A 115,343-nucleotide genomic window follows, 5' to 3' on the forward strand; every position below is an offset into this window, starting at 1 on the left:
CGGTCTGTGTGAGTCCGGTCGTGAAAAGCTGGCCGTGATTCGGATCGAGAAAACCAGATTGGCCGGTGTGCTGAAATTCCGCAACCGCGACGCCTACCTTCACGCCGTTCTTAGTGACCAGCGTATGCGAAGGACCGTTGGGTCCGGCGGTGAACCAGCTTTCCGACGCGTCAGCGATGCCGGGATTGTTGCAAGTGGTGTCGTTGGAAAAAAAGTCCGAGGACAGAACGATGTAAGGATTAAAACCAAAATCCGCCTGACATTTCTGACGGACATAAGTCAAAGCGCGCGAGACATTGCCTTGAGTGTTGGTAAGAAACGTCACGGTGTTGCCAGTCCAGATGATGAGCAACGGACGCCCCTTGATCTTGAAGCGATTCGTGTCGGGAACAGTTTGATAAAAAAGTTTGTAGTTATAATCGTAGAGATATTTCCAGTTATTCGTGTCCGACATGTCGAACTTATCCGCATAACCGTAGCCGCGTCCGTTCGCCTCATTCCATTGGGCAACCCACGACGCCGCGTTGTCGTCGAAGATGGCGAACTTGATTTGGTTCGCGAGCCCGCGGCGGCTTAATGCGGCCATGAATGGAATGATGTTCGTCGGATTGCCGCCGTTGTTGGGCTTGGTTCCGGTGAGATTCGGGCAGACAAAATCCACTCCTGCCTGGCCGAGTTGCTCGGCCCAGTTGTCCCACGTGGCGTTGGGATTACTTGACTGCGGATTGTAGAGCGAGATATTGAACTGATTGGGATCACTCAGGGGGCCGGTGAGCTGGGCGCTATACTGATAGCCGCAAGTGACTCCGAGGTATTGCGCTTGAACATTGGCAACGATTAGAAGCATTGCGAAAACCAAGCCAGATAAAAATCTCCCTGCATAAACGAACTGCTGATCTTTCATATAAAAAATACTCCACCGCCAACCAACACTTCCCCGAATAAAACAAGGGATTCTCCGGAATGTACCGGAGAATCCCTTCTCGATCACTAACAATTACGGCGTAACCGCGCGATAGAAACGCGCCGGCTGGCTGGCTGGCTGAACCAACTGATACACGCCATTCGTGCCAAGTGTAGTTGTGCCGACTGGCGTCCACGACGCAGCGGGCGTCGTGATGTCACCCGTCGAGAGGATGCGATAGGTGTGACCCGATGCACCCGTCAACGTGATCGTCACGTTTGTGCCCGTGGGCGCGATCTTGAGCGTCGGCGTGAGACCGAGCACGCTGAACGGCGCGCTCAAGCCGCGGCTGTTCGACAGCCATTTGTGATCCAGATATTGCTCAACCTGGGTGCGTTCGCCATCGGACAAACCACGGTTATAAACGATGATTTCCGAGAGGTCGCCGCTGTAGTGTCCGCCGTTGCCCACGCCGACGGCGCCACCGATGAGCGTGCCCGGGAAGGCATTCGCTCCGCGCTGGGCACGCATAACGCTATTCAGGAAAATTTCCTGATTGCCAACTGCATCCAGCCGCCCGGTCCATTGACGCGGTGTTCCGAAGGCGAAGTTGGCTGGCGCGGTCCAATTCAAGTCGTCGGCATATTGCGCGAACGTGAAGGTATTCGCGGCGCGATAACCCATGTGCAGCGTGGCATCCACATTGTTGAAGCTGCTGCCGAAGAAGTAGCTGTTGCCATTGGCCGCAGCCGGATCCGCCACGTCCACGACGAACACCGTCCAGGGCTGGCCAGTCAACGACGTGAGGTCCACATCGAGCCAGTTATTTCCGAGGAACTTCACCGCATGCTGACCACCGTAGCCGAGCACCGGCAGCGAAGGACTGACATCGGTGATGGGATAATTGCCGGAGTTTGTGCCATTGTTTTCTATGCCGCTCTTGTCCACCCATTCCACGAGGTTCGTGCCGGAAAGCATAAGCGTGCTGGAATCATAAGCGTCCAACCACAGGATGCAGTTCGGAATGCCGTTGGTCGGATCGGTGATGGAGCCGAGGAAATCGGCGGACAAAACGTCGTTGTTTCCAGCCGCGTCCACTTCCAGGTTATGGAAAGTGATCACGCCGTTGGAACCGTCAGTTCCGATGTTATAGACCAGGTTTGTGCCAACCAACCCACTGCCCGAAACCAAATGCACGACGACCAGGTTCGTGGCGCCCAATCCCAAGGTGCTGAGATTGCCGCCCGCATCCACCGTCTTCAATACTGGCTGCTGGCTCAGCGGCGCGCCTGCCACGCCGGAACCCGGTTGAGTCGTCCAGACGACTGTCGTTGCTGGTCCGGCATTCACGGTGATCGCGGAGGAGACAGCCGAAGCCGTGCCCGAGGTGAAGGTCAGCGTGACGCTGCCGACATTGGTGATGGTCAAACTGGTGAATGTTGCCTGGCCGCTGGCGATGGATTCCGTGGTATCGCCCTGCAAATTACCGATGCTGCTGGTCGCGATCACCGGTGTGCCGTTGGTTTCAATATTGCCGAAACTGTCCAGCACGCTAATGATCGGCTGGGTGTCAATCGCCACGCCGACTTGCGCCGCGGTGTCAGGTTCCTGCACGATCACGACGGTGTGCGGCGCGCTGGGGACGACCGCGATGTTCGCGGAATTAAGCGTCGGCAACGAACCCGAGGTGAAGGTCAGCGTCGTCGTGGCGGCGTTGGTGATGAACAGACCGGAGAATGTCGCCACGCCTTTCACGGCCGAAACCGCGACTCCGTTCGTGGGCGAATTGCTCAAATCACCCGCGCCGGTTTCCGAGACGACGATCACATCGGTCGCGTTGGTAACGATGTTGCCGAAGGAATCTTCGACGGCAACGACTGGCTGAGCCGCGAAATTGATCCCGGCAATGGCGCTGGCGGAAGGTTGAGTCAACACGGCCAGTTGCGCTTCCACTGCGGGAAGAATCGTAAATGAGGTGCTCATATTCGTCGCCGCACCGCCGATGACCGCGGTCAATTCTTTTTCTCCAGCATTGGTGATATTCAGATCATTGAAAGTCGCCACGCCAGTTCCGTCCGTCACTTGAGTCAAAGTACCGTTGAGCGTTCCCGAACCGCTGCCAATGGATAAGACGATCGGAATGTTGGCCACGCCCGCGCCGCCGTTGCCGGTCGCTTCAACCGTGACACTGGGAGAAATCGTCACACCCGCGACGGTCGTGGTGGGCTGCTGAACGAAATGAACTCCCGTGACTGCGCTGCCGTTGCCGACGAAGAAAGGCGTGCTGGTCGCGGCGCTGGAAAGTTGGCCCATCCATTTGTTGAACAAATAATTTTCCACACCGATGCGCTGAACTTCAGTGAGGTTGGTATTATAAACGATGATTTCAGCAATATCGCCGTGGAAACTTCCACCGTTGCCTTGGCCGATGTTGCCGGGATTCACGTTGCCAAGAAATTGCGAACCACCCGTGCCGGCGAGCACGCCGTTCAAGTAGATCGCCTTTTGTCCGGGCGAAAGCACATGCGAAGCGATCTGCGGACCGGAACCCGACCAGGCGACGTTCAGATCGTCCGCGTAAAATGCGAAGGTATATTGCGGTCCCGCATTACGATAACCCATGTGTAGGACGTGATCCACGCCACCTGCCACATTCAGGAATGGCGTGCCCATGAAAAAGTCATTGTTCGCCGTTTCGCTCGGGCTGAGTTCGGTCAAGGCGATGATGGTGAATGGCCCGTTGGTGATGTGGGAAAAATCAACATTCAGACGGTTCGTGCCAAAAAAGCTGACCACTTTGGCATCGCCATAAGCGAAACTTGCGAGGTCGGCGTTCGTGCCGAGAAGCGGCGTGTTGCTGATGCCGTCGGCGACCGCGTTGGTCGCGTTATCATTGGCTCCGCTTTTATCTTTCCAGAGCGAGACGTTGGCGCCGTTCGTGGCGACCAGCGAGGTCAAGTCGGACGCATCGAGCCAGAGCTGGCAATTACTGATGCCATTCGTCGGTGAGAACACGGCGTTGGTTCCGTTGCCGGAGGTCGCGAGCAAACTGTAACCGCCCGCGGAGTCAATTTCCAAACCGCTCAACACCGCCACGCCGTTGGAGCCATCCGGCCCATTGCCCATGTTGAAAGTGAATGGCGCGCCGTTCAAACCGGCGGGCACAGACGAGACCGTGACCGTCATCGTCGCCGCCAAACCGATGCTTGAAGGATTGCCGGAAGCATCCGCGGTGACGAGTGTTGGTTGATGACCGAAAGGGGAGCCAACATTTGCCGAACCGGGTTGCACCGACCAGATCAGTTGAACCGCCGGACCGACGGAGGCGGAAACAGACGCGGCCAGAAAGACTGACAAGGCTGAGACTAAAAGGAATATCGCCCGCTGGGCTTTGCCCTGCCCGGCTCGCGTTTTTATTTTGGACCCGGCATTTCTTATTGAATTGGGATTTGTCTTCATGAAGGGAGGAGTTGTTTGGTTTTGGGTTGCGTGGTTTCGGGATGGAATTTAGCGAACGAGTGAGTTTGTTCCTACCATCTTAATCGGTATCCCCTAAAGCGGGGAACCGTCCAAGGCAGGGTTTACAATATGTTTTGCAATGTGCTTTTTTGAATTGTGTCGTTTGAGGTTTTTCGTCCCGGGCTTTCATTTAATTGGATGCTTATTGGATCGCCGAAAGATGTTGCGCCAGCCAGACGCCGTCGGACTGCTTGGCAGCGATGCCGCCGACGCTATTAGTGTTAAGAAAAGTATTGTTCCAGGGATGAATCTCGGCGTGACCATCCGCGAAGGACATTGAACTGGCATGACCGTGATTCACTGCCGGGCGGTCGCCGATGCCACCGAGCGTGGGGTTGCCGAAGAAAAATCCGTCGTTGATGCTCTCGGTATTTTCGTCCAGATAAACCAGCACCAGGGAACTGCTCATGGCGCCGCTGAAGTCTGAACTTTTCCGAAACTTTGTATAAGCCGGATACGCGGGATCCACATTGCTTTCCTCCGGACTGGAACTCGGCCCGACAAAACAATTCGCGGACACCGAACGGACACGAGGCTGGTTTGAAGGGAGATATACGCTTTTGTCAGCGGGGCAATGATACACGCCCGCGGCTTTGCAATAGCTTCCAATCGAACCGACGATCTTAGAGCCCGTGACGGGATCCCGATCACCCAGGACACCCAAAAGATAGACGTTAGTTTCCGTGCCCGCCGGTCCGGCGCCGTTTCCGCCGCCGGCCATTGCGCCCGCCACCCAATCCGGATTGCTTGGCGCCAGGCCGATGAAACTGCCATTGATGGGATTGCCGTCGTTTTCTGGGAGGGTGTCAGCATTGTCGCCAGTGTAAATGATGCTGGCTATTTGAAGTTGTTTCATGTTGTTGAGGCAGGAGGTTCCCTGTGCGCGAATTTTCGCCTGCGTCAATGCGGGAAGCAGCAGGCTCGCCAGGATGGCAATGATGGCTATGACCACGAGCAACTCGATCAGCGTGAAGGCGTGAAGATGGTTTTTCTTTTTCATAAAATGGCGTTGTCAACCCGGCCCCTCGTTTCCGGGAATGCGCAAACGAAGCGTCGCGTTTGGGCATTCGGAGAATCAGGTGGCACTGGAACAAACTTATTGGAAATGTGCGCAGGCGCACAATCCCCTATAGCGGGATACCCGCTTTTGTGTGGCCATCTTTTTGTCTTGTTTGATGCCCTTGTTATTGAGTAGCACTGAACCATGAACACGCACCGATTGATGAACTGGAAAAAGTTTTTCAGTTTAATCACAGCGGTGTTCTGCACTTTTTTTTCCCGCGCCGCGGAGACGCCACCCACCAATTCCGCCGCCGGGGCGATTGAGATGGACTCGGTGATCGTGGACAACGAGAACCGCCTGCCCTCGATCCGCAATCACTCCGTCAGCCTCGGCTCGTCTCCGCAAAATGTGATGTTCTATTTTCGCGTGAACACCAATTACGGTTTCGTCCCCCTGCGCATTCATTACCAGTTGCAGGGCTATGACGGCGATTGGCGTAAGGACCCGGGTGAAATGAATCTCACCGTGCGATTTTTCAATGACGCGGGAGACCAGGTGAATGAAAAAAAATTTACCGTCAGCGGCCAAAGCGCTGGCTGGAATGGTTCGCTGAAAACTTCGCCGCTGACGCATCGCCGTGAATCGGTCGTGGTGCCCGCACAGGCTTCGCGGCTTATGATCGTCGTCTCCTCGGCCGGGCCGCCGGCGACTGCGGGCATTTACGTCGTCGGCAATCTCGTGGTCACGCGTTCGATGAGCAACGCGCCCGCGGAAATGCTGATGCAGTTCCCGACCGAGCATCAATTGTACGACGGAGAAACCAATTTAGTTCCCCAGGGCTGGGTCCGCGATGGAACCGCGCGGAGCATGGCGAAGATCGTCCGGCTGGAACAGGAATCTGACAGTGAAGCGTTGGCGATCATTGATGACAGTCTTATCAGCCACGCGGAATGGCATAACACGCTGGCCGTCGCACCCAAGGTCGTGCCCGGTGAACATCTCATCATTGAATGGAACGAGATGTTCAGCATCGGCGTCGGCGACCCGCGCGTGGGCATCTATAAAAATCTGCCGCGTGGAAATTTTCATTTTCATGTGGAGGCGCTGGATGTCATGGGCATGCCGACGGGAATCGGAACGTCCATTGACGTGGTCGTTCCGCCGCCCTTCTGGCGGACGTTTTGGTTTTGGAACATCGTGCTCGTGACGTTCGTGGCGATGATCATGATTATTGGCCGTTATATTATTGTGCGCCGGATGCGCCAGGGATTGTTGCTGCTGGAATTGCGGTTGGAAAAACAACGCTTGCTCGAACAGGAACGCCTGCGCATCGCCCATGATATTCATGACGACCTCGGCGCGCGCGTGACGCAAATTTCCCTGGTGAGCGCGATGGCGCGGAGCCTGCCGATTGATCCTGACCAGGCGCAAGTGGATTTCGATAAGATTTCCGAAATGTCCCGCGACCTCGTCACCGCGCTTTACGAAACCGTCTGGTCGGTGAATCCCGAAAATGACAATCTCAACGAACTGGGAAATTATCTTTTCCAGATGGTGAATAAATTTTGCGAACGGGCGCAATGCCGCTGCCGGTTCTACGTGGATCTGTTGCCGCGCGAAATGCCGGTCCCCAGCCAGATCCGCCATAACATTTGCATGGCCGTTAAAGAGGCGGTGAATAACGCCATCAAGCATGCCGACGCATCCGAAATCACCGTCCGTATCACTTACGCAAAATTCATGCTGACGATCCTTATCCAGGACGACGGCTGCGGTTTTGACACGGAGGACGTTGTCACCGGCAATGGATTGCCCAACTTGAAACAACGCCTCAAGGACATCAACGGCGTCTGTACGATCGAGAGCCAGCCCGGCCATGGAACAAAAATACAAATCCGACTTGAAGTTGGCCCCGTCCGGCTGAACATTGAGTAAATAATCATGATCACCGCAAAACCTGCAGCCAAAACCTCACCACCCAAATTTGCCATGAAACAATCAATCGTCATCGTGGAAGATGACCGGGGATTGCGGGAGCAACTGGTCAAACTTATCGGCACCACCCGCGACATGCAGTGCGTGGGCGCCTTTGGCTCCGCCGAGGACGCGCTGCCGCAAATCGGCAAGAAGGCGCCGGACATCATTCTCATGGACATCAAGCTGCCCGCGATGTCCGGCATCGAATGTCTTTCCATCATCAAAAAATTTGCGCCGAATATTCAGATCATCATGGTAACGGTGTACGAGGACAGCGAACGTATTTTTCAGGCGTTGAAAGCGGGAGCGAATGGTTACCTGATCAAGTCCAGCCCGCCGGAGCAGTTGCTCGACGCCATCCGCGGCGCATTCACGGGTGGTGCGCCGATGTCGGGACCGATCGCGCTGAAGGTCATGCAACATTTTCACAAGATGGGACCGTCACCGAAGGAAGCGGAAAATCTGTCGCCGCGCGAACGGCAAGTGCTCGACCTGCTGGCGATGGGTTTCACTTACAAGGAGATCGGCGCGAAATCAAATATCGGCGCTGAGACCGTGCGCAGTTACGTAAAAAAGATTTGCCAGAAATTGCATGTGCGCAGCCGGATTGAAGCGGTAGCGAAACATTGGTCGGAACCTTGCTAAGCGTGAATGGAATTTTGACGCCAGCAAAAAAATTCTTCTATACGATTTTGCGCGGAATGGTGGTTTTTGGCATCGTAACATTTATCTCCTTCCACTTGCGTTCCGATGATCTTTTCACACCCGATATGCCGGACGCGATGGATCGTTCTGGTTTTCCTTTTCTGATTTATCAACAGGGAGGGCCGGTCGTTTTGGACTATTACAGTCCGCTTGCTCTTTGGGCGGATTTTGCTTTTGCGCTGGCTGCGACGGAATTGGCCAGTTTGAGTTATCCTCGCGTGAGAAGAATGTATTTCCAGCGCTCTCCGTTGGATTAGACAGCGCTGCGTTGAGGTTCAGAGCATTTTTGCCGCTCTAAACCGTATCCCCGCTTTAGGTATATTTACATCCAAAGGCACTCGCCTACAGTTGGACGCAATGTCATATACCGTCTTTACTCAATCGCTATCCTGCTTACTCGGTAAGTATAAAGGGAAGAGCGGCTCTTTCGTAACTCGAATCACTTTCCTCCCGTTGGTGACCTCGGCGCTCATAGCTTTTAACGCCGCCGCTGCTGACAATAACTTGCCGCAAGAGCCGTGGCTGCGTCCCTACGAAGGCCCGACCCGTACCGATGTGGATGCCACCACCCTCGACGGAAAAGTTCTTTGCGGTTATCAAGGCTGGTTCAACACGCCTTGCGACGGCACGCATTCGGGCTTCGGCCATTGGGGCCGCGGACTCGAAGGACCGAATGGCAAATTCGTCGTGGATATGTGGCCGGATACGACCGAGTACGACCCGAATGACCTTTGCGAAATCCCGAATCTCTCGATGCCCAACGGCTCCCCTGCCCGGCTCTACAGCGCTTATCTCAAGGGCCCGGTTTTGCTGCATTGCAAATGGATGCGCCAATACGGCATTGACGGGGTTTTCCTGAGCCGCTTCGTTGGCGAAAGCACGAGCCCCGAACGCGCGCGCCATATCAATACCGTCCTCGCTAATGTCCGCGAAGGCGTGCATCGCGAAGGCCGGGTGTGGGCGATGATGCTCGATCTCTCGATGGGCGGTCGTGACCGCGTCAACATCGTGGAGCGCGATTGGAAATTTCTTTGCGACGATGTGAAAATTCGCGAAGACTCACGCTACCTGCACAATCAAGGCAAGCCCGTCGTGCTGCTCTGGGGACTTGGACTTAAAGATCGCCCGTGGACGCCGGAGCAGGGCGAGGAGTTGATTCATTTTTTCAAGGACGATCCAAAGTATGGCGGAGTGTATTTGATCGGCGGTGTGGACCCGTTCTGGCGGACGCTCAGTGGCGGTTCGCGCACGAACGCGGAATGGGCCAAGGTGTATCGCATGTTCGATTCCATCAGTCCGTGGGACGCGGGACGTTATCGCGACAATAACAGCATGGATCGCGTGCGGCGCGATTCGTGGGAAGGCGATTTGGCAGAGCTGAAGGATTTGAAAATGGGTTATATGCCGACCGCATTTCCGGGATTCTCGTGGGATAACTTGCGCCAGTCGCGGCCCGGAACCAGCGGCATCTCGCGGCGCAAAGGAGATTTTTATTGGCGTCAATTTGCGATCTTTAAGGAGTTGAATGTGCGCACGGTTTTCGTCGGCATGTTCGACGAGGTAAACGAAGGCACGGCAATTTATAAAGTCGCCAATCAAACGCCCGTCGGCCAGCACTTCGTTACCAATGATGGTTTACCCAGTGATTGGTATCTTCGCCTGACGGGAGAAGCCACGCGTATGATCCGTAACGATGCCCCGTTGTCGGAACACGTTCCCGACAAAGTTTTGTCGCCGGTCCAATAACTCGCCTTAAGGGATCGCACGCGTCTCGTGCAGTGGCTGGCATCTCGCCAGCCACATCTCTTAGTCCCTTTTTCCTGCACAAATCGGACTGATGGGTTAATTCTTGTCAGCCACGCAGGGGCGCTCTCATGCGAGCGTCAATAAAGGAGTTTTCCTTTTCCAAGGGTTTGTTACCATTATCGCAACAAAAAGATATGGGCGAAAAATCTACGATGGGGAAAAAGCCGGCCGCTTTCAAATGGCTTTTGGGGCTGGGAATTGTAGTGTTGATTTATACGGTCACGGGATTTTTTATCGTGCCCGCGATCATCAAGTCGCAGATGTTAAAACGGCTGCCCGCCTTGACCAAACGCCAGGTCAGCGTAGCCGAGGTCAAATGCAATCCCTACGTATTGTCTCTGACGATCCGTGGACTAGCGCTGACGGAAACCAACGGCGACGTGTTCAGTTCCTTCGACGAATTCTACGGCAACTTCCAATTATTAGCGTCGCTCGCAAAACGCAGTTGGGTCTTTGACGAAGTCACACTCACGCGGCCTTTTGCGCAAGTCACTTATCAGGCCGACGGCAATTTTAATTTTGCCAATCTTCTCACCGATCTGCCCGCGAAGCCCAAGACAGCTTCTTCCGCGCCCCCGTCCCTGCCATCAATCCAGATTGATGTGCTAAGCATCACCAATGGCTCGGTCGCGATCACCGACTTGAAACGTGAAACGCCTTTTCACACGAAGTTCCTGCCGATTGATTTTTTCGTGACGAACCTCACGACTATCCGCGATAAGAACAGTCCCTACTCTTTCGTGGCGCGGGCCGGCACTGGCGAGACGTTTGCCTGGTCTGGAACCATCACCATCAATCCGCTTCGGTCGTCGGGAATTTTTCGCCTCGGCGCGCTCGCGTTGCCGCAGTTTGGAACTTACGCCCGCGACTATGCGAAATTTCAGATCGCCAATGGACTGCTCGATATCGCCGCGGATTATAATTACGATTCCAGCACCAACATGCTCGACTTGAATGTTTCGAAGGCGGCAGTGTTTCTGACCCATCTCGAACTTAAGGCGCCCGACACCGGCGAAACCGTCGTTAATATTCCTGAACTCTCCGTGACCGACGCCGATGCCAGCGTGCTTCATCGCAGCGCACACGTCGGCAAAGTCAAATCCTCCGACGGCTCATTGCTCGTCCGGCAAAATCAGGATGGAACCATCAATCTTTTATCGCTGCTGAATCTTCCCACCAACGCGCCCGCGACTGAGCCCAAAGCGGCATCAACCGGCACGCCGCCGCTCACCGCGAAAATTGACGAAATTATTTTCACCAATTATTCAATCAAAGCCGAAGACAAAAAACTCGAGAAGCCCGCCAGCTTTGACATTGATCAACTCACGTTTGATTTGAAAGGTGTGTCGAATGCCAGTAATGCGCCGGTAACTGCTTCGGCTTCGCTGCTGTTCCAAAAGACCGGGATGATCAACGTGGATGGTACGGCCACACTTTTGCCGCCGTCGGCGGATTTGCAGGTCGCGATCACGAATTTGGATTTGCGCGCGATCCAACCTTACGTTGAGCAACAAATCAAATTGGCGATCACGAGCGGCACTGTGGATGTCAACGGTCACGCCAAATATGCCTCTCCTGAACCGGGCGCGCCTATGGTCACCTTCACTGGTGATGTCACGGTCGCAAAATTCGATACTGCCGACGACGTCTTGTTTAAGGACTTCGCCAAATGGGATTCACTCAACGTGACTGGCATTCATTTTCAAATGCAGCCGATTAAAGTCGAAGTGGACCGCGTCAAATTCAGTGGGCTCAATACCAGCGTCATCGTCGGCCCGGATCGTCGTCTCAATCTCGAAACCGTTTTGCGCAACCAAATCAGCACCGCAAAAGCTAATGCGGCTCCAAAAGAAAAGCTGGACCTCAAACTCGGCGCGTTGGAATTGGAAAATGCCTCGCTTCATTTTGCCGACGATTCCATCGAGCCGCATTGCAGTTTTGACGTACAACAATTTGATGGAACTATCACCGGCCTTTCTTCGCAGGAAAACACGACTGCAACGGTGGATTTTAAAGGCAAGATAGATTCCCATTCGCCGTTCGGCGTTTCGGGCAAGATCAATCCGCTCGTGAATGATATTTATGCGGACATTTCGGTGGCGATCACCAACACCGAACTGACGGCTTTCACACCCTACACGGAAAAATTCGCCGGCCGGCCGCTGTCGAAAGGCAAGTTGTCTTTCGCCGTGCATTACTTGATTGATAAAAAAGCGTTGAAGTCGGAAAACGGTTTTTATGTGGATCAGTTGACCCTCGGCGCGAAAAACAATAGTCCCAACGCGACGACCTTGCCGGTGAAACTCGCAGTGGCTTTGCTTAAAGATCGTCATGGGCGCATCCAACTGGACGTGCCCGTTTCCGGCCGGCTCGATGATCCGAAATTCAAGCTCGGCCCTATCATTTGGCAAGTGGTCGAGAATCTTATCGCCAAGGCCGCGACGTCACCGTTTTCGCTTTTGGGCGCCGTCTTCGGCGGCGGTGAAGAAATGAGTTACGTGAATTTTGCGCCCGGCCAGGCTGCGATTCCCGATACCGAAACCAACAAGCTCAATACGCTCAGCAAGGCATTGTATGAGCGGCCCGAATTGACGGTCGAGATCAATGGTTCCGCCGATCCCGATCAGGATCGCGCGCCGCTCGCGCAAATGAAATTGCAGCAGCAGATCAAATCGCTTTGGGTGAAGGAATTGACTGATGCCGGCAAACCCGCCGTGTCGGTGGATGAAGTGAAACTCGATCCCAAGGATTACGAACGTCTTTTGCTCGTGGATTATAAGACGACCATTGGCAATTACAAACCGAGCGAAGTGGGGACGAACACGGCTGTGGTATCCACCAATTCGCCTCTCGCCAAATCGAAAGCGCCGTCCGAACTTTATGTCAGCCCTGAAGTGCGCGCATTGCTCGCGGGTCAAAGTTCCGATACGCAACGCGGGGCGGCGTTGTTACTTCGTCCCGGCAAGCCCGAGAAAATTTCCACTCCCAAGCCGATGCTGGCATCGAACATATCGAAGGCTTCGGCATCAAATCCAACTTCCACTACCACCACTGAATCTACTGCGGCGGCGACTGACGCGGAACCCCAGCTTGCCGACATGGAGGCGCAGCTTCTCCAAAAGATCACGGTCACGGATGATGATTTGCGCGACTTGATGAAGCAACGCGCCGCCGCCGTGCAGACGTACATGCTGAAAAGCGGCAAGGTCACTGGCGACCGCCTCTTCATCACCGCGCCGAAACCCGTCACCCTCTCGCTCAAAGGCGAAGACCGCGTGATTCTCAGCCTTGATTGACGTGATCTATCAATCATAAACTCTGTCTTCGCACACTCAGCGGCAACCAATCACATGTTCAAACTCACCAATAAAATCGCCCTCGTCACCGGTGCCGGTTCGGGCATCGGCGCTTCCATCGCGGAAACTTTTGCTAGCGCCGGTGCGCACGTCATCGTCACCGATTTCAATGAGGCCAGCGGCGAGGCGATCGCAAAAAAAATTCAGTCCTACGGCAAAGCGGAATTTCTCCGGCTGGATGTCAGCCAGGAAACCGATTGCCAGCGCGTCACCGAAAAAGTTTTGGCCGCGCACGGACAGCTGGATATTTTGGTCAACAACGCGGGCATCGGTTGTGTCGGCACGCTGCTGCAAACCAAAGTCGAGGACATGGACCGCCTCTACTCCGTGAACGTCCGCGGCGTGTTCAATGTCAGCAAGGCTTTTTTGCCCTCGATGATCGAACGCAAGCAAGGCGCGATCGTGAATCTCGCTTCCATCGGTGGCGTCGTTGGCATTCGTGATCGGCTCGCTTATTGCACGACGAAATTCGCCGTCGTCGGCCTGACCAAAAGCATGGCGCTCGATCATTCCCATCAAGGCGTCCGCGTGAATTGCATCTGCCCGGGTCGCGTCGAAACACCGTTCGTCAAGGCGCGCCTCGCCGAATATCCCGACCCGGAAAAAGCCTACCGCGAAATGTCCGCCACCCAACTCACCGGGCGCATGCTCCAGCCGGAAGAAGTCGCCGCCGCCGCCTTGTATCTCGCCAGCGACGAAGCCTCCAGCGTCGCCGGCACGACCATGATGGTGGACGGCGCCTGGAGTGCAGGCAAATAGCCGCGAATTCGCGCGCATTCCCCCGCAACCGCGCAAAAAATTACGTACACGTAACATTTATGCGCCATTATTTTACTATACAAGCCCCTGAATTTATGCTTGGTATTAACAGCTAATAACCTGCAAAGAAGAAAGGCTGATTATGTCCAAATCCGGCAAAGGTTCTCAGGGGCCGTCCATTGAAGAAATCGCGGCTTACGCTTACAACATTTACGAGCAGGAAGGCCGCCCCGAAGGCAAGCACACCGAACATTGGCTTCAGGCCGAAGCCCACCTCAAGGCGGATCACCAGGCTCGCGCCGACGAACCTGCCCCCAAGGCCACCGCCAAATCCGACCCTGCCCCCGCCGCCGCGCCCAAGGGCAAATCGCGCAATGCCGCTGGTTGGCAAGCTGGTTCTTCCGCCCCCGCGCAATCCGCGCCTCGCGCCAATTCGCGCTGATCCTCAAACCCGTTTTCGCGCCGATTTCATCCGCCTTGCCGCTGTGGCAAACCGCGTGGGTGAAATCGGCGCTATTTTTTTCCACCATCGCGCAGCCACCGCCAACCAGTCCCAAGGACTTTGAACTCGCAATGAGTTCGCGCTCGCGTCATGCTTTTTTTGACGATGACTCAAGTGCTTTCTCGTTCGCAAAATGACGAGCGTTATTCGACCGGTGAACTCACGCGGCGGCTGTTCGCGCTCGCCTGGCAATTTCGTAGGGATTGCCTGCTCTCGCTTTTTCTCAGCGTGCTCGTGCTCCTCCTCGGCCTCGCCGGCTTGCAGTTGCTCGGCACGATCATTGACGTCATCCGCCACGGGCTCGATCCCCAACTCGGCGCGCCCGCTTATCCCTTCGGCTGGAGACCGCCCCCGGCCTGGTTGCCCCTGCAAGTCGTCAGCGCGCTTTCCGCCACCATCGTTGTGCTCGCGCTGCTCCGCGCCGGCATCACCTATCGTTACAACATGGTCACCGCGCGCCTCACCCAGGCGAAGATCGTCCCCGACATGCGCGACCGTCTTTACGCGAAATTGCAGCGCCTCAGCTTCCGTTTTTTTGAAGTCAACGGTTCCAGCTCCATCTTCAACCGCCTGACTGGCGACGTCCAAAACACCCGTCTCTTCGTGGACGGCGTCGTTTTGCAAGGCATCAATATGGTGCTCACGCTCGCCGCTTATTTTATTTTCATGTGGCACATCCATCCCTCGCTCACGGTCGCGTGCCTTTCCGTGACGCTCCCGCTCCTGCTCGTCACGCATTATTATTCGAAACGCCTCCGCCCCGGCTACCTTCGCAATCGCGAACTCACCGACGACCTCGTGCTGCTCTTCACCGAAAGCATTCTCGGCATTCAAACCGTCAAGGGCTTCGCCGCCGAACCCGGGCGCGTCGCGCGCTTTGAAACCGGCAATGACAATGTCTCCGCGCAACAACGCAAAATTTTCTGGGACTTGTCCATCTACACACCGCTCACTCAATTCCTTTCGCAACTCAGTCTCGTCATCCTGTTCGCGTACGGCGGCTGGCTTTATGTCGCGGGCGAAATTCCCCTCGGCAGCGGCCTCGTCGTGTTCGCCGGTTTGCTCCAGCAATTCACCGGGCAAATCGTCAACCTCTCGACCATCGCGAATTCCGTCCAGCAAAGTCTCACCGCCGCGCGCCGCGTTTTCGAAGTGCTCGATACCCCGCTCGATGTCCAAAACCAGCCCAACGCCATCGTGCCCGCGCGGCTCACGGGCCGCATCGTTTTCGAGAATGTCACGTTTGGCTATTTGAGCGGCACGCCCGTGTTGCAGGACATTTCGTTCGAGGCAAAACCCGGCCAGGTCATCGGCATTTTCGGCATGACCGGCGCGGGCAAAACCTCTTTGCTCAGTCTCATCCCGCGATTTTACGATCCCCAAAAAGGCAGCATCCGCGCCGACGATATCGAACTCCGCCAACTCGACTTGGACGCCTATCGCCGCCAGATCGGCATCGTTTATCAGGAAAGTTTTCTGTTCTCGAACACCGTCGCCGCGAACATCGCCTTCGGCAGTCCGCACGCCTCGCAAGCGCAGATCGAGCAAGCCGCGCGCGCCGCTTCCGCGCACGATTTCATCACTTCATTGTCGCAGGGATACAACACCGTTCTCGGCGAATCCGGCGTGGACCTCTCCGGCGGCCAGCGCCAGCGCTTGGCTCTCGCGCGCGCGTTGTTGTTGCAACCACCCATTCTGATTCTCGATGATCCCACCGCCTCCGTTGACCCCAAGACCGAACACGAAATTGTCTCCGCCTTGCGCCACGCGATGGTTGGCCGCACCACCTTCGTTGTCGCCAATCGTCTAAGCTTATTGCGCCGCGCCGACGTCATTCTCGTGCTCGACGAGGGCCGTCTGGTTCAAAGCGGCACGCATTCGGAAATCGTCCGCTTGCCCGGACCATATCGCGAAGCCGCCATGCTTCAACTCGTGGATCTCGCGCTCGAGGAGGAAGCCGAAGCATGAGCACCCTCCCCTCACCCTCACCCGCGCCCGCGCCGAAAACTCCCGGCCGCAATCGCCGCGCCGCCCAACCCGATCCGCGCGAAGCCATCACCTTTTTCCTGCCGATGGACGACCGCGAAGCCGACCAGGCTCCGCTCAGTTGGAAATTGATTCGCCGCATCTTTACTTACACGAACCCGTACGCGACCAAACGCAACTGGCTTTTCGTCCTCATCACGATTCGCGGCGCGCTGATTCCGACCATCGCCTGGATGATCGGCGCGACGATCAACGGCCCCATCGCGCACCAGGATCAGCACGGCATTCTCGTCTATGCCATCGCCTTTCTTCTGATCGTAATGGCGACCGTGGGCATGTTCCATTTTCGCCAGCGTTACGCGCTCGAACTCGGCGAAGCCGTCGTCCACGACATGCGCGCCGATTTGTTTCGCAAGTTGATGGCCATGCCCATGTCGTTTTTCAACCGCACGAAATTCGGCAGCATCATCAGCCGCATGACGTCGGATATTGATAACGTGCGCGTCGGTGTGCAGGACGTGGCCTTCGTCTGCACTGTGCAAACGCTCCAAATGACCGTCTGCGCCGGTATGATGGCGTGGGTCAACTGGAAGCTTTTTTCTGTGATGCTGCTGCTCGCGCCGTTGATTTGGATCGTCAATGCCCGCTACCGGCGCGAAGCCACTCATCACCTGCGCAAAGTGCAGGAAAGCTGGAGCCGCCTCACCTCCACCCTCGCCGAATCCGTCAACGGCATCCGCGTCACCCAGGCCTTCGTGCGCCACGAAATCAACGCGGGCTTTTTCCGCAAACTGCTCGGCGTGCATGCGGAAAACAACATCGGTGCCGCGCGCGCCTCGGCGGTTTTCGTTCCTTTGCTGCAATTAAAGAGCCAGGTCTTTCTCGGCGTTATGGCTTTCCTCGGCGGCTATGGCGCATTGCGCTGGCACGGCTGGTTGCACATGGATGTCGCGGATCTGGTGATGTTCTTCTTTCTCGCGAATCTTTTCTTCGACCCCATCCAGGTCATCGGCAATCAATGCAATCAGGCCCTCACCGCCATGGCCGGGGCCGAGCGTTTCTTTCGCATGATGGATATGCAACCGGAATGGAAGGACGCCGCCTCCGCCAAGCCGATTCCTCACATCAATGGCCGTGTGGAATTTGATCGCGTTCATTTTGAATACGAAGCCGGGCGGCGCGTGCTCGACGATATTTCCTTCGCGGTCGAGCCCGGCCAAACCGTCGCTCTCGTCGGCCACACCGGCAGCGGCAAAACCACCATCGCCGGCCTGTTACAAAAATTCTATCTGCCCACCAGCGGACGCGTTTTGGTGGACGGACACGACCTGCTCGCTGTCACCAGCGCTTCGCTCCACGAGCAAATGGGCAGCGTGCAGCAAAATAATTTCCTCTTCGCCGGTACGGTGATCGAAAATGTCCGCCTCGCCCGGCCCCACGCCACCGTTGAAGAAGTTCGCAATGCCTTTCGCGCGCTTGATTGCCTCGACCTCATCGAATCGCTCGCGAACGGATTGGACACCAACATCGGCGACAAAAGTTCTTCGCTGTCACTGGGCCAGCGGCAGTTGGTCTGTTTCGCCCGCGCGCTGCTCGCCAACCCGCGCATCCTCGTGCTCGATGAAGCCACCAGCGCGATTGATACCGTCACTGAAACGCGTCTGCAAAAGGCGCTGGAAATTCTTCTCCGTGGCCGCACTTCCTTCGTCGTCGCCCATCGCTTGAGCACAATTCGCAAAGCCGACCTCGTGCTCGTTCTCGACAAAGGCCGCATCGTCGAGCGCGGCAACCACGAAAGCCTCCTCGCCGCCGGCGGCGTGTACGCGCGGTTGCACGCGGAATTTATCGGCGGCGCGATGCACGAAAAAAGCTGACGTCCTCAAGCCGCCGTCAGCGGTCCGAACTTGCGCAATGAAATGACGGGTTGTTCCGCCGCGCGCGATTGCGCCAGGTCCACATTGAACTCCGCCACCCAATCGTTCAATTCTTCCGGGTCCACCAACATCTGCTGCACGCGCCAGGATTTCTTGTCCTCGGCGACGGTCACGTAAGTGTGGCGCAGGTTCCGCGCATTGGGATTCAGGCAAAGGTCTTGATGCTCGATGTAATACGCATCCAGCGCCGCCCGCAGTGGGTCGGCATTCCACGGCCCGCCGTCGGGATGCTCCGAACCGTCAAGGCTCGCCAGCGCCTGCTCAAAATCGCCGATGATCAGCCCGCGCAAAAAAGTAAATATGCGCACGCGAATCGCCGCCGTGAACGCCTTCGTGTCGCGCGTGATGTCCTTGTCCGCTTCTTCGGCTCCGGGTGGCCGCACTTCCTTCGCCTCGCCGCGCGGCTGGTAATTCGGGTCGCGCATCTTTTCCCACTCGTCCATCAGGCTCGAGTCCACCTGCCGCAGCATCGTGCCGAGATACAATTCCATTTCCCGCACCGCGTCATTCTTGGCCGCGTCGGGCACGGTTTGTTCCAGGACTTTATGAACGCTGGAAAGATGCCGCAGCAACAGGCCCTCCGCGCGTTGCAACTCATAATCCTTGATGTAATCGCCGAACGACCGGAACTGCTCGAACATTTCCCGCGCGATGGATTTCGGCCGGATATTTTCCTGCCCCACCCACGGATGCCGGTCGGCAAACGCGTTGAACGTCGCATAAACAAATTCGCGATTCGGCTTCGGATGCTCAAGCTTCTCCAATTCCTCCATGCGCTGATCGTATTCCATCCCCTGCTGTTTCATCTCCGCCATCTTCTGGTCTTTGACCCGGTCGAGTTGCTTGCGCAAAATCATCCCCGGATCTTCCAGAATGGATTCCACCAGCGTGATCAGTTCCAGCGCATAATCCGGCGATTGCGGGTCGAGCAGCGGAATCGTTTCCAAAAGATAAAGCGACAGCGTCTGATCCATCGAAAAATCTTCCTGCAAATCCACGTTCACCCGCAGGTGCGCGCCGCTTGCCGTCCTCGGCATGAACTCCACGATCTTCCGGTCAACCAATGAACGAAATAATTGCCACGCCCGTTTGACATGCGCCTTCTTCGCCTTCGGCGTCTCATGCGAATGCGCGATCAATTCCTGCATCGCGCCGCAGCCGTCGCCGTCGCGGCTGAGCACATTCAATAACATCCCGTGCGAAACCTGGAATCGCGACACCAGCCGTTCCGGCAACGCGCTGATCAGCCGCGTGAAAGTATTTTTATCCCACGCGACAAAATTTTTCTCCGGTGGCTGGCGGCGCACAAATTTCTTGCCCGCCTTCGAGGACTTTTCTTCCAGCCGCAAATTTTCCACGACATGTTCCGGCGCCTGCGCCACCACCCAGCCGCGGTCGTCGAACCCCTTCCGTCCCGCGCGCCCGCCGATCTGATGAAAATCCCGCGCGCTAAGAATGCCGGTTTTTTGCCCGTCGAACTTGCAGAGTTTCGTGAACAATACCGTGCGGATCGGCACATTGATTCCCACTCCCAGCGTGTCCGTCCCGCAAATGATCTTGAGCAAACCCTTTTGCGCGAGTTGCTCGACGAGCACGCGATACTTCGGCAACAAACCCGCGTGATGCAAGCCGATGCCGTGTCGCAGCCACTTCTTGATGTCCGGTCCGTACGGGCTCGTGAATTTAAAACCTTCGATCGCGCGCGCGATGGCTTCCTTTTCCTCGCGCGTGCAGACATTGATGCTCGTGAAATCCTGCGCGCTTTGCGACGCCTCAAGCTGCGTGAAATGCACCACGTAAATCGGACTCTTGCCCTCGGCAGCCAAACTTTCGAGCGTTTGCGCCAGCGACAATTCCGAATAAGCATATTCCAGCGGCACGGGCCGATGCGTGGAATGGATGGTGACAGTCTCGCGCCCATTGAGCCGCGTGAGTTCCTCCTCAAAAAAAGTGGTATCGCCCAGCGTCGCCGACATCAAAAGAAATCTCGATTGCGACAGCGTCAGCAACGGCACTTGCCACGCGACGCCGCGTTCACGGTCCGCGTAATAATGAAACTCATCCATGATGACATCTGCCACATCCGCGCGGTTGCCCTCGCGCAAAGCGATGTTCGCCAGAATTTCCGCAGTGCAGCAAAGGATCGGCGCGTCCCGATTGACCGACGCATCCCCCGTGCTCAGCCCGATATTGTCCGGCCCGAAATCGCGGCAAAGGCTCAACCACTTTTCATTTACCAGCGCCTTGATCGGGCAGGTGTAGATCGAGCGCTTGCCTTGCGCGAGCGACTTGAAATGGAGCGCGGCGGCGACCAGCGATTTGCCCGACCCGGTCGGCGTGTTGAGGATGACATTTTTTTCCTCGAACAATTCCAGGATCGCGGCCTCTTGCGCGGGATAAAGCTGAAGCTTGCGCGACTCGACATAATCCAAAAACCGTCCCAGCAGGACATCATTCGCCGCGCCGCCGTCGCGCGGTATCAAGTCATAAAGCGTGGTTGCCACAACGCCGATTCTACCACCCGCGCCCTCCAATAAGAAGCGCCGTTATTGCGCGCGCTTCATTCGTTCGAGCCCCACCAGCACCTCGCACAACGCCGCCAATCGCGGCGTCGCCACACCCGCCTCCCGCGCCTGCCGCAACGGTTCGAGAAACAAACTCTCCAATTCCAGCGGCAACCCGTTTTCAAAATCCAGCAACGTCGAGGCCTTGTAAGCGCCCATCGCCCGCGTCCGCGCAATTTGCTTTTCCGCCGTCGCGACCGGCACATCCAATTTTTTCGCGTTCGCCACCGCGATCACTTCCAGCATCAATTCGCGCACTAATTGTTCCCAACGCGCCTCCCCCAGAAGTTTTTCGGTTGGAACACACGCCTCAAGCTTGCTCGGCAAAATTCCCGCCGCCACCGCCTCATACCCCGCCGCGCCCGCCACCCCGAGCCCATTGAACGGAATATTCCACACCAATTTCTCCCAATGCGCCGTCTCCAAACTCTCCGCAACTTTGCAAGGCACGCCCGAATGACGAATCCTCCCGGCAATGTCATGTGTGCGCAACTCCGGCCCGCGCCCAAATTCCCCCATCACAACCGCCCCATGCACAATGTGCTGAATGACACCCGGCTCAATGCGATTCAAACACACAAAACACAACCCACCCAAAATCTTTTCCCCGCCAAAAAGTTTCGCCAGCCGCTCCTCATTCCCCAAACCATTTTGCAGCGTGAGAATCGCCGTCGAATCTCCCACCAACGGCTTCAGCAAATGTCCCAACTGATCATTCGCCGTGGTCTTCAGCCCGATCAAAACCAAATCGCAAATCCCAATCTCTTTCGCCCCGCGCGCGCACTTCGGTTGAAAACTAAAATCCCCCTCCGCGCTGCGAATCAGCACGCCATTGCGGCTCACCGCCTCATAATCCGAGCGCAACAGGAAATGCATTTCCTCGCCCGAATGCCCGAGCTTCGCGCCGTAATAACTGCCCACCGCGCCGCAGCCCACCACCGCAATTTTCATAAGTCTCCGCTCATTGCTCGTCGTTGAAATAAAAAAGGCACTCCGAAAAAATCAGAGTGCCCTGAGAAAAACGCTTTATCTTACTTGGCGCCGAGGATCGCGTCCTTGGCCGCCTTCGCCACGCGGAACTTCACCACGCGCTTGGCGGGGATGTTGATGGATTCGCCGGTCGCAGGATTGCGGCCGATGCGCGCCTTGCGGTTCACGAGCACCAATTTGCCCAAACCAGGGAGAGTGAAAGTGTTCTTGGCATTCTTATACGCCAGCTCGGCGATTGAATCGAGGATTTCGGCCGCCTGCTTCTTGCTGAGAGAATTCTTCTCGGCGATCGCAGCGGCGACTTGGGACTTGGACAATGCTTTTGCCATAGTGTGTTTTTTAGTTGTAGTTATGTTTAATAAAGTCGTTTGACTTGGCCGTATCTAAAGCCGTTCACGACGGTGGCGCAAGTAGAAAATTATAATATTTATTGGAATTATTGAGGTTTTTTCACACCGCTGGCAAAGCTCAGGCTTGACATCAACCCGCTTTTTAACACCATCCCAACATGGCTTTGTTCACCATCGAGAGTGACTTCAGATACGATATCGTCCGCAAAATTTTTGAAGGCGGCATGGGCATCGTTTACGAAGCCGAGCAGCACGGCGCGCGCAATTTCGTCAAGCGCATCGCCATCAAGGTCGTCCGCCAAAACTACGCCGACCAAAAATCCTTCATAGACAATTTCATCGGCGAAGCAAAACTCGTCGCCGACTTGATCCACACCAACATCGTCCAGACCTACCATCTCGGTGAAGTCCGCGGCATGTTTTTTATCGCAATGGAACTCATTCGCGGCGTCAACCTCGAACAATTCGCGCAACAGCTCACTGACAAGAAACGCCCCCTGCCGCCCGAACTCGCGGTCTTTATCACGAGCCGCATCGCGCGCGGACTCTCCTACGCGCATGCCAAGACCGACAAAGACGGCCGCCCATTGGGCATCGTCCATCGCGACGTAAGCTTCAAGAATATCATGATCGCCTTCGAGGGCGACGTGAAACTCACCGACTTCGGCATCGCCAAGGCGCGCGGCTTTTTACAGGACAACGAAGGCGAAGTCGTCGCCGGCAAGGCGGATTTCATGAGCCCGGAACAGGCGGATTTCAAAATCACCGACAAACGCTCCGACATCTTTTCAACCGGCGTCGTACTCGCGAACCTGCTGCTCGGCTACAATATCTTCAAAGGCGCCAACGCCGAGGAATCGCGCAACCGCATCATGACCCAGGCGATCCCCAATTTCTGCCAGTTGGACAAACGCATTGATGAGCCCCTCAACGAAATTTTGCAGCGCGCCCTTTCGCGCGATGTGGAGATGCGTTACGCTACGTGCGATGAGTTGCTCTATAAGCTCGAACATTATATTTATCATCAGGGATACGGCCCGACCAACGAGACGCTCGGAAAATTTATTCGCGAACTTTTTGGCCAGACGGTCCCAACCACTGCGAAACAAGTTCAAAGCGGTGGCACAACCGTCACGAAACATCCGGCGGCCAAATAATTTCGCGGATTACTCTGCCATCGCCTAAAAATTGGCGCTATGAAACGTCCTTCCTCCTCGATTGTAAATCTTGGCTTGCTCCAGACTTCGTGCTCGGCTGATCCCGCCGCGAACCTGAAGAAGGCCCTCGCTTTCGCTGAGCGCGCTGCGAAACAAGGCGCGCAAATCATCTGCACTCAGGAACTGTTTCGGTCGCAATATTTCTGCCAGTCGGAAGACCACAAATATTTTCAACTCGCCGAATCCATTCCCGGCCCCAGCACCGCGGCATTTCAAAAGCTCGCAAAGAAACATTCCGTCGTGATCATCGCGTCGTTGTTCGAGAAGCGCGCCGCTGGTCTTTATCACAACACAGCCGCGATCATTGACGCCGATGGCTCGCTGCTGGGCATCTATCGCAAGATGCACATTCCCGATGATCCGTTGTTCTACGAAAAATTTTATTTCACTCCCGGCGACCTTGGTTTTCGCGCGTGGAAAACCCGTTACGGAAAAATCGGCGTGTTGATCTGCTGGGACCAATGGTATCCCGAAGGCGCACGGCTCACGGCGATGCAGGGCGCGGAAATTTTGTTTTACCCCACCGCGATCGGCTGGCATCCCGGCGAGAAAGCGGAGTACGGCGTCAATCAACATGGCGCATGGGAACTCATTCAACGCAGCCACGCCGTCGCCAACGGCTGCTACGTCGCGGTGACTAATCGCATCGGCACCGAAAAACCGATTGGCGGGGACGGCCTTGAATTTTGGGGACAAAGTTTTGTCGCGGGAACCTCCGGCCAACTGCTCGCCAAAGCCAGCGTGGATAAAGAGGAAACGCTGATCGTCCCGATTGACCTTTCCAAAGTGGATGTCACCCGCACGCATTGGCCCTTTCTCCGCGACCGCCGCATTGATGCCTATGACGGTCTCACCCGGCGCTTGATTGATTGACGCCTGCCGCGCCGCTATGCGCACCACCTGGATCACCGGCGCTCAAGGCCTCATCGGAAATTATCTCGTGCAGTCGGCCGCTCAGTTTGCTCCCGGCGAACACGTCATCGGACTGACTCGCGCGCAAGTTGACCTCACCGACTTCTCTGCCGTTCGCGAATTGTTTCGCAAACAAAAACCGCAACAAATCATTCATTGCGCCGCGCTCAGCCAAAGCCCCGCATGTCAGGCAAACCCAGCCCTCGCGCGAAAAGTAAATGTGGAAGCCACCGCGCTTCTCGCCGAACTCGCCGCCGCCATCCCCTTGATTTTTTTCTCCACCGATTTGGTTTTTGATGGCCGCCTTGGAAATTACACCGAGTCCGCTACGGTAAATCCTCTAAGCATTTATGCTGAAACCAAAGTTGCCGCCGAAAAAATCGTGCTCACGAATCCGCGTCACAGCGTGATTCGCACTTCCCTCAATGGCGGAATCTCGCCCGGCGGCAACCGCGGCTTCAACGAAGAATTGCGCCGTGCCTGGAAAGACGGACGCACCTTGCGGCTCTTCGACGACGAATATCGTTCGCCGATTCCAGCGGTCGCGACCGCCAGAGCCGTGTGGGAATTCGCGGCGCAAGATCAACCCGGGCTCTACCACGTCGCAGGCTGCGCTCGCCTTTCGCGCTGGCAAATCGGCCAACTCATCGCCGCGCGCTGGCCGCAACTGAACCCAAAGATCGAAGCCGCGTCCTTGAAGGAATATTCCGGCGCGCCCCGTCCCCCCGATTCCTCACTAAATTGCTCAAAGATTCAAAAATTATTGAGTTTTCCCCTGCCGGGACTTGATGAATGGCTAGCCGCTCATCCGCAGGAAATTTTTTAGCCAATTCAAAATTCACTATAACTGTTTGGCGCGAAAGAAAGCTTTTTGGTATCCCGCTGGAAAAAGAAAATTCGTCGGCGACGAGCCCATGATATTCGTCGAAAGCGAAACCCAATTATTGTTGTTCGTCGAGACTTGCAGCACGTAGGTCTGTCCCATCTGGCCATTGAGAGTCACGCTGATATTGCCATCTTCGCGTACGGGACCGGCCGCTAACGCAAAAGACTTCGCCGCCGCCAAAATAAAAAGCGTGACGCTTTGGCCGGGGACCACCGTCGTTAATTTGCCGCCGCTGTAGGCAGCATCGTTCAAGCGCGCGATGGTGTTGCTCGAATTAAGCTGCCACACTTGCGCCAAACCGGTGCCCGTAAAATTCGTGACCGCTAGCGTCATCGGCGTGATGCCGGATAAATATTTGCTGATCACTATGACCGTCAATGCTCCATCACTCGCGCGCTCGGCGGCAAAGGCCGCGACATTATCTGGATTCGGCCCGCTGGCGGAAACACTCGTATCTCCAAACGTGGATTTTGCGCCGTCATAATTGCGATACATTTTAACCGCGAGGTAAGTCGGAGTGCCGGCATCGGGAGTCGTCCAGCGCGTCGCGAGATCGAGGCTTTGCCGTCCGAAAATTCCCAGCAAATCTGCCTGCGCCGTCGCTCCATTCATATACGGCTCGGCGCCCCAATTATATTCAGTGATGCCGATTTTCGTGCCCGGATAATAATTAGTCACCCAGCCTTGCATCCGCGGAATCAGATCAATGACGCTGTTGATATAACTGGGGTCCACATAATTGCTGTCCCAGAATTGGCGCGTCGTGCTGTTGCGCAACAACTGAGTCGCCGCGTCCACCGCCGTCTGCGAACTCACGCTGCCTTCCTGCGGATAACAATGCAAAGTGAAATAATCCAGCAGGCGCACGCCCGTGGCGACATCATGCTGATGCAACTGATTCAGCAGCCACGGCATGTAATCCCATCCGCCATTGGTTTTGCGATCAGGATAATCCGCCGAGTTGTAATCATTGTGCGCGCCCGACCATTGTTGATCGTAACCGCTGTAAAGATAACCATTCCAACCCCATTCTTCCGGCCCCAACACCAGCGCATTTGAGTCCACGCTTTTCACCATCGTCGCGTAATTGGTGAAGTCGTGAAAAATTTCCTGCATCGTCGTGCCAATGGGATGAATGTCGCGATGCGTCGAAAACCACAGCGTGTGCTCATTGTCCATGAGGTAATAACCCACGCCGCCGTTCGTGGACAACCCCCACTTGTTCGTCAAATGTTGCAGCCAGCTTTTCTCAAAATTCACATCCACCGCCACGTTCGCGTCGGTGGGATTATTCCACGTGATAAGCCGGCTGTTCGTCACGCTGATGCCATTGCCCGCGTCCGGCAGATATTGGTCGGTGCTCGTCTGCGGCCCATATTTGGCCACCGAATAACTTCCCAGCTTCCCGCGCCCTGGCCCAAGTATCGGCGCCCAGCCAATCATCGGAACCGTGATCAGCGGCTTCGCGCCCGCTGCTTTGGTCGAACTGATGAAACTGTCGTCAGCCGCTCCCGGCGTGCCCGATGAAGAATCTTCGATGCTCTCGAAATAATAATCATTGGCGTGATTGTGAGCATCAATCTGCCAGTTGTAACGCGTCTCGGCATTGCCACCGGAACGGTTGATGGGAACATTCAAATCCGCAACTTGCGCCTGCGATGCGAATGCCACGCCGTAAATCAATGGACTGATCGGATGCCGATTCGCATTCGCGTCCACCATAATATTTGCGGTCGCATTCGTCGGCATTTCGAAATTCGTATTTGCCAGAAGCGTGATGTCGTCCACATAAAAAATCGGCTGCGCTGACGCCGATTGGCTTTGAATCCAAAACCCGTCCATGTTGGGCGCATCAGAAACTCCCAATGCGCTGAGCGGTACGCTGACAAAGTTCCACTTTCCGGCAGTCAGCGATGGAATTTGATAAAAGCTGGTCTGGGACGTGCCGCTCAAAGTGCCGTTGACTTGCAACGCTTGAGCGCCACCCGTCGCGGGATAAATCCAAAACGTCAGATTGGTATAAAGGTCCGCGCTGAAAGCTGTGTGATGCAGATAAAGCGCCTGATACGCGCCGCAGTTGACACTGATGGAATCGGCTCCGGTATGTATTTGATTCGTCGCGCTGAGATTCACCGTCGCCCAGGAATAGTCCGACCAGCCGTTTTGCAACGAATCTATAAAAACCGTTTGATCGCTCACCTGCGCGAACCCGCCGCGCGCATCTCCAAGCAGAAATGCGATGGCGCATGCAAAAACATAAAAACCGCGACTGGCTTTCATCCTCTTTCACTATCACACAAAATGCCCGTTCGCAAAGATTCAGCCTCCCATTCGTGTCCTCAAAACTGACGATACTCCCTCGCCTCTTTTCTGTTGCGAATTCCCTGCTAAGCTCGCCGCGTGACCGAAGTTCCTGTATCTCAACCCGCGCGCTATCGCGGCAGGCTCGCGCCTTCGCCGACCGGTTTTCTGCATCTCGGCCACGCGCGCACATTCTGGACCGCGCAACAACGCGCCCGCGAACAGGATGGCACGCTCATTCTTCGCAACGAAGATTTGGATACCACGCGCTCCCGGCCTGAGTTCGTCACGGCGATGCTCGAAGATTTGCGCTGGTTTGGTTTTGAATGGAGCGAAGGCCCGGACTGCGGTGGTCCATTCGCACCTTACTCTCAAAGCGAGCGAATGGATTTTTACCGTACCGCATTTGAAAAATTACGCGGCGGAAATTTCATCTATCCCTGCACTTGTTCGCGGAAAGACCTCCAATCATCCGCCTCCGCGCCCCACGCTGCCGATGATGAACTCATTTATCCCGGCACTTGCCGTCCGCCGCACGAGTCGCCGACAAACGGCCAAAAAATTTCCTGGCGTTTTCTCGTGCCCGATGGCGAAACCATTTCCTTCACCGATCAATATTTCGGCGCGCAACAATTTGTCGCCGGACGCGACTTTGGCGACTTCGTCGTGTGGCGGCCCGACGGCATCCCCGCATATCAACTGGCCGTCGTGGTTGACGATGCCGCCATGCGTATCACCGAAGTTGTCCGCGGTGCCGACCTTTTACTCTCCACCGCGCGGCAAATTCTTCTCTACCGCGCGCTCAGTCTGGCGCTGCCGCAATTTTATCATTGCCCATTGCTGACTGACGAACAAGGCACGCGATTGGCGAAACGTCACGGCGCGCTCAGCTTGCAAAATTTGCGTGCACAAGGTTTATCGCCCGAAACGATTCGTGAACGCTTTTTCAAACGCGCCTCAGTCCAGTAAATGTTTGCTGCCGATTGCCGATCAAACGAATTCATTAACAAAAGTTAATGATTTGGCCCGCTTTTTCATATTTCGCAATTACCCATGGCATTTCGCAATGAATTTTAACTGCTAGGTGAGACAATTTGCCCCAAAACTAGTCTAAAATCGCGCGAAACCAATTTGGCAGACTAATAGCTACCTATACTTTGCTATGAAAATTACATCTATCGCATTCGGCGAGGGAAAGAGCATCCCGGATAAATTTTCTAAATATGGGGCGAACCGGATTCCGCCTTTGCACATCGAAGGCATCCCCCGGCAGGCGCGCAGTCTCGCGCTGATCATGGACGACCCCGACGCGCCCAATGGAACTTTCACCCACTGGCTCGTCGCCAATATTGCGCCCGAAACAACGGACATTGAGGAAAACACCGAGCCTTCGGGCATCGTGCAAGGCATCAATGACTACGGCAAAAACAGCTACGGCGGCCCGAAACCGCCGTCCGGAACGCACCGGTATTTTTTCAAATTTTACGCGCTCGATACCGTGCTTGAACTTGCCGAAGGCTTTTCGCGTGTGGAACTGGAACGGCAAATTAACAAACATTGCATCGAATCCGGCACCTTAATGGCCATGTACACCCACAGCGGCGACTAAACCGTGTTGGCTCTATCTCCTTGCGGGAAACTTAAACAGCAGATAGGTGTTGTCTTGCTGTGGATAAAGGCCCGCCGGGATATAAAAACAAAATACGCACTTATTGTGGAATCGCCCTCGCGGTTTTCATTTTTGCCGCGTTTTCTGTATTCCTCTTTCACGGGTCGCATTCATCGAAAATGGAATGGCTGAATCCCGCCTCCCTGGAAAAAAAGCCAAACCGGGTGTGGACAAAAATCAAGCGCAGCGTTTCGGTCGTCGCCGCACCCCTGGTACAACGCTGGCGCAATTCACGCCCCCAAGTCCAAATTGCGGCCAGCATTTTCTGCATCTCAAATTCAACCCCTGAGACGATTGATCTTGGCCCGCCGGTTTCGACGAATGACACGGGACTGCGCGCCTGGATTATCCCGTCCACAAATACTCTTACCGTCGAAAAACATATTGAAGGCCGTAATTTTTCAACCAGCAGTCAAATGACGATGTCTTCCCTCAGCGGCGGGGAAGCAAAATTATTAACCATTGGAAATTTCAATCAAGGCCCCGGACTGGTATCCCTTGTTGCTTTCGATTTTTCACCAACGGTCTTCGCGGATTCCGTCAGGTTCACCATGGAAACCACCATCACCGAATCCACCAACGTCTCAGGTCGCTCAACCGTGATTGATACAAACCTAACTCTCGCCTTGCGCGCTACAATTCCTGATCACACGTCCCTGCTCATTGACGCCGGACCTCCCAAACCGCCCGCCACCGATCATTTTTGGTTCATCATTTCCATGCTTCCCCCAGACGCCAAAGGCCAGCCTCTAAAGCGCTAAAAATCACGTTCGTTTGCGCAAAGAAAAAGCCGGGCAATAACGCCCGGCTTTATATGAAACCGCTAATCAAACTCGCTCGCTTACATGTGCGAAATAATATTCTCGCCGAATTCCGAGCACTTGATTTCCTTGCCGCCGTCCATCATGCGCGCGAAATCGTAAGTCACGCGCTTTGAACCGATGGCCCCATTGAGCCCCTTGATGATCAAGTCAGCCACTTCCGTCCAGCCGAGATAACGGAACATCATTTCGCCGCTCAACACGACGCTGCCCGGATTGACCCGGTCCAGATTCGCATACTTCGGCGCCGTGCCATGCGTCGCCTCAAAAATCGCATGCCCCGTAACATAATTGATGTTGCCGCCCGGCGCGATGCCAATGCCCCCGACCTGCGCCGCGAGCGCATCCGAAAGATAATCCCCGTTCAAGTTCAACGTCGCGATGACATCAAAATCCTCAGGCCGCGTCAGCACCTGCTGTAACGCGATGTCCGCGATGGCGTCCTTGATCAGGATCGCGCCGCCCTTGAGCGCCGCCTTCTGCTCGTCATTCGCCGCCGCCTCGCCCTTTTCCTTCTTGGTCTTTTCCCACTTCGCCCAGGTGTAAACCTTGTCGCCGAAAACGCGTTCCGCCGCCGAGTAACCCCAATCACGAAATGCCCCCTCGGTATATTTCATGATGTTACCCTTGTGAACAATCGTCACGCTCTTGCGCTTCTCGCGCAACGCATACTCAATCGCCGATTTGATCAGCCGAATCGTCCCGACATTCGAGACCGGCTTGATGCCCAGCCCGACTTGAATCGGAATGTGCGACGCATCATGATCCGGCGCCGCGAGCTTCATGTAACCGGCAATCGCTTCCTTCGTCCCGAAACGGATCTTCGCGAAATCCTTCGGAAAATTTTGCGCGAGGAAATCCAAAATCTTTTGCGCCTCGGGCGTGCCACCCGCGTATTCGATGCCTGCATAAATATCCTCCGTGTTTTCACGGAAGATGATCATATCCACTTTTTCGGGATGCTTCACCGGCGAAGGCACACCGGCAAAATATTGCACCGGCCGCAGGCAAACATACAAATCCAGCATCTGCCGCAACGCCACATTGAGCGAGCGGATGCCCCCGCCCACCGGCGTGGTCAACGGCCCCTTGATGCCGACGAGAAACTCCTTGAACGCCTCAACCGTTTCGTCCGGCAGCCAATTATCGAATTTATTCTTGGCCGTCTCACCAGCAAAAACCTCGAACCAAGCGACTTTGCGTTTGCCGCCATAAGCCTTTTCCACCGCCGCGTCAAACACGCGCTCGCTCGCAGCCCAGATGTCCGGGCCCGTACCATCACCGCGAATAAAAGGCAGGATGGGATTGTTAGGTACGTTTAATTTTCCGTTGCTGATCGAAATTTTCCCGCCAGCGGGCGGAGTAATATCTTTGTATGCCATGTTGTTTAAATTTTCTGTTGCGCGCGTGATTACGCCATCTCCGCCAGTTTCCGCGCCGCCACGGGAGCCTCGGCCAAAACCGTCTTCACTTGCGCCACGGTATTCGCGGCCGTCAAGCCGTGCTTCTCGCGCAGATACTCCACGGTCGTCGCATGCTCAATGAATTTATCCGGCCAGCCGATGCGAACCACCTGCGCCGTGATTTGTTTCTCACTGAACAATTCGAGCACGCTGCTGCCGTAACCGCCCGGCAAAACGTGATCTTCCAGCGTCACGACCACATCCGCCGCGCGCCCGTAAAATTCCGTCGTGCCCGCGTCAATCGGCTTCGTGAAACGCGGATTGATGATCGCCACGTCACAGCCTTGCGCGCTCAATTCCTTCGCCGCCTGCTTCGCCACGCTCAACATATTGCCGAGGCCGAACAGCGCGACTTTGCGCCCGCCGTTTTGCGAAAAGTTCTGGATCACTTCCGCGCGTCCGATGTCGAGAATCTTCGGCTGGTCCTTGATCGGCACGCCTTCCGCCGCGCCGCGGGGATAACGGATGAACGTCGGCTGTTTCAGATGCGTCGCCGTGAACATCATGTCCTGCAATTCGTCTTCGTCCTTCGGCGCCATGCAAACAATGTTCGGCACGCAGCGCAGATAGGAAATATCGAACAGGCCGTGATGCGTCGGGCCGTCCTGCGGCGAAAGTCCCGCGCGATCCATGCAGAAAATCACCGGCAGATTTTGCAACGCGACATCGTGAATGATGCAATCATACGAGCGTTGCAGGAACGTCGAGTAAATCGCCACGACCGGATGAAATCCCATCGTCGCCATGCCCGCCGCGAACAATACCGCGTGCTCTTCGGCAATGCCCACATCATAATATCTTTGCGGCATCGCTTTTTCGAGCGCCTTAAGGCCGGTGCCGCTGGGCATCGCCGCCGTGATGCCCACGACATGATTGTCCTTCTGGCAAAGCTTCACCATCGTCGAGCCAAACACATCCTGCCAGGCCGGAGCCGTGCCGGGTTTCGGCGAAGGCGAAGCGCCGGTCTGAACGTCGTACGGCCCGGTGCCGTGAAATTTCTCCGGCTGCTCGATCGCCACGTCGTAGCCCTTGCCCTTCTTCGTGAGCACATGCAACACGACCGGCTGCTCGCAAGCCTTCGCGAATTCAAGCGAGTTGATCAGCAGCGGCAAATCATGGCCGTCAATCGGCCCGAGATAGCGCAAGCCCATTTCTTCAAAAATCAAACTGCTGCCGAAACCGCCGCGGCCGTCCGACTCCGGGCTGCTCGGATTATGTTCCAGCGTCACTTCATTCATCGCGCCCTTGAACGCCTCCTCCGCCTTATGGCCGAGCTTCAGGGCGATGTCGCCCTTCGGCATCTTGCGCATGAACCGCTCGAAATCTTTTTGCAAACGATTGTAGCGCGGGTTCGTGATCAGCTTGTTCAGGTAACTCGCAATCGCCCCGACGTTCTTCGCGATGCTCCATTCGTTGTCGTTGAGGATGCCGATGAACTTCTTCGTCGTGTGGCTGATGTTGTTGAGGGCTTCAAACGAGATGCCGTTCGTCAACGCCGCGTCGCCGAAAATCGCGACGACATTTTCGTCCGTCTTGAGTTGGTCGCGCGCTGCCGCCATGCCGAGCGCCGCCGACAACGCCGTGCCCGCGTGGCCCGCGCCGTAGCAATCATGGATGCTCTCGCTGCGCAGCGAAAAACCATTCAAGCCGTTAGTCGTGCGAATCGTGTGAAAGCGGTCTTTGCGGCCCGTCAAAAGTTTGTGCACATAACTCTGGTGGCTGACGTCCCAGACAAATTTGTCCTTGGGCGTGTTGAAGACAGCGTGAAGCGCGATGGTCAATTCCACCACGCCCAGATTCGGCCCCAGGTGGCCGCCGTTCTTCGAGAGCTTGGTGATCAGTTCGTGCCGGATTTCTTCCGCGAGCGAAAGTAATTGCGGTTGCGTCAATTTTTTGACATGCGCCGGTTCGTCCACCATATCGAGGTATCTGCTCATAGTTGTTATTGTTCGTCTTCAACGAGATCGGGTGAGAGCGGCTTCAACACCGTCTGCCCCGCGTTGTTCTTTTCCAGCTTCTGTATCTTCAACTCTGCATCCGCCAGTTTGGCCTGGCATAGTTTTGCCAGCGTCGTCCCTTCTTCGAAACGCGCCAGCAATGTCTCCAGCGGCAATTCCTCGGACTCCATCGTTTCTACGATGGTTTCCAATCGCTGCAAGGCCTCTTCAAACGGCACGTTCTCCGTTTTGGCCTCTGCGCCTCTGACTGCCTTCGACATATTTACGTACCTTAAAGGAGAACCCGCCGGTCGTAAAGTACTGACTCGCCTTCCATAACCCGGCGACCATCCAACCCTGGACCACAGGCAAGGCGGAGGCACCGCTCCACTGAGGCAAGCCAGTCTGCTGCCGGCCCATAAATTTTTCCTGCCCTTACGCGCACTTATCCGCACTTACGCGCATCTACGGGCTTTTTGAGCTTGCTGAGCTTGTTACTATCCCCATTTGTCCTATTGCAGTTGTCCCAAAGAACTGCCCCCACCATGACACATTCTCCAAACACAATCCACCCTTCCATAGGATACAAATTTAAAGACATTTGTAATACGTATGCGTAATTTATTTTCTAAACTTTTTGCATTCTCGCAACCCACTTCCCATTTACATTTTGTCACGCCGCTGTCATTGTCTTTCGCGAACAATCAAAAAATTTCGACGACCAAATAACTCGTGGACAAACATTTCTTCCGCGCCAACACCACCCCGGCCATCGCCTCGCCCGGCGCTCGTCTTCGCGCCGCGCTGGCCGCCGAGCAACCCCTTCAACTCGCCGGGGTCATCAATGCCTACGCCGCCATCCTTGCCGAAAAATCTGGCTTTCGCGCGCTTTACCTGTCCGGCTCCGGCGTCGCCGTTTCTTCGTACGGCCTGCCCGACCTCGGCGTGACCACGCTTTCCGATGTACTCATTGATGTCAAACGCATCACCGCCACCACCACCCTCCCCCTCCTCGTGGATGCCGACACCGGCTGGGATGACCCGCGCGGAACCGTCCGCAAAATGATCAAGGCCGGCGCCGCTGGAATTCATCTCGAAGACCAGGTGCCCGCCAAACGCTGCGGCCATCGCCCCAACAAGCAAATCGTCACGGCGAAAGAAATGGTCGGCCGCATCAAAGCCGCCGTGAAAGGGAAAACCGACCGCAATTTCGTCATCATGGCCCGCACCGATGCCGTCGCCGGTGAAGGTCTCGCCGCGGGCATCAAACGCGCCTGCCAATATCGCGACGCTGGCGCCGATATGATTTTTGCCGAAGCCTTGGGCGGTCTCGATCAATATCGCCAATTCGTCAAAGCCGTTCGCGTGCCCGTCCTCGCGAACATCACCGAATTCGGCAAGACCCCGCTTTACACCGTCGAAGAACTTCGCTCCGCGGGCATCGCGCTCGCCCTTTATCCATTGTCAGCCTTTCGCGCCATGAGTGCGGCTGCGTTGAACGTCTATAAAACCATCCGCGCCGAAGGCACGCAAAAGGCGGTCCTGCCTGCGATGCAAACGCGCGCCGACCTCTACGAATTTTTGAATTACCACGCCTACGAACAACGCATGGACGAACTGTTCAAAAAGAAAAAAAGAAAGAGCTAATATGAGCGCAGAGAAAAAAACCGGCGGCCTCGCCGGCATCACCGCGGGCGAAACCGCCATTTGCACCGTCGGCAAGGAAGGTCTTGGCCTCACCTACCGCGGCTATTCCATTAACGACCTTGCCGAACAATCCACCTTTGAAGAAGTCGCATATCTTTTGATTCACGGACAACTTCCCACGCGCGAGGAACTCGCCGCCTACCAAAAAAAACTCGCAAGCCTTCGCGGTCTGCCCGCGCCGCTCAAAACCGTCCTCGAGCAACTCCCCGCGCATACGCACCCGATGGATGTCCTGCGCACCGGCTGTTCCACGCTTGGCTGCCTCGAACCCGAAGGTCCCGGCCGCGACCAATATTATATAGCCGACCGCCTGCTCGCCGCGTTCCCTTCGATGCTCCTTTACTGGCATCACTTCGCCAAAAACGGCCAGCGCATCGAAACGCAGACCAGCGACCCAAACATCGCCTCGCATTTCCTCCATCTGCTGCAAGGCAAACCCGCGAGCGATCTCCACAATCGCGCGATGGATTGTTCACTCATCCTCTACGCCGAACACGAATTCAACGCCTCGACCTTCGCTACGCGCGTCACGACTTCCACCCTGGCCGACTTTTATTCCGCCATCACGTCCGGCATCGGCACTCTACGCGGCGCGCTTCACGGCGGGGCGAACGAGGAAGCCATGGCCCTCGTCGAGCGATTCAAAACTCCCGACCAGGCAGAAACCGGCCTCATGGCGAGTCTCGAGAAAAAAGAACTCATCATGGGCTTCGGCCACCGCGTCTATCGCACCTCCGACCCACGCTCCGCGTCTATCAAGGCGTGGTCACAAAAACTTGCCACCACGCCCGCCGATCGCGAACTCCTCGCCATCTTCGAGCGCATCGAGTCCGTCATGTGGCGCGAGAAAAAACTTTTCCCCAACCTCGATTTCTACAGCGCTGCCGCCTATCATTTCTGCGGCATCCCGACCAACCTGTTTACCCCGATCTTCGTCATCGCCCGCACCTCCGGCTGGTCCGCGCACATCATGGAACAACGCGCCCGCAACCGCCTCATCCGCCCCACCGCCGAATACACCGGCCCCGCCCCGCGCGCGTTCGTGCCGATTGACAAACGATAACCACGCGCGACCGTAATTCAAAATGGGGAGGGCGAGCGTCAACGCGAGCCGTAATATTATTTTGGCAAAATTCATTTCATATCGGAAAAATAAGACGCCGTTGACTTCTTCACTTCCGGTACAATCCTCTTTTATCGTTGCCCTTCCGTAAAACCATCGCCAAAGTTTTCCTAATATTTTTTTGATTAATGAGTGCCTATATAAGTAACAACCGTCCCGCCCCCGACGAACTCCTCGTTCAAATCGCCGACTACGCCGCGAATTACAAAATCAAAAGCACCGAAGCCTACGACACCGCCCGCTATTGTCTCATGGACACCCTCGGCTGCGGTCTCCTCGCGCTGCACTATCCCGCCTGCACGCGCTTGCTCGGGCCGGTCGTGTTGGGAACCGTCGTGCCGAATGGCGCGCGCGTTCCGGGCACGCGCTTTGAACTCGATCCCATCGCCGCCGCGTGGAACATCGGTTGCATCATCCGCTGGCTCGATTTCAACGACACCTGGCTCGCCGCCGAATGGGGCCATCCCTCGGACAATCTCGGCGCCATTCTCGCCATCACCGATTTCCTGAGCCGCCGCCACGCCGCTGAAGGCAAAAAGCCCTTCACCATCCGTGACATCCTTACCGCGATGATCAAGGCCCACGAAATTCAAGGCGTGCTCGCGCTGGAAAACAGTTTCAACCGCGTCGGACTCGATCATGTGCTCCTCGTTCGCATCGCTTCAACCGCCGTCGCCACGCAACTGCTCGGCGGCACACGCGAACAAATCATCAACGCCGTTTCCAATGCCTGGGTGGACGGCGGCGCCTTGCGCACCTACCGTCACGCGCCCAACACCGGCTCGCGCAAATCCTGGGCCGCCGGCGACGCCACCAGCCGCGCCGTGCAACACGCTTTCATGGCGCTCAAAGGCGAAATGGGTTATCCCTCCGCGCTCTCCGCGAAGACCTGGGGCTTCAGCGACGTCCTTTTCAAAGGCAAACCCATCAAGCTCGCGCGCCCCTTCGCCTCCTATGTCATGGAGCATGTGCTCTTCAAGATTTCGTTCCCCGCCGAGTTCCACGCGCAAACCGCCGTCGAGGCCGCGATCAAATTGCATCCGCAAATCAAAGACCGCCTCGACGAAATCGAATCCATCGCCCTCACCACCCACGAGTCCGCGCTCCGCATCATTGACAAGACCGGCCCGCTCCATAATCCCGCCGACCGCGATCACTGCCTGCAATACATGGTCGCCATCGGTTTGCTTTTCGGAAAACTCGACGCGGATCACTACGAAGATGCCACCGCCAAAGACCCGCGCGTGGACGCCTTGCGCTCAAAAATGAAAACGCAGGAAGACGTCCGTTACAGCCGCGAATATTTGGAAGCCGACAAACGCTCCATCGCCAACGCCGTGCAAATCTTTTTCAAGGACGGCTCCCACACCGACAAAATCGAAGTCGAATATCCCGTGGGCCACCGCCGCCGCCGCGCCGAAGGCATTCCGCTGCTGATGAAAAAATACAAATCCAGCCTCGCCTCGCGCCTGCCCGCCCATCGCGTCGAAAACATTCTCAACCTCTGCAACGACCCCGCGAAATTCGAATCCCTGCCCGTCCACGAATTCATGGAACACTTCGTGATCTAAAATCTCGCGGACAATCCGCCCGAAAACACAGATTGGCTTCAAACCACTTATCGAAAAATGCAAAGCGGTAAATAAGTGCAAAGCGCTTCGGCGATTTTGAAGATTTGTTCGATACAGATTGTTGTCATAAGTATCCAACGCTATCTCCTTATTTACTATTTAACTCAGTGCAAAAATCACCCATCACTTCTCATTAACCCCCAACTTCAGTTGGGGGAAACCGCTTCAGCGGTTTCCTCCGAGCGCCTTCCAAACGACCTCCACTTGACATCTCTCCCGCACTGGCGAACGCTGCTAAATACATTTATGAAAACAAATCTCGCAGGCAAATGGATCCTCATCACCGGCGCATCGAGTGGTTTCGGTGCCGCCGCCGCGCGCGCGTTCGGCGCTGAAGGCGCAAAACTTCTCTTGGGCGCGCGGCGCGTTGGCCGTTTGAAAACTGTCGCCGCCGAAGCCCTCAAAGCGGGCGCTGCCGAAGCCCATTTTCACGCGCTCGACGTCGCCAAAACTTCCAGCGTCGAAAAATTCACCGCCTGGTCGAAAAAACAAATTGTCCGCAACGCCAAATCCGCTCCCGCCATTGACGTCCTCATCAATAACGCCGGTGGCGCGCACGGCCTCGACCCTGTCGCCATCGCCAAGGACGCCGATTGGGAAGCGATGTTCGAGAGCAATGTCCTCGGCATCCTGCGCATGACCCGCGCCGTGCTGCCGTTGATGGTTCACAACCCGGGCAGTTCTATCCTCAACGTCGGCTCCTACGCCGCGCGCGTCGCTTACGAAGGCGGAGCCGCTTATTGCGCCGCGAAAGCCGGTGAACTTCAAATTTCCCGCGCATTGCGCCTTGAATTATCCGGCACCGGCGTGCGCGTGAGTTCGATTGATCCCGGTCTCGCCAAAACCGAATTCGCAAACGTGCGTTTCAAAGGTGATGAAGAACGCGCGCGCAAACTTTACGAAGGCACTCATCCCCTCGTCGCCGAAGACATTGCCGAAATCATGGTCTGGGTCGCCAGCCGCCCCGCCCACGTGAACATTGACGAAATGCTCATCAAACCCACCGACCAGGCCGCGATGCACAAAGTCTATCGCCGAAAAACCTAACCTTGGCGGCGCCGTCCCTTTATTTCCCCGCCGTAACCATCGGAAAATTATCCGTGCGAAACGGCGTCGCCGGCAACCCATCGCGATTCCACAAATTCACCACCGGACAATCCGCCCATCCATAACGCACCGCGACCGGATGCGCCACCTCCGGCGAACTCACAATCACTTTGTCTTTTCCATCAATAACTGCGTTCGCCCAAACGAATTTGTGGTCCTCACCACAAATCGCGAACCCTTTCAGTTCCCCATCGCGCGTTTCCAATCCATGCCCCGCGCTTGTGAAACTCACGATGGCCTTGTCTCCCCGCACCTTTAGCTTCTGGTAAATCGGCCCCGAATAAACGATTCGTTCGCCATACGCAATTCCCTGCGCCGCCAGCGCCAGCCGATCACCGACCGGTTCTTTCTTCGTCGGATGAATATTATCCGGGTTGCCGACATCGGTGATGACCACCTCGCCCACCTTCGGCAAAATTTGAGTCGAATAAAGTTGCGCCTCGCGCAATTCCGCCCAGGCACTCTCCGCAGGCTCGTTTTTAATCCGCTGAAACGGCGCCAGCTGCACCAGCAGAAATGGAAAATTGCCCTCACGCCAATCCGCGCGCCAGTTGCGGATCATGTCGGGAAACAAAGTCCGGTATTGTTCCGCGCGACCGGCATTCGCCTCGCCCTGATACCACAACGCCCCGCGAATCGTATAGTTCGTCAGCGGCGCGATCATGCCGTTGTAAAGCTCCGCCGGTTTCCACGGCTGGCCCGGGGGCCGCTTTTCAAATGTGACCTGATTCTTTTCCGCCTCGGCCTTCTCAGTTTTATATTTTGCCAGGGCCACTTCGTACCGTTTTCCTTGCGGCGTATAAGTATCCAAAATCTCCTTCTTATAACGCGGATTATTCTCCAACATATCCTGCCGCATCCAAACTTCCGCCGGCGAACCACCCCAGTAAGTTCCGATCAATCCCACCGGCACTTTTCGCGCCCTCTGCAAATCCCGCCCGAAATAATAGGCGACCGCGCTGAACCATTGCGCCGAATTCGGACTGCAAACCTGCCACGAACCTTTGACATCATTCGTCGGCTCATCCAGCCGGCTCTTGGCCACCAGGAAAAGCCGGATCTGCGTGTTCGTCGCGGCGATAATATCGTTCGTGACTTCATAGGAATTCCTCAACGCGAATTCCATATTCGATTGGCCGCTGCAAACCCAAACCTCTCCCACCACCACGTCGTCGAACTGAATCGAATTCTTGCCCGCGACCGTCAACACGCCCGGACCGCCCGCCTTCATCTTTTTCAGCGATACCATCCACTTCCCATCCTTCGCGACCGTTGTCGCTTTCTGCCCGCGAAACGTCACCGTCACCTTCTCGCCGTCATCCGCCCAGCCCCAGATATTGACCCTTTCACCCGCCTGCAAAACCATGTGATCGCCAAAGATCGCCGGCATTCGCACCTCCGCGCGCGCGAGCGTTGCCGTCAAAATTCCAATCGCCAGGCACAGCCAGGCCTTCAAGGACTTTTTATTTTGGATCATGCCTCAGGGTTGCATAAAAAAATTTGTCTGCCAATCAAATCCCTTTGTTCGCCCGCCAAAGCATCACCGCCCCGGCCGTCTGGAAAATAAAATTCGGCAGCCACATGATCAAGTATGGCGCAAACTCCGCGTGCGTTTGCAGCGATTGGCCAAGAATCAAAAAACTGTAATAAACCAGTACCAACAATAGCGCCATTGCGATGCCAATATTCGTCTCCCGCCGATGTGCGCGAATCCCCAGTGGAATCCCCACCAGCGTAAATCCAAAACACGCGAACGCGCTCGCCACTTGCCGATGAATTTGCACGCGCACTGGCATCGTGACATCCTGCCGCATCTGTTCCAATTCATGTTTCTGTTTGCGCAGCGAATCCACATCGCGATTCGTCACCGTACCGATGCTGAACCGCTGTTCCAGCTCGCGCAACTCCGCTTGCAGTTGCTCAAACGTCATGTCACTGACACGAATATCGTTGTTCTTATTGGTTGAACCGATGTTCATGGTCATCGTGACTTTTCCCGGTTCGCCCGGACTCCAGACATTATTCAGCAACTGAAGATAATGCGGATTAAGCAGGTTCACGATGATTTGCTGGTTGGTCGTCTCGACCGTGCCGCGCTCCGCCTTGATCGTCATGTCGGTGTTGCCATTCGTATTCGCGCGGGAGACATAGACATCCTCAAGATGTTGCCCGTCGTTGCGTCCGATGAAAAACATGTAAGGCGGAAAATCCTTTACGTAGCGTCCTTCCGGCAGGATTGCGGACGTCACCTTCAATCCCATGTCGCGCAGCAAAGTCTTATAAGCAATGCGGCATTCCGGCGCGATCTCCATGTTGATCCACGCGCTCAACCCGCACAACAGCAAGCTCAATATAAGTATCGGCGTGACCAGCGCCACGAGGCTGATGCCACTCGAGCGCACCGCCGTCAATTCCTGGTCCGCGCTGAATCGCCCGAACACTAGTAACGCCGCCGTCAACATCCCCATCGGCAGCGCGAACACCAGCACGAACGGAATCAACAGCACAATCGCCTCGCCCACACCCGCGAGCGTGGCCTGCCGATTGATCAGCAGCGCCATGATTTCCTTCAAGACATTGCCGAGCAGCAACACGAACGTGAACACCACCACCGTCATCAACAGCGTGGCCATGACCTGTCGCAAAAGATACCAATGCAACGTCTTCATGTGCTGAACATACCCGCGTGAACACTCGTGTGGAAGTGCGGAGTGCGGAACGCGAAATGCGGAAATTTTCCGGAGGCGATGACTGTGATTAATGTCATCGCGCCAAGTCCCGCAGGGACGGCAGATCTTAGCCCAGCAATTTATTGCTGGGTTGAATTCGCTTCAAACCAAGTCCCATCGGGACGAAAGAAATTCCCGAGATGAAAGCGCGGGTGAGACGCCCATCGTAATTAACGCGGGCGCGAAGTTTTTACCCGCGCAAAGACTTCCACGGTTCTTCGTCAAAAACATCCACCGTCGCGGGACCTTCGCTTTGCGCCGGCGAAAGAATGGCGAGAAAATCTAAAGTGTCCGGCCCGATATTATAAGTGCCGTGAACGATATCCGCCGCCAGATACACAGAATCACCCGGCTTGAGGATGCGCTTTTCCTTATCCACCCATTGCTCCGCCGTGCCCGACAAAATGTAGAGAATCTCCTCCATGCGCGGGTGCCGATGAAATTTGTGCGCCTGTCCCGGCGGCATTTGGACCCGCACCATCAGCAGATTCGTGTCCTTCACCAGGTCGGGACGGCAATGCCAAAGATGCGCGCCACGATCCAGTTTCTCCACCACGGTTTCCTGCGACGAAACAAATTTCCACACCGGATTCGGATTCATAATCAGATTTAACGGCCAGAAAATTAATCGAACACTTGCGGAAAGTAAATTCTCCTGAATCGAAAACCCCTATTGGAACCCACTCATTTCCCCGAGCGGTTTGGCTCCTCGTCTTTCACCGGCTTGACCAATCCCCGCCGCTCCAACTCCTGCCTCCGCGCGTGAGCTTCCCTATAGCGAAGCCCAACAAAGAGCACCGCCAGCGCCACCCCGATCATCAATACGATCAAAAATGCCATAGGCATCAAACCGAAGAGATACGATTATTTTGAGTCGAGAGCGCATTCCTGTATAAATCTAGGATGCCCCAAAATCTGAAATTGTTCCACACAAATTCAGCGCAGTCTGACCGCCTCTTAAAGCACCACGCACAGTCGGAAGGGCGCCTCTTGACACTACCCCGAGATAAAGCTCTGCCAACGCCACCTTGCCATTCGGAGGCAGTGCGCGGATGCGCCCCGACCACCCCTTAAAGCACCACGCACAGTCGAAACCCACGCACTTCTCATTAACCCCACGCTTCAGCGCGGGGATTCCGCCGTTCCTCAACCATCACTATATAGAGCGAAGCGAGTCTCGCCCCAGGGCGAGCTACCGCCTTGCCCCTGCACCTGATACCTCTCGAAAACACCCTTATCAAAAAACCCTCTCCTTCAAATTCATAACCTACCGCCGTTTTAACAAAACGCCTCCGCTTCTGAATCCGTGCTCAATCGGTGTTCCATCCGTGGCCAAAATTCCTCTCCACATTTTCCATTGGTCAGCCTTGCTCTGGTTAGGTAATTTCCCCTGCGCCGTTTGAACTCACGACTCACGCACAGTTGCGATTCCGAGCGGCGCCGAACGAAAGTTGATTAACAATGGAACAGTCCGCGATTCCTGGTTTTAGATTTGTCCCGCGCACCGGCGTCATTTATGTGATGCACGAAGCCGCGCAATTTGGCTTTCATTACGACGATCCCCAATGGGCCAATCTCGGCCAGGGCTCGCCCGAAACCGGCGCACTGCCCGATGCCCCCGCGCGCCTCCAAACGCTCACCATCCCCGCGAACACGCTACAATATTCTCCCGTCGCCGGGCATCGCGACTTGCGCCAGGCCGTCGCCGACTTTTACAACACCACTTTTCGCCAGGGCAAAAAATCCCTCTACACCTGCGATAACGTCAGCATCGCCAGTGGCGGACGCCTTGCGCTCACCCGCCTCGCCAGCGCGCTTGGCAATATCAACATGGGCCACTTCATCCCCGACTACACCGCGTATGAAGAATTGCTCAGCGTCTTTCGCGCCTTCACGCCGATTCCCATTTTGCTCGATGCCGAGTCCGGTTACAAAATTCCGCTCGCCACGTTAAAAAAAGAAATTCTTGGCCGCGGTTTAAGCGCGCTGCTCGTGAGCAATCCCAGCAATCCGACCGGCCAATTAATTGAAGCGGAAGAATTGCGCGCCTGGTGCGGCCTCGCGCGCGAGTGCCAATGCTCCTTCATCATTGACGAATTTTATTCGCATTATCTTTATCATCGCACCGCCGAAAAATCACACATGGTTTCCGCCGCCGCGTATGTCGAGGATGTCGAAACCGACCCGGTCATCATCGTGGATGGATTGACAAAAAATTGGCGCTATCCCGGCCTGCGCATCAGTTGGACGCTTGGGCCGAAAATCGTGATCGAAGCCATTGCCAGCGCGGGCTCATTCCTCGACGGCGGCGCAAACCATCCGTTCCAGGGCATCGCCGCCTCGCTGCTCGACCCGAAATTGGCCGAGCAGGAAACCGCCGCCATCCAAAAACATTTTTCGGTCAAACGCGATTTCATGCTCGCGCGCCTCAAAGCGATGGGCATCACCGTCGAAGCCGAACCCGCCGGCGCATTCTACGTCTGGGCAAACCTTTCCAACCTCCCCAAACCGCTCAACGACGGCATGACTTTCTTCCGCGAAGCGCTCAAAGAAAAAATCATCATCGTGCCCGGCGTTTTCTTCGACGTAAACCCTGGCAACCGCCGCATGCACGGACGCTACACAAATTATTGCCGCATCAGCTTCGGCCCCGAAATGAAGCGTCTGGAAACCGGCATCACCGGCCTCGAACGAGTCATCGCCAAGTTTCGTAAGTAAGAGACTCAATTTTTGGTTGCCGGTAGAGTATCGCTATGCCTATTGAAAATAAAAACGAAAACCTTTTTTACGCAATCTCACATTTGGATAAAAATGAAGCGATTAGACTTATAGAAGATCGCGCGGAAATCAATGGGCTCACTGATGCGGGAGACAGTGTTTGGTCAATCATAATATCGAGTGGAATTGACGCTGTGAAACTAGCATTAGACCTCGGTGCCAATATTAACAAATTGGACAATAACTCACATGGCCCTTTGTATTGGACAATATTTTCACCAGAAAGCGCTGGGGTGGCAGAATTTTTATTCTCGAAGGGTGTAAAATTTGAAGAACCTTCGCGTGCAGATAAATTCAATCTTTTTCACACAGCAGCACAAGCGGGCAACAAAAATATTTTAGAAGTATTTTTAAGGAATGGTCCAGCCGATTTATTGATGCAACCTAACTGTATGGGCAAAAACCCTTCAGAAGAAGCCCTTCATGCCGGGAAAATAGATTGTGCTCGGCTGATCGGAAAACATCTCAGTTTGATGTCCAACTGCTGACTTTTTTTTAATAATGAATTACTATTACGACAGCGCGGTCATTGAAAAAAGTTTGAAAGTCTGATCGAAAAGATCGTCCTTAGAGAGAATGAAACTGTATCCTCCTCGTATTGCTTTCTTGTAAGAAAGTATGCAAAAGCCAACAGTGCTTAGAGCCAGTTGAAAGGCTTTAACTGAAAAAAGTGCGACGCACCTTCTTCTGACCTTCTTTGCTTTTCATCCGCACTCACTCCAAATTGAAAAACAAAAACGGCGCGGACCATTAAGTCCGCGCCGTCATGTTTAAAATCTCTGGCGATTACTTGGTCGGAACCGTCGCAATCGTCTGCAGGATGCGGCTGGCGATCTTGTACGGATCACCCTGCGAGTTCGGACGGCGATCTTCCAAGTAACCCCGGTAATCATTATTGACAAAGCTGTGCGGCACACGCACCGACGCGCCACGGTTGGCGATGCCATAGTTGAACTTGTCAATGGACTGCGTTTCATGCAGGCCCGTCAGGCGCAGATGATTGTCCGGCCCGTAAACGGCGATGTGTTCGTTCTTGTACTTGTCGAACGCCGCCATCAGTTTCTCGAAATATTTCTTGCCGCCTTTTTCGCGCATGTAAGTCGTCGAGAAATTGCTGTGCATGCCCGAGCCGTTCCAATCCACGTCCACGCCCAGCGGTTTGCAATGCCAGTTGACATCCACGCCGTAGGTTTCGCACAGGCGCATCAACAGGTAGCGCGCCATCCACATCTGGTCGGCCGCGGTCTTGGAACCCTTGCCGAAGATCTGGAATTCCCACTGGCCCTTGGCCACTTCGGAATTGATGCCTTCATGATTGATGCCGGCGTCCAGGCAGACTTCCAAATGCTTTTCGACAATTTCGCGGGCGATGCAGCCCACGTTCTTGTAACCCACGCCGGTATAATATTCACCCTGGGGCGGAGGGAAACCGCCGCCTTTGGGGAAGCCCAGGGGAGCGCCGTCCTTGTAAAGGAAATATTCCTGCTCATAGCCGAACCAGGCGCCGGGATCGTCCAAAATGGTCGCGCGGCTGTTGCTCGGATGCGGGGTCTTGCAATCGGGCATCATGACTTCGCACATGACGAGCACGCCGTTCTTGCGCGTGGAATCGGGATAAACCGCGACGGGCTTGAGCATGCAATCAGAACTGCGGCCTTCGGCCTGGCGGGTCGAACTTCCGTCAAAGCCCCAGAACGGCAACATTTCGAGCGTGGGAAAAGTATCAAATTCCTTGATTTGAGTTTTGCCGCGGAGGTTGGGCACGGGTTGATAGCCGTCGAGCCAGATATATTCTAATTTGTATTTCGCCATGTGCGTAATTTTGTTTTTGATTTAGCTTCGTATCACGAGAGTAAAAACAAGCAGCCGCTTGTATTGCAATCGGATGTTTCCATCATCAGCAGAGACGATGCCAAATTGCAAGCGCTTTGCTTTCGCCAATTCAAAAAAAAATGTATTAATGCTTGGCCATCAAATATTTCGACAATCATGGATTTTACACATCGAAGACTTTCTTCCGGTAAATTTTCTGTTCACATTTGCCCATGCTGTTCAAAAATAATCTTTGAAAATGTCGTCACACATTTCCTCGCTGCAAACCAGCTTTTCAATTCACTTCGGATGCGCCATGCTCCGGCGTCGCGCGGCTCGCGGCTATTATTATGTTGAAAGTCAAAGACACTCTGCGCTCGACCGTGAATCTCACCTTCGATGGCCGCGTAATCAAAGCCTACCACGGACCCGACGCTGAAAAGCGCTTCACGCATGAAGTCGAAGTGTTGCGCTTTCTCGAGGCGAAGGGCTGCACTTTCGTCCCGCGCTTGCTCGAAGCGGACGAAAAACGCCTGCGCATCATCACGACGAATTGCGGCACGCGCGTCGAGCATCTCGATGAAAAACGCACGAAGGAATTATTCGCCGAACTGGAAACCTTCGGCGTTCGCCACGACGATCCCGATGTCCGCAACGTCACCTATCGCCAATCCGATGGCCGCTTCTGTCTCGTGGATTTCGAGTTCGCCACCTTGCTGCCAAAACATCACTCATGAAATCGCCCACCCCCGCCAATCCCGCAACTTCCCTGAAATGGTTCGGCTGGACGGACCGTGGCAAAGTCCGCGCGAACAATGAGGACGCTTTTCTCGGCCTGCAATTCGACGCCCGCGAAACGCATCGCCTCGGCAAGGTCGGCGAAGCCGCCGTGCAAAATCACGATTACGTTTTCGCCGTCAGCGATGGCATGGGCGGCGCGCTCGCAGGCGAATATGCTAGCAAGATCGCCGTGGATAAAATCACCACGCTCCTCCCAAAGGCATTTCGACATTCCGCTTTGGGGATGGAGGCCGGCTTCAGCGATTTGCTCACCGAACTTTTTACCGAAACGCATCGCGCCCTCGCCTACCTCGGCAGTTCCTACGAGGAATGTGCCGGCATGGAAGCCACATTGACGCTCGGCTGGTTCACACCGTTATGGCTTTACTTCGGTCACATCGGCGACAGCCGCCTTTATTACCTGCCCGCCGCCACCGGCCAGATTCGCCAGGTGACTCATGACGATACTCATGTCGGCTGGCTTTTTCGCAACGGCCAAATCAACGAGCGCGAAGCCCGCACGCATCCGCGCCGCAACGTCCTTCAAAAAGCGCTCGGCGGCGCTAATCAATTCGTGGACCCGCAAGTCGGCGCAATCGGCTGCGAAGCGGGAGACGTTTTTCTCATTTGCAGCGATGGCTTGATTGACGGCCTGTACGATCACCAAATTGCCGACCTCATAAAACCTTCCAGGCGCCGAAAAAAAGAAATCAATCCCGCCCAACAACTCGTCCAGGCCGCCCTCGAAACCGGTGGCCGCGACAACATCACCGCCCTCGTCATCCAAGTGCATTAATGTACCTCGGCACCTTCCCCGGTAGAGACTCCGCAGTCCCGTAGGGACGACAGATCTTTGCCCAGCAATTTATTGCTGGGTTTAAATCCATTGCAAGCCAAGTCCCGCAGGGACGAAAGAATTCCTTTATGAAACCTGCGACCACCACTCATCCCACTCTTCCGCAAAAAAATTTCCCGCTTGAATCGCGTCCCGCGCCCATCACAATCCCGTCATGACTATCAAAGACCCCGAGATTGTGGACATCTCCACCCCCACCGGCCCGATGCGCACGCACATCTATCGCCCGGCAGCCGCGGGACGTTATCCCGGCGTCGTTTTTTTCTCTGAAATATTTCAAATCACCGGCCCCATCCGCCGCACCGCCGCGATGCTCGCCGGGCACGGTTTCGTCGTCGCCGTTCCAGAAATTTATCACGAACTCGAACCATCCGGCACCGTCCTTGCGTATGACACCGCCGGCGCCGAACGCGGCAACGCCGACAAGACCGCCAAGGAACTTTCCAGCTACGATGCCGACGCCCGCGCCGCTCTCGATCATCTCAAGTCACTTCCCTATTGCACTGGCAAATTAGGTTCGATGGGCATTTGCATCGGCGGCCATCTTTCATTTCGCGCCGCGATGAATTCCGACGTGCAAGCCGGCGCTTGCTTTTACGCCACCGATATTCACAAGCGCAGCCTCGGCAAAGGCATGAACGATAATTCGCTCGATCGCATGAAGGAAATCAAAGGCGAGATGCTCATGGTCTGGGGACGCCAGGACCCGCACATTCCCACCGAAGGCCGCGCTCTCGTTTATCAGGCGATGACCGCCGCCGGGGTCAATTTCACCTGGCACGAATTCAACGGCCAGCATGCCTTCCTCCGCGATGAAGGCGCACGCTACGATCCCGAACTCGCGCTCATTTCCTACGGTCTCGTCTTCGACCTCTTCAAACGCAAACTCAACGAAGGCGACGTCTCCCCATCATCAACTGATTCATCAAAATCCTCAAAAATTTCGACTCATTAACTTTTCTCTCTGATTCATTTCCTCCACTCTGCGCCTCTGCGTCTCTGCGCCTCTGCGTCAAAAAATCTATTTCCATTTCCCGCGCCACCGACTTCGGTTATGCTTAAACCGTGTCGTTCGCCGAACAACTCGCATCGCATCCCGCGCTGAACCAAGTCACCGTCCCTGATCTTTGGCAGCAGCAAGCCGTGGCAGCATTGCGCGACGGAAAAAATGTCGTCGTTCAGGCCCCCACCGGTGCCGGCAAGACGCTGATCTTCGAGCTTTGGTCTAACGCCGGAAAAAATCGCGGCCAGGCAATTTACACCGTCCCCACTCGCGCGCTCGCCAACGACAAACTTGCCGAATGGCGCGCCCGCGGCTGGGATGTCGGCATCGCTACCGGCGATCTTGCCGAAAATCTTCACGCGCCGATTTTGGTCGCCACTCTTGAGACCCAAAAAAATCGCCTCATCCAGGGCGATGGCCCCGCCCTGCTCGTCGTGGACGAATATCAAATGATCGGCGACGCTGATCGCGGCCTCAACTATGAACTCGCCCTCGCGCTCGCGCCCCCGCACACGCAATTTCTCCTGCTCAGCGGCAGCGTCGCCAATCCCAATGACGTCGTGAAATGGCTGCAACGCCTTGGCCGTTCCGCCGTGCTCATCCGCCACGATCATCGCCCGGTTCCGCTGGAAGAAGTTCTCGCGAACAATATCAGTTATCATTTGCCCAGCGACATTCGCGGTTACTGGCCGCGCCTCGCCGCCAAATGCCTCGCCGAAGACCTTGGGCCGATTTTGATTTTCGCGCCGCGGCGTCAGGCGGCGGAATCCATGGCCGCCGAACTCGCGCGCAATTTGCCCACGCCCAATCCGCTTCAACTCAGCGCCGAACAAAAACTGATCGTCGGCGATCATCTCGCCAAGCTTTTAAAAAGCCGCATCGCTTATCATCACAGCGGTCTAAGTTATGGCGCGCGGGCGGGCGTCATCGAACCACTCGCGAAGGCAGGCCAACTGCGCATTGTCGTCGCCACGATGGGTCTTGCCGCCGGAATTAATTTTTCCCTGCGCAGCGTCGCGCTCGCGGGCGCGTCCTATCGCCGCGATCAACTCGAGCAACCGCTCAAGGCGGACGAAATTCTTCAGATGTTCGGCCGCGCGGGACGGCGTGGGCTCGACGAAACCGGTTTCGCGCTCGTGACCGCGAATGAACTGCGCCTGCTCGATGCGCATCCCGCGCATCTCGCGCGCAGCGCCGCCGTGGATTGGAGCGCGCTGCTCGGCCTGATGACCCTCGCCGCGCAACATCAGCGCGACCCTTTCCGCGAAGCCGTCCGCATCCAGGAACGCCTGTTCACCACCAAGCCTATTTTCCTCGGCGTCGAAGAATCTCTAAAACATCCCGACGTTCCCTGCGGCCTGAAAACCGACGCCGAGCGCGCCCGCCACGTCCGCAAACATTACCGCGAAATGTTCAACACGCGCGGCGAATGGCAACCCATTCCCGATCCCGTCGAAAAACCCTTGCGCGAAATTTTCTCACTTCCCGCACAAACCACCCCCGATGCATCCGCTTCCCCTAATTCCGCACTCCGCATTCCGCACTCCGCACTCGGAATTCCTGCTGCCTTAGAAAAAGTGGGCATCGGAAATCTCTGCATCCTCTCCGAACCCGGCGCGCCAAAAATTTATGGCCGGGCCATGACCGTCGCCGACAAATTGAACGATGACCGCGTCATCATCGCCAAGTGGGTTCGACGATTGCTCGATTGGAATGGACGCCAGGCGCCGCTCGCCGTGTGGACGGAAAAAATTGCGCCACTGCTCACGGAAAAATTGGCGCAACAAAAAACTCCCGTCGTTCGCATCGTGACCCAAGGCCATCGCATCATGGCGCAAGTGAGTCTTGCCGAACTCACCTTGCGCGTGCCGGTGGACGCTCACGGCGTCGCGCTGTGGCGGCCCGTCGAACGTGACGTTCTGCCGCCCGACTGCGCGCGTTGCTCCCTGGTTCCCGTGTGCCGCGAATTACCCACGAACACCGGCACGGCATTGCTGTGGCGCCGTCTCGGTTTGGTGGATGCCGCCGGCGTGCCGACGTTGCGCGGCCAGGTCGTCAGTTTTTTTTCGCAAGGCGATGGACTCGCCATCGCTGCCGCGCTCGAAGACCTGAATTATCCGCTCGACGAAATGATTTACGACCTGGCGAATTTGGACGCCGGTTTTCGTTTTTGCGGTGAAGACAATCGCTGGGCCGGCCGCCTCGCCATCGCCTGCCACCAGATTTTTGGGCTGCAATCCGTCACTGGATATTTGGAAAACGGTATGCCACCGAAATACGGCGCGGGCGCGGAGCAAGTCGTCGCCGCCGTCCATAAAAATCCCGCCAACAAACACGCTTACATCACCGACCTGCTCGGCGCGGGTGACATTGACCGCATCATTATCGAGTGGCGGAGCCTGTTGCGCCAGATCATCCACGCGCCCGATCTGGATTGGCCGCGCTGGCGTGACCTTAAGAATGTTGCGCGCGCGACCCTGCAGGAAACCGAATCGCCCACGCTGACAACCTTGCCGCCCTTGGAATATCACCAAACCAAACGCGTTGACCACCGCCTAATTCTTCGCCGCCATTAATATGTCACGATCAATGGACAAAAAATTTAATATCCGTCCCGCAACGGTCGAAGACGTTCCCGCCATTCTCAAATTCATCCGGGCCTTGGCCGATTACGAAAAACTTTCCCATCAAGTCACCGCGACTGAAGAACTGCTGCGGCACACGCTCTTCGAAAAAAAATCCGCCGAAGTGCTTCTCGCCAGCGAAGGCGATGTCCCGGTGGGTTTCGCTGTTTTCTTTCATAACTTCTCGACGTTTCTCGGCAAGCCGGGAATTTATCTCGAAGATGTTTTCGTGCTGCCGGAATTTCGCGGACGCGGTTATGGCAAAGCGTTGATGGTCTATCTTGCCCGGCTCGCTTGCGAACGTGATTGCGGGCGTTTCGAATGGTCCGTCCTCGATTGGAACCAGCCCTCGATTGATTTCTACAGATCCATCGGCGCAAATCCGCTGAGCGAATGGATCATCCAGCGCATGACAGGCGATGTGATCAAAAATCTCGCCGCCCAAAAATTGCCGCACGAATAGTAGAGCATTGACAGAAATTATGTAGCGGTGTGAAGCGAGGATTTTTGGCTTTTGGCGAGGCTTTGGCGAAGGAAGCAGGCCCGCAGTGGCCTGTGACTGAGCCAAAACGAAGCCAAAAGCCAAAAAGACCGCTTCCTTTCAGGGCACTACCACACCGCTACATAATTTGTGGAGATGCTCTAAGCGATGAGAAAATAAAAAAGGCGGACTGTTTCCAGTCCGCCTCGTGTAAATAATTAATTCAGCCTAACCGCGCTATCAGCGGGCAGGACGCGGCCCGCTACGGCGGTCATCGCGCGGAGGACGATTGTCCCGGCGTCCACCACGATCGCCACCCCGGCCACGATCATCACCGCGGCCATCGCGAGGCTGCTGCTCTTCGTCCGAACCACGGCCCACATCGGCCGGCTGTCCGTCGGCACCGGCAGCGCCTTCTGGAGGAGGTGTGCCCCCGCCCATTTCGGCATCGCGGTCGGCCATGGCGGCGCGGCGCGAAAGTTTTACGCGGCCTTTTTCATCCACGCCCAGGCACTTGACCCAGATTTCGTCACCGATCTTGACGATGTCTTCGGTCTGCTTGACGCGGAAATTCGCCAGTTCGCTGATGTGAACCAAGCCGTCCTTGCCCGGCAGGAATTCCACGAACGCGCCGAATTCCTTGATGGTCACGACCCGTCCGCGATAGATCTTGCCGATCTCCGCTTCCGCCGTCATGCCCTCGATGGATTCGCGCGCAATCTTCATGCCTTCGGACGACACGGAATAAATATTCACCGTGCCATCGTCTTCGATGTTGATTTCGCAACCAGATTCTTCGACCAGGCGTTTGATGTTCTTACCGCCAGGTCCGATCAGCGCACCAATCTTTTCCGGATTGATCTTCAGGGTGATGATGCGCGGAGCGTACTTGCTCAATTCGGCGCGCGGCGCGGACAGCGTCTTGGCCATTTCGCCCAGCACGAACAAACGAGCCACGCGGGCGCGCTCAACGGCTTCCGACATCAATTCATGCGAAATACCGCGGAGCTTCAAGTCCAACTGAAAACCGGTGATGCCCTTTTCCGTGCCGGCGATTTTGCAATCCATGTCGCAGAAACCGTCTTCCCAACCGATGATGTCGGTGAGCAGTTTATAGCGGGAAATATTGTCGAGATCATCATGATCAGTGCAGATGCCGATGCTGATGCCCGCGACCGGGCGAATCATCGGAACACCTGCGTCGAGCAATGCCAGCGTGCCGCCGCAGACCGACGCCATCGAAGTGGAACCATTCGATTCCATGATTTCGCTCACCACGCGCACCGCATAGGGATATTCCGCGGGCAACATGGATTCGAGCGAGCGTTCCGCCAACGCGCCGTGGCCAATCTCGCGGCGTCCGGGACCGCTAATGCGGCCGGTTTCGCCAACCGAGAAATTCGGGAAGTTATAATGGAGGAGAAACTTCTTCTCGTTTTTGCCGCCAGTGTAGGAATCAAATTCCTGAGCGTCTTCGCCGGTGCCAAGCGTGACGAGCGTGACGGCTTGGGTTTCACCGCGAGCGAAGATCGCCGAACCGTGAGCGCGAGGGAGAATGCCCGCCTCAGTCGAGATGGCGCGCACGGTGTCCATCGCGCGACCATCCAAACGCTTGCCGTGATCCAGCACGAGCGCGCGGACATTTTCCTTTTGCAGATAGTATGCGACGTCTTTCAACATGAAGTCCGTCACTTTTTCTGCCCCGAATTTTTCCACGAGTTTCTTACCGACTTCGGCAAAGATCGCGCTGACCGCAGCTTCGCGCGCGAGTTTTCCCGGAGTCAACAATGCCGGAATAATGCGATCGCCCGCGAGCGACTTCGCTTCCTTCAAAACTTCTTCCGGAACAATCGTCGTCGTGATCGTCCGCTTCTTTTTGCCGGCGGCGGCGGCCAATTTTTTCTGCGCTTCGATCAGCGGCTGGCAGGCTTCATGGCCGAATTTCAAAGCGGCGTTGAAGTCAGCCTCGGAAATTTCCTTGGCCGCGCCTTCATACATGACGATGTCTTTGGAGTTGCCGACATACACGAGGTCGAGATCGCTCTCGGCCATTTCGACATGCGTCGGGTTCGCAACAAACTTGCCGCCGATGCGGCCGATGCGCAACGCGCCCAGCGGACCGTCCCACGGAATATCACTCACCGACAACGCCGCCGAAGCGCCGATGATACTGAGAATGTCAGGATCGTTTTCACCGTCGGCGCTGAGCACTACGGTTTGCACTTGGACTTCGTTATACCAGCCTTTGGGGAACAACGGACGAATCGGGCGATCGGTCAAACGGCAGGTGAGAATTTCTTTTTCCGTCGGGCGGCCTTCGCGCTTGAAGTAACCGCCGGGGAATTTTCCGGCAGCGGCGGCTTTTTCACGGTAATCCACCGTGAGGGGGAAAAATTCCTGGCCGGGCTTGGCCTTCACCGCGGCAACGGCGGCCACGAGGACGATGGTTTCACCGAGTTGGACGGTTACAGCGCCGTCCGCCTGCTTGGCAAGTTTCCCGGTTTCGATGTGAATCTGCTTGTCGCCTAACGAGGCGCTAATTTTTTCTGGCATAGAGTTTATTTCTACCCGCTGCCACGAGAAACTTCAGTGAACACCTGTAGCGCAGGTGCTGATTGAAATTACCCAGGAGCGGAGTTGTTAAAACGTGCGGTCGTTGAGGTGAAAATCGGTCCGGCCACGTTCCCCGTCCCGATTAAATGAAAATAAATGGCGAAGGCCCGCCCTCCATGTGAACCACGGTGAAGCGCCCCCTGCCCCATACCGATTACTTGCGCAACTTGAGCTTCTTCGTCACCGCCGTGTAGCGGCTGACGTCGGTGTTGTGCAGATAATCCAGCAAACGGCGGCGTTGGCCGACCATCACCAGCAACCCGCGGCGCGAGCTGTGGTCTTTCAAATTCTTTTGCAGATGCTCAGTCAAATGGTTGATCCGCTGCGTCAATAACGCGATCTGCACATCCGCCGAGCCGGTGTCGCGCTCGTGCAATTTAAATCCGTCAATCGTCTTCACTTTTGCTTCCATAATTAACTCGTAAATGTTTCTTTAAAATTAAAGGTCTGTAACATTAAGTGGATTTCAAAAGGCTGTAAAGCACTTTCCCACCCGTTTTAACTGCTCTGCCAGCGGGACTTCCACGCCGACCATGCTGGAATAAAGTGACATCAGACCACGAACTCCAGTTCCTGCCGATGCCCCAGCAACCCCTGTTCAAAACCCCGGCCTAAAAATCGCCGGATGGATTTCCGCCCCTTTTCACCATAGTCAAGTGTCCAATGGTTCACATACATGCCGACAAATTTGTCGGCCAAGTCGCGGCCCATGTCGCGCGCATATTGAAGCGCGTGCTGCACCGCTTCTGCGCGATGGTCCAAACTGAACTGAATGCTCGCGGTGAGCACGTCCGAAATCTGCTTGCGCACCGCTGGCGCAAAACGCTTGTGGATCACATTTCCGCCCAGCGGCAATGGCAACCCCTCATTTTCCCTGCCCCACCAGACTCCCAAATCCTCGCACACGACCAGTCCCTCATTGCGATACGTCAGTTGACCTTCGTGAATGATCAGGCCGACTTCGGCTGCGCCGCTGCGCACGGCCTCAAAAATTTTATCGAATGGCACGACAATGTAATTGAAATCCTTCGCCGGTTTGCCGAGCCATAATTGCAACGCAAGAAACGCGCTCGTCATCGTGCCGGGAACTGCGATTTTTTTTCGCGCCACTTCCTCTTTGGAAAATGTTTGTTTCGCCACGAGCATCGGGCCATAGCCATCGCCCATGCTCGCGCCGCTCGGCAGCAGCGCGTATTGTTCGCTCACGTAGGCATAGGCGTGGATGCTGATCGCGGAAATGTCCAGTTCGCCGCGCGTGGCGCGTTCATTCAGCGTCTGGATGTCCTGCAAAATGTGTTCGAATCTAAAACCGTGGCTGGGAATCAATTCCTTCGCCAGCCCGTAAAACATAAAGGCATCGTCTGGGTCCGGCGAATGTCCCAGCGTCAAAATCTTATTGTCCATGCGTCATTCTTCCGTGGCAAACGGCGATGTGTCGAATAAAAATGTTCATTGAGCGCGCAACCGAGTGCGGATATTTTCCGGGAATGCTGCGGTTGATGACGCTCATTTGCCTGGGCCTGCTCGTGGGTTGCGCCTCCAACCCGCCGCAACCCACGAAAGATTCCTTCGAGCCCGACCTGATGATCCTGAAATCGCGCGTCGAATTGCCGATGACGCCCGTCGGCAATCACCAATGGCAAGTGAGCGCCGAGCTTGGCGGCGTGCGGGGAATTTTCGCCTTGGACACCGGCTCCGAAACCACCGTCATCACGCCGCAATTCGCGGAAAAGATCGGCCTGTTAAAAACCGCCACGCGCGGGAAATTCGGCGGACCCAATCCACTGCATCAGCAAGTGCGCTACGCAAAATTGAATTCTGCCTGGTTCGACGGATTGCTCTTCGCCAATTTCTACGTGCCGATTCTCAGCCTCGACCATCTGAATCGAGCGACGCACACGCATTTGGACGGCATCTTGGGAAATAATATTTTGAGCAAGGTTGTCTGCAGCTTCGATTGGAAAAAACATCTATTGACGCTCGATCCCGAACCAGCTCCCAAACCACCCAACGCAATACCGATTGTCTCACGAAAACGTCGAATTTTTCTAAACGCTACTGTGAACGGTTCACCGGTCGAATTTGCCGTGGATACCGGCGCTTACAGTTCTTCGATCACCGAAAATGAATTGCGCCGATTGTACATTCCTGCCGCCAAAATTTCCCAAGTCAAAATTCCGCGCGCGGACATCGCCGAAATCAGCCCGCTACAACAAACCCAGGCCAGCCTGGATATTTTTCAACTCGGCCCAATCAGTCGTACCAATTTTCCTATATTAACGTGGCACGACAACGTCATCGGCATGGATCTACTCGAAGGCGGACGGCTTATATTGAATGCGAATGCCGGATGGATGTCGCTCGGCGAATAGACTGCAATTATTTTTTCCGCCCCGTGAATACCTGCATCATCCGAAGCTCATTTCGGATTTCCCAGCCGAGATGTTTCCAGAACGCTTTGCCGCCGGCATTATTCGCATAGACGAAGATATTGCATTTAACGATCCCAAGCCGATTTAACTTTTCGAGACAGCGCAGCACGATCTGAGTGCCAATGCCCTGCCCGCGAAAATCTTTTGCAACCGCCAAATGATGCAAATATCCCCGGCGGCCATCGTGCCCGCACAACATTGCGCCCACGAGTTTTCCATTCTCAAGCCGCGCCACCTGGCTCAAGCCCCGATTATGCTTCAGATAAATCACCGTGTTTTCGTGGCTGTCGGACTCGCTCAACCCCACGCCCTCAGTCGCCCGCCAAAGCGCAGTAACCTCATCAAAATCCTTAATCGTCATCGGCTTGATCACGTAACTCATAATTTTGAAAACCCATTTTGTTCTCGTGCAGTTAAAGATTTTCGTCACCACCTTAACATTCCCTTGGCGCGTCCATTCGCCCAAACCCTGGCTACTCCCATCAAACCGCCCGCCAATCCAGCATCTTCAACTGCACCGTCCGCCGCCCATTAAATTCATTGATCTGCGGCACGAATGCCACGTCGAAATGTCCCACCGGCAGCGACGCCTCCTTGCCCGCGCCCCACCAAACGGTTTCATGCGTCACCGCGCCATCAGTCAACCACAACTTGACATGTTGTTTCTGCGGCCCCATGCGCATGAGCGGACGCGCTTGCGTTAAGTTGCGCGCAACGAATTGCACAGCAGGATTCCCCTGCCCCATCGGTTGCAATCGCTCCAATTCCTCGACCAGGTCCACCGTGATTTCTTTCAGGCCAAGTTCGCCGTCGAGGCGCAACAGCGGTTGCAGCATTTCACCTTTCAATGAATGCCGTGCTAAATCATTCAGTCGCTCGCGCAACGCCACCAGATTATCCGGCTGAATCGTCAAACCCGCCGCCATCGCGTGCCCGCCGTGGCGCACGAGCAGATCATTGCACTCGCGCAACGCCGCCGCCAAATCGAATCCGGCGATGCTTCGCCCCGAACCACGCCATTCGCTGCCCTCCCCGCCGACAATGATGGTTGGCCGGTAAAATTGTTGCAGCACGCGCGACGCCACGATGCCCACCACGCCAATGTGCCAAAGCAATTCGCCTTCCACGATCACAAAATCCGTCTCGGGGTTGAACCGCGAACGCACCGCGCCGATGACTTGCTCCGCGATGCCGCGCTCGATTTTTTGGCGCTCACGATTTCGCAAGTCAAGGTCTTGTGCCATCAGTTCCGCCGCCGCGAGATCGGATACCATCAATAACTGCAACGACTCCTCGGCGGTTTCCAGACGTCCCGCCGCGTTCAGGCGCGGAGCGAGTTGAAAACCAACTTCATAAACTCCCGGCGTGCCTGTCACCGCCGCAACCTTTTTCAACGCCACCAAACCCGGCCGCGGTGTCACGCCCAGTCGCTCCAATCCCATCCTCACCAGAATGCGATTCTCATTCGTCAACGGCGCAAGGTCGGCGATGGTTCCGAGCGCGACGAGGTCAAGCAGTGTGCGCACGTCAAAATTATTCGCCGCCGGCCAATTCAATTCGCGGCCGCGTTTGACGAGCGCGTGCGCCAGTTTGAAGACCAACCCAACCGAACAAAATTCGTGGTACAGGCCTTCGCAAATATGCGGATTGACCAGCGCAACCGCCGCGGGTGGAGGCGAAGAAATCTGGTGATGATCGAACACCAAAACCTCCACGCCTTGTTGACCGAGCCATTCGATCGAGGCATTCGCCGTCGAGCCGCAATCCACCGCGACCATCAGCGTGCAGGGAAATTTTCGCAGACAATTTTCCACTCCGTCCTGGCTGAGCCCGTAGCCCTCGTCCATGCGATGCGGCAGATAAAAATTCACACGCCAGCCGAGCGCGCGCAACGTCTCGGTGAGCAACGCCGTCGAAGTCACGCCGTCCACGTCGTAATCGCCGAAAATGACCAGCGATTCATTTTTCTCACGGGCGCGAAGCAATCGCTCGACCGCTGTACTCATATTCGGCAACAGAAAAGGATCGGTCAAATGCTTGAGACGCGGTTCGAGAAAAGCGGCAATGGATGAAGGTTCGCTGAAGCCGCGATTGATCAGGCATTGCACGAGCCACGGCGAAAGTTTCAATCCGGTGGCGAGCGTGTTGGCGAGCAACGGCTGGGCGGGCGCGACTGACCAGCGGTATTTCATGCGCCGGATCCGCCGCCCGAAGCTGGTTTGCGTTCCGCCACCAATTTTGACGCCACGATGGAAACGCCGATGATCAAAACCACCACGACCAGCGCCAGCGAATCGGGGATGTCCACTTGAAACCAGCGCGGCGGATCGTCATGCGGGTCGAGCAGCATCTTCGCGCCGATGAAAACGAGGACGATGGACAAACCGGTTTTGAGAAAACGAAATAATCCGATCGCGCCCGCCAAAATAAAATAAAGCGTCCGCAATCCCAGGATCGCAAAAACATTCGACGTGAAAACAATGAAGGAACGCCGGGTCACGCCAAAGATTGCGGGAATCGAATCCACGGCAAAAAGCAAATCCGTCGTCTCGACCAGCAGCAGCACCAGGAACAACGGCGTCATCGCCCGGCGGCCATTGGCCCAGGTGAAAAATTTTTGGCCGTCAAAATCCGGCGCGACCGGAAATAATTTTCGCACGCCGCTAACGACAAAACTGGTTTCCGGATCCACGCCGGTGTCTTTGCCGAAAAGCATTTTCAGGCCGGTGATGACGATGAATGCGCCGAACACGTAGAGAACCCATTCAAAGCGTGAAATGAGTTCCACCCCGACCCAGATCATCATGCCGCGCATGACCAGCGCGCCAAGGATTCCCCAGAACAAAACGCGATGCTGATACAAAACCGGCACGCGAAAAAAGGTGAAGATGAGCGCGATGATGAAGACATTGTCCATGGACAACGAAAGTTCGATAAAATAGCCGGTGAAAAATTCCACCGCCTCCTTGCGGCTGCGCAAGAGCGCCAGACCACCCGCGAACAACACCGCGAGGGAAAACCACAAAATCGTCCAGACCAGCGCTTCCTTGTATTTGACTTCGCGCGGTTCCCGATGGAACACGCCCAAATCTAACGCGAGAAAAATGAGGACACAAACGATGAAAGCTCCCCAGTACCACGGGGAGATTTCAGCCAGTGCCAGCATGGCGATTTAGTTTAGCCGCGCGCGGTGGAAACCCGATTCTCCACCACCACGACTTGCGAACCGGTCTTTGGCCGCGCCCCTTTATGCCACCAGAGGACGAGCGCGCTGGCGATGTAAATACTGGAGTAAGTGCCGGTGATGATACCGACGAGGAAGGTGAACGCGAAGTCGTTGATCGCGCCGCCGCCGAAAATATAAAGTGAAAGCGTGGCAATCAACACCGTGCCGGAAGTGATGAGCGTTCGGCTCAGCGTCTGGTTCAACGCCTGGTTGATCAGCTCCTTGAAACTGCCGCGCACGCCCAATTTCAAGTCTTCGCGAATACGGTCGAAGATAACGATCGTATCGTTGATGGAAAAACCGATGATCGTGAGAACCGCCGCCACCATGGTCGCGTTGAATTCGCGGCCGTGGCCGAATAAACCGGTCAGGCAATAGCAGCCGATGGTCATCAGCACATCGTGAATCACCGCCAGCACCGCGCCGACCGCGAACGAAAATTCATAGCGGAACGCCACGTAAATCAATATGCCGAACAGCGACGCCAAACTCGCCAGAATGGCCGTCGTTTGAATCTCCTTGCCGATGGTCGGCCCGACATTTTCTGAACCTTTGCGAATAAATCCAGCCTCGGGAAAATCTTTCTTCAAGACAGATTCCACCTTGGGAGATGTGCCATTTTCAGAAGTGATGGAGAGCGTCTCAGCCCCGCCACCGACGATGTCCTGCTGGTATTGCACGACTGGATCGAATACTCCTGCTTCCTTGGTCAGCGCCGTGCGAATTTTTTCCGCATCTACTTTTTGCGTAAAACCCATGATCAGGTTATCGCCGCCCTTGAAAGAAATACCCATCATCTTGTCCCCGCGCACGAAAATGCCGTAAGCGAGGCCGACGATGATGATCGTCCAGGAAAGCGCGAAGGCTGGCTTGGCCAGTTTCATGAAATCCAATTTCAAGGTCGCCGGAATCAAATGCAACATGCGGATTTTCGTGATCATCCCCCTCGCGATCAGGAAGTCGAAAATCAAGCGCGTCACGACCAGCGCCGTGAACAAACTCGCGGCGACACCGATGGTCAGCGTCACACCGAAGCCCTTGATGGGACCGGTTCCCATGTAAATCAGGATGACCGACGAAATCAGCGTCGTAACGTGCGAATCGAAAATCGTGCCGAACGCGCGGTCATAGCCCGCTTGCAACGCGCCGCGCAAAGATTTGCCCTTCGCCGATTCCTCGCGGATACGCTCGAAGATCAGCACGTTCGCGTCCACCGCCATACCGATGGTCAGCACCACACCCGCGATGCCAGGCAGCGTCAGCGTTGTGCCAATCGAGCACATCACGCCAAGGAGAATGATAATATTTGTGATGAGCGCAATGTCCGCCACCGCGCCGGCGAACATATAATAAATCATCATGAACGCCGCAACGAAGACCGTGCCGAGCACCGCCGAAGTCACACCGCTTTTCACCGTGTCACTGCCGAGCGTCGGGTCCACACTGTTTTCGGCGATGATTTTCACCGGCGCTTGCAACGGATTTTCGAGCACGTTGGCAAGCTGTTGCGCCTGCGCGTCGGTGAAATGGCCCGTGATGACGCCGCTGCCGTTTTCAATCGCGCTATTGATGCGTGGCGCGGATTGCAATTCGCCGTCGAGCACGATGGCCAGCAAGCGGCCAATGTTATCGCGCGTGACCTGTCCAAAAATATCCGCCCCCTGCGAGTTGAGTGTGAAATTGATTTCCGGCCGTCCCATCTCATCGCGGGACATGAAGGCGCTGGTGATATAGGCGCCCGTCAATTCCGGCTTCTTCTTCACAAGATACGGAGTGATGCGTGAAGTGCCGTCCGGCTCCGTGTCTTTTTCTTTCAGGATTTCATAGCCGGGTTCAACCAGGCCGTCCTTGAGTAATTGGTCGCTGTTTTCATGAACGATGCGCAATTCCAGGTACGCCGCCTCCTGGATGGATGCCCGCGCCGCATCCTTGTCGGCTTCGGAAAGACCGGGCAACTGGATCAGGATGCGATTATCGCCCTGCGGCTGGATCACGGGCTCGGCGACGCCAAACTTATCCACGCGTTTGCGCAATACTTCCGCCGCCTGGGAAAGCGCCGCTTCCTTGCCCTCTTGCGCAATGATGCTGTTGGTCGCGTTTTCAAGGCGATTGGTCTGCATCTCGACCAGGAACGAAGTGCCGCCCTGAAGGTCGAGGCCCAAACGGATTTTTCCCGCGCCCTCGCGCTGCAAACGATTCAACACCGCGCGATTGGGATTCAACTCGCCCTTGACGTCGTAGAACGGAAAGTAGTGCGACAGATCATTCGTGCCTACGGATTCCATCAGATTGGAAAACTCGCGTTGCGGATGGGCCGCCTGCAATTCCTTGAAATGCGTCATGATCTGCGTGAAGGCCGGGTCTTTGCGCACGGCTTTTTCCTCGAAAGAAACAGCCAGGTCCCGGCTCACCGGCGGATACATTTCGTAAAACGACCAGACGACTACGAGGACAACAAAGATAAATTTCCCAAGATTATTTCGATTCATGACATTGCTTTTAAATTAAGATTCGGTGGCGGCCGCTTCGCCGGAGCGCTCGGTGATTTCTGTGACCGCAGACTTGAGCACCTCGAGTTTGGTTTCTGCCGAGCGGATGGCCAGGGAGCGTTCCTTGACGCTGACGACGATGCCGATCAATCCCCCGCTGGTGACGATCTTGTCGCCCGGCCGGACGGCTTTGAGCATCTCGGCGTGTTGCTTGGCCTTTTTCGATTGGGGCCGGATCATCACGAAATACAATGCGACAAACATCAAGGCGAATGGAACCAGCGTCATCCACGTCGGTGGCTGCTGCTGGGCGGCGGCCGGGGCCGCGTCGGCCAAAAACAATTTCAAACTCATAGCTATAAATAAAGTGAGCCGTTTAATCTAAGGAAGCCGCAAAATTTGGCAAGCGTTATAAGCGAAAATAAAATAGTTTTGCCCCCTTGCGCAAACCCGCTAATATCACGCCGTTGGCCCTCTTTTACATGCCATGAACCGATTTTCGAGTCTTCGGGTTCGCATGGTCGGGATTGTTTTTCTGGCCATGATTCCGGCTTTGGCCGTGCTGGCGTATGCAAAGTTAAGCTGGCTCTGGCCGGGTTTTTGCATCGGTTTGTTCGCGCTCGGGGCCGCGTGGCTCGGCGGCGAACTCTTTATCCTCCGTCAACTCAAGTCCATACAAATTGCCGCGCGCAAACTCGCCGCCGGCGATCTTTCGACCCGCACCGGCCTGCGCGATGAACCCACCGAACTTGGCGAACTCGCCCATTCGCTCGACAGCATGGCCGAAATGCTGCAACGCCAAACTGAGGAACACGAACGCTCGGAGGAATCGCTGCTCGATCGCGCCCACCAGCAAACCGCCATCGCCGCGCTGGGCCAACTGGCGCTGGTCACCTCGGATTTGCCCACGCTTCTCAATCAGGCGGTTATCCTCGTCGCGCAAGCGCTGGCGGTTGAATACTGCCAGGTGTTGCAACTCCTTCCCGACCGAAAGGAACTGCTGCTGCTCGCCGGAACGGGCTGGCGGGAAGACGCCGTCGGCATGGTTCGCGAAGCTGCCGATACCGGTTCGCAAGCTGGTTTTAGCATAACGTCTGGTGAACCGGTCGTGATTGCGGACTTGCGCAGCGAGACGCGGTTTCAGCCCGATAAATTATTACTGGATCATGGCATAGTCAGCGGCGTCACCATTATTATTCAGGGACACCAAAGGCCGTTTGGCGTGCTCGGAGTCTTCACGACGCAGCCGCGCGTGTTCAGCGAGGAGGAAGTTCATTTTCTCCACACCATCGGTACGTTGCTGGCGATGACTCTCGAACGACAGCGCACGGAACCCGAAATCCAAAAACTCGCCGCGTTCGCCAAGTTCAATCCCAATCCAGTGCTGGAATTTTCGAGCGACGGCAAACTCACCTACTTCAACGACGCCGCGCAAAAAATGGCCGAGTTGCTCGACCGCGAACATCCCGAGTCGTTGCTGCCGCCGAATACCGTGGACATCGTGCAAACGTGCCTCGCCACCGGCGAAAAACATCTGCAAGTCGAAACGCGCCCCGGCACCCGCATTTTGTCGTGGTCATTTTTCCCCGTCACTGCGAGCCACGCGGTTCATTGTTACGTGGAAGATAATACCGACCGCGCGAGCCTCGAAGAACAGTTGCGCCAGGTGCAAAAGATGGAATCGGTCGGGCAACTCGCGGCGGGCGTCGCGCATGACTTCAATAATATTCTCACCATCATCCAGGGGCATTCGGGATTGTTGATGTCGCGGCCCAATCTTTCCCCGGCAATGACCACATCCATTCAAGCCGTTTCCTTTGCCGCCGAACGCGCCGCGAGTCTCACGCGCCAGCTCCTCATGTTCAGCCGCAAACAGGTCATGCAGACCAAACCGATTGACCTCAAAGAAATCGTCACGAACATGAGCAAGATGCTCCAGCGGCTCATCGGCGAAACTATCGTGCTCCATTGCGAATATCCGCCGCATCTCCCTCCCATCAAAGGCGACGCCGGCATGATGGAACAAATCCTCATGAACCTCGCGGTCAATGCGCGCGATGCCATGCCCCGGGGCGGCGACCTCACGATCAAGACCGAGCCCGCCGTCATCAATGAAACGCATGCCAAGCTGCACGCAAATGCGCGCGTCGGAAATTTCGTTTGCCTGAATGTGCAGGATACCGGCACTGGCATGGACGCCGCCACGATGAAACGCATCTTCGAGCCGTTTTTCACGACGAAGGAAGCTGGTCGCGGCACGGGTCTTGGCCTCGCGACGGTTTATGGCATCGTCAAACAACACGCCGGTTGGATCGAGGTGCAAAGCCAGGTCGGTCGCGGCACGACTTTCAAAATCTTCTTTCCCATATCCGAACGTGTCGCCGAATCGCAAACGGAATTTATCGTGCCCACCACGCAAGTCCGTGGCGGCGGCGAAACGATTTTGGTGGTCGAAGACGAACCGGTCTTGCGCGACCTGGCGAAAGTCATTCTTCAGGATTGCGGTTACACCGTTATCCCCGCCGCGTCGGGCGTGGAGGCGCTCACCGTTTGGCAAAAACATCAGGCGGCGGTTGACCTGCTGCTCACGGACATGATCATGCCCGACGGCCTCTCCGGCAAAGACCTCGCCGAATCTTTGCTCGGCCATAAGCCCAGCCTCAAAGTCATCTTCACCAGCGGCTACAACGTGGACGACCTCGGCGCCGACCTCGTCAAAAACAACGGCGCGCAATTTTTGCAAAAACCCTACAGCCGGATCACACTGGCGCAGGCGGTAAGAAATTGTTTGGACGCGTAATCAAAGGGGCATCGTCACGCGACAGATGCAAAAATCGCATCCAAATATTCCTGCGTCTTTAGCGAGGCATTGACATACTCGGCGCGCTTCTGAGCATTTCCGCTCGCGGCAAGTTCAGCAAAATCTTCAATCATCGAAACTTCCTGCGCTACGTTTGCCGGTGTGGAAATAAATTTCGCATCCTTGCGCGTGTCCATGCCCGTGCGATGGGTGTAACCAATCGGCACGTTCGGTTTTCCAAACGCAAAACTTCCCGGCCAATCCAAAACGAAATCGTCCATCGTGATAAAACCGCTGGTGCCGAGCAGTTCCAAATCCATCACCACCGTCCCCGCCGTATAACCGATGTCAAAAGTCGAAATCTCACCGCTGTCGAATGCAATGAGCCCCGACGCGCGGATGATCGCGCCGTTTTTTGGATCAAGTTCCGGCACGGTCAACGCTTTCGTCACGCGCCCTTGCGGACGCAGATATTCCACCAGCGCGCGAATCGAGTACCACGCCATGTCGCCCAGCGCGGTCATTGGCTCCTGCTTTTTGTCGAACCGGATATTATTCCGGTTCGTGATCGGGAAATAAAAAATCGTGTGCAACGATTTCGGTGAACCGATTTTCTCCGCGCTCGCGGCGCGAATGGCCGCCGTTCGCGGATGATGCACAAAATGGGTCGCGTCCATGAACACCACGTCCTTCGCTTCCGCCGCCTTCGTCATGCGCAACACCGACGCCGTATTCGCAAATGGCTTGTCCACCAGCACGTGCTTGCCCGCAGCAATCGCCGCCAGCGCAATCTCCTCCTTCGCCACCGTTGGCGTCGCGACATAAATCGCGCCGACATCTGCACGTTTCAGCAACGCCTCCCAACCTTCCACCGCGACGGCGCCCTCGCGCTTGGCGATAAAATTCTTCGCATTCTCCAGGCGACGGCTGGACACCGCCGTTAATTTTGCATTCTTCGATTTCGCAATCGCATCCGCCACCACCGCCGCGATCGCTCCGGGTCCCACAATCCCAAATCCAAGCTCAGAAGTTTCCATAAATTTATGTGAGCAAGAAAATAATCCTTCACCACGCCAGCTGTATATCAAATTGTGCGCGCCGAAAGTTTGTGGAACATCGCCTACTTCCGCAAAATTTTCTCTCCAACTTGCCTGCCATTGGTCTTCTCGCATCAGTCCTCCGCGCCTCCGCGTCTCCGCGGTTAAATGATGTGTGTCCTGCGTTCTCACGACACACTTCCCACTTGCCAATCGCTCTTAAAACCTTCTAATCACCGCATGAACCACCGCTCCATTTTTCTGGCGATTGCCGCCGCAGGATTTACCGCTATTTCCACTTGCGCACAAAACAGCGATGCCTCGCTCGGCATTTTCAGCGGCCAAAATGACATTGGCGATACCGCCCTGATCGGCTCGGGAAAGTTCGATGCCGCCAAAGGCACTTACCAAGTCACCGGCGGCGGCGGCAATATGTGGTTCACCAACGATGCTTTTCATTTCGTCTGGAAAAAAGTTTCCGGCGATGCCTCGCTCGCCGCTGATATTTCGTTCGTCGGCACGGAGGGCAATCCGCATCGCAAAGCCTGTCTGCTCATCCGCCAAAATCTGAACACCGATTCTCCTTACGCCGACGCCGCCGTTCACGGCAGCGGCCTCACGTCTCTGCAATGTCGCGAGACCGGCAACGCCACAACGCGCGAAATCCAGGCGAATATCATCGGCCCAACGCGCTTGCGCATCGAGAAACACGGTAATTATGCGACAATTTCCGTCGCGGAAAAAAACGGGCAGCTTCATCCCGCCGGTGGCGCTTTTGAACTGCATCTCGACGGTCCCTATTACATCGGCCTCGGCGTTTGCGCCCATGATAACGCGACGAACTGCCAGGCTATTTTTAGCAACGTCCAGTTCGCCGAGGAAAAACCGCCCGTTGCCTCAACCAAGCTCACCACTTACAGTACGCTCGAAACGGTCGCGATTCCTTCCTTCGATCGCCGCGCCATTTATTTCACGACCAATCATATCGAAGCGCCGAATTGGTCGCGCGATGGCTCTTACTTTTTGTTCAACGGCGGCGGCCATATCTACCGCCTGCCAGTTGAAGGCGGCGAACCGATCAAGCTCGACACCGGCTTCGCGATTCATTGCAACAATGATCACGGCATTTCGCCCGACGGAAAATTTCTCGCCATCAGCGATGGGACGAAGGAAAAAAAATCGCTGGTTTACATCGTGCCCATTGACGGCGGCACGCCCCGGCAAATCACCAAACTTGGGCCGTCGTATTGGCATGGCTGGTCCACGGATGGCGACACGCTGGTTTTCTGTGGCCAGCGAAATGATGAATTCGATGTCTATTCCATTCCCGCCGCCGGTGGCGAAGAGAAGCGCCTCACAACCGCGCCCGGCCTGGACGATGGCCCGGAATTTTCACCGGACACGCAATATGTTTATTTCAATTCCGAGCGCACCGGCCAAATGCAGATCTGGCGCATGGCTCCCGACGGCTCGCACCCCGAGCAAATCACGTCTGACGAATATAATAATTGGTTCCCGCACCTTTCGCCGAACGGCAAATGGCTGGCGTTTCTTTCCTATGATAAAACGGTCACCGGCCATCCCGAAAACAAAACCGTCCTGCTGCGCCTGATGCCCGCCGAAGGCGGAAAAATCCAAGTCATCGCAAAACTCTTCGGCGGCCAGGGCACGATCAACGTCCCTTCGTGGTCGCCCGATAGCACGAAGCTCGCGTTCATGAGTTACCAGATTGCGCCTTAAAAAGAAAAGCCGAGTTGAACCGCGGAGATACGGAGGCGCGGAGGTCCTTGCGGACGGCCAAAGGGAGAAAGACTTACAGGTACGGATTGAACACTGAAAAAGCCTAACTTCAGAATCTCATCCGTGTTTCTTCAGTGTTCCATCCGTGGCTAAAAAATTATCCTATTGCAACATCCATCCGGGTTTAATTTCTCCGTCAAGATCGGTAGATTGTGCGCCGTGCAAAAATTTTCGTTCGGCCAGGATGCCGATCATTGCAGCGTTGTCGGTGCATAAATCGCGCGCGGCCAGGCGAAGTTTTAATTTCTTGCGAGCGCAGGCATCTTCGAGTTCTTTGCGTAATGCCCGGTTGCACGTCACCCCGCCGGATGCCGTCACGCACTTCACTCCCAGCCGTTCAGCCGCGCGCATGGTTTTTGTCACCAGCACTTCCACAATCGCAGCCTGTACGCTCGCGCATAAATCATTTAGCTGGCCCGCATTTTCGAGCGTTGCCGGATGATCACGGATGAAATAGCGCGCCGAAGTTTTCAATCCGCTGAAACTGAAATCGTCGCTGGCATCCTTCAACATCGGACGCGGAAAATCGAAAGCCGGCTTGCCTAACGCGGCCAGCCGGTCAATCTCCGGCCCGCCGGGATACGGCAGCCCGATCATTTTCGCGACTTTGTCAAAACATTCCCCGGCGGCATCGTCAATGGTCGAGCCCAACACGTGATGTTCCAACTCCGACTTCACATGCACGAGCATCGTGTGACCGCCGCTGACGATCAGCGAGATGTTCGGCTCAAAGGCGTCGAAATCCGCAACGGGCGGTTCGCCGGAAATCCATGGGGAATACAAATGCGCTTCGTGATGATGAATTCCAAGAAACGGTTTGCGCAAAACGAAAGCCAGCGATTGCGCGGCCTTGAGTCCAAGCAGCAATGCGTTCGGCAAACCCGGCCCCTGCGTTGCGGCGACCGCGTCCAAATCCTTCGCCGAAATATTCGCGTCCCCCATCGTCGCGCGCGCGATGGGCAGCAGATTTCTCAAGTGCTCACGCGCCGCCAGTTCCGGCACCACGCCGCCGTATTCGGCATGGAGTTCGATTTGCGAAGCCACCAAGCTCGCCAGCACCCTGCCCTCGCGAATCACCGCGACGCTGGTTTCGTCGCAGGAGGTTTCAATCGCAAGCAGGGTCATGAAAATGTGCGGCGCACAGATGGACGCTCGCGATGACGAAACATTTTACTTCTCGTTCGCCGCCATTTTCTCCGGCTGCTTCGCGGAGTGATGCGTGTAGAACAAAATGCCGCGCAGCAAATCCGTCGCACGTTCCAACTGCACATCATGGGAATTACGCAATTCCTCCTGCTGCTTGTCCGTCAAAGTTTCCAATCCCGGACGGCTCTTCATCCGCACGGCAAGCTCTTCGTCATCCGACATCGGCACGATGGAATCCGGCGTGATACCCTGCCCGTGAATGACCTTGTGGCTCGGCGTATAGTACTTGGCCGTCGTCAACCGCAGCGCCGAACCGTCTTCCAGTGGCAGGATGCTTTGCACGGAACCCTTGCCGAAAGTTCTTTCGCCCAAAATTTCCGCGCGATGATAATCCTGCAAACAACCGGCGACGATTTCCGACGCGCTCGCGCTGTTCACATTGACCAAAATCACCATCGGCATGCCGTTCAATTCATCGCCGTGGCCGGTGGAAAAACGCTTCGAGTCCTGCGAATGATTTTGGCCCTCGGTCGAAACGATGAGCGAGCCGCGCGGCAAGAATTTTTGGCAAACATCCACCGCCTGATCCAGCAACCCGCCCGGATTCCAACGCAAGTCCAGCACGAGACCCTGCATGCCTTCCTCTTTTAATTTGCGCAACGCCTTCTCCAAATCATCGCTGGTTTTTTCACCGAATTGCACGAGGCGCACGTAACCGATCTTGTTTTCGCCCAGCGGAAATTCTTTTTTGTTATTGATGTCCTTGACCATGTCCACCTTGATGATGGCGCGCTTGAGCGTGAGGTCTTTTGTCACGCCAGTGGACGGACGGAAAGTCGTGATCGTCACTTCCGTGCCCGGCTCGCCGCGAAGATGCTGCACGGCTTCCTGCAATCCCAATTCCTCGGCGCTCTTGCCGTCAATTTTCACGATGCGATCGCCGGGCTGGATGCCCGCCTTGTAACCTGGCGTGTCTTCCATCGGCGCGAGCACGGTCACATATTTTTCCTTCATCTCGACCATGATGCCCAGCCCACCGAATGCGCCCTGGGTGTCTTTCTGCAAATCCTCATACTTGGACGGTTCCATGAATTCGCTGTGCGGGTCGAGCGTATTAATCATTCCTTTCAACGCGCCATAGACGAGTTCCTGGTAAGTCAATTTTTTGCCGTCCACATAATCTTTGCGAACCTTCTCGAGCACGTAGGAAAAAAGTTGGAGACTGGGATAGGCCGAATCCTTTTCCGCCGCCCCGGCGGAACGCACGTAAATGCGCGCGCCAATCATCAGATTCGTTGCCAATAAAATTACAATCAGACCGTAAATCAACCGTTTCTTCATAAAATTCGCAAATGCCTTCCGCACACAGTAAATCTCGCCCACCCAATTTGCAAACTCCTTATCCTTTCACGAATGTAATAGACCGCGCGCCACGCGGGTTGGCCACACGATTACGCCGTCTTCAAAAGCAGTTCTATATAAGCCAAATCTGCGGGCACGGTCACTTTGGGATTTGGGCCAGTCGTTGGCACGAGCCGGACTGGTTGCCCGATTAATTCGCACGCGGCGGTGTCATCGGTCACTTGTAATCCGCGTTCGCGAACCGCCGTCAATGCGCGTCGAATGACTTCGATTTGGAATGTCTGCGGGGTTTGCACCGCCCAAAGCCGCGAGCGATCGAGCGTGCGGCTGATGACTTTTCCATCGGCACTTTCCTTGATGGTATCGCTCACGGGCTGGCCGGTGACGGCTGCGCCCATTTCTCGCGCGGCGATAATCGTCGCTGTGATCAATGCCTCGCTCGTGCACGGACGTGCGCCGTCCTGGATTGCTACGATTTTGGCTTGTGGTGAGACGGCTTGCAAACCATTCCAAACCGAGTCCTGCCGTTCCGCGCCGCCCGCGACGAATCGCAACGGCTTTCGCCAGCCATATTCTTTCGCCAAATCTTCAAATGCGCTTTGCATCCCTTCGCGCACGACAACCACCACTTCGTCCACTTCATGGGCGCGGACGAATCGTTCAATCGTATGCCCCACCACCGGCCGGCCGGCGACTTCCAAAAATAGTTTGTCAATATTCGGCCCCATGCGGGTGCCTTTGCCGGCGGCGACGATAATGGCGGATACCATGCTGGTGATTTAGCGTCTCAAACGCGCGTCGTCGAATGAAATAAAAGGCCGAGGCTCGGCATCGCTAATGCAATAGCGGCAGCGGATTGGGTTCCCGCATGAGCTTCGCATCCAGATCGAGATAAAAATCCATGCGCTGCTCCGTTTCGCGGGGATCTACTTCCCGCGCCATTAATATATAGGTCGCGTAATGATTGCCTTCCGATTCGACCAGGCTGGCGTAGAAATCGGCCAGCTTCGAATCTATCGGTTTGAGCGCGCTTGCGAGAAATTGAAATTTCTCACAACTGCGGCCTTCGATGAACGCGCAGCAAATCAAATGATCAATCACCTGATGGCGCTGGCCGTTACGCACCGAGCGCATCAAACCGGTGATCCAGGGACTTGGAAACGGCTGCCCAAAAGAAATCCCCCGCTCTTTCAACAACGCGAGCACCAGTTGAAAATGCTGCAACTCCTCGATGGCAATCGCGTTCAACTCGCCGACGCGCGGATAAAGGTCGCGATACTTTTCAAGATTCAAAGCCGTCGTCGCTGCTTTGCGTTCCAGATGCGCGTGATCCACCAATACGGCCGGCAAGTTTGCCAGCACCTTGGGCATCCAATCTGCGGGAACTTTTTCACGAAACAAAAGCATGGGAGACTTTTAGCTTTCGCCTGCGTGGCCGCAAGCGCGAAAAATAAACCGCAAAGCAAAAGAAGTTTGAATGCGCGTGCGCATTGACATCGGGCAATATTGCGTCAAAGTTGGTGATTATACGATTTGCGGGAAGATGTACATATGTTGAAACCTACTTTGCTCCTGGTTGAAGATGAGGAAGATGACGTCTTTTTTTTCAAGCGCACGCTTGAAAAATCCGGCGCTTCTTTTTCAATTCATCGCGCTTCCAACGGGGCCGAGGCCATTGAATTTATCCGGAAGTGCGCCAGTACGGACTTGCTTCCGCAGATTATCTTTTTGGATTTGAAGATGCCGGTGTTGAATGGTTTCGATTTTCTCGACTGGCTGCAAAAACAGAATCTTGCTAGTGCCATCCCGACAGTTGTGTTAAGCGGTTCCGAGCAGCAAAAGGATATTGACCGCGCGCGTCAACTGGGGGCGACGGATTATTTGGTGAAACCCATCCGCGTTTTTGATCTCAATCGCGTTCTGCGGGACGTCCTCGGCTTCACCGGCGTCGTTCCTGTGACAGCCGGAGTCAAGCCTTGAACAATCGGAACGCCACTGGCCTGGACGCGGAATTGCTCAACGATTTCTTTGCCGAGGCGGATGAGCATTTACTGGGCATTCGCCAGGCGTTGCTGCAACTGGAAGCTTCAGTAAACAAAGCCCAGCCAGACCCCAAGGTCGTCGAAAATCTCTTTCGCAATTTCCATTCTTTCAAAGGCATCTCCGCCATCGTTGGCTTGGGCGCGGCGGAAGCCGTGGCGCATACCACGGAAGATTTTCTGCGCCTGATGCGCAGCGGCAAAACGCAGCTATCGGCGAAGGGTCTGGAAGTGCTTATGGCCGCGACGCAAAAGCTGGAGCAGTTGGTCGCCGCTTTTCGTCAGCAAAAACCCTTGCCAAGTTATGAATCGCTGCTGGCCGAATTGAAGCAGCAATGTGAAACGCCGTCTGATTCCGAACCGGTCACCAAATTGCCCACCGCGCCGATGGCGGCTTCGGATACGACCCTTTGGACCAGCGTGGACGAAGCACGGTCGCGCGGTTTGCAGCTTTGGAAATACGCCTTTACGCCTTCCAAAAAAATAAACGCGCAGGGTGTGAACGTGAACACGGTTCGCGAACAACTTTTGAAAGTCGGCGAGATTCTCAAGTCAACGCCCATCATCAAGGCCCAGGGCGAAATTGTTTTTGAATTTTTGATCGCCGCGCGAAATGCGCCGACGGACATCGCCGATTGGGAAACCCGGGGAGTCACGATTCAATTATTGCCGCAGGAGGAAACCGAAATCCCGGCGGCATCGCCGGAAGAGGAAACGCACAATCCATTTCTCGCGCCATCCCACGTCGTGCGGGTGGACCTGAAAAAGCTCGATGAATTGATGCGCATCACGGGCGAGATGGTCATTCATCGCTCGCGATTGGAGACGCAGATCGCGCAATTAAATCGCGACTCCCGCCGCGTGGACCTGCGCGCGGTGCAGGAAGTCAGCGGCGGTCTGGGCCGTTCTTTGCGTGAATTGCGCGAGGCCATCACGCGAGTCCGTCTCGTGCCGGTCGCAGAAATTTTTGCGCGCATGCCTTTTGTGGTGCGCGACTTGGCGCGGCAATCCGATAAGAAAGTTCAGCTTAAACTCGAGGGCCAGGACACGGCGATGGATAAATATCTCATCGAACGGCTCAAGGATCCCCTGCTCCACCTGGTGAGAAATGCTTTCAGTCACGGCGTTGAAACCACCGCCGAACGCGTGGCGATGGGAAAACCCGAAACCGCCGTCATCGAATTGCGCGCGTCGAATGCGGGCGATTCGGTCATCATCGAAGTGCGTGACGATGGCCAAGGCATCAATCCCAATGCCATTTTGCAACAGGCAAAAAAACTGGGACTGGAAATTCCGGAGGTGCTCGATAATGAAGCGATTCTCAAAATACTTTGCGCTTCCGGTTTCTCCACTCGCGACGACGCGGATCGCGCGGCTGGCCGCGGCGTCGGCATGGCCGTCGTCAATGCTACGGTTCGCGAACTGGGAGGCAGTCTGACTTTGGAAAGCGAAGAAGGGCGTGGAACACGCTTCACTTTGCGGCTGCCTTTGACGCTCGCGATCGCGGAAACTCTAATCGTCGAGGCGGGGGGCCAGACCTGCGCCGTGCCGCAGAGTTCCGTTCGCGAAGTTTTGCACGTGCAGGATGAACAAATTAAAACCGTAAATGGAGTTGAGGCAATTCCTTATCGCACAGCCGTGCTGCCGGTGATTCGATTGACTGGACTTTTCCGGCTCAAGAATGTATCAAAGCCCAAACACTGCTTGCTGGTTATCGAATCCGAGCGCGGCAGCATCGGGCTGCTTGCCGATCAAATTTTGGGGCAGCGTGAGGTTGTCGTTCGCGTTTTGCGGGATCCGCTGGTTCAAGTCAAAGGCATCAGCGGCGCGACGGAATTGGGCGACGGCAAACCGGTTTTAATCTTGGATGGCGCCGCGCTGACTTCCGGCAACGTCCGTCCGCCTGAGCGGTTTAACACGCCCGCTAAAACCAGCATGTGATAGCGCAATGATAACATGAGTGATAATGTCGAATCCTACGTCCTGTTTGAACTCGCGGATAATGTCTATGCGCTGCCCAGCCGCAATGTCCTGCATATCGAGATGTTCGAGCACGTGACGCTGGTTCCCAATGCCAATCCCGCGATAGACGGCGTCGTTTTTTCGCGCGGCCAAGTGATGCCCGCCTTGAACCTGCGCGTGCGTTTCGGCCTTCCACGCGAAAAAAATACGGTGCGGACGCGCATTATTTTTACCACGATTCATGATCGCGCGGTGGGACTCATTGTGGATTCGGCGCGCGAATTTCGCTCCTTCCCGGCCAGCGAACTTCGTCCCGTTGAGGAAACCTTGACCGGAATCAACGACAAATATTTGCGGGCCGTGGTGAAGTTGCGCGAGCGCGTGGTTCTTATTTTGGACCTCGAGGCCGTGTTGAATTTGAATGATGTTCAACTCCCGTCCGAGGCTTTGACCCTGGTTGAAAATACGACTTCAAAAGTATAGTTATGCCTAGAAACAATTCTCCTTCCAAACTTCAAACCGCCAACGGAACTTCGCGCCAGACCGCCGATGCCGATCATGTGCGCACCCTGCTCGCGAGCGTGACCAAAAGTTTGGATGCGCAAAACGCCGTCCTGGATGAGACCACCACTGAAACCAACGAACTGGCCCGCTCGCTGAAAGTCACCGCCACCCAGACGACCTCCGTGACCGGCTCGACCGAAGAAACGGCGTCGTCCATAAACGAAATCGCCGCCTCAGCGGAACAAATTTCCGCGAATATTGCGCAAGTGGCAGCCAGCGCCACCGAGACCACCGCCGCCGCAAAACAACTGTCCGGATCGATTCAGGGCGTGGCCAAATCCGCGCAAGAGATGGTCACATCCGGCGAGGAAATTCGGACCGCTATGGAAGAAATCGCCGCGTCCGGCAAATCCATGCGGCGCGATTCCGAAGACCTCGCCGCGAGCATCGCCGAGAATGCCGCTGCCATCGAAGAGATGGGGCAATCCATCAAAACCGTTTCGCGCAGCAGCGAAGACCTTGCGGTTGCCGCCGAGGAGACTTCATCTTCCATCAATGAAATGGCGGCTTCCATTGAAGAAGTCGGCGGCATGAGTGAAAGCCTCGCCACGTCGGTTGAAGAGACCAGCACGTCCATCGAGCAAATGGCCCGCCAGATTCAAGGCGTGGCGAAGAATGGCGAAGTCATCAAACAGGTCGCCGCTGATGCCGCTGCCAACGCCGCGCAAATGGAGCAAACCAGCGGTTCGGTCAATTCATTGATCAAGCGCACCGAAGAAATTTCCCGCAAGGTTTCGCGGCAGGCTCAGGAAGGCGGCGAGACCGTGCAAAAATCCATCGAAGGCATCGCCCGGGTGGCGACTGCCATGACTCAGTCAACCACTGTCATGCGCGAACTCAACAAGCGCACTCGCGACATCACCGGAATTGTCAGCACGATCAATGTCATCGCCGAGCGCACCAATTTGCTTTCGCTCAACGCTTCCATTGAGGCGGCGCGCGCGGGCGAGGCTGGCCGCGGGTTCGCCGTGGTGGCGGAGGAGATTCGCAATCTGGCCGACCGTTGCGCCAAGGCCACCGCTGAAATCACCGAGATCGTGCGCGGTCTGGAAGACGCGACCCGCGAGGCGACCGAAGCCTCCAATGCGGGCGGCCGCATCGCCGAGGAAAGTAGCCGGCTTTCTCAAGTGGGACTGGACGGGTTGAAAACTATCTTGACAGGAATCACCGAAAGCTCCGCCTTGATTTCGCAAATCAGCCGCGCGTCGGATGAGCAGAGTGTCGCCGTGAAAAAAGTAGGCGAGTCCATCGGATCGGTCACAACCCAGGTGCGGGAAATCGCCGTGAATACTTCCGAACAGGCGAAAGGCGCCGCGCAAATCGTCCAGGCCACCGCGCAAATCCGCAAGGGAGCCAAGGAAGTTTCTCAAGCCAACAGCGAGCAGGCGCGGGCCGCGCGTGAGATCATCAAAGCAGCGCAGACCACCACCAACGTGGCGTCCCAGGTCAAGCGCGCGATGGTGGAGCAAGCGGCCGGCGCCGGGCAAATCGTCAAGTCCATCGAAATGATGCGCAAGGGCGCGGCCTCGACAGTCCGTTCCGTCGCCGAGCAATCCACAGCGGTGGAACAAGTGGCAAAGGAAACCGTAAGGCTGACCACGCAATTTTCCAGTGTGGCCAAGGCCATGACCGAATCGGCCAGAAATTGCCAGGAGATCACCGCGGCGGCGAGCGACCTTCAGCAACAGTCCGTGCAGGCCACGAAAGCGATGAAGGAACAGGCGCGGAACTTCAAGGGCGTGAGCACAGACGCGGCCAGCATCAGCAAGCAGATCAAACTGATTGCCGCCGCGAATGTGGAAAATTCCAAATCCACCGTCACCATCCTCACCAAAATAGAAAAAGTCCGCGAACTGTCGAAAAAGAATGGCCAGGAGGTCCGCCAAATCTCGAATGGAAACGGCAAAGGCAAAGGCGCGCCCGCGCCGCAAAGCCGCAAAGTGAAATCGCCGTCCGCAAAACCTGAAGGAAATGCCTGAGCACTGGCTTCACACCGGATAAGAGTTTTGGGCAGTTGCGAGTGCCGGACGGGATTCCGGGCCTGTTGCGTGATTTGATTCATGAACGGACGGGAATCTTTTTTGACGACGCGCGCTTATCATTATTGATCGAGAAACTCACACCGCTCGCGCAAAGCCGTGGGAATGCGTCCTTCCTCGATTATTACTACGCTCTCAAAGACAATGACACCGCCGAATGGAGCCGCGCGTGGGAGGCCCTTTCGGTTCTGGAAACCTATTTCTGGCGCGAGGCTTCGCAACTCAACGCCCTCGCGGACTTGATCGTCCCGCAATGGTTCGCGAAACGCCCCGGGCCTTTTCGCATCTGGTCGGCCGCCTGCGCTTCGGGCGAAGAACCTTTTTCTATCGCAATCGCGCTGGCCGAGGCGGGTTTCGGTTCACACCCCATCGAGATCACCGGGAGCGATGCCAATCCCGCCGCGCTGCAAAAAGCCGCGACTGCAACCTATCGGGAAAAATCTTTTCGGACTCTTCCTCTGGCGCTGCGCCAGAAATATTTTGAGACGGTTCCCGGCGGATGGAAATTAACGCCGGAAATCACCCGCCGCGTTCGCTTCAAGCGCGCGAATCTTTTTGAATCTGCCGACCTCGCCTCCCTTGCCCGCGCGCATGTCATTTTTTGCCGGAATGTTTTCATTTATTTTTCGCCTCATGCCATCCGGCAAACTGTCGCCGGCATGGCACGGCGCATGCCCTCCGGCGGACATCTGTTCGTGGGCGCGGCGGAATCGCTTTTGAAAATGACCACGGATTTTGAACTGCGGGAAATCGGCGATGCGCTGGCTTACGTGCGCATTTAAGCAGCATGAGCATTATAAAAGTTCTTATCGTTGATGATTCAGCCTTCGTCCGCAAAGTCGTGCGCGAAATGCTTTCCCGCAGTCCGCAAATCGAAGTCGTGGGCGCGGCCAGAAATGGAGAAGACGCTCTTGAAATGGCGGAAGATTTGCGCCCGGATGTCATCACTTGCGACCTGAACATGCCCGAATTGGATGGCGTTGGCTTCGTTCGCAAACAGATGGCCAAACGCTCCGTGCCTATAGTTATTTTGACGGCATCGCCGGAAGACGGCGAGCGGGTGATGGAAGCGCTTGGGGCGGGCGCGGTGGATTTTCTTCAAAAGCCCTCCACTCTGGCCAATGACGATCTTTTTCTGATCCGGGATCAACTGATGGAGAAGGTGAAAGATGCCGCGCGCGCATCCGCGCGGGTGTTGCCGCTGTCGAAACCTGAAACTGTGCCGGAGCGTCCCCTGACCGTCCGCGCCAAGGCCAAATTTGACGTGGTCGTGCTGGGCACCTCGACTGGTGGCCCACAGGCACTGCGTTATTTAATTCCCCAATTTGCCGCCGGATTTCCGGTGCCGTTGATAATGGTGTTGCACATGCCGGTGGGTTATACGGCGAGCTTTGCCGAAAAACTGGCGGAAATCTCTGCGCTTCCCGTGAAGGAAGCGAGCGACGGCGACATCATCAAAGCGGGCGAAGTATTGCTTGCCCCGGCTGGGCGCCATTTGAAACTCGAGCGTCATTCCAATCGCGAGGTATGCGTGCGGCTTTCACTCGAACCGGTGGACAAACCCCATCGGCCGTCCGTGGATGTGCTTTTTCAATCCGCCGCGCAGGTTTATGGCGACCGAGTTTTGGGTGTGGTCATGACTGGCATGGGCGATGACGGCAAAGCCGGATCCGCCTGGATAAAAGCCGAAGGCGGAATGGTTTTGACCGAGTCCGAAGAAACCTGCATTATTTACGGGATGCCTCGTTCCGTCGCCGAAGCGGGATTAAGCGATGCAGCGGTGCCGCTCACCTCACTGGCGAAGGAAATCAGCGAACGATTATGAAAAGCAAAATTTTGGTGGTGGACGATTCCAGTCTGGCGCGCCGCCTGACGCGCAGAATCCTGGAGGAATTGGGGTATGAAGTGGAAGAAGCGGCGGACGGCGCGGAAGCGCTGGAAAAATACGCGATCAACGGCCACGATCTCGTCGTGCTCGATCTGGTCATGCACGGCATGTACGGCGTGGACGTGCTGCAAAAATTTCAGGAGTTAAATCCAAAGTTGCCGGTCATCATCGCCACGGCGGATATCCAGCGCTCCACTCGCGACCAGGTGAAAAGCGCCGGTGCAGCCGCCATCATCAACAAACCTTTAGACAAAGATAGTTTATCCGAGATTCTCGACGTCGTGCTCGCGGGAGGAACCGTATGGAACTAACTTCCAGCCAGAAGGACGCGTTGACGGAACTGATCAATATCGGTTATGCCCGTGCCGCCGCCGCTCTCTCCGATCTGACGGGACATCGCATCACGCTTGAAGTTCCCGAAGTGGGCATTTATCTCATCCCGGAGATTTCCGAAAAGCTGACGGGAGTGATCAAGGGCGAAGTGGCGAGCGTCAATCAGGTGTTTTCGGGGCCAATCACCGGCAACGCCATATTGCTTTTGGATCGCGAAGCCGCCGTGCTTCTCAATCAAGTGCTCACCGACCGGCCGGAGGTGAAGGGCTTCGATGGCGCCGCCCGCGAAGTCATCACGGAAGTCGGCAACATCGTCTTGAACGCCTGTCTTGGAGCGTTCGGCAATCTTTTGAAAGTGCAGGTGACTTTCACAGTTCCTTCGCTGCAAATCGAACTGATGGAAAAGGTGCTCAAATCCATTACCGTCTCTGACCGCAGCCTTGAATACGCCTTGCTGGTGCATACCAGTTTTCACATGCGCGTCCGCGATGTCAGCGGATATTTGGTCATCATTTTGGGCGTCACGTCGCTGGAGACACTCCTCGATGAATTAAAAAAGTGGGAAGACCGCGAATTGAGCTAATATACGTTTGAATGTCGAGCCCGGAAGATAATCAAGCCTCAAAAAGAGAAACTGCCCTGCTGGCGTGGATTCAGCAAACCGCTCCCTACGGCGTATTCACGCTGGACACCTCGTTTCGGGTTCAAAGTTGGAACGGCTGGATGGAAACGCACAGTGGTATTCGCTCCGCCGAAATTATCGGCAAGGAAATTTTTACGCTCTTTCCTGATTTGCGCGATCGCAAACTGGTTTCACCTTTTGAACGCGCATTGAACGGCGAGTCGAGCGTGCTTTCGACCGCGCTGCACCGGTATCTTCTGCCGTTTGCATCGCCCTTGCGCGAACTGGAAGGCCACATGCGCCAGACGGCGCGTATCACTCCGCTGGTGCTGGACCGCGCCGTGTGCGGCGTGGTGGTCGTGATCGAAGACGTGACTCAGCGGGAAAATCAGGCCGAGGCCTTGAGCCGCCAGCATCGCCGTGATGAAGTGCTGTCATGGGCTCTGGCACATCTCCTCAAGGCGGACGAACCCAAGAAAACCATCCGCCAGCTTTTCTTCAAAATCGCCGAGCACCTGGACTTCGATACTTTTTTTCTTTATTTCCGCGATATGGCCACGGGAGCGCTCGGCTTGTATGCGGCGGGCGGCATCGCACCTGGACTGGAAAAAGATTTTGCGGAATATCCGTTGCTCGCGGCCGTAGCCGACAAGCGTGAGATGGTTATTTTTGATGACGTTCAAAAACATTCGGAGCCCGAATATGCCATCTTGAAAAATGCGGGCATCGCCGCCGCCGTCGCCATTCCGCTTTTCGCCAATGATCACCCCATCGGCCTGCTTTGTTTCGCCACCTGGAGCCGCAAGACCATCGCCACTGACGAATCCGATTTGTTGACGACGATTGCCCAGTATCTCGCCACCGCGGTGGATCGGGAAAATACCAGTCTCGAATTGCAGCGCGCCAAAGAGCAACTGTCCAACGACGCTCAACTTTTGGAACAAAAAGTCCAGGAACGCACGTCCCGTTTGCAGGAAACCATTTCTGAACTCGAAACTTTTTCCTACACGCTCGCGCACGATCTGAAAGCGCCCGTTCGCGGCATGGTCGGTTACTGCGAAGTTTTGCTGGAAGATTTTGCCGGCGTTCTCCCTCCTGATGCCAGCGCCATCATCGAAAAATTAGCGCGCACTCCCAAACGCATGGAGGCGCTCATCCATGACTTGCTGCATTTTAGTGAAGTCTCGCGGCAGGAAGTCCTGCTGGGACCCGTCGAGGTTGCGCCGATCATTGAAAATGTGCTGGCCCTTCGCGTCCCGGCAATTAGACAAGCTGTCACCATCGTTTCGCCGCTTCATCCGGTGCGCGCGCAAAAAGCGCTGCTGCAACAGGTCCTCTCCAATCTCATAGACAATGCGGCCAAATTCGTAAGTCCGCAGGCTAAAACGAAGATCACCATTTTTTCTGAATTGATGAGCGGGGTCACGCCCAGCACGCGGTCGCGTCCGTTATTATTCAATTCGGTTGAACCGGCGGCGCCTGACGCCGGCACACCGCCATTGGAAAACCAGGCGAGCCGCGTCCGCATTTGGGTCACCGATGAAGGCATCGGAATACCCGAGGAAGCGCACCAGAAAATTTTTGGGATCTTTGAACGCGGCGTCACTGCGGAAAGTTATGAAGGAACCGGCATGGGTCTGGCCATCGTTGCGCGAGCCATGCAACGGATGGGGGGAACCTGCGGCGTGGAATCCGAGTTGGGAAAAGGCAGCCGCTTTTGGATCGAACTTCCTGCCGTTTGAAACCAGCGGGACGGTAATTAATGAGCAGCGGCGCGAGCCGGCAGCTTTCGATCAGCCGTGGCATCCACCAGTTGCGCTCCGGCGACGGGTTGCATCTTTGACCCGTATTTATTCGCGTAAACCCGCGTGAATTGCGCGCCAAAAAATAAGATCTGCGCCGAATAATATACCCACATCAGAATGATCACCAGCGAACCCGCCGCGCCGTAGGCCGAGGTGACACTGCTGCGGCCCAGATAAAGTCCCAGCACAAATTTGCCCAGATTGAAAAGCACCGCCGTGATGAAACCGCCCACCCACACGTCGCGCCACGCCATTTTCACATCCGGCAATACTTTGAAGATCATGGAAAAAAGCACGGTGATGACGCCGAGCGATACCACGAAGTTGACGGTGCTCCAAAAGAAATGTTCGCTGGGCATGAGTCCTTGCACATATTTTCCTACGCCCGCAAGTCCCGCGCTTAACACCAGCGAGACCAAAAGCAGAAATCCAATCCCGATCACCACGCCGAAGGACAGCAACCGGTCTTTGATGAATTGCCGGACGCCGTGGCCCGAGGCGCGTTTCACTTGCCAAACGGTATTCAGCGCGTCTTGAAGTTCGACAAAGACTCCGGTCACACCCACGCCCAAGGTCACGATCGCAATCAATGTCGCCCAGCGTCCGGCGCTCGCCTGGTTGGATGCCGAAGTCACCATGGACTCAATCGCGGTCGCGCCCGCCTTTCCCAAAAGCTGTTGCACCTGCCCGAATAATTCATGCTGCGCCGCTTCCTGGCCAAACCAAATTCCCGCGACGCGCAGCACAATCAAAAACAGCGGCGCAATCGCGAAGACCGTGTAGTAGGCGAGCGAAGCGCCGAGGCGCGGAGTATTGATGCCCACCCACGCGGAGAAAGTTTCCTTGCATAGGCCAATAATGTCTCGAAATAGGTTTGTGCGCTTTTTCATGGTTCACGAAGTTTCTTTTACGACTGTGATTTGGCCGTCTCTCTCGAAATAAGCCGCCTTTACTTTTGACGGATCTTCAACATTGCCGTTGAGCCGCAGGTCTTCGAGCAAATCATGTTCGCTCAAATCATGTTTGCGCATCGCGTCGCGGTTTACTTCGCCATCCTTGATCAAAGGCACTGTATGACCTTTGACCAGGTTGCCGAACCAATGCGAATCGCGTGATAAAAATGCGATGAACCGATGAAGCGTGATCAACACAAAACCTCCACCCAGCGTCGGGAAAAAAGCCACATTGCCGTTGATGGCACGCGCGAGCATGGACCCAAGTATGAATGCCAGGATCGCGTCGAACGCGGTTTTATTGGCGAGAAATCTTTTGTTGCCGATTCGCACAATGATCAGGGACGCCAGAAAAACAATCACCGCGCGCAAGCCGATTTGGAAGAACGTAAGATTTTGGGGATTGGAGTTGAGTCCCAGCGCTGAATTAAAAGCATCGCAAAAATCTTTCATCGGCATCGCGTATTATTTTTTCGGTAGGCCGGCTTCGCCAAGCGGCTCTTCGGCGGGGCCGGAGAGCACTTCGCCGGTTGCGGCAAATCGGGAACCGTGACACGGGCAATCCCAGGTTTTTTCCGCGTCGTTCCAGCGCACGATGCAACCGAGATGCGTGCATACCGGCGAGCGCAATGAAACCTTGCCGTGCTCGTCACGGAAGGCGGCCACTTTATGGCCGTCCAGTTCGAGAATTTTCCCCTGATTCCGTGCGAGACTTCTCAGGGATTTTCCCTCCGCTTTTCCCATCCAATCGCGCAAAAGATAATACGGATAATCTTTGTTCTCGCGCAAATAATCCCAGGCAGTGCGAACGATTTCCTTTCGATGAATGTCGAAAAGTTTCGCCCAGGGATTTTTTCGTTTGTGAAAAGCGTCCACCGCCATCATTGCGCCAAGCGTTCCAAACGTCATGCCATTACCGCCGAAACCGGTCGCGACAAATTGGCGGGTTGCGCTTTCGCCGATATAAGGAAGTCCGTCGGGGGTTTCGATCACCTGCCCCGACCAGCGCGCATCCACTTTTGCCGACGGGAAAAGTTGCTTCAAGGTCTTCTCCAGCCGGTCGTAGGCTTTGCCCGGATTATCTGACTGTCCGGTCTTATGATCTTCACCGCCGAAGATGGCGTAATCATTTCCACGCTGGCGATCAATGCGCAAATAATGATAGGGCTTGGCGGTGTCCCAAAAAGAGGCCTCAGGTGCGCTGCCTGCGGGAATTTTCGCGCCAATGGCGTACGAGGTGTAGAGAAATAACTTCGTCTGAAATAAAGTGGCCGATGCCAGATTGGTTTTGCCCATCAGCGGCGTGTGCGTGGCAAGAAATACAAAGGAACATTTGATTTTGTATTTGCCGCTCTTGACGGTCGTGGGCTTCCCGGAGATTTCACCCGCTTCGCTTTTCTCGAAAACATAACTGCCCTTGCCGGGAATCGCGCGCAGCAACGCGGAAAGATATTTCAACGGATGAAACTTTGCCTGATGCGGAAACTGAACGCCCTCGCGATTCACCAGCGGCGCCGATTCCAGCCATTCCGCAGGAAAACCCAATTCATTTGCGAGATGCGCATCTTCGCGCAGCGTGGCGTGGTCATCCTTTTGCCCGCCGTCAATCGCCGCGTGGAGATAACCCGGCACCCATTTGAAATCACAGGCGATTTTTTCAGCCTGAATGTTCGAGAAGATTTGATCTATGGCTGCGCGTCCGGCATCCCAAACCAATTGAGAAATGTTTTTTCCAAATTTTTTGACCAACTCATGCAGCCGAGTATCCGTAACGCAAGTCAGATGAGCCGTCGTGTTGGCCGTGTCAAAACCGCCACAACGCCCGCGCTCAAGCAGCGCCACGGTGCAACCGGCTTTCTTAAAAAGATACGCCGCCGTCACGCCAGTGATGCCCGCGCCGACAATCACCACGTCCACGGCGCAATCTTTACTTATTTTTTTGAAACGCGGCAGTGAGACCGATTTAGTCCAATAAGAAGCTGTATCCATATTGATCCCGTCAGCCGGCAAGCGCGGTGAAATCCACCGAAGCATCGCCAGCGAGCCAAGAGCCTCCCTGTTTTAGCGAAAGGTGTGCCAACCGGTCACACAACCACCTTTGAGTTTTGTATGACAGCGTGCGAAAAATCACCACGGATTGGCCATAAAAAACTTCTTCGCCCCGGCAAATTGCGTCCACTCCTCGCGAAATGCGTGGAGATTTACGAAATCCGCTAACGCCCAAATTTGAAAAGATGCGCATCTGGATTTCGTCGCCCGAGAAAATCGTCCCGAATGATTTCGGCGGCAATGAGACTGTAAGTGATGCCATTGCCGCCGTAGCCCAAAGCGAAATAAGTGTGCGCCAAACCGGGATTGGTTCCGATATAGGCAAGGCCATCCTTGGTGCCGCCAAAGGTTCCGGCCCACGAGTAAGCCACGTCCAGTGGAATCGCAGGAAAAAGGGCGTTGAACTTTTGCACGAGGGTCGCGGTTTTTCGCGGGATCAAGGCGTCCCGGAGCAAAGAGTTTGTGAAATTCACATCTTCGCCGCCGACGATGATCCGATTATCCGGCGTCGTTCGCAGATAAAGATACGGCGTGCCGGTTTCCCAAATCAAACTTCGCTCATGCCAGCGGGGAATTTTTTTCAACGGTTCACTAACCAGCGCATAAGTGCTTTTGAGCGAGCCGGCTTCACCCCGGACATACTTCATGGATTCAAATCCGCAGGCCAAAACCGCCCGGCGCGCCTTCACGATGAAGCCACGGTTGGTGGTGAGGCGAATACTCTGGCGGTCAGGCTCGAACTTGACGACCGGCGAACGATCAAAAGTGTTAAGGCCGCATTTTGCTCCTGCGGAAAGCAGTCCATGGGTCAGACGATGAGGATCTACCTCCCCAGCCAATCGCGAATATAAAGCGGCCGGGCGCGAAAATGGGAAATGCTTTTCGATCTCGGCGCGAGGCCAAAATTCTAAATCGAACCCCAACTGGCGGCGAAGTTTAAATTCCTCCTTTAACTCGGAAATTTCTCCGATATTTCGCGCAAGAAACAAACTGGTTTTCTGTTCATGGCCGCAGTTTATTTTTAATTTTTCCACCAGGCCGCGAAGCTTGCTAACGGACTGTCCGCAAAGCTCGTAACTTCTTTTGGCCTTTTTCGCGCCGATTTTTTTTACCAGTTCACGCAACGGGACATCCACCTCGTATTGCAACAACCCGGTGCTGCCGCTGGTGCTGCCGGTGCCGATGTCACGTTTGTCCAGCAAGACGGCATGGACGCCCGCCGCGGCCAAGTAATAGCCCACGAGCGCGCCGGTGATGCCTCCGCCCACCACCGCGACATCGCAAACCAAATCGCGATCCAGCGTCGGATAGCTTTTCGGAAGCCCGTTGATGATGCTCCACAGCGGATAGTCAGAAGTAAGTTCCATGCCCTTAATGCCCGGAAATTTTATTTTCTATACGGATTAAACCCTTCACACACACTTGTTCGCTGACCGTCATTTAGCAGGGCATGTGCCGGGTGACATTTTTGCCCCCGGCAACATTTGGAGAAATCTTTTTTTGCCTCATAATGAACTCATGGAACTTCTGAAAATTGGCTGCTGCGGATTTCCTCTCCTTAAGATTCCCTACGGAAAACAATTTTCGGTGGTGGAAGTGCAGCAGACATTTTATCAGCCGCCGATGCGCCAAAGCACGCTCGAAGGCTGGCGAAAACTTTTGCCCGCGCCATTTGAATTCACACTCAAAGCCTGGCAACTCATCACGCACACGATGAAGAGTCCCACTTTTCGTCGCTTAAAGGTAAAACTCTCGCCGGAAGAACTCGAACAATGCGGCTCTTTCCAGTGGACGCCCATCGTGCAACAAGCCTGGGAAAAGAGCCGGGCGTGCGCACAGGCACTGGACGCACGCCTAGTGCTGTTCCAGTGCCCCGCAAGCTTCACCGCCGAGCCGCACAATATCGAACGAATGCGGCGGTTCTTTCATTCGATCGAGCGCAGCGGACTAAAATTACTCTGGGAACCGCGAGGAAATTGGGGCCTGGATTTGATCGAAGAGCTATGTCGTGAATTGGATTTGGTGCATGCGGTGGACCCATTCGTATCGCAATCGGTGACAAAAGATTTCGTTTATTTCCGGTTGCACGGCGGAAAAGATTTCAGCCACGTATTCACAAGCGACGAGTTGACGGGCATGGTACGGCTAATTCCCAAAAAAGCGCCCGCCTATGTGATGTTTAACAATAGGAACATGCTTGAAGATGCGAAAACGTTTCAAAGACAAATACTTGCCACCTAATCTTTTTCCCGGGCAAATTTGATGCTTTCTCTATCCTTGATGTTTGCATTCTGCAAGAAAACTTAGTGCGCTTTTGCGAATTGCAACTGATTCATCCGTCTCGAAATTAATAAATCCAAGAAAAGGCCGGTAATCCATCATCCTATAGTTGGTATTTCCTAAGCTGTCTAAGCGACACTTAGCGACACAAATATTTGCGGTCAGGGCATTTTTCGAGGGGACCAAGCGGTTGAACAGTTTCAAAGGCTTTAAGCATAGAACCGTAAAATGAAAGAATAAAAATTATTTTATGCAAAAAAAACATACCCCACCCCAACCGATTCATATTCCCGGCACATCGCGCGGAGAAGAAATGGCGATTCACAAAGGCAAGGAACCGGGCCGAGGAAAAGGGCCGGGCTATAGATCCGCCCGGGATTCGACAGGAATTTGTGCCAAGGAACGGGAGCCCATTATCGATGTGATGGCGCATATTCCTCCCGCTTAGTTCACAATCGCCAAATAAAAAAATTGCGATGTACTCCTCCCAATCCATCCAAAACGGGAATGCCGTCAATTTTTTGCGGCAAATGAGAAAACCGCCAGTGGTGGAGGAATTTTGCGAGTTTTGCAACGCCGCTATTCCCGCGATCCACCGGCATTTGCTAAAAACTGCAAACCGCGAAATCATCTGCGCTTGCGATCCTTGCGCACTTCGTTTTCAAAATGTCGCCGGTGGCAATTTTCGATTGATTCCCCGCGATGCCTCGGCGTTGCCGAATTTCCAACTGTCGGACACGCAATGGAACAGCCTGGCTTTGCCGATCAACCTGACTTTTTTCTATCGCGATTCTGCCGCGGGGAAAATGGTGGCGATGTATCCGAGTCCGGCGGGTGCTACGGAATCGCTTTTGCCAGCGGAGAATTGGCTTGAATTGGAAACTCTCAGTCCTGAACTGGCGAAGATGCAACCGGACGTCGAAGCGCTTTTGATCAATCGGATTGGCTCGGCGCGGGAATATTACATCGTTCCCATTGACCTGTGTTATGAACTGGTCGGATTAATTCGGATGCACTGGCGCGGGTTGTCCGGCGGCGAAAAGGTTTGGCAGCAGATCGAGATGTTTTTCGCGAAGCTCGGTTTGCAATGCGGCCTTTCTGAACCGGATGCAAAGGAGGCTGTCCATGCCTGACTTTGATTTCAAAGTGACAGGAGTCGAAGCGGCGAATCGCGGCATCGCGCCGTTGCTACATTTCAAACTGGAGATCGCGAATCATCCCGAAACGGAAAAAATCCACACGGTAATATTGCAAACGCAAATCCAGATCGAGGCCCCCCGTCGTTCTTACAACGATGCCGAAAAAGAAAAGCTCGGCGAACTCTTTGGCACGCCCGACCGCTGGGGCCAAACCTTGCGCAATCGGTTGTGGGGAATCAGCAACACCAACGTGCGTGGATTTTCAGGCAGTACCGAGACGGTGCTGCCGATGCCTTGCACGTTTGACTTGAATGTGGCCGCCACAAAATATTTTCATGCGTTGGAAGGCGGCGCCATTCCCCTGCTCTTTTTGTTCAGCGGGACAGTCTTCTACGAAGCGGCGGATGGGCGTTTGCAAGTGCAACAAATTTCGTGGAATAAGGAATGCCATTTTCAAATGCCTTCGGAAACCTGGCGCGAAATGATGGACCGGCATTTTCCGAATAGTGCGTGGCTGTATCTGCATCGCGGCGTGTTCGACCAGCTCTATGCCTTCAAACGCAAACATGGATTTTCAAGCTGGGAGGAAACTATTTCTGGTTTGCTAAACGCGGAGGAAAAAGTCGAGGTGCCGGCATAAATTCCGCGTTGCGCGGCGACATTAAACCTTAAACCCGGTGACACCATGAAAGGAATCAAACTATGAATGCAGGATGGATCGTATTGGCAGTGATTGGAGCAATAATCCTTATTGGATTTATCATGATGTTTCCCGAAATTCGCCGTTATCTCCACATTGACAGAATGTAAGAAAGGCTCCCTATGAAAATATCCACAGTTCCCGTCCAAGCCGATTACAAACCCGCCGTTAAGGAAATCCACGTTCTATGGATGACGACTGGTTTGGGTTGTGACGGCGATTCGGTTTCTGTCACTGCGGCGTCGCTGCCCAGTATTGAAGACGTCGTGCTCGGCGCCATTCCCGGATTGCCGAAGGTGCATTTGCACAATCCGGTGCTCGCCTACGAAGTGGGCGATGACTTCATGAAATGGTGGCATCTCGCCGCTGAGGGTAAGCTCGAACCGTTTGTGCTCGTGCTCGAAGGCTCGGTGCCGAATGAAAAAATTAAATCCGAAGGTTATTGGGCTGCAATGGGAACCGACGCCAAGACCGGCCAACCGATCACCACAAATGAATGGGTGGACCGTCTCGCGCCCAAGGCCACTGCGATCGTTTGCGCGGGAACGTGCGCGACTTATGGGGGAATTCACGCGATGGAAGGTAATCCTACAGGTGCGATGGGGCTTGCGGATTATTTGGGCTGGAATTGGAAATCCAAGGCGGGTTTGCCGATCGTGAATGTCCCCGGCTGTCCGGTGCAACCGGACAATATGATGGAGACGCTTTTGTATTTGCTTTATCAGGTCGCCGGACTCGCCCCGATCATTCCGCTCGATGACCAACTCCGCCCGACGTGGCTGTTCGGCAAAACGGTGCATGAAGGCTGCGACCGCGCGGGATATTATGAGCAGGGCGACTTCGCGCACGAATACGGTTCGCCCAAATGTCTCGTGAAGATCGGCTGCTGGGGACCGGTCGTGAATTGCAACGTCACCAAGCGCGGATGGATGGATGGCGTGGGCGGCTGCCCCAATGTGGGTGGCATTTGCATCGGCTGTACGATGCCCGGGTTTCCGGACAAATTCATGCCGTTCATGGACGCGCCTCCCGGTTCGGCAGTTTCGTCGTTCGCCAGCGGCATCTACGGCGGAATCATCCGTAGTCTGCGCAGCATCACCAATCGCACCGTGAACAAAGAACCGAAATGGCGTCACGCCCATGCGGAACTTACCACCGGTTACGATCCAAAATATTACGGCGACGGTTCCACCAAATAATTTAATCAACCAACCAACAAATTTTATGGCAGATGTATTAACGAATTCCAAAGCCGCTTCCAAAACCCCGCAGTCGGGCAAGCTCGTCGAAATGTCCTGGGACCCGATCACGCGCATCGTCGGCAGTCTCGGCATCTACACCAAAATTGATTTTGAGAAAAAGCGCGTTGCCGAGTGCTACAGCACTTCATCCATTTTTCGCGGCTACAGTATTTTCATGCAGAACAAGGACCCGCGCGATGCCCATTTTATCACTAGTCGCATCTGCGGCATTTGCGGTGATAATCACGCCACCTGCTCCGTCTATGCGCAGAACATGGCGTATGGCATCAAGCCGCCGCCGCTGGCCGAATGGATCGTCAATCTCGGCGAAGCGGCCGAATACATGTTCGACCATAATATTTTTCAGGACAATTTGGTCGGCGTGGATTACTGCGAGTTAATGGTTAAGGAGACCAATCCCGGCGTTTGGGAAAAAGCGCTTAAGACAGAAGCGCCCCACGCCAAGGAACACGGCTTCAAAACCATCGCGGACATAATGAAATCCTTGAACCCATTTGAGGGAGAATTCTATCGCGAAACCCTTCAAGTAAGCCGCATGACCCGCGAAATGTTTTGCCTGATGGAAGGCCGCCACGTTCATCCTTCCACGCTTTACCCCGGTGGCGTCGGCACCGTTCCGTCCATCCAGATCTTCACGGATTTTCTCGTGCGCCTGATGAAATACGTCGAGTTCATGAAGAAGGTCGTGCCATTGCATGATGACCTGTTCGATTTCTTTTACGAGGCGTTGCCGGGATACGAGCAAGTCGGGCAACGGCGTATTCTGCTTGGTTGCTGGGGTTCGTTCCAGGACCCCGATCATTGCGATTACACTTACAAAAACATGGATGCCTGGGGCAAAAAAATGTTCGTCACTCCCGGCATCGTCGTGGATGGAAAATTGGTGACGACCAATCTCGTGGACATCAATCTCGGCATCCGCATTCTGCTCGGCTCGTCGTATTACGAAGACTGGGGCGACAATGGCGAAGTCTTTGTAAAAAACGATCCGCTCGGCAATCCCGTTGATCGGCGGCATCCGTGGAACCAGACTACCATTCCCAAACCGCAGAAGCGTGACTTCGGCAAGAATTACACCTGGGTCATGTCCCCGCGCTGGTATGACAAGCGTACGGATGATTATCTCGCGCTCGACACTGGCGGCGGACCCATCGCCCGCCTCTGGGCGACCGCGCTCGCGAACATCGTGGACATCGGCTACGTAAAAGCCACCGGCAACAGCGTCAAAATCCGCTTGCCCAAAACCGCGCTCAAGGACGAAGCCGAATTTGAATGGAAAATTCCAAAATGGAGCAATGCCATCGAACGCAATCGCGCCCGCACTTATTTTCAGGCCTACGCCGCCGGCGTGGCTCTCTACTGCTGCGAACAGGCGCTCAAGCTTGTTCACGCCGGCAAGACCGAGACGTTCACGCCGTTCAAAGTGCCCGACGAAGCGATCGGTTGCGGTTTTCATGAAGCCGTGCGCGGAGTGCTCTCTCATCATTTGGTGATCCGCAACAAAAAGATCGCCAACTATCATCCGTATCCACCCACGCCTTGGAACGCAAATCCTCGCGACATCTACGGCACGCCCGGGCCATACGAAGACGCTGTGCAAAACACTCCGCTCTTTGAAGAAAACGGACCCGATAAATTCAAGGGCATTGACATCATGCGCGCGGTTCGCAGTTTTGATCCCTGCCTCCCATGCGGCGTCCACATGTATCTTGGCGGCGGAAAAGTTCTGAAAGAGATGCACACGCCCACCGCGCTCCAGGGCTTGAGCAAAAAATAAACCACGGCCACCCATTAAATTATGATGACCGCGCCACTCGCTGTTGCCATCTCCGAAGAAACTTTTCAACCCACTCCGTTACCGGGAATCCATGAAACGCCCGCACTCAAAGGCAATGCGCGCGGCGATATCAACCAGCAGGGAAAACACATCCAGGAATTGGTCGAACGGATCAATGCCTTGCCGGATTTCGGCGCGCGAGAACTGGTGCAGGATTGTCTCCAGTCTGTGCTTGAACTTCACGGCGATGGGCTCGCACGAATAATGCAACTGATCAAAAATTCCGGCGCGCCAGGCCGTGAAGTCAGCGAGGCGTTGCTGAATGACAAAATGGTGCGCGGACTTTTATTGATTCACGGACTGCATCCGGTCTCGCTTGAGAACCGCTTAAAACAGGCGCTGGAAAAAGTGCGCCCCTACATGAAAAGCCACGGCGGCAATGTCGAACTGATCGCGTTGGAAAACGATTTTGCAAAACTTCGCCTCAGCGGAAATTGCAAGGATTGTCCCTCATCCGCCGTGACAATGGAATTGGCCGTCCGCCAGGCCATCGAGGAAGCTTGTCCCGATTTGGTTGGATTTGAGATCGAAGGCGTGGTCGAGCAATCCACCGCGACAAATCATCTTCCCGCGAACGCGCCGAAGTGGACACATCTCGAAGGAATGACTCCGCTCGCGGATGCAGAACTGCGTCCACTCACAGTGGCCGATGTGCCGGTCTTGATCGCGAAGGTTGGCAAAAATCTTTACGCCTATCGCGATGAGTGTCCGATTTGCGAAACGAAGCTCAGCCTCGGCAAGTTGGAATCGAATATCCTCCATTGCCCTGCGGGCCATCGCTTCGACATCTGCCGGGCGGGTGCTAGCGCGGATGGCGAGGCCAAACATCTACAACCGTTTCCTTTGTTGGCGACGGATGAAGTGATTAAAATATCTGTGAGGTAAATTAAAAGAAGGCATTCGTATGAGAGCAATTTGGACCGGCGCGATAAGTTTCGGACTCGTCTCGATACCCATCTCCCTTTATCCCGCGACGCGGCGGGAAGACCTTTCATTTCGCCTGCTTCGCAAAAGCGATTTGAGCCCCGTCAATTATAAACGAGTGGCCGAGGCTGATGGAAAAGAGGTTCCTTGGGAACAGATCGTGAAGGGATACGAATACGAAAAAGGAAAATTCGTGGTGCTAAGCGACGAGGATTTTAAGCGGGTTGACATCGAAGCCACGCAGACCGTGGACATCATCGAATTTGTCAAACTGGCAGAAGTGGATCCCCTCTTATTTTCAAAACCGTATTACATGGAAGTGAGGAAAGGCGGTGACAAAGCTTATTCGCTTTTGCGCGAGTCACTCCAGGCCACGCAAAAAATCGCCATCGCAAAAGTCGTCATCAAAACCCGGCAACATCTGGCGGCCATCAAACCTCAGGAACGCGGGCTCATGCTTGAAATCATGCACTTCCCCGAAGAGCTTTTGGATGCCTCTGAATTCAAACAGCCCGGCAGGCAGGAAACCAGCAAAGGTGAAATGGGCATGGCGAAACAATTAATTGAAAGCATGTCGAAGCCGTGGGACCCCGCTGCTTTTAAGGATGATTATCATTCGATGCTCAAAAAAGTGGTGGATGCAAAAGTTCATCACAAAGACAATCAAAGGCCCGCTACGACAAAGCATGTCTCGCAATCCAAAGTCATTGATCTGGCGGCGGTGCTTCAGGAAAGCATCAAGCACGCAAAGGGCGGCAAAGTTTCCGGCGGCAGGAAATTAAAAAAAGCCGCGTGATTCCGTATGTCGCTTAAAGAATACAATCGAAAGCGTAACTTTAAAAAAACTGCGGAGCCCGCGGGAAAACTCGCCAGCCAGGCTGGCCACCGGTTTGTCATTCAGAAACACGCGGCATCGAGACTTCATTACGACTTCCGGCTCGAACTGGATGGAACTTTGAAATCGTGGGCGGTTCCAAAAGGTGTCCCATTCGCCAAAGGTGAAAAGCGGCTCGCCGTCGAGGTGGAAGACCATCCCGTCTCGTACATAAATTTTGAAGGCTCGATTCCCAAAGGGCAATATGGCGGAGGAACCGTCATGGTTTGGGACCAGGGAAATTATGAGCCGCTCAGCGAGCATCCGCGCAAGGACCTTGAGAGTGGAAAATTACATTTTGTTTTGCACGGCACAAAACTCGAGGGCGAGTGGTATTTAGTCAGACTAAAAGATGGCAAAAACTGGCTTCTCGTCCGGGGCGGTAGCGACATGAAACCGGTTTCGCACAAACTGGATGACAGTTCGGCCATTTCCGGTCGCACGATGGAGGCGATTGGCAGAAACGGAAAAGTTTGGAACTCCAATCGAAACGATTCGCCGCCGAAGGAATCGAAAGCGTCAAAGAAACCCTCCCCGAAAGCCAGCCATTTCCCCACATTTATTGAGCCGATGAAAGCCCGGCTGTCGGAAAGCCCGCAACCCGGAGACTGGCTTTACGAAATCAAACTCGATGGCTTCCGCGCGGTCGCGTTTAAAAATGGCGATGACGTAAAGCTCCTCTCGCGAAACGAAAAAGATTTCAGCGCCAAGTTCCCTGATGTTTTTGAAGCTGTGAAAGCGTTGCCAACCGGTGACGCTATTTTGGACGGAGAAATCGTAGCTCTGGATCCAAAGGGACGTTCTTCGTTTCAGCTTTTGCAGGCTTACGATTTGGGGCAGGATAAGCCGCCCATCATTTATTATGTTTTTGATCTCCTCCGCTTTGAAGGCAAAGATTTGCAGAAGCTTCCCCTGACGGAACGAAAAGAACTTTTGGCACACGCACTCAAAGGCGCCCCTGCCCTCATACGCGAATCCGCTTCGCTCAACGGAAACGTAAAAAAATTGTTAAAGCAGGCCCAAAAATTGGGAATTGAGGGACTCATTGGCAAACGGCCCGATTCCACCTACGAAGCCGGACGCCGAAGCGGCGACTGGATAAAATTAAAACTTCATCAGGAACAAGAGATGGTCATCGGGGGCTTCACGGAACCCGAAGGGGCCCGGCATTATTTTGGTTCGCTCGTTATCGGATATTACGACAAAGGAACATTATTATGCTCCGGCAAAGTCGGAACCGGTTTCAACGACACGCTTTTGAAATCGCTCGCCGAGCAATTTAAATCCATCCCTTCCAAAGAATGCCCTTTCGCAAATTTGCCAGAAAAAAGTTCTGGTCGTTATGGTGCGGGAATTACAGTGGCGGAAATGAAAAGGTGTCGCTGGTTAAAACCTAAACTGGTCTGCCAGATAAAATTTTCTGAATGGACGCGCGACGGAAAATTGCGTCAGCCAGTTTTTCTTGGACTGCGCGAGGACAAATCCGCAAAAGAAGTGGTAAGGGAAAAAGCTTCATGACGGCTCAAGCAACCGAACTCGAAGTAGGCGGCGTCGCGGTCAAGGTATCCAACCTCGATAAAGTTTTTTATCCCAAAACGGGATTCACCAAGGGTGAAGTGATTGATTACTACATCCGAATTTCCCATTACCTTCTGCCGCATTTAAAGAATAGACCTATCATGCTCAAGCGTTATCCGAACGGCGTGGAAGGTTTTTTCTTTTACGAAAAACGCTGTCCGTCCAGCCGGCCCAAATGGGTGCAAACCACGAAAGTTTCCAAATCCGATGGCGGGGACATTGATTATTGTGTGATGAACGACCTGCCGACGCTGGTGTGGGCGGCCAATCTGGCGGATTTGGAACTCCACACTTTTCTGCATAAGGCAACTAACCTCGATCGCCCCACGGCACTTGCCTTTGACCTCGATCCCGGTCCGCCAGCCGATATTTTGACCTGCTGCAAAGTTGCGCTTCATTTAAAATCCATTTTTGATTCCTTGAAGCTTGAGAGCTTTCCCAAAACATCCGGTTCAAAAGGAATGCAGATTTACGTGCCGATCAATACCAATGTTTCCTACGAAAACACCAAAACCTTCGCGCACGAACTCGCCCTGCTGATGGAACGGGAATTTCCCGACCTCGTCGTTTCGCAGATGAACAAAGCCCTCCGCAAGGGCAAGGTGTTCATGGATTGGAGTCAAAACGATTCAAAAAAAACCACCGTAAATGTTTATTCTCTCCGGGCGAAGGAACACCCCACCGTTTCTACGCCGCTCCTATGGAACGAAATCGAATCGGCGCTAAAAAAGAAAAAAGCGCTATCATTGATCTTTGAAGCCTCCGATGTTTTAAAACGAGTTGAAAAAAACGGAGACCTGTTTTCTCCCGTTTTGACCTTGAAACAAAAACTTCCCGCCGTTCGGTCGCTTGATAAATAAATAATGAAGGACGCGACGTATGGAGATAGTTGCGGGTAATTTGCCTAATACCAGAACATCCGCGTAGACGGTGCTACAGAAGAAATAAAAGCCACACGCAAAAGAAAATTTTTGGGCCCAGCAGATATGCAAGCCATTGATGATCAATGGCGGAGAGAGAGGGATTCGAACCCACGGTACTGTTTAGGTACTCACGCTTTCCAGGCGTGCGCCTTAAACCACTCAGCCATCTCTCCGACAGATGGGTTAATGTGACGAATGTTTGGATTTGGCGCAATGTTTTTTCCGCAACCGGCGGTATATAACGCCATCTTAACACACTTCGGACTGCGCGCACCCCGTCCCCGTGAATGGACTACGCGCTTCGTTCCAGAAAAAAAATTCCCCGCCACACGAACTTATCCGAACTTATCCGAACTTAAGCGAGCCAACGCGAACTTTTCCATCCTTTTGGCTCGCTTCGCAGTCGAACTTATCCGGACTCCCGATCCGTTCGGCAATTTTTGCCGGTCGTGCGACGCCCATGAAGGTTTTTGATGTCCTCTCTCCGATTTCTCCTTTATGTCAAAGAACCGCCTCACTTAAGCACATCCGAAAGCCATTTGCAAATTGCTATATTCACTTGCCTTTGATACGAACAACTGCGATGCACGATCACGCGCAGAACTTCATGGCACTTCCTACGCGCGATGATATTAATGTTCACGACTCACTGGATGAGCGTTCCGCGTGTGAACATTTCTTCGGCAAGACTTTGGAAGGCGCAGAGACTCTCTTCCGCGAGAATTCGCTTTATTATTAGGAAGACTTAAGGTTCATGGGGATTCGTGCTTTTCGATTCTATGTCCACGCCGCCATCAATTACATTCAGAGCGACGCGGCCAATGGCGATTCTGATTTCATAAATTGCTTCGCTGGCATCCTTGAACACCGTGCGGAGTATGAGGGTACAGAGTTGCGTCCAGTCGCCGGGCATCTGGCGATCATCTGTGGCTATGTCGTGGATCGCTATGATAAGTTCGACCTGGCTGCTGAGATTTACGGTGACGCCCGCCCTCGGTTTCAGGCGATGCAAAAGTTCTTTTTGCGGCTGGCTGGACAGAAAAAATGAAGCTTGAAACGCCATTTTTCATAACTACTGAAATATTATCCTCAAACTGGGAAAAACGGCAGCGGTATATCCTCATCGCATGACGCGAAGCCTGCTTCATCAAATTCACCGATGGTTCGCCGTTGGTATCTTCCTGGCTGAGGCACTGAGTTGCCCGGCACAAACTTGGATTCAATGGAAGACAGAAGCCGGCGGAAACAATCATTACTATGCGCTGACACCTATCGCCACTAATTGGACCGCCGCGCAAGCTCTGGCCGTTTCTTGGGGCGGCACCTTGGCGACGATCACCAGTTCCAACGAACAAGCGTTCATTAATAATACTTTTCTAACTGGAAAATTCGAGCATCTGCCGCTTTGGATCGGACTTACCAGTCCGCTGCAAAAAGGTCTTTTCTCGGGAAAGCTGGGACCGATTGATTTGCAGATCGGCATCCATTCCCAAGCGAACTTCCGCTGGGTAACCGGCGAACCATTTTCGTTCAGTAACTGGAAGCCCGGCGAACCGAGCAATACCCCACCGGGCGAAAATTACGTAGTGATCAACTGGGAAAATTCGGACACGCCACCTCGCGGCGTCAAAGGCGATTGGAATGACACTCCCGTCAATGGCACTTCCGGCTACGGTGGAAAAACCGATGGCCCGTATTTCGGTTTGGTCGAACGCGAGACAGATCCAAGCCAGCCGCCGCCTTGGGTTGGTAAAAAAGCCGCGTTTTATTTGGCCGCCATCTTGGCTTTGATAATCGCCATTCTTATCTATTTCTCCCGCCCAAAACGGCGCGCATCATCCTCGCCCTGATTTGACCAGACACGCACCATTGCCAGCGGCCCTCACTCTTTATTCGCTACGTGACGCAAAGCCATTCCCGGCATGGCGCCCGTGTCCTCGTCATTACTGATGACCTCCATACCGTTGACCAACACATAGGGAATGCCCGTGGGATAATGATGCGGATCTTTATAGGTCGCGTGGTCCTGGACTTTATCAGGATCAAAAATCGTTATGTCCGCCCAGTTGCCTTCGCGTATTTGCCCGCGATCTTTAAAACGAAATGTCTGCGCGGGCAACGTGGTCATCCGCCGAATGGCATCCTCCAAATGGAGGACATGCAGATCACGCACGTAACGCGCCAGGATGCGGGCGTTGTTCCCGTAGCCACGCGGATGCGGCACACCGACGCCGAATTCGCGCAAGCCGCTGTCGCAGGCGATCATCGTGTTCGGACTTTGCAGAAAATGTTGCAAGTCATCTTCGTTCATTCCGTGAAAAACCCCCTGCGCGCCGCCGTGCGCTTCGATGTCCAAAATCGTTTCGATCTGATCATCGAGCGATTCCGCGCCGCGCCGAAGCTTGGCTGCTTCAACGATGTTCAAGCCATTCAGATTCGTGTCATGCGCATAATAAGCGACAACCGCGTACTCATAATTCGTCCGCGCATTCCCCGCCAAATGCTTTTTCATTTCCTCGACGATGCCCGCTTTCAATTCGGGATTGCCGACGCGTTCCAAAAACTTTTTGTGTCCGCCTTCGCGCGCCGTATCGGGCACTAATTGGCTGATGCCTGTGCTCGAAGCGGTATAGGCGTATTGATCTTGCGTGATGTCGAGTCCTTCGGCGCGCGCGGCGGCGATGGCTTCGAGCACCTTGTCGGTCTGATGCCACGAAGCGTTGCCGGAAAGTTTGATGTGCGAAATCTCGGCACGAATATGCGCCTCGCGCGCGATGCGAAATAGCTCGTTAAGCGAATCAAAAATGTTCGTTCCCTCATCGCGCATGTGGCTCGTGTAAATACCGTCGTAAGCCGACACCACCTTCGCCAACTCCACAATTTCCTCGGTCTTCGCAAATGTCCCGGGCAAATAAATGAGTCCGGTGGACATGCCGACCGCGCCATCCTTCATCGCCTGTTCGACCATCGCTTTCATCTGGTCTATCTCAGAAGCATTCGGCGGACGCATAAAAGAACCGCCCATTACCTTTCCGCGCACCGTGCCGTGGCCGATGAGTGAAGCCACATTCACCGCGACATGTTTGGCTTCGATGTCACTGAACAATTTACCGATGTTGTCCGCCGATCCGCCGCAATTTCCTACCACAATCGTCGTCACGCCCATGCGCACAAAATTTTCCGCGCGCGGCATTTCGGCCACGTCGTCCGCATGCGTGTGAACGTCAATGAATCCCGGCGCAACAATCAACCCCTTGGCATCAATCTCTTTTTTTGCATCGCCAGTGATTCGTCCGATTGCGGCAATGCGGCCATTGGTTATCCCAACATCGGCAAAGAAAGCCGGATTGCCCGTGCCATCAATTACACGTCCATGACGGATGACCACATCATAGCTTTCCGCGGTCGCGAGCATGGGAAGCAGCACAGCCGCAAAAGTGAAAATCAACCGGAAGCAATACTTCATCGCGAAACGATACCAAGGTCTTGCATGGACACCAGCCGATTAATAACTAGTAACTCGTTGCGAGTAACTCACTCCCCTGCCCTGAATAACTCCGAGATACGATACGCAAACGACGGCAGCAAGGCTTCCGTCAACACGTCCTGGAGCGCCAGGATTTGTTTCAACACCATTCCATGCTCGCCGCCGTGGTATATCTCCACGTTGTCATAACGCGGGTCCACCATCCACAAACGCGGCAAGCCGGTTTCTTCATAAATCGCTTTCTTGAGAACGGTGTCGGCATGATGGTCGCCGGAATTGATGACCTCGGCCGCGAGCCAAAGTTTATTCGTCGCCGTCGTGACCAGCGCAAGGTCGGGGCGCAACTTCGTGCCGCGTGTAACTTCCACCAGCGAGCGCATCGGCAATAATTTTGCGACCATCGCATCGGTGAGATTCGCCGCCATGCGCTCATGGAGACGCTCGCAGATTTGCTCGTGGCGAGACCCGGGCGGGAGACGCAAAGACAATTCGCCGTCCAGGATTTCCTCGTAGGGGTCGCTCATGTTCCGGACAGGAAGCTACGCAGAAACCGCCCGGTATGCGAGCGTTTGTTGCGCGCCACTTCCTCCGGCGTGCCTTCGGCCACGATATTTCCACCGGCCGCGCCGCCTTCCGGTCCCAGATCAATCACCCAATCTGCTTCCGCGATCAAATCCAGATTATGCTCGATCACAATGACCGAATGTCCCGCATCCACGAGCCTTTGCAACACTTCCACCAGCCGCCGCACGTCGGCGATGTGCAAACCAATCGTCGGCTCCTCCAGGATGAATAAATTATGCTTCGGGAATCGCTCAAATAAATCCGGCTCGCGCAAGCCCGAAAGCAAATGCGACACCAACTTGACCCGCTGCGCTTCGCCGCCACTAAGTGTGGGACTGGTCTGACCGAGTTTTAAATATCCCAAGCCGGTGTCACACAACGCCTGCAAGGGACGCTTGAGTTTCGCGAACGCGGAGAAAAATTCGAGCGCCTCATCCACCGATAACTCCAGCACTTCGGCGATATTTTTTCCCGAGAATTGGATGTCGAGCGTTTCGCGGTTAAAGCGTGAGCCATTGCACACCTCGCAACGCACGAACGCCGGCGGCAGAAAATTCATTTCCAGTTTGATCGTGCCCGCGCCTTCGCATTGCGGACAACGCCCCTGCGCGCTGTTGAAGGAAAATCGGCTCGGCGAATATCCCCGCAAACGCGCCTCGGGAATTTGCGCGAAGAGCTGGCGAATTACGTCGAAAAAACCGACATAGGTCGCGGGAATAGAGCGCGGCGTGCGGCCAATCGGCGATTGATCCACTTCATAAACCGCCTGAATATGTTCCTGGCCGGAAAGATTGGGACTCGCGTTTTTTGATTTGCGATTTTTTACCGCGGTCTGCACGGCAGGCAACAAACATTCGCGAATCAAGGTGCTCTTGCCCGAACCGCTCACGCCGGTAACGACCACCAGCCGGTTCAACGGGAATTGAACCGTAAGATTTTTTAAGTTGTTCGTGCTGGCATTTCGCAAAGTCAGCCACTGGTTTGGACTCGCCGCTTCAGGAAGCGTTTCCAGCGCGCGTTTCGCCTTGCGGCTTTTCAAAATGGAATCGCCACCGTCGGAATCCGCCGTAACCGGGCGGCGTTTTCCGCGGGCAGGAAAACTTTTCTTCGCGCGCAACGATTGGCCGGTGATGGAATCCGGATGCCGCATCAGCTCGGCCAGCGTGCCGCTGGCGACAACCGTGCCGCCGTTCACTCCCGCGCCCGGTCCGAGATCAATGATGTAATCGGCGCGGCGCATGGTTTCCTCGTCGTGCTCCACCACGACCACCGAATTGCCGCGCTCCTTCAACGATTGCAAGGCGCTGAGCAGTTGTTCGTTGTCACGCGCGTGCAAGCCAATCGTCGGTTCGTCGAGCACATACAAAACACCGCTGAGATTTGAGCCTAACTGGGCTGCGAGGCGGATGCGCTGCGTCTCGCCGCCAGAAAGCGTCGGCATGCTGCGGCCCATTTGGAGATAGCCCAGGCCGACCTCGCCGAGAAATTTCAAACGCTCGCCGATCTCCGGCAAAATATCACGCGCGACAACTGCCGACCGTCCCGTGAATTTTAATTTCGCAAAAAATTCTCGCGCGGCAGAAACCGGCATCGTGGAAAAATCGTCTATGTTCGGCATCACCTTCGGGCTGATGACCAATCGCACCGCGCGCGCCACGGGATTCAAGCGCGCGCCCTGGCAATCCGGGCAAAGTTCGCGTTTGCCCTCCTGCCATTCGTACCACGATTCCTCGATGGCATCCGCGCGCGCGCCGCGTTCGACATCCGGCAGATAAAATAATTCGCCAAAGCCGCGGCACTTCGGACACCAGCCTTGCGACGAATTGTAACTAAACATTTTCGGGTCGAGCGTCTCGAACGACCGGCTGCACTTCGGGCAGGCGCGCTCAGTGGAATGCACGGAAACCTTGCCGTGATTGTCGAGCGCAAACACCGTGCCGCGCCCAAGTTTCAAAGCTTCATCAATCAACAGTTGAGGAGATTTTTCGCCATTGGCCTTTTTGTCGAGGACGCCGACGACGATCTCAACATCATGTTCCCGAAAACGGTCCAATCGCAGGCGTTCGCCCGTCGAATAAATTTTCCCGTCCGCGCGCACTTCGGCGTAGCCATGTTTAGCGGCCCATTCCGCGACATCGGTATGGAAACCTTTGCGATTGCGCACCACCGGCGCGAGCAGCAAAAGATCGCCGCGCTTTTTTATTTCCTGCTTGAGATGCGCGCCCAGTTGATCGCGCGTTTGCGCTTCAACCGGGAGATTGCAGTCCGGGCAATATTGCGTGCCAAGGCGGGCGAACAGCAAACGGATGAAATGATAAATTTCCGTGACGGTCGCCACCGTGCTCTTGCCACCGCCGCGCGTGTTGCGCTGCTCGATGCTGACGGTCGGCGGAATGCCGGTGATCAAGTCCACGTCCGGCCGCGCGAGTTGCTCCACGAATTGGCGCGCATAAACATTCATGGAATCCAGGAAGCGCCGCTGGCCCTCGGCAAAAAGCAGGTCGAACGCCAGCGTGCTTTTCCCCGAACCGCTCACGCCGGTGATGACGACGAATTGATTGCGGGGAATGTCGAGCGAGAGATTTTTTAAATTATGCTCGCGCGCGCCGTGGATGCGGATGGCTTCGCCGGTCTCGGAAAAATCGCTGGAATCTTTAAACACATCGGCAAAATAACACCGGCGCGTTATTCCGCAAACGTCTTTACGAATCAGAATGCCTGGCGCTGTCCCGTCCAGATGACGGACACGTAACGCGCCTGGGGGATGGGAAATTTTTTGATCTCCACGAACACGGCATCAGGGGAAAATTTTGTCAGCACGAGATGGCCGAGGCCGGCGGCGATTTTCTCAATCAATTTCCATTCGCGCCCGACACCATATTTTTTGATTTCCTGGATAACTTCGGCATAGTCAATCGTTCGGTCGGGACGGTCCGATTGGGCGGCGCGCGAAATGTCGTAGGACATATCCACGCTCATCAGCAGCCGCTGTGGATTGATGCGTTCCTCGTCCGGCACACCCACGTGCCAAAAAACTTCCAGATCAACAATGGTGATATTAGACATGCCTTAAAATCATGGGGAAAACTTACGAAAGACGCTTCCTGGCTCTGATACGCAGACACGAACCGCTGGCAACATTTTCCATTCTTTCATTTGTGAAACAGGATTGTCACACGCATACGATGATTGTCGAGCCGGAATTTGATTGGTTTCGATGGAAGATACCATTCGGACAAAATTTTGGGCACCCACTAAAAACAAAAAGGCACTGGCCGTTAAACCAGTGCCTTTCGGAACAAGCTAAAAAAGCTTACGCTTTGAATTTGCGGCGGACGAGTGCGAGACCGGCCAGCGCAGCGCCGAGCAGCGGCATCGTGGAGGTCGCGTCCGGAGCAGCGCCGACATCAACGCTGATGGATTCAAAACTACGGGCAAATAACCGTAAATAAAGGTGTTGAAGCATTTTTTTAGACGCCAAAAAATGTGTAAAGCAGTCTGACGTTTTTTGCAAATGTAGAATGAAGTCGCTTCTTCCCGCCAGGAATCCATCAAGGAATCGCATCGAACTTAACGCGCACAAATTTCGGGAAATAGATCCGGGCGTCATTGACCATTTTACCAAAATCTGAGGAATTACAGACGTAACTCACAATTAATTCATCATCCGCCCGGGAAAGCTCCGGGTGCGCCTTCGCCGCGTAACAAAAGTAAGTCTTGTCCCATCCCGTCTCGGGCGTGCGGTAAATAACCGTTGGTTCGCTCCAGGGACCGACCGGACTTACGGCACTGCGCAGCATGATTTTTTCAGACAAGCCGTTCTCCGTGTAAACCAGAACGTAGCGCTTGAATCGCGGTAGATACGAAACCGAAAGTTCCGCTCCGAGATGATCGGCCAGCCGCGAAGCCTGATGAAAATCCGATTGCCATTTTCCATCGGCGTAAAATTCCCAGGCCGAAAAATTTTCCAATGAGCCTTCTTTCACACGGCCCACGAGCAAATAACGGTTATGCGCCTTTCGGTCGAACTCAAGACCATAGATATATATGAAGCCGTCCGCGCGCACCATCGGCATGCCGAAAACTTTTTCGCTTCCACCTTTGTCATACTCGGCCCACGGAATTTTAATCTGTTCAATTCGCCATTCCGAAGGTTGGGCGCTGACGTTGGTAATTTTGGCCATCGTCATTCCCGACGCTTTAAAACCCCACACCGAATTATCACCCGGCCGATTGATGATGCGGCTCGCAAAAAGATAAAGCCCGTCGTCCGTCTGAATGCCGCCATGCGTCAGCCAAAAATAGCCGACGTGATCCGCCGTCTCGATAAATGCGGCGGGCAAGTAACCATGAAGACCATGAAAAAAATTTACGCGCGCCGTTTCGGGATTCAATCCCTCCTGAATCGCGATCGTGTTATGCACCATCTTCGACTCTCCGCTGCGGCGTCCCTCGCAGATCGAACCGATCCACGAATCACCGAACAGCCACAGCACATTGCCATCGCGCAACGGCACCGACGCCGCCACATCCCCGCCCACCCAGTCACTTTCCTGGTAAAACAGGCGATTGTAATCCTGCGCTGGTTCCACGGTGAAAGAAATATTTGAGCGCGGTGTTTCAGCGATCGGCGGCTGGGCCACTTGAGCCGTGACGATACAATCAAAACTAAAAATCAGCGCCGCCGAAAAACATCCACGAATATTTCGCGCCCAAAAATTATTTTTCATCTGCGCCTCCATTTTTTTCGCGGCTGTTTAATCCTGCTTCAATAACTTCAACGATTCGTTCCGCGTCGAACACGCATCCACCCCACGTGCCGCCGCTGGCGCTTTGCAACGCCGCCCAAATGCGCGTGTCGTCCGGCAATTTCGCGTTTGGCGCCAGGCCCGGATGCGCCGGCCGCTCGGACAGAATTTTAGCGCCTTCTTCCGGCGAAAATTTTCTTTCGCCATCGCCGATCAAATCAACGCTCGCGCTCAAATTATTTCGATCCACCAAAATTCGGATGACATCGCCATCGCGGACTTTGCCGATCGGCCCACCCGCGAGCGCCTCGGGTCCAATGTGGCCGATGCACGCGCCCGTGGAAACCCCGGAAAACCGCGCGTCCGTAAGCAGCGCGACGTGTTTGCCGAACGGCAAATATTTCAACGCCGAAGTCACTTGATATGTTTCCTCCATGCCCGTGCCCATCGGGCCGATGCCCGCCAGCACCATCACATCGCCAGCTTGGATGCGATTCTGTTTGATGGCCGCAATCGCCGCCGCCTCGCTCGTGAACACACGCGCGAGTCCTTCCTTGCGATAAACTCCATCGGCATCCACGACGGAAGGATCAATCGCCGCGCTTTTGATCACGGAGCCATCAGGCGCAAGATTGCCGCGAGGAAAAGCCATCGTGCTCGTGAGCCCGCGCGCGCGCGCCTTTTCTGGCGGCAGAATAACCTCGTCGGCGTCCACGCCGTCCTGCTCGCGCAAGCGTTCGCGAAAACGCTGGCGGCGCTCAGAAGTTTCCCACGCGGCCAGCACTTCGCCAAGCGTGCTTCCACTCACTGTCAGCACACTCGTATCGAGCAGATTCATCCGGTTCAAGTGCAACATGACTTCAGGCACGCCACCCGCGAGAAAAACTCGCACCGTCGGATGATGCACCGGCCCATTGGGCAGCACGCTCACAAGGCGCGGCGTGCGCCGATTCACTTCTACCCAATCCTCGACCGTTGGACGACGTAAACCCGCCGCGTGCGCTATCGCCGGAATGTGCAGCAATAAATTCGTCGAACCGCCAAACGCCGCGTGCACCACCATCGCATTGCGAATGCTCGCGTCATTCAGAACATCGCCAAGTTTGATACCACGACGCTCCATTTCAACCAACGCTTGCGCCGAGCGAGTCGCCATTTCAAGCCACACCGCCTGGCCCGATGGCGCAAGCGCGGTGTGCGGCAGCGAAAGTCCCAATGCTTCTCCGACGACTTGCGATGTCGCGGCCGTTCCCAGAAATTGACAACCACCACCCGGCGAACCACATGCGCGACAACCGAGATCAGCGGCTTCTTCCAACGAAATCATTCCGTGCGCAAATCGCGCGCCCAGAGTTTGCACCGCGCCCGCGTCTTCACCGTTCGCGGGTGGAAGCGTCACGCCGCCCGGAACGAGAATGCCCGCGAGTTCGCGCATTCCCGCAAGGGCCATCATCATCGCCGGCAAACCTTTGTCGCACGTGGCGACGCCCATCACGCCGCAACGCATAGGCAGCGAGCGGGCGAGCCGCCGAAAAATTTGCGCGGCGTCATTGCGATACGGCAAGCTGTCGAACATGCCGGTCGTGCCCTGCGTGCGGCCATCACATGGGTCGGAACAATACGCGGCGAAAGGAATCGTTCGCAGCCGCCGCAATTCCCGCGCCGCCGCTTCCACCAGCAAACCAATCTCCCAATGCCCCGTGTGATACCCCAGCGCGATCGGTTTGCCATCCGGCGCGCGCAGGCCGCCTTGCGTGCTGAGAATCAAAAATTGTTTGCGTCCGAATTCCGCCGGGTCCCAACCCATGCCGGCATTTTGCGTCAACCCAAATAAATTTCCGCTCGGCTGGCTGAGCAGCATGTCCGCATCGAGCGGCAACGCACCCGCCGGACCGCTGGCCCGCGTCTGCACGTCGTAAATGTGCGGAGCGGCCGGGGGAAAAAGCGGACTTGTGTTCATCTGAAAGATTGAACCACCGCCGGCGCGGGAGACAAAGTAAATTTGCGGAGCGCACACATAGGGCGCATCCGCCTTTTCCCGGAGAGCATACGCGCCCTCGCGTGTGCTGACGGGCGCCCTCGCCCGTCAGTCCGGTTGAGGTAATCATTGGCATAGGAAAAGATGTGGCCTGCGAGGGCCAGCCACTGCACGCGAGGGCGCGTGCGCACTCCGGTCAAAACAAAAAACCCCGGAAGCTCGCGGCCTCCGGGGTTCTGTTATACAAATCAATTATTTGCGAAATTTGCGGCGGGCGAAACCGATCAGACCGAGCGCCGCCGTGATTTCAGCCGACCAGCCAGTCGCGTCGGGAGCGCCGGCGTTCGGATTCCCGTTATCTTCCACGTCGAAATTATCCACGATGAACTGGTTATCGTTGTTACCAGACTCGGGCGTTTCCTGGATCTCCAGGCGAAGCGTATCGCCCGTGCCCGTGAAGCCCGCGCTCACGCTTTGCACAGTGAGGTCCGGCACAGCCGTGGGATCATAAAGGCCATTGAACAAAACCGCCGAAGTCGTCTGATCTGTGACCGTGATATGCAGGAAGCTTCCCGGAGCATCAACCTGCCAGGTTTCCCAGTTGAACGTCAAATTATACAGATTGCCGAGCGCGCTGGTAAAATCCTGATACAACTGGGCATTGTGACCATTGAAGCCTTCGCTGTCCGTGTTCACGCTGTAAACCCCGCTGATGGTAGGATACGCATTGGCGACGGACGAATGCAAAGTCACTTCCGTTCCCGGCGTAATCGTCCATCCCGGAATGTCATTCTGTCCGGACAGGAACGTGGCGCCGTTCGCTGGGTTCGCATTAGGCTCCGCCTCAAAGCCGCCATTTACGAGCACATCCGCGCGCGCAGCGGAAATGGTCAATGCCGAGGTGATTACCGCGGCCACAATTTGAAGTTTTCGTGTAGTCATGTGGAATGTGTTAGTTGTTCTTGCCCGTGATTTTCCCCCAAACAACAGCGGGATTAGAATACAGAAAGCAGCCGCCATGCCTAAAATTCGCCAAAATATATGTAAATATAAACCATTTATAATTAACACTTTGTAAATTTTAACCCTCATATTCTCACAATAGCGAAGATAAAAAAATCGTAAACAAAGCCGACGCGGTATTTTCTCATTCGCGATTATCTTTTTCATCCCCAATATCTTACAAATAATCTGCGACCTGTCGCCAATCTTAACAAGACCGCCCAGGTCCGTAGCCCATTTTTCTCCTCGCTACACTCACAAGAATTTGCCACAACTCCCTTATGACTTTTGAATCAAATATTTCCGCATCACAGCGTCAAACATCGTCACAAACCAGCATGCTAAAAAATATCATGTCTCTCGGCGCGATTGCCTGCGCGATTTTGCTCCACCCCTTGCATGCCAACGCCGAATGGCCCGCCCGCATCTTCGCGCCATATATGTATCTGGGCTCCGGCGATAAATTCCAACTCACCGCCTGCGACGATGCCTGTGGTCAAAAATTTTATACCCTCGCTTTTATCACTTCCGACAAAACCAACAATCCCGCCTGGGACGGCCGCATCGGCATGGACCAAAATCGTTACGCCGACCAGATCGCCGGCATCCGCAGCCGCGGCGGCGATGTCATCCTCTCCTTTGGCGGCGAGGCCGGCCGGGAATTGGCCATCGCGGAAACCAACGCCACCACCTTGCAGGAAAAATATCAGGCCGTCATTGATCAATACAAACTGACCTGGCTCGATTTCGACATCGAAGGCAAGGCGCTCAGAAACACCGCCGCCAACCAGCGTCGCAACGCCGCGCTCGCCAAAATCCAGGCCGCGAATCCCAAAATAATTATCTCCTACACCTTGCCCGTGGATCCCAACGGCATCTCCGAAGCCTCCCAGCGAATGCTCGCCGACGCAAAAATCCAAAACGTAAAAGTCCACTCCGCCGACCTCATGATCATGGATTATGGCTCCCACTTTTCCGCCGAAAAAAGGATGAGCGACGTTTCCATCGCCAGCGCCATCAAAGCGCACGAACAATGCGCGGTCATTGATCCCTCCATTCAAATCGGCCTGTGCGCCATGATCGGCAAAAACGACGAACCCGGCGAACTCTTCTCGCTCGATGACGCCACCGCCCTGATGACCTGGGCCAAAACCCAACCGTGGGTTTGCAGCGTATCCTTCTGGTCCATCAATCGCGACACCGGCAACAAACCCACCGTCGGCAAACGCGGCAGCAGCAACATCAACAGCGGCATCGAACAAAACCCCTGGGCCTTCAGCAAAATTTTCCAAACCTTCGCGCAACCATAAAAATTTGACTCAACAATCATAACGGCAAGGTCTCATCTCCTTTCCGCAAAGCCCCGCAGGGACAACCGATATCCTAACGCAAGGTAGGGCTGCGCTGCCGCGCAGCCGTCCGAAGTCCCGCAGGGACGACAGACCTTAGCCCAGCAATTTATTGCTGGGTCTCAAGCCGATTTCAAACCAAGTCCCGTCAGCAACGAAAGAATTTAGCAATCTAACAAGTGCGCTCCCTTGTTAATGCCCATCGCCAACCCAACTCACTCCGACCCTCTCTCCCCACGACCACGTAGGGAGCCGGAGAGAGGGGCGTCTTATCCAATAACCATCGCATAAAATACCAAGGCAAAGGCGAAGCCTCCGGTCCATCCCCCGCGTGCATCAAATATTCTCCTACATTTTATTTAAGATGGAGTTTACAGGGGAGGCCCAAACTGTTAATTGTGATTCGAACACCAGAGCTAAAAAGTCGTCTGCGACTTTACGTCCCCTGATTTGCCGGAATTCCGGCGTGCGGATTGAAATAAATATTATGAATGACTCTGCTTTTAAGACCAAGGTGACCCGTCGGAAATTCCTCGCTGCTGCGGGCGCGGCGATAGCAATGCCGACCATTATCCCATTGAGCGCGCTCGGACGCGGCGGGAAAACGGCGCCGTCAGAACGCGTGACGGTAGGTGTGGTGGGCTGGGGATGGCAGGGACCGGACGATACGCGCGCCTGCCTGCCTTTGCCGAATTGCCAGGTGGTCGCGGCGTGCGATTTGGACACGGACCATCTGAAGGACGCCCTGGACACGATGAACGGGTTTTACCACAACAAAGATTGCAAAGGGTATCATGATTTTCGCGAAATGATGGCGCGTCCGGACATTGACGCGGTAATACTCGCGGTGCCCGACCATTGGCATGCGTTGGTGGCGATCGAAGCGGCGAATCACAAGAAAGACATTTACGGCGAGAAACCCTTGGCGAAGACGATCACGGAACAGCAGGCGATCGTGCACGCGGTGGAGCGAAATAATCGCATCTGGCAGACGGGTTCGTGGCAGCGTTCGGTCGCGAATTTTCACAAGGCGGCGGAGATCGTGCGCAATGGTTACATCGGCGAGATCACGCACGTGGAAGTGGGCTTGCCTTCGGGACACGCCGACTTTATGAAGACGGGCCAATACACGACGCCCTCGGCGCCGCCGCCGGAATTAGATTATGAAACCTGGATCGGCCCTGCGAAGATGATGCCGTACATCCGCGCGCGCATCCATCGCAACTGGCGGTGGAATTATAATACAGGCGGCGGACAGCTTATGGATTGGATCGGGCATCATTGCGATATCGCGCATTGGGGGATGGACGCGGACAATTCGGGGCCGTACGAAGTGGAGGGTCATGGGGATTTTCCGCCCGAGGATGCCGTGTGGAACACCTGTACTAAATATCGCATCGAATTGAAGTATCCAAAAAATATCACCATGACCATCGCCGGCGGTTATCCGGAAATCCGCAGCGGCACGAAGTGGATTGGCACAGAAGGTTGGGTATGGGTAGATCGCAGCGGATTCGAGGGATCGAAACCGGAATGGAATGATTACAAGGAATTGCCGGAGGAAATGCGCAAGGTGAAGTTGTATTCGTCGAGCAATCACCGGAAAAATTTCATTGATTGTGTGATATCCCGCCAACCGACGATCACGCCGGTGCAGACCGCCCATCATTCGGCAATACCCGGCCACCTCGGCTTGATCTCGATGCTCGTCGGGCGAAAATTGCGCTGGGATGTGGCAAGCGAGCGCATCCTGGATGATCACGAGGCGACCCGGCTGATGGGCCGCCCCTATCGTGCGCCATGGAAACTTCCCGGAAACGGGCCAACTCATCTCGCGCTCTCGCCGAAGCAGATGGCAGAGAAGGCGCGCGGAAATTTCACCGGCATTTCTGATTGACAAATGAACCTGGCCTGACGCACCATAACCTGCGTGAATATGCTTAAAACATTAAAGGGTGGCTCGGTTGTAGTGGCGCTTTTGGGAGGCATGGCTTTTTCGGCTTCCGCACAAGTAACGGGTCTTTACGACCTGAATATTTTCATCGGCAATAATCTGATCGCGAACCAGCTCACGACGGGCGGCTCAGATACGCTCGATACGGTCTTGTTCAACGGCGTGGCCAATGGCTCGACCTTTCAGAGTTATAATACCGCTACCGGCCAGCTCTCGACGGCGTCGGTTTTTAATTCCACAACGGAAACCTGGAGCATTGATTATCCTTTCGCCCCGAATGGCCTGGGCGGCGTTTTCGATTCACCAACTGCGGGAACAGTTCGCTTCAGCGGTAATATCGTAAACATTGATAACCAGGATAATTATTCCTTCAATCCGCCAGTCAATGGCCCGGGAACTTATTTGCTGGCAATGGCGGCTCCGCTCGGAAGCGACAGTGGCAACGGAACCTTTCAGCAGATCGTCGGCCGCAATCCGGTCGCCGGTGAGTCGGTGCAAACCTACGGTCCCCAGGGTGCGATGATCACCACGACTTTTAACGGCTCGACTTGGGACAATGGCACGCCAGGATTGGCAGTCGGTCAGGCGGCGTATTTCACGCTCGGTGCAGCCACTCCCGAACCTTCGACGTATGCGTTGTTCGCGATGGGCGCTGGCTTGCTGGTTTTCACACGCCGGTTTTCATTGTCCCGCTCGCGGTCGTAAATCGCGGTTGCGACGACAAGAGTTTCTCTTTCAAAAAATCATGCGCTCTAAAGGTGCATGATTTTTTTTGTCCGCAGACATTGATCTCCGGCACGCAGCGTCAACTGCCGGCGGGCGGCGCAGCGGTGCTTTGGCGGGTGATGATCTCGGCGCGGATACGTTTATTCTCGGGCCGTTCGTGCTTGAGGAGTTTTAGCATGGCATCCATCGCGGCATTGCCGAGGCGATGTTTGGGCTGCCGAAGCGTGGTGAGGGGCACGCGGAAATATTCGCTGGTCAAAATATTTCCAAAGCCAATCACGGAGAGTTGTTCAGGAATCTTGATGCCTTGATTGAGAAAAGTGTTCGCGCAACCGATGGCGACGAGGTCGTTGACGGCCTGGATTGCGGTTGCCTGAGTGGATTCATTGACGAATTGAAGCGCGGCTTTCGCACCGTCTTCAATCGTGTTGCCAGCTTGGAAAATAAGGCGGTCCTCGACTTCAAGATTCGCTTCACGCAGCGCGCGGCAATAGCCTTCATAGCGTTCGCGCGACCACGGCGCGGAAGTGGGCCCGCTGAAGTACGCGATGTGCTTGTGGCCGAGTTGAAGGAGATGCTGCGTGGCCGTGTAACTGGCGTGTTGGTCGTCGCCCTCGACGTTCACGAATTGCCGGCAGAAAGGAGCGCTATGCCCGAGAATCACAACCGGCGTGCCGCGCGTCTGAAGCGTTTGATAAATCGGCGCATCCGGACGCATGCGATAGACGGGCGAAATGAATAAGCCATCCACGCGCCGCGAAAGCAATCGCTGGATCGAAGTCTCTTCGCGTTCCTCTTGGTTGAGCGTATGCGCAAGAATAATTTCGTAACCGATTTCATGCGCGCGCTCCTCGATGGCAAGCAGCACGCGCGCAAACATCGGGTCGGTGATCGAAGGAATGATGACGCCGAGAAAACGGCTGGTGCGGCTGCGAAGCGTCTGCGCATTCGAGTCGGGCACGTAACCCATTTGTTGCGCGAGAACCTTGATGCGCGCCTTGGTGGCCGCCGAAATGTCCGGGGCATTGCGCATCACCTTCGAGACGGTCATGACCGAGACACCCGCTCGCACCGCGATGTCCTTGAGGCGAATCATGGAAGAAAAATTGCGGCCGCGAAAATTATGGCTGGCTCAAACATTGGCGCCGCTCCAATGAAGTTTGCCGCGCAAAGTCTCGAAGAACGAACTGCCCTTGAGCCGCACGAGCCGGATGGAATGGCCGCTCCGGCAAATCGTGAGCAGGTCGCTCGCCGCCAGATCGCTGAGGCGCTGGCCATCGGCGCTCAGCATCGTCGCGGGATGCGGACTGATGATTTTCACCTGGATGCGCGAATTAAGGCCGACGATAACCGAGCGATTCGAAAGCGTGTGCGGACAAATCGGCGTGATTTCAAAAACGTCCGCCTGCGGATGCACCACCGCGCCACCGGCGGAAAGTGAATACGCAGTCGAGCCCGTCGGCGAACTGATGATCAAACCGTCGCAGCGATAGCGTGTCAGTGGCACATCATCCACGCTGACTTCGAGAATGATGAGGCGGGAATCCACGCGGCTGATGACAAAATCATTGAGGGCCGGTTGATAGACATTTCGGCCATTGCATTTTCCCGAGACCTGGATGAGCGCGCGTTCGTCGAGAGTGAATTCGCCATTCCAGACCTGGCGCAACGCCTTGGGCATCTCCCGCGACGAAACGGCCGTGAGAAAACCCAGGCCGCCAATGTTCACGCCCATGATCGGCGTCCGCGAACCGGCCACTTCACTGGCGACTTGCAGCATCGTGCCGTCACCGCCGAAAACCAGGAGCAGATCAACCGCGTCACAAAGTTCGGCGGCGGTGGAGATGATGTTGGTTTTAAAACCGGCAACGTCCGCCGTCGAAGCATCGCAATAAACGCGCCGCCCCGTCCGCGCGATTAGTTTTGCGGCGGCAGTGACGACAGCATGGGCGGAAACTTTTCCAGAGTTTCCGATGAGCCCGACTCGTTTGATCCCTTTAGCCAGTTTTTTCAATCAAAGCAAAAAATTCCCGGTTACCCGCCGGACCGAGCAACGGCGACGCCGTCGTTCCGAGCCACGCCAATCCCGCCTGGGCGCCGACAAAGTCCTCAATCTCGCGCAACACGCGCGCATGAATGGCGGGATCGGTGATGACACCTTTGCCTTTATCCGCCTCGGCTTTGCCGGCCTCGAACTGCGGTTTGATCAACGCCACGATTCTACCTGATGCGCGAAGTAATGCAACCGCTACGGGAAGAATCCGGCTGAGCGAAATAAACGAGCAGTCAATCACCACCAAATCCATCGGCGCGGGAAAACGCGCGAGCGTCAAATCGCGGGCATTGGTTTTTTCCATCACGGCCACGCGCGGATCGTTGCGCAATTTCCAGGCAAGCTGGCCGTGGCCGACATCCACCGCAAAAACTTTCGCCGCCCCGTGTTGCAGCAGACAATCGGTGAAGCCACCCGTCGAAGCGCCGAGGTCGGCCACGGTTTGGCCCGCAACGTCCAAATGAAAATGCTCCAGCGCATGTTCCAGTTTGAGCCCGCCGCGGCTGACGTATTTTTCAACCGCGGTCAGTTCAAGGTTGTCTTGCGGAGTGACACGGTCGCTGGGTTTGCGAGCGGGTTGATGATTGATGATGACCTGCCCCGCCATGATGGCA

General features: G+C 55.2%; 96 protein-coding genes and 1 tRNA gene (2 of these 97 cut by a window edge). 53 read left to right on the forward strand and 44 right to left on the reverse strand.

Annotation, left to right across the window (positions count from 1 at the left end; all coding sequences use genetic code 11):
* The 3 genes from VH413_20220 to VH413_20230 all read right to left on the reverse strand — a co-directional run.
* Nucleotides 1-847, reverse strand: the beginning of a protein-coding gene (locus VH413_20220) for a DUF5010 domain-containing protein (GenBank protein ID HEX3801028.1). Its footprint begins 2,420 nt before the window's first position; only the first 847 of its 3,267 coding nucleotides appear in the window; the start codon lies at nt 845-847; the stop codon falls past the left edge of the window.
* Nucleotides 848-997: 150 nt separating this feature from the next.
* Nucleotides 998-4,261: a hypothetical protein gene (locus VH413_20225; GenBank protein HEX3801029.1), complete on the reverse strand. Its 3,264-nt coding sequence runs from the start codon at nt 4,259-4,261 to the stop codon at nt 998-1,000.
* Between the two features lie 304 nt (nt 4,262-4,565).
* On the reverse strand, nt 4,566-5,423 hold the full coding sequence (locus tag VH413_20230; GenBank protein HEX3801030.1) for a type II secretion system protein: 858 nt from the start codon (nt 5,421-5,423) through the stop codon (nt 4,566-4,568).
* 204 nt (nt 5,424-5,627) lie between these two features.
* Between VH413_20230 and VH413_20235 the strand changes: the two genes are divergently transcribed.
* The 9 genes from VH413_20235 (at nt 5,628) to VH413_20275 (ending at nt 18,391) form a co-directional block, all read left to right on the forward strand.
* Nucleotides 5,628-7,361: a sensor histidine kinase gene (locus VH413_20235; protein HEX3801031.1), complete on the forward strand. Its 1,734-nt coding sequence runs from the start codon at nt 5,628-5,630 to the stop codon at nt 7,359-7,361.
* A gap of 54 nt (nt 7,362-7,415) precedes the next feature.
* Nucleotides 7,416-8,048, forward strand: a complete 633-nt coding sequence (locus VH413_20240) for a response regulator transcription factor (GenBank protein HEX3801032.1) — start codon at nt 7,416-7,418, stop codon at nt 8,046-8,048.
* 14 nt (nt 8,049-8,062) lie between these two features.
* Complete coding sequence (locus VH413_20245) at nt 8,063-8,365, forward strand: hypothetical protein (GenBank protein HEX3801033.1); 303 nt, start codon at nt 8,063-8,065, stop codon at nt 8,363-8,365.
* A 199-nt stretch (nt 8,366-8,564) separates the two neighbouring features.
* Nucleotides 8,565-9,854, forward strand: coding sequence for a glycoside hydrolase family 71/99-like protein (locus tag VH413_20250; GenBank protein ID HEX3801034.1), 1,290 nt, complete (start codon nt 8,565-8,567; stop codon nt 9,852-9,854).
* Nucleotides 9,855-10,048: 194 nt separating this feature from the next.
* Complete coding sequence (locus VH413_20255) at nt 10,049-13,210, forward strand: DUF748 domain-containing protein (protein ID HEX3801035.1); 3,162 nt, start codon at nt 10,049-10,051, stop codon at nt 13,208-13,210.
* Nucleotides 13,211-13,264: 54 nt separating this feature from the next.
* Nucleotides 13,265-14,029: a glucose 1-dehydrogenase gene (locus VH413_20260; protein HEX3801036.1), complete on the forward strand. Its 765-nt coding sequence runs from the start codon at nt 13,265-13,267 to the stop codon at nt 14,027-14,029.
* Between the two features lie 142 nt (nt 14,030-14,171).
* On the forward strand, nt 14,172-14,471 hold the full coding sequence (locus VH413_20265) for a DUF2934 domain-containing protein (GenBank protein HEX3801037.1): 300 nt from the start codon (nt 14,172-14,174) through the stop codon (nt 14,469-14,471).
* 165 nt (nt 14,472-14,636) lie between these two features.
* The gene (locus tag VH413_20270) at nt 14,637-16,499 is read left to right on the forward strand and encodes an ABC transporter ATP-binding protein (GenBank protein ID HEX3801038.1); all 1,863 of its coding nucleotides are present in this window, start codon (nt 14,637-14,639) and stop codon (nt 16,497-16,499) included.
* Nucleotides 16,496-18,391 carry an ABC transporter ATP-binding protein gene (locus VH413_20275; protein HEX3801039.1) on the forward strand — a complete coding sequence of 632 codons (1,896 nt, stop codon included), beginning with the start codon at nt 16,496-16,498 and terminating at the stop codon, nt 18,389-18,391. The genes VH413_20270 and VH413_20275 overlap by 4 nt, the downstream gene beginning before the upstream one ends.
* Nucleotides 18,392-18,396: 5 nt before the next feature.
* Here VH413_20275 and VH413_20280 read toward each other — a convergent pair whose 3' ends face one another.
* From VH413_20280 to VH413_20290, 3 genes are all read right to left on the reverse strand, one after another.
* Nucleotides 18,397-20,955 (reverse strand): DUF3516 domain-containing protein, encoded by a 2,559-nt coding sequence (locus tag VH413_20280; GenBank protein HEX3801040.1) that lies wholly within the window; start codon nt 20,953-20,955, stop codon nt 18,397-18,399.
* A gap of 42 nt (nt 20,956-20,997) precedes the next feature.
* Nucleotides 20,998-21,966 carry a 2-dehydropantoate 2-reductase gene (locus VH413_20285; protein HEX3801041.1) on the reverse strand — a complete coding sequence of 323 codons (969 nt, stop codon included), beginning with the start codon at nt 21,964-21,966 and terminating at the stop codon, nt 20,998-21,000.
* Between the two features lie 80 nt (nt 21,967-22,046).
* Nucleotides 22,047-22,334, reverse strand: coding sequence for an HU family DNA-binding protein (locus tag VH413_20290; GenBank protein ID HEX3801042.1), 288 nt, complete (start codon nt 22,332-22,334; stop codon nt 22,047-22,049).
* Between the two features lie 179 nt (nt 22,335-22,513).
* Here VH413_20290 and VH413_20295 point away from each other — a divergent pair, with 179 nt between their 5' ends.
* Genes VH413_20295 through VH413_20305 form a run of 3 tightly spaced genes read left to right on the forward strand, consistent with a single transcriptional unit; the run spans nt 22,514 to nt 25,310 of the window.
* Entirely contained in the window at nt 22,514-23,512 is a 999-nt protein-coding gene (locus VH413_20295; GenBank protein HEX3801043.1) for a serine/threonine-protein kinase, read from the forward strand.
* Between the two features lie 39 nt (nt 23,513-23,551).
* Nucleotides 23,552-24,445 carry a carbon-nitrogen hydrolase gene (locus tag VH413_20300; GenBank protein HEX3801044.1) on the forward strand — a complete coding sequence of 298 codons (894 nt, stop codon included), beginning with the start codon at nt 23,552-23,554 and terminating at the stop codon, nt 24,443-24,445.
* A gap of 16 nt (nt 24,446-24,461) precedes the next feature.
* Complete coding sequence (locus VH413_20305) at nt 24,462-25,310, forward strand: NAD(P)-dependent oxidoreductase (GenBank protein ID HEX3801045.1); 849 nt, start codon at nt 24,462-24,464, stop codon at nt 25,308-25,310.
* Nucleotides 25,311-25,325: 15 nt separating this feature from the next.
* Here VH413_20305 and VH413_20310 read toward each other — a convergent pair whose 3' ends face one another.
* Nucleotides 25,326-27,650: a glycoside hydrolase family 44 protein gene (locus VH413_20310; protein ID HEX3801046.1), complete on the reverse strand. Its 2,325-nt coding sequence runs from the start codon at nt 27,648-27,650 to the stop codon at nt 25,326-25,328.
* A gap of 120 nt (nt 27,651-27,770) precedes the next feature.
* Here VH413_20310 and gluQRS point away from each other — a divergent pair, with 120 nt between their 5' ends.
* The 3 genes from gluQRS to VH413_20325 all read left to right on the forward strand — a co-directional run bounded on the left by gluQRS (nt 27,771) and on the right by VH413_20325 (nt 30,101).
* Nucleotides 27,771-28,640 (forward strand): tRNA glutamyl-Q(34) synthetase GluQRS, encoded by an 870-nt coding sequence (gluQRS, locus tag VH413_20315; protein ID HEX3801047.1) that lies wholly within the window; start codon nt 27,771-27,773, stop codon nt 28,638-28,640.
* 193 nt (nt 28,641-28,833) lie between these two features.
* Nucleotides 28,834-29,280: a YbhB/YbcL family Raf kinase inhibitor-like protein gene (locus tag VH413_20320; protein HEX3801048.1), complete on the forward strand. Its 447-nt coding sequence runs from the start codon at nt 28,834-28,836 to the stop codon at nt 29,278-29,280.
* Nucleotides 29,281-29,459: 179 nt separating this feature from the next.
* Nucleotides 29,460-30,101 carry a hypothetical protein gene (locus VH413_20325; protein HEX3801049.1) on the forward strand — a complete coding sequence of 214 codons (642 nt, stop codon included), beginning with the start codon at nt 29,460-29,462 and terminating at the stop codon, nt 30,099-30,101.
* A gap of 80 nt (nt 30,102-30,181) precedes the next feature.
* On the opposite strand, the gene icd is transcribed toward VH413_20325, so the two are convergent.
* From icd to xseB, 3 genes are read right to left on the reverse strand one after another with little or no spacing between them, the layout of a single operon-like run.
* Entirely contained in the window at nt 30,182-31,543 is a 1,362-nt protein-coding gene (gene icd, locus VH413_20330) for an isocitrate dehydrogenase (NADP(+)) (protein HEX3801050.1), read from the reverse strand.
* A 29-nt stretch (nt 31,544-31,572) separates the two neighbouring features.
* Nucleotides 31,573-33,561, reverse strand: a complete 1,989-nt coding sequence (gene dxs, locus VH413_20335) for a 1-deoxy-D-xylulose-5-phosphate synthase (protein HEX3801051.1) — start codon at nt 33,559-33,561, stop codon at nt 31,573-31,575.
* 5 nt (nt 33,562-33,566) lie between these two features.
* On the reverse strand, nt 33,567-33,842 hold the full coding sequence (xseB, locus tag VH413_20340) for an exodeoxyribonuclease VII small subunit (protein ID HEX3801052.1): 276 nt from the start codon (nt 33,840-33,842) through the stop codon (nt 33,567-33,569).
* 451 nt (nt 33,843-34,293) lie between these two features.
* Between xseB and prpB the strand changes: the two genes are divergently transcribed.
* The 4 genes from prpB (at nt 34,294) to VH413_20360 (ending at nt 39,069) form a co-directional block, all read left to right on the forward strand.
* A complete protein-coding gene (prpB, locus tag VH413_20345; GenBank protein ID HEX3801053.1) occupies nt 34,294-35,208 on the forward strand; it encodes a methylisocitrate lyase in 915 nt (304 codons plus the stop codon).
* Nucleotide 35,209: 1 nt separating this feature from the next.
* Entirely contained in the window at nt 35,210-36,331 is a 1,122-nt protein-coding gene (gene prpC, locus VH413_20350; protein ID HEX3801054.1) for a 2-methylcitrate synthase, read from the forward strand.
* 188 nt (nt 36,332-36,519) lie between these two features.
* Nucleotides 36,520-37,962, forward strand: coding sequence for a bifunctional 2-methylcitrate dehydratase/aconitate hydratase (locus tag VH413_20355; GenBank protein ID HEX3801055.1), 1,443 nt, complete (start codon nt 36,520-36,522; stop codon nt 37,960-37,962).
* A 306-nt stretch (nt 37,963-38,268) separates the two neighbouring features.
* Nucleotides 38,269-39,069: an SDR family NAD(P)-dependent oxidoreductase gene (locus tag VH413_20360; GenBank protein HEX3801056.1), complete on the forward strand. Its 801-nt coding sequence runs from the start codon at nt 38,269-38,271 to the stop codon at nt 39,067-39,069.
* 19 nt (nt 39,070-39,088) lie between these two features.
* Here VH413_20360 and VH413_20365 read toward each other — a convergent pair whose 3' ends face one another.
* From VH413_20365 to VH413_20375, 3 genes are all read right to left on the reverse strand, one after another.
* Nucleotides 39,089-40,606 carry a sialate O-acetylesterase gene (locus VH413_20365; protein HEX3801057.1) on the reverse strand — a complete coding sequence of 506 codons (1,518 nt, stop codon included), beginning with the start codon at nt 40,604-40,606 and terminating at the stop codon, nt 39,089-39,091.
* A gap of 34 nt (nt 40,607-40,640) precedes the next feature.
* Nucleotides 40,641-41,798 (reverse strand): LptF/LptG family permease, encoded by a 1,158-nt coding sequence (locus VH413_20370; GenBank protein HEX3801058.1) that lies wholly within the window; start codon nt 41,796-41,798, stop codon nt 40,641-40,643.
* A gap of 250 nt (nt 41,799-42,048) precedes the next feature.
* Entirely contained in the window at nt 42,049-42,459 is a 411-nt protein-coding gene (locus VH413_20375; protein ID HEX3801059.1) for a cupin domain-containing protein, read from the reverse strand.
* A gap of 860 nt (nt 42,460-43,319) precedes the next feature.
* Here VH413_20375 and VH413_20380 point away from each other — a divergent pair.
* Both VH413_20380 and VH413_20385 read left to right on the forward strand, forming a co-directional pair.
* Nucleotides 43,320-44,576 (forward strand): pyridoxal phosphate-dependent aminotransferase, encoded by a 1,257-nt coding sequence (locus tag VH413_20380; protein ID HEX3801060.1) that lies wholly within the window; start codon nt 43,320-43,322, stop codon nt 44,574-44,576.
* Nucleotides 44,577-44,611: 35 nt separating this feature from the next.
* Nucleotides 44,612-45,124: a hypothetical protein gene (locus VH413_20385; protein HEX3801061.1), complete on the forward strand. Its 513-nt coding sequence runs from the start codon at nt 44,612-44,614 to the stop codon at nt 45,122-45,124.
* Nucleotides 45,125-45,422: 298 nt separating this feature from the next.
* Here VH413_20385 and VH413_20390 read toward each other — a convergent pair whose 3' ends face one another.
* Nucleotides 45,423-46,448, reverse strand: a complete 1,026-nt coding sequence (locus VH413_20390) for a glutamine synthetase beta-grasp domain-containing protein (GenBank protein ID HEX3801062.1) — start codon at nt 46,446-46,448, stop codon at nt 45,423-45,425.
* A 350-nt stretch (nt 46,449-46,798) separates the two neighbouring features.
* Between VH413_20390 and VH413_20395 the strand changes: the two genes are divergently transcribed.
* The 5 genes from VH413_20395 to VH413_20415 all read left to right on the forward strand — a co-directional run bounded on the left by VH413_20395 (nt 46,799) and on the right by VH413_20415 (nt 52,174).
* On the forward strand, nt 46,799-47,185 hold the full coding sequence (locus tag VH413_20395) for a serine/threonine protein phosphatase (protein HEX3801063.1): 387 nt from the start codon (nt 46,799-46,801) through the stop codon (nt 47,183-47,185).
* Complete coding sequence (locus VH413_20400) at nt 47,182-48,024, forward strand: PP2C family serine/threonine-protein phosphatase (protein HEX3801064.1); 843 nt, start codon at nt 47,182-47,184, stop codon at nt 48,022-48,024. The genes VH413_20395 and VH413_20400 overlap by 4 nt, the downstream gene beginning before the upstream one ends.
* A 214-nt stretch (nt 48,025-48,238) precedes the next feature.
* Nucleotides 48,239-49,039: a dienelactone hydrolase family protein gene (locus tag VH413_20405; protein ID HEX3801065.1), complete on the forward strand. Its 801-nt coding sequence runs from the start codon at nt 48,239-48,241 to the stop codon at nt 49,037-49,039.
* A gap of 110 nt (nt 49,040-49,149) precedes the next feature.
* The gene (locus VH413_20410) at nt 49,150-51,663 is read left to right on the forward strand and encodes a DEAD/DEAH box helicase (protein ID HEX3801066.1); all 2,514 of its coding nucleotides are present in this window, start codon (nt 49,150-49,152) and stop codon (nt 51,661-51,663) included.
* Nucleotide 51,664: 1 nt separating this feature from the next.
* Nucleotides 51,665-52,174, forward strand: a complete 510-nt coding sequence (locus VH413_20415; protein HEX3801067.1) for a GNAT family N-acetyltransferase — start codon at nt 51,665-51,667, stop codon at nt 52,172-52,174.
* Between the two features lie 258 nt (nt 52,175-52,432).
* Here VH413_20415 and pnp read toward each other — a convergent pair whose 3' ends face one another.
* From pnp to VH413_20430, 3 genes are all read right to left on the reverse strand, one after another.
* Nucleotides 52,433-54,745 carry a polyribonucleotide nucleotidyltransferase gene (gene pnp, locus VH413_20420; GenBank protein HEX3801068.1) on the reverse strand — a complete coding sequence of 771 codons (2,313 nt, stop codon included), beginning with the start codon at nt 54,743-54,745 and terminating at the stop codon, nt 52,433-52,435.
* Between the two features lie 214 nt (nt 54,746-54,959).
* Nucleotides 54,960-55,217: a 30S ribosomal protein S15 gene (gene rpsO / locus VH413_20425; GenBank protein HEX3801069.1), complete on the reverse strand. Its 258-nt coding sequence runs from the start codon at nt 55,215-55,217 to the stop codon at nt 54,960-54,962.
* Nucleotides 55,218-55,357: 140 nt separating this feature from the next.
* Complete coding sequence (locus VH413_20430) at nt 55,358-56,209, reverse strand: MqnA/MqnD/SBP family protein (protein ID HEX3801070.1); 852 nt, start codon at nt 56,207-56,209, stop codon at nt 55,358-55,360.
* Nucleotides 56,210-56,250: 41 nt separating this feature from the next.
* Between VH413_20430 and VH413_20435 the strand changes: the two genes are divergently transcribed.
* Nucleotides 56,251-57,177 carry a retropepsin-like aspartic protease gene (locus VH413_20435; protein ID HEX3801071.1) on the forward strand — a complete coding sequence of 309 codons (927 nt, stop codon included), beginning with the start codon at nt 56,251-56,253 and terminating at the stop codon, nt 57,175-57,177.
* 7 nt (nt 57,178-57,184) lie between these two features.
* On the opposite strand, the gene VH413_20440 is transcribed toward VH413_20435, so the two are convergent.
* The 5 genes from VH413_20440 to yajC all read right to left on the reverse strand — a co-directional run bounded on the left by VH413_20440 (nt 57,185) and on the right by yajC (nt 63,306).
* A complete protein-coding gene (locus VH413_20440; GenBank protein ID HEX3801072.1) occupies nt 57,185-57,619 on the reverse strand; it encodes a GNAT family N-acetyltransferase in 435 nt (144 codons plus the stop codon).
* 100 nt (nt 57,620-57,719) lie between these two features.
* Nucleotides 57,720-59,429: a single-stranded-DNA-specific exonuclease RecJ gene (recJ, locus tag VH413_20445; protein ID HEX3801073.1), complete on the reverse strand. Its 1,710-nt coding sequence runs from the start codon at nt 59,427-59,429 to the stop codon at nt 57,720-57,722.
* Nucleotides 59,426-60,403: a TerC family protein gene (locus tag VH413_20450; protein ID HEX3801074.1), complete on the reverse strand. Its 978-nt coding sequence runs from the start codon at nt 60,401-60,403 to the stop codon at nt 59,426-59,428. The genes recJ and VH413_20450 overlap by 4 nt, the downstream gene beginning before the upstream one ends.
* 11 nt (nt 60,404-60,414) lie before the next feature.
* On the reverse strand, nt 60,415-62,952 hold the full coding sequence (gene secD / locus VH413_20455; GenBank protein ID HEX3801075.1) for a protein translocase subunit SecD: 2,538 nt from the start codon (nt 62,950-62,952) through the stop codon (nt 60,415-60,417).
* A 15-nt stretch (nt 62,953-62,967) separates the two neighbouring features.
* Nucleotides 62,968-63,306, reverse strand: a complete 339-nt coding sequence (yajC, locus tag VH413_20460) for a preprotein translocase subunit YajC (GenBank protein HEX3801076.1) — start codon at nt 63,304-63,306, stop codon at nt 62,968-62,970.
* A gap of 187 nt (nt 63,307-63,493) precedes the next feature.
* On the opposite strand from yajC, the gene VH413_20465 reads away from it, so the two are divergent.
* The gene (locus VH413_20465) at nt 63,494-65,752 is read left to right on the forward strand and encodes an ATP-binding protein (protein ID HEX3801077.1); all 2,259 of its coding nucleotides are present in this window, start codon (nt 63,494-63,496) and stop codon (nt 65,750-65,752) included.
* A 14-nt stretch (nt 65,753-65,766) separates the two neighbouring features.
* On the opposite strand, the gene VH413_20470 is transcribed toward VH413_20465, so the two are convergent.
* Entirely contained in the window at nt 65,767-66,789 is a 1,023-nt protein-coding gene (locus tag VH413_20470) for a Gfo/Idh/MocA family oxidoreductase (protein ID HEX3801078.1), read from the reverse strand.
* A gap of 240 nt (nt 66,790-67,029) precedes the next feature.
* Here VH413_20470 and VH413_20475 point away from each other — a divergent pair, with 240 nt between their 5' ends.
* A complete protein-coding gene (locus VH413_20475; protein HEX3801079.1) occupies nt 67,030-68,529 on the forward strand; it encodes a hypothetical protein in 1,500 nt (499 codons plus the stop codon).
* A gap of 162 nt (nt 68,530-68,691) precedes the next feature.
* Here VH413_20475 and tsaD read toward each other — a convergent pair whose 3' ends face one another.
* The 4 genes from tsaD to VH413_20495 form a co-directional block, all read right to left on the reverse strand.
* Complete coding sequence (tsaD, locus tag VH413_20480) at nt 68,692-69,714, reverse strand: tRNA (adenosine(37)-N6)-threonylcarbamoyltransferase complex transferase subunit TsaD (protein HEX3801080.1); 1,023 nt, start codon at nt 69,712-69,714, stop codon at nt 68,692-68,694.
* Nucleotides 69,715-69,759: 45 nt separating this feature from the next.
* Nucleotides 69,760-71,076 carry a S41 family peptidase gene (locus VH413_20485; protein ID HEX3801081.1) on the reverse strand — a complete coding sequence of 439 codons (1,317 nt, stop codon included), beginning with the start codon at nt 71,074-71,076 and terminating at the stop codon, nt 69,760-69,762.
* 110 nt (nt 71,077-71,186) lie between these two features.
* Entirely contained in the window at nt 71,187-71,867 is a 681-nt protein-coding gene (ispD, locus tag VH413_20490) for a 2-C-methyl-D-erythritol 4-phosphate cytidylyltransferase (GenBank protein HEX3801082.1), read from the reverse strand.
* A gap of 64 nt (nt 71,868-71,931) precedes the next feature.
* On the reverse strand, nt 71,932-72,504 hold the full coding sequence (locus tag VH413_20495) for a tRNA-(ms[2]io[6]A)-hydroxylase (GenBank protein HEX3801083.1): 573 nt from the start codon (nt 72,502-72,504) through the stop codon (nt 71,932-71,934).
* 144 nt (nt 72,505-72,648) lie between these two features.
* On the opposite strand from VH413_20495, the gene VH413_20500 reads away from it, so the two are divergent.
* Genes VH413_20500 through VH413_20540 form a run of 9 tightly spaced genes read left to right on the forward strand, consistent with a single transcriptional unit; the run spans nt 72,649 to nt 82,286 of the window.
* Complete coding sequence (locus VH413_20500; GenBank protein HEX3801084.1) at nt 72,649-73,077, forward strand: response regulator; 429 nt, start codon at nt 72,649-72,651, stop codon at nt 73,075-73,077.
* Nucleotides 73,074-75,077, forward strand: a complete 2,004-nt coding sequence (locus VH413_20505; protein HEX3801085.1) for a chemotaxis protein CheA — start codon at nt 73,074-73,076, stop codon at nt 75,075-75,077. Before VH413_20500 ends, VH413_20505 begins: the two co-directional genes overlap by 4 nt.
* 15 nt (nt 75,078-75,092) lie before the next feature.
* Entirely contained in the window at nt 75,093-75,581 is a 489-nt protein-coding gene (locus VH413_20510; protein HEX3801086.1) for a chemotaxis protein CheW, read from the forward strand.
* 2 nt (nt 75,582-75,583) lie between these two features.
* Entirely contained in the window at nt 75,584-77,641 is a 2,058-nt protein-coding gene (locus tag VH413_20515) for a methyl-accepting chemotaxis protein (GenBank protein HEX3801087.1), read from the forward strand.
* Between the two features lie 41 nt (nt 77,642-77,682).
* Nucleotides 77,683-78,483, forward strand: a complete 801-nt coding sequence (locus tag VH413_20520) for a protein-glutamate O-methyltransferase CheR (GenBank protein ID HEX3801088.1) — start codon at nt 77,683-77,685, stop codon at nt 78,481-78,483.
* A gap of 5 nt (nt 78,484-78,488) precedes the next feature.
* Nucleotides 78,489-79,526, forward strand: coding sequence for a chemotaxis response regulator protein-glutamate methylesterase (locus tag VH413_20525; GenBank protein HEX3801089.1), 1,038 nt, complete (start codon nt 78,489-78,491; stop codon nt 79,524-79,526).
* Nucleotides 79,523-79,900, forward strand: coding sequence for a response regulator (locus tag VH413_20530; protein HEX3801090.1), 378 nt, complete (start codon nt 79,523-79,525; stop codon nt 79,898-79,900). Before VH413_20525 ends, VH413_20530 begins: the two co-directional genes overlap by 4 nt.
* On the forward strand, nt 79,891-80,505 hold the full coding sequence (locus tag VH413_20535) for a chemotaxis protein CheC (protein HEX3801091.1): 615 nt from the start codon (nt 79,891-79,893) through the stop codon (nt 80,503-80,505). The genes VH413_20530 and VH413_20535 overlap by 10 nt, the downstream gene beginning before the upstream one ends.
* An 11-nt stretch (nt 80,506-80,516) precedes the next feature.
* Nucleotides 80,517-82,286, forward strand: coding sequence for an ATP-binding protein (locus VH413_20540; protein ID HEX3801092.1), 1,770 nt, complete (start codon nt 80,517-80,519; stop codon nt 82,284-82,286).
* Nucleotides 82,287-82,303: 17 nt separating this feature from the next.
* Here VH413_20540 and VH413_20545 read toward each other — a convergent pair whose 3' ends face one another.
* The 4 genes from VH413_20545 to VH413_20560 all read right to left on the reverse strand — a co-directional run bounded on the left by VH413_20545 (nt 82,304) and on the right by VH413_20560 (nt 86,718).
* On the reverse strand, nt 82,304-83,239 hold the full coding sequence (locus VH413_20545) for a YihY/virulence factor BrkB family protein (GenBank protein HEX3801093.1): 936 nt from the start codon (nt 83,237-83,239) through the stop codon (nt 82,304-82,306).
* Between the two features lie 3 nt (nt 83,240-83,242).
* Entirely contained in the window at nt 83,243-83,755 is a 513-nt protein-coding gene (locus VH413_20550; GenBank protein HEX3801094.1) for a YetF domain-containing protein, read from the reverse strand.
* A gap of 12 nt (nt 83,756-83,767) precedes the next feature.
* Entirely contained in the window at nt 83,768-85,291 is a 1,524-nt protein-coding gene (locus VH413_20555; protein HEX3801095.1) for an FAD-dependent oxidoreductase, read from the reverse strand.
* Between the two features lie 224 nt (nt 85,292-85,515).
* Nucleotides 85,516-86,718: an FAD-dependent oxidoreductase gene (locus VH413_20560; GenBank protein HEX3801096.1), complete on the reverse strand. Its 1,203-nt coding sequence runs from the start codon at nt 86,716-86,718 to the stop codon at nt 85,516-85,518.
* Nucleotides 86,719-86,869: 151 nt separating this feature from the next.
* Here VH413_20560 and VH413_20565 point away from each other — a divergent pair, with 151 nt between their 5' ends.
* The 10 genes from VH413_20565 (at nt 86,870) to ligD (VH413_20610) (ending at nt 96,805) form a co-directional block, all read left to right on the forward strand.
* Nucleotides 86,870-87,592 (forward strand): DUF72 domain-containing protein, encoded by a 723-nt coding sequence (locus tag VH413_20565; GenBank protein HEX3801097.1) that lies wholly within the window; start codon nt 86,870-86,872, stop codon nt 87,590-87,592.
* A gap of 289 nt (nt 87,593-87,881) precedes the next feature.
* On the forward strand, nt 87,882-88,079 hold the full coding sequence (locus tag VH413_20570; GenBank protein ID HEX3801098.1) for a hypothetical protein: 198 nt from the start codon (nt 87,882-87,884) through the stop codon (nt 88,077-88,079).
* Nucleotides 88,080-88,161: 82 nt separating this feature from the next.
* Nucleotides 88,162-88,764 (forward strand): DUF5947 family protein, encoded by a 603-nt coding sequence (locus tag VH413_20575; GenBank protein ID HEX3801099.1) that lies wholly within the window; start codon nt 88,162-88,164, stop codon nt 88,762-88,764.
* Nucleotides 88,757-89,410 carry a DUF6084 family protein gene (locus VH413_20580; GenBank protein HEX3801100.1) on the forward strand — a complete coding sequence of 218 codons (654 nt, stop codon included), beginning with the start codon at nt 88,757-88,759 and terminating at the stop codon, nt 89,408-89,410. The genes VH413_20575 and VH413_20580 overlap by 8 nt, the downstream gene beginning before the upstream one ends.
* A 182-nt stretch (nt 89,411-89,592) precedes the next feature.
* Entirely contained in the window at nt 89,593-90,669 is a 1,077-nt protein-coding gene (locus VH413_20585) for a hydrogenase expression protein HypE (GenBank protein HEX3801101.1), read from the forward strand.
* Nucleotides 90,670-90,694: 25 nt separating this feature from the next.
* Complete coding sequence (locus tag VH413_20590; GenBank protein ID HEX3801102.1) at nt 90,695-92,509, forward strand: nickel-dependent hydrogenase large subunit; 1,815 nt, start codon at nt 90,695-90,697, stop codon at nt 92,507-92,509.
* Nucleotides 92,510-92,530: 21 nt separating this feature from the next.
* On the forward strand, nt 92,531-93,454 hold the full coding sequence (locus tag VH413_20595; protein ID HEX3801103.1) for a NifU family protein: 924 nt from the start codon (nt 92,531-92,533) through the stop codon (nt 93,452-93,454).
* 19 nt (nt 93,455-93,473) lie between these two features.
* Nucleotides 93,474-94,289, forward strand: coding sequence for a Ku protein (locus VH413_20600; protein HEX3801104.1), 816 nt, complete (start codon nt 93,474-93,476; stop codon nt 94,287-94,289).
* A 6-nt stretch (nt 94,290-94,295) separates the two neighbouring features.
* The gene (gene ligD, locus VH413_20605) at nt 94,296-95,885 is read left to right on the forward strand and encodes a non-homologous end-joining DNA ligase (protein HEX3801105.1); all 1,590 of its coding nucleotides are present in this window, start codon (nt 94,296-94,298) and stop codon (nt 95,883-95,885) included.
* Entirely contained in the window at nt 95,882-96,805 is a 924-nt protein-coding gene (gene ligD, locus VH413_20610; GenBank protein HEX3801106.1) for a non-homologous end-joining DNA ligase, read from the forward strand. The genes ligD (VH413_20605) and ligD (VH413_20610) overlap by 4 nt, the downstream gene beginning before the upstream one ends.
* A 147-nt stretch (nt 96,806-96,952) precedes the next feature.
* Here the strand turns inward: ligD (VH413_20610) and VH413_20615 are convergent.
* Nucleotides 96,953-97,041, reverse strand: a tRNA-Ser gene (locus VH413_20615).
* A gap of 392 nt (nt 97,042-97,433) precedes the next feature.
* On the opposite strand from VH413_20615, the gene VH413_20620 reads away from it, so the two are divergent.
* Nucleotides 97,434-97,607: a hypothetical protein gene (locus VH413_20620; GenBank protein ID HEX3801107.1), complete on the forward strand. Its 174-nt coding sequence runs from the start codon at nt 97,434-97,436 to the stop codon at nt 97,605-97,607.
* Nucleotides 97,608-97,613: 6 nt separating this feature from the next.
* Here the strand turns inward: VH413_20620 and VH413_20625 are convergent, their stop codons facing one another.
* Complete coding sequence (locus tag VH413_20625; GenBank protein ID HEX3801108.1) at nt 97,614-97,931, reverse strand: hypothetical protein; 318 nt, start codon at nt 97,929-97,931, stop codon at nt 97,614-97,616.
* Between the two features lie 64 nt (nt 97,932-97,995).
* Between VH413_20625 and VH413_20630 the strand changes: the two genes are divergently transcribed.
* Nucleotides 97,996-98,718: a hypothetical protein gene (locus VH413_20630; GenBank protein ID HEX3801109.1), complete on the forward strand. Its 723-nt coding sequence runs from the start codon at nt 97,996-97,998 to the stop codon at nt 98,716-98,718.
* 32 nt (nt 98,719-98,750) lie between these two features.
* Here the strand turns inward: VH413_20630 and VH413_20635 are convergent, their stop codons facing one another.
* From VH413_20635 to VH413_20670, 8 genes are all read right to left on the reverse strand, one after another.
* Complete coding sequence (locus VH413_20635) at nt 98,751-100,334, reverse strand: D-aminoacylase (protein HEX3801110.1); 1,584 nt, start codon at nt 100,332-100,334, stop codon at nt 98,751-98,753.
* 68 nt (nt 100,335-100,402) lie between these two features.
* Nucleotides 100,403-100,879 carry a Uma2 family endonuclease gene (locus tag VH413_20640; GenBank protein ID HEX3801111.1) on the reverse strand — a complete coding sequence of 159 codons (477 nt, stop codon included), beginning with the start codon at nt 100,877-100,879 and terminating at the stop codon, nt 100,403-100,405.
* On the reverse strand, nt 100,876-103,581 hold the full coding sequence (locus tag VH413_20645; GenBank protein ID HEX3801112.1) for an excinuclease ABC subunit A: 2,706 nt from the start codon (nt 103,579-103,581) through the stop codon (nt 100,876-100,878). The genes VH413_20640 and VH413_20645 overlap by 4 nt, the downstream gene beginning before the upstream one ends.
* 47 nt (nt 103,582-103,628) lie before the next feature.
* The gene (locus VH413_20650; protein HEX3801113.1) at nt 103,629-103,985 is read right to left on the reverse strand and encodes a dihydroneopterin aldolase; all 357 of its coding nucleotides are present in this window, start codon (nt 103,983-103,985) and stop codon (nt 103,629-103,631) included.
* 247 nt (nt 103,986-104,232) lie between these two features.
* The gene (locus VH413_20655) at nt 104,233-104,385 is read right to left on the reverse strand and encodes a hypothetical protein (protein ID HEX3801114.1); all 153 of its coding nucleotides are present in this window, start codon (nt 104,383-104,385) and stop codon (nt 104,233-104,235) included.
* Nucleotides 104,386-104,470: 85 nt separating this feature from the next.
* On the reverse strand, nt 104,471-105,649 hold the full coding sequence (locus VH413_20660; GenBank protein ID HEX3801115.1) for a DUF5005 domain-containing protein: 1,179 nt from the start codon (nt 105,647-105,649) through the stop codon (nt 104,471-104,473).
* A complete protein-coding gene (locus tag VH413_20665; GenBank protein HEX3801116.1) occupies nt 105,639-107,627 on the reverse strand; it encodes a YjhG/YagF family D-xylonate dehydratase in 1,989 nt (662 codons plus the stop codon). Before VH413_20665 ends, VH413_20660 begins: the two co-directional genes overlap by 11 nt.
* A 270-nt stretch (nt 107,628-107,897) precedes the next feature.
* The gene (locus VH413_20670) at nt 107,898-108,563 is read right to left on the reverse strand and encodes a DUF642 domain-containing protein (GenBank protein HEX3801117.1); all 666 of its coding nucleotides are present in this window, start codon (nt 108,561-108,563) and stop codon (nt 107,898-107,900) included.
* Between the two features lie 422 nt (nt 108,564-108,985).
* On the opposite strand from VH413_20670, the gene VH413_20675 reads away from it, so the two are divergent.
* From VH413_20675 to VH413_20685, 3 genes are all read left to right on the forward strand, one after another.
* Nucleotides 108,986-109,957 carry a chitinase gene (locus VH413_20675; GenBank protein ID HEX3801118.1) on the forward strand — a complete coding sequence of 324 codons (972 nt, stop codon included), beginning with the start codon at nt 108,986-108,988 and terminating at the stop codon, nt 109,955-109,957.
* 526 nt (nt 109,958-110,483) lie between these two features.
* Nucleotides 110,484-111,893, forward strand: a complete 1,410-nt coding sequence (locus tag VH413_20680; protein HEX3801119.1) for a Gfo/Idh/MocA family oxidoreductase — start codon at nt 110,484-110,486, stop codon at nt 111,891-111,893.
* Nucleotides 111,894-111,932: 39 nt separating this feature from the next.
* Complete coding sequence (locus tag VH413_20685; GenBank protein HEX3801120.1) at nt 111,933-112,655, forward strand: PEP-CTERM sorting domain-containing protein; 723 nt, start codon at nt 111,933-111,935, stop codon at nt 112,653-112,655.
* A 100-nt stretch (nt 112,656-112,755) separates the two neighbouring features.
* Here VH413_20685 and VH413_20690 read toward each other — a convergent pair whose 3' ends face one another.
* The 3 genes in view from VH413_20690 to VH413_20700 are tightly spaced (at most 36 nt apart) and all read right to left on the reverse strand, a layout consistent with a single transcriptional unit that may run on beyond the window.
* Nucleotides 112,756-113,772 carry a LacI family DNA-binding transcriptional regulator gene (locus VH413_20690; GenBank protein ID HEX3801121.1) on the reverse strand — a complete coding sequence of 339 codons (1,017 nt, stop codon included), beginning with the start codon at nt 113,770-113,772 and terminating at the stop codon, nt 112,756-112,758.
* A gap of 36 nt (nt 113,773-113,808) precedes the next feature.
* A complete protein-coding gene (locus VH413_20695) occupies nt 113,809-114,690 on the reverse strand; it encodes an NAD(+)/NADH kinase (protein ID HEX3801122.1) in 882 nt (293 codons plus the stop codon).
* Nucleotides 114,674-115,343 carry the 3' portion of a TlyA family RNA methyltransferase gene (locus VH413_20700; protein HEX3801123.1) on the reverse strand. It continues 71 nt past the right edge of the window, so 670 of the gene's 741 nt are visible here — the last part of the coding sequence; its start codon lies off the right edge, out of view; its stop codon occupies nt 114,674-114,676. Before VH413_20700 ends, VH413_20695 begins: the two co-directional genes overlap by 17 nt.

It is taken from the genome of Verrucomicrobiia bacterium, assembly GCA_036268055.1.
Taxonomy (GTDB): Bacteria; Verrucomicrobiota; Verrucomicrobiia; order Limisphaerales; family Pedosphaeraceae; genus DATAUW01.

What these genes read in the sequence shown, in the direction of transcription:
- dxs (HEX3801051.1), bottom strand. Translation starts at nt 33,561, where the DNA reads ATGAGCAGATACCTCGATATGGTGGACGAACCGGCGCATGTCAAAAAA.
- VH413_20685 (HEX3801120.1), top strand. Translation starts at nt 111,933, where the DNA reads ATGCTTAAAACATTAAAGGGTGGCTCGGTTGTAGTGGCGCTTTTGGGA.
- VH413_20360 (HEX3801056.1), top strand. Translation starts at nt 38,269, where the DNA reads ATGAAAACAAATCTCGCAGGCAAATGGATCCTCATCACCGGCGCATCG.
- VH413_20440 (HEX3801072.1), bottom strand. Translation starts at nt 57,619, where the DNA reads ATGAGTTACGTGATCAAGCCGATGACGATTAAGGATTTTGATGAGGTT.
- VH413_20270 (HEX3801038.1), top strand. Translation starts at nt 14,637, where the DNA reads ATGACTCAAGTGCTTTCTCGTTCGCAAAATGACGAGCGTTATTCGACC.
- VH413_20510 (HEX3801086.1), top strand. Translation starts at nt 75,093, where the DNA reads ATGAGTGATAATGTCGAATCCTACGTCCTGTTTGAACTCGCGGATAAT.
- VH413_20635 (HEX3801110.1), bottom strand. Translation starts at nt 100,334, where the DNA reads ATGAAGTATTGCTTCCGGTTGATTTTCACTTTTGCGGCTGTGCTGCTT.
- VH413_20320 (HEX3801048.1), top strand. Translation starts at nt 28,834, where the DNA reads ATGAAAATTACATCTATCGCATTCGGCGAGGGAAAGAGCATCCCGGAT.
- VH413_20580 (HEX3801100.1), top strand. Translation starts at nt 88,757, where the DNA reads ATGCCTGACTTTGATTTCAAAGTGACAGGAGTCGAAGCGGCGAATCGC.
- VH413_20365 (HEX3801057.1), bottom strand. Translation starts at nt 40,606, where the DNA reads ATGATCCAAAATAAAAAGTCCTTGAAGGCCTGGCTGTGCCTGGCGATT.
- VH413_20660 (HEX3801115.1), bottom strand. Translation starts at nt 105,649, where the DNA reads ATGAAAAATAATTTTTGGGCGCGAAATATTCGTGGATGTTTTTCGGCG.
- ispD (HEX3801082.1), bottom strand. Translation starts at nt 71,867, where the DNA reads ATGGTATCCGCCATTATCGTCGCCGCCGGCAAAGGCACCCGCATGGGG.
- VH413_20470 (HEX3801078.1), bottom strand. Translation starts at nt 66,789, where the DNA reads ATGGAAACTTCTGAGCTTGGATTTGGGATTGTGGGACCCGGAGCGATC.
- prpC (HEX3801054.1), top strand. Translation starts at nt 35,210, where the DNA reads ATGAGCGCAGAGAAAAAAACCGGCGGCCTCGCCGGCATCACCGCGGGC.
- VH413_20585 (HEX3801101.1), top strand. Translation starts at nt 89,593, where the DNA reads ATGAAAATATCCACAGTTCCCGTCCAAGCCGATTACAAACCCGCCGTT.
- VH413_20525 (HEX3801089.1), top strand. Translation starts at nt 78,489, where the DNA reads ATGAGCATTATAAAAGTTCTTATCGTTGATGATTCAGCCTTCGTCCGC.
- VH413_20570 (HEX3801098.1), top strand. Translation starts at nt 87,882, where the DNA reads ATGCAAAAAAAACATACCCCACCCCAACCGATTCATATTCCCGGCACA.
- VH413_20450 (HEX3801074.1), bottom strand. Translation starts at nt 60,403, where the DNA reads ATGCTGGCACTGGCTGAAATCTCCCCGTGGTACTGGGGAGCTTTCATC.
- VH413_20275 (HEX3801039.1), top strand. Translation starts at nt 16,496, where the DNA reads ATGAGCACCCTCCCCTCACCCTCACCCGCGCCCGCGCCGAAAACTCCC.
- ligD (HEX3801105.1), top strand. Translation starts at nt 94,296, where the DNA reads ATGTCGCTTAAAGAATACAATCGAAAGCGTAACTTTAAAAAAACTGCG.
- VH413_20240 (HEX3801032.1), top strand. Translation starts at nt 7,416, where the DNA reads ATGAAACAATCAATCGTCATCGTGGAAGATGACCGGGGATTGCGGGAG.
- ligD (HEX3801106.1), top strand. Translation starts at nt 95,882, where the DNA reads ATGACGGCTCAAGCAACCGAACTCGAAGTAGGCGGCGTCGCGGTCAAG.
- VH413_20475 (HEX3801079.1), top strand. Translation starts at nt 67,030, where the DNA reads ATGAACCACCGCTCCATTTTTCTGGCGATTGCCGCCGCAGGATTTACC.
- VH413_20390 (HEX3801062.1), bottom strand. Translation starts at nt 46,448, where the DNA reads ATGGCGAAATACAAATTAGAATATATCTGGCTCGACGGCTATCAACCC.
- VH413_20515 (HEX3801087.1), top strand. Translation starts at nt 75,584, where the DNA reads ATGCCTAGAAACAATTCTCCTTCCAAACTTCAAACCGCCAACGGAACT.
- VH413_20230 (HEX3801030.1), bottom strand. Translation starts at nt 5,423, where the DNA reads ATGAAAAAGAAAAACCATCTTCACGCCTTCACGCTGATCGAGTTGCTC.
- VH413_20415 (HEX3801067.1), top strand. Translation starts at nt 51,665, where the DNA reads ATGTCACGATCAATGGACAAAAAATTTAATATCCGTCCCGCAACGGTC.
- VH413_20255 (HEX3801035.1), top strand. Translation starts at nt 10,049, where the DNA reads ATGGGCGAAAAATCTACGATGGGGAAAAAGCCGGCCGCTTTCAAATGG.
- VH413_20675 (HEX3801118.1), top strand. Translation starts at nt 108,986, where the DNA reads ATGCTAAAAAATATCATGTCTCTCGGCGCGATTGCCTGCGCGATTTTG.
- VH413_20265 (HEX3801037.1), top strand. Translation starts at nt 14,172, where the DNA reads ATGTCCAAATCCGGCAAAGGTTCTCAGGGGCCGTCCATTGAAGAAATC.
- VH413_20380 (HEX3801060.1), top strand. Translation starts at nt 43,320, where the DNA reads ATGGAACAGTCCGCGATTCCTGGTTTTAGATTTGTCCCGCGCACCGGC.
- VH413_20545 (HEX3801093.1), bottom strand. Translation starts at nt 83,239, where the DNA reads ATGAAAAAGCGCACAAACCTATTTCGAGACATTATTGGCCTATGCAAG.
- VH413_20355 (HEX3801055.1), top strand. Translation starts at nt 36,520, where the DNA reads ATGAGTGCCTATATAAGTAACAACCGTCCCGCCCCCGACGAACTCCTC.
- secD (HEX3801075.1), bottom strand. Translation starts at nt 62,952, where the DNA reads ATGAATCGAAATAATCTTGGGAAATTTATCTTTGTTGTCCTCGTAGTC.
- VH413_20535 (HEX3801091.1), top strand. Translation starts at nt 79,891, where the DNA reads ATGGAACTAACTTCCAGCCAGAAGGACGCGTTGACGGAACTGATCAAT.
- VH413_20260 (HEX3801036.1), top strand. Translation starts at nt 13,265, where the DNA reads ATGTTCAAACTCACCAATAAAATCGCCCTCGTCACCGGTGCCGGTTCG.
- VH413_20305 (HEX3801045.1), top strand. Translation starts at nt 24,462, where the DNA reads ATGCGCACCACCTGGATCACCGGCGCTCAAGGCCTCATCGGAAATTAT.
- VH413_20405 (HEX3801065.1), top strand. Translation starts at nt 48,239, where the DNA reads ATGACTATCAAAGACCCCGAGATTGTGGACATCTCCACCCCCACCGGC.
- VH413_20285 (HEX3801041.1), bottom strand. Translation starts at nt 21,966, where the DNA reads ATGAAAATTGCGGTGGTGGGCTGCGGCGCGGTGGGCAGTTATTACGGC.
- pnp (HEX3801068.1), bottom strand. Translation starts at nt 54,745, where the DNA reads ATGCCAGAAAAAATTAGCGCCTCGTTAGGCGACAAGCAGATTCACATC.
- xseB (HEX3801052.1), bottom strand. Translation starts at nt 33,842, where the DNA reads ATGTCGAAGGCAGTCAGAGGCGCAGAGGCCAAAACGGAGAACGTGCCG.
- VH413_20485 (HEX3801081.1), bottom strand. Translation starts at nt 71,076, where the DNA reads ATGAAGAAACGGTTGATTTACGGTCTGATTGTAATTTTATTGGCAACG.
- VH413_20325 (HEX3801049.1), top strand. Translation starts at nt 29,460, where the DNA reads ATGGAATGGCTGAATCCCGCCTCCCTGGAAAAAAAGCCAAACCGGGTG.
- VH413_20600 (HEX3801104.1), top strand. Translation starts at nt 93,474, where the DNA reads ATGAGAGCAATTTGGACCGGCGCGATAAGTTTCGGACTCGTCTCGATA.
- VH413_20640 (HEX3801111.1), bottom strand. Translation starts at nt 100,879, where the DNA reads ATGAGCGACCCCTACGAGGAAATCCTGGACGGCGAATTGTCTTTGCGT.
- VH413_20395 (HEX3801063.1), top strand. Translation starts at nt 46,799, where the DNA reads ATGTTGAAAGTCAAAGACACTCTGCGCTCGACCGTGAATCTCACCTTC.
- VH413_20435 (HEX3801071.1), top strand. Translation starts at nt 56,251, where the DNA reads ATGTTCATTGAGCGCGCAACCGAGTGCGGATATTTTCCGGGAATGCTG.
- VH413_20400 (HEX3801064.1), top strand. Translation starts at nt 47,182, where the DNA reads ATGAAATCGCCCACCCCCGCCAATCCCGCAACTTCCCTGAAATGGTTC.
- VH413_20555 (HEX3801095.1), bottom strand. Translation starts at nt 85,291, where the DNA reads ATGGATACAGCTTCTTATTGGACTAAATCGGTCTCACTGCCGCGTTTC.
- VH413_20375 (HEX3801059.1), bottom strand. Translation starts at nt 42,459, where the DNA reads ATGAATCCGAATCCGGTGTGGAAATTTGTTTCGTCGCAGGAAACCGTG.
- VH413_20385 (HEX3801061.1), top strand. Translation starts at nt 44,612, where the DNA reads ATGCCTATTGAAAATAAAAACGAAAACCTTTTTTACGCAATCTCACAT.
- VH413_20595 (HEX3801103.1), top strand. Translation starts at nt 92,531, where the DNA reads ATGATGACCGCGCCACTCGCTGTTGCCATCTCCGAAGAAACTTTTCAA.
- yajC (HEX3801076.1), bottom strand. Translation starts at nt 63,306, where the DNA reads ATGAGTTTGAAATTGTTTTTGGCCGACGCGGCCCCGGCCGCCGCCCAG.
- VH413_20235 (HEX3801031.1), top strand. Translation starts at nt 5,628, where the DNA reads ATGAACACGCACCGATTGATGAACTGGAAAAAGTTTTTCAGTTTAATC.
- tsaD (HEX3801080.1), bottom strand. Translation starts at nt 69,714, where the DNA reads ATGACCCTGCTTGCGATTGAAACCTCCTGCGACGAAACCAGCGTCGCG.
- VH413_20310 (HEX3801046.1), bottom strand. Translation starts at nt 27,650, where the DNA reads ATGAAAGCCAGTCGCGGTTTTTATGTTTTTGCATGCGCCATCGCATTT.
- rpsO (HEX3801069.1), bottom strand. Translation starts at nt 55,217, where the DNA reads ATGGAAGCAAAAGTGAAGACGATTGACGGATTTAAATTGCACGAGCGC.
- VH413_20295 (HEX3801043.1), top strand. Translation starts at nt 22,514, where the DNA reads ATGGCTTTGTTCACCATCGAGAGTGACTTCAGATACGATATCGTCCGC.
- VH413_20590 (HEX3801102.1), top strand. Translation starts at nt 90,695, where the DNA reads ATGGCAGATGTATTAACGAATTCCAAAGCCGCTTCCAAAACCCCGCAG.
- VH413_20290 (HEX3801042.1), bottom strand. Translation starts at nt 22,334, where the DNA reads ATGGCAAAAGCATTGTCCAAGTCCCAAGTCGCCGCTGCGATCGCCGAG.
- VH413_20655 (HEX3801114.1), bottom strand. Translation starts at nt 104,385, where the DNA reads ATGCTTCAACACCTTTATTTACGGTTATTTGCCCGTAGTTTTGAATCC.
- VH413_20430 (HEX3801070.1), bottom strand. Translation starts at nt 56,209, where the DNA reads ATGGACAATAAGATTTTGACGCTGGGACATTCGCCGGACCCAGACGAT.
- VH413_20540 (HEX3801092.1), top strand. Translation starts at nt 80,517, where the DNA reads ATGTCGAGCCCGGAAGATAATCAAGCCTCAAAAAGAGAAACTGCCCTG.
- VH413_20370 (HEX3801058.1), bottom strand. Translation starts at nt 41,798, where the DNA reads ATGAAGACGTTGCATTGGTATCTTTTGCGACAGGTCATGGCCACGCTG.
- icd (HEX3801050.1), bottom strand. Translation starts at nt 31,543, where the DNA reads ATGGCATACAAAGATATTACTCCGCCCGCTGGCGGGAAAATTTCGATC.
- VH413_20560 (HEX3801096.1), bottom strand. Translation starts at nt 86,718, where the DNA reads ATGGAACTTACTTCTGACTATCCGCTGTGGAGCATCATCAACGGGCTT.
- VH413_20495 (HEX3801083.1), bottom strand. Translation starts at nt 72,504, where the DNA reads ATGCTTTTGTTTCGTGAAAAAGTTCCCGCAGATTGGATGCCCAAGGTG.
- VH413_20690 (HEX3801121.1), bottom strand. Translation starts at nt 113,772, where the DNA reads ATGATTCGCCTCAAGGACATCGCGGTGCGAGCGGGTGTCTCGGTCATG.
- VH413_20575 (HEX3801099.1), top strand. Translation starts at nt 88,162, where the DNA reads ATGAGAAAACCGCCAGTGGTGGAGGAATTTTGCGAGTTTTGCAACGCC.
- VH413_20300 (HEX3801044.1), top strand. Translation starts at nt 23,552, where the DNA reads ATGAAACGTCCTTCCTCCTCGATTGTAAATCTTGGCTTGCTCCAGACT.
- VH413_20550 (HEX3801094.1), bottom strand. Translation starts at nt 83,755, where the DNA reads ATGAAAGATTTTTGCGATGCTTTTAATTCAGCGCTGGGACTCAACTCC.
- VH413_20630 (HEX3801109.1), top strand. Translation starts at nt 97,996, where the DNA reads ATGACGCGAAGCCTGCTTCATCAAATTCACCGATGGTTCGCCGTTGGT.
- VH413_20665 (HEX3801116.1), bottom strand. Translation starts at nt 107,627, where the DNA reads ATGAACACAAGTCCGCTTTTTCCCCCGGCCGCTCCGCACATTTACGAC.
- VH413_20465 (HEX3801077.1), top strand. Translation starts at nt 63,494, where the DNA reads ATGATTCCGGCTTTGGCCGTGCTGGCGTATGCAAAGTTAAGCTGGCTC.
- VH413_20565 (HEX3801097.1), top strand. Translation starts at nt 86,870, where the DNA reads ATGGAACTTCTGAAAATTGGCTGCTGCGGATTTCCTCTCCTTAAGATT.
- VH413_20500 (HEX3801084.1), top strand. Translation starts at nt 72,649, where the DNA reads ATGTTGAAACCTACTTTGCTCCTGGTTGAAGATGAGGAAGATGACGTC.
- VH413_20650 (HEX3801113.1), bottom strand. Translation starts at nt 103,985, where the DNA reads ATGTCTAATATCACCATTGTTGATCTGGAAGTTTTTTGGCACGTGGGT.
- VH413_20680 (HEX3801119.1), top strand. Translation starts at nt 110,484, where the DNA reads ATGAATGACTCTGCTTTTAAGACCAAGGTGACCCGTCGGAAATTCCTC.
- VH413_20530 (HEX3801090.1), top strand. Translation starts at nt 79,523, where the DNA reads ATGAAAAGCAAAATTTTGGTGGTGGACGATTCCAGTCTGGCGCGCCGC.
- VH413_20625 (HEX3801108.1), bottom strand. Translation starts at nt 97,931, where the DNA reads ATGGCGTTTCAAGCTTCATTTTTTCTGTCCAGCCAGCCGCAAAAAGAA.
- recJ (HEX3801073.1), bottom strand. Translation starts at nt 59,429, where the DNA reads ATGAAATACCGCTGGTCAGTCGCGCCCGCCCAGCCGTTGCTCGCCAAC.